Source organism: Amycolatopsis oliviviridis, assembly GCF_014654365.1.
Lineage (GTDB): Bacteria > Actinomycetota > Actinomycetes > Mycobacteriales > Pseudonocardiaceae > Amycolatopsis > Amycolatopsis oliviviridis.
Genome location: NZ_BNAY01000008.1, coordinates 113,195 through 228,537 on the forward strand (window position 1 = coordinate 113,195; position 115,343 = coordinate 228,537).

General features: G+C 69.6%; 95 protein-coding genes, 1 pseudogene and 1 riboswitch (2 of these 97 running past the window's edge). Of the genes and pseudogenes, 52 read left to right on the forward strand and 44 right to left on the reverse strand.

Going from position 1 to position 115,343, the window contains the following annotated elements; genetic code table 11:
• Nucleotides 1–42, reverse strand: the start of a protein-coding gene (locus IE302_RS30610) for a cytochrome P450 (protein WP_191257913.1). It extends 1,149 nt beyond the left edge of the window; 42 of the gene's 1,191 nt are visible here — the first part of the coding sequence; the start codon lies at nucleotides 40–42; its stop codon lies off the left edge, out of view.
• Nucleotides 43–168: 126 nt separating this feature from the next.
• Between IE302_RS30610 and IE302_RS30615 the strand changes: the two genes are divergently transcribed.
• Both IE302_RS30615 and IE302_RS30620 read left to right on the forward strand, forming a co-directional pair.
• Nucleotides 169–735: a TetR/AcrR family transcriptional regulator gene (locus IE302_RS30615; protein WP_191257914.1), complete on the forward strand. Its 567-nt coding sequence runs from the start codon at nucleotides 169–171 to the stop codon at nucleotides 733–735.
• A gap of 40 nt (nucleotides 736–775) precedes the next feature.
• On the forward strand, nucleotides 776–1,690 hold the full coding sequence (locus IE302_RS30620) for a phosphotransferase family protein (protein WP_191257915.1): 915 nt from the start codon (nucleotides 776–778) through the stop codon (nucleotides 1,688–1,690).
• Between the two features lie 24 nt (nucleotides 1,691–1,714).
• Here the strand turns inward: IE302_RS30620 and IE302_RS30625 are convergent, their stop codons facing one another.
• Nucleotides 1,715–4,495, reverse strand: a complete 2,781-nt coding sequence (locus IE302_RS30625) for an FAD-binding and (Fe-S)-binding domain-containing protein (protein WP_229908031.1) — start codon at nucleotides 4,493–4,495, stop codon at nucleotides 1,715–1,717.
• 87 nt (nucleotides 4,496–4,582) lie between these two features.
• Between IE302_RS30625 and IE302_RS30630 the strand changes: the two genes are divergently transcribed.
• From IE302_RS30630 to IE302_RS30675, 10 genes and pseudogenes are all read left to right on the forward strand, one after another.
• Nucleotides 4,583–5,761 carry a GAF domain-containing sensor histidine kinase gene (locus IE302_RS30630; RefSeq protein ID WP_191257916.1) on the forward strand — a complete coding sequence of 393 codons (1,179 nt, stop codon included), beginning with the start codon at nucleotides 4,583–4,585 and terminating at the stop codon, nucleotides 5,759–5,761.
• A complete protein-coding gene (locus tag IE302_RS30635) occupies nucleotides 5,731–6,372 on the forward strand; it encodes a response regulator (protein ID WP_191257917.1) in 642 nt (213 codons plus the stop codon). The genes IE302_RS30630 and IE302_RS30635 overlap by 31 nt, the downstream gene beginning before the upstream one ends.
• A gap of 353 nt (nucleotides 6,373–6,725) precedes the next feature.
• Nucleotides 6,726–7,535, forward strand: coding sequence for an ABC transporter ATP-binding protein (locus IE302_RS30640; RefSeq protein ID WP_191257918.1), 810 nt, complete (start codon nucleotides 6,726–6,728; stop codon nucleotides 7,533–7,535).
• The gene (locus tag IE302_RS30645) at nucleotides 7,532–8,308 is read left to right on the forward strand and encodes an ABC transporter ATP-binding protein (protein ID WP_191257919.1); all 777 of its coding nucleotides are present in this window, start codon (nucleotides 7,532–7,534) and stop codon (nucleotides 8,306–8,308) included. Before IE302_RS30640 ends, IE302_RS30645 begins: the two co-directional genes overlap by 4 nt.
• Nucleotides 8,305–9,183 (forward strand): branched-chain amino acid ABC transporter permease, encoded by an 879-nt coding sequence (locus IE302_RS30650; protein WP_191257920.1) that lies wholly within the window; start codon nucleotides 8,305–8,307, stop codon nucleotides 9,181–9,183. The genes IE302_RS30645 and IE302_RS30650 overlap by 4 nt, the downstream gene beginning before the upstream one ends.
• Entirely contained in the window at nucleotides 9,176–10,333 is a 1,158-nt protein-coding gene (locus IE302_RS30655; RefSeq protein ID WP_191257921.1) for a branched-chain amino acid ABC transporter permease, read from the forward strand. The genes IE302_RS30650 and IE302_RS30655 overlap by 8 nt, the downstream gene beginning before the upstream one ends.
• Nucleotides 10,330–11,580, forward strand: coding sequence for an ABC transporter substrate-binding protein (locus IE302_RS30660; RefSeq protein WP_191257922.1), 1,251 nt, complete (start codon nucleotides 10,330–10,332; stop codon nucleotides 11,578–11,580). Before IE302_RS30655 ends, IE302_RS30660 begins: the two co-directional genes overlap by 4 nt.
• A gap of 120 nt (nucleotides 11,581–11,700) precedes the next feature.
• Nucleotides 11,701–11,877 (forward strand): annotated as a pseudogene (locus IE302_RS30665) (Lrp/AsnC ligand binding domain-containing protein); the annotation flags it as partial.
• 131 nt (nucleotides 11,878–12,008) lie between these two features.
• Nucleotides 12,009–12,278, forward strand: a complete 270-nt coding sequence (locus IE302_RS30670) for a hypothetical protein (protein WP_191257923.1) — start codon at nucleotides 12,009–12,011, stop codon at nucleotides 12,276–12,278.
• A gap of 40 nt (nucleotides 12,279–12,318) precedes the next feature.
• Nucleotides 12,319–12,888, forward strand: coding sequence for a GNAT family N-acetyltransferase (locus IE302_RS30675; RefSeq protein WP_191257924.1), 570 nt, complete (start codon nucleotides 12,319–12,321; stop codon nucleotides 12,886–12,888).
• Between the two features lie 48 nt (nucleotides 12,889–12,936).
• On the opposite strand, the gene IE302_RS30680 is transcribed toward IE302_RS30675, so the two are convergent.
• Nucleotides 12,937–13,572, reverse strand: a complete 636-nt coding sequence (locus IE302_RS30680; protein WP_191257925.1) for a YigZ family protein — start codon at nucleotides 13,570–13,572, stop codon at nucleotides 12,937–12,939.
• 550 nt (nucleotides 13,573–14,122) lie between these two features.
• On the opposite strand from IE302_RS30680, the gene gltB reads away from it, so the two are divergent.
• The 4 genes from gltB to IE302_RS30700 all read left to right on the forward strand — a co-directional run bounded on the left by gltB (nucleotide 14,123) and on the right by IE302_RS30700 (nucleotide 22,921).
• Nucleotides 14,123–18,661: a glutamate synthase large subunit gene (gene gltB, locus IE302_RS30685; RefSeq protein WP_191257926.1), complete on the forward strand. Its 4,539-nt coding sequence runs from the start codon at nucleotides 14,123–14,125 to the stop codon at nucleotides 18,659–18,661.
• Nucleotides 18,662–18,726: 65 nt separating this feature from the next.
• A complete protein-coding gene (locus tag IE302_RS30690) occupies nucleotides 18,727–20,178 on the forward strand; it encodes a glutamate synthase subunit beta (RefSeq protein WP_191257927.1) in 1,452 nt (483 codons plus the stop codon).
• 261 nt (nucleotides 20,179–20,439) lie between these two features.
• The gene (locus tag IE302_RS30695) at nucleotides 20,440–21,852 is read left to right on the forward strand and encodes a Dyp-type peroxidase (protein ID WP_191258204.1); all 1,413 of its coding nucleotides are present in this window, start codon (nucleotides 20,440–20,442) and stop codon (nucleotides 21,850–21,852) included.
• 283 nt (nucleotides 21,853–22,135) lie between these two features.
• Nucleotides 22,136–22,921 (forward strand): DeoR/GlpR family DNA-binding transcription regulator, encoded by a 786-nt coding sequence (locus tag IE302_RS30700; RefSeq protein ID WP_191257928.1) that lies wholly within the window; start codon nucleotides 22,136–22,138, stop codon nucleotides 22,919–22,921.
• A 165-nt stretch (nucleotides 22,922–23,086) separates the two neighbouring features.
• On the opposite strand, the gene IE302_RS30705 is transcribed toward IE302_RS30700, so the two are convergent.
• Genes IE302_RS30705 through IE302_RS30725 form a run of 5 tightly spaced genes read right to left on the reverse strand, consistent with a single transcriptional unit; the run spans nucleotide 23,087 to nucleotide 27,591 of the window.
• Complete coding sequence (locus IE302_RS30705) at nucleotides 23,087–23,980, reverse strand: ROK family protein (RefSeq protein WP_191258205.1); 894 nt, start codon at nucleotides 23,978–23,980, stop codon at nucleotides 23,087–23,089.
• A gap of 56 nt (nucleotides 23,981–24,036) precedes the next feature.
• Complete coding sequence (locus tag IE302_RS30710) at nucleotides 24,037–24,666, reverse strand: response regulator (RefSeq protein WP_191257929.1); 630 nt, start codon at nucleotides 24,664–24,666, stop codon at nucleotides 24,037–24,039.
• Nucleotides 24,663–25,928, reverse strand: a complete 1,266-nt coding sequence (locus IE302_RS30715) for a sensor histidine kinase (protein WP_191257930.1) — start codon at nucleotides 25,926–25,928, stop codon at nucleotides 24,663–24,665. Before IE302_RS30715 ends, IE302_RS30710 begins: the two co-directional genes overlap by 4 nt.
• 3 nt (nucleotides 25,929–25,931) lie before the next feature.
• Nucleotides 25,932–26,672: an ABC transporter permease gene (locus IE302_RS30720; RefSeq protein WP_191257931.1), complete on the reverse strand. Its 741-nt coding sequence runs from the start codon at nucleotides 26,670–26,672 to the stop codon at nucleotides 25,932–25,934.
• A gap of 10 nt (nucleotides 26,673–26,682) precedes the next feature.
• Entirely contained in the window at nucleotides 26,683–27,591 is a 909-nt protein-coding gene (locus tag IE302_RS30725) for an ABC transporter ATP-binding protein (protein WP_191257932.1), read from the reverse strand.
• 332 nt (nucleotides 27,592–27,923) lie between these two features.
• On the opposite strand from IE302_RS30725, the gene IE302_RS30730 reads away from it, so the two are divergent.
• Both IE302_RS30730 and IE302_RS30735 read left to right on the forward strand, forming a co-directional pair.
• Nucleotides 27,924–28,130, forward strand: a complete 207-nt coding sequence (locus IE302_RS30730) for a CbtB domain-containing protein (protein ID WP_005162643.1) — start codon at nucleotides 27,924–27,926, stop codon at nucleotides 28,128–28,130.
• Between the two features lie 14 nt (nucleotides 28,131–28,144).
• Complete coding sequence (locus IE302_RS30735) at nucleotides 28,145–28,909, forward strand: CbtA family protein (RefSeq protein ID WP_191257933.1); 765 nt, start codon at nucleotides 28,145–28,147, stop codon at nucleotides 28,907–28,909.
• A 61-nt stretch (nucleotides 28,910–28,970) separates the two neighbouring features.
• Here IE302_RS30735 and IE302_RS30740 read toward each other — a convergent pair whose 3' ends face one another.
• Both IE302_RS30740 and IE302_RS30745 read right to left on the reverse strand, forming a co-directional pair.
• On the reverse strand, nucleotides 28,971–30,431 hold the full coding sequence (locus tag IE302_RS30740) for a cobyric acid synthase (RefSeq protein WP_191257934.1): 1,461 nt from the start codon (nucleotides 30,429–30,431) through the stop codon (nucleotides 28,971–28,973).
• The gene (locus tag IE302_RS30745; RefSeq protein WP_191257935.1) at nucleotides 30,428–31,360 is read right to left on the reverse strand and encodes a cobalamin biosynthesis protein; all 933 of its coding nucleotides are present in this window, start codon (nucleotides 31,358–31,360) and stop codon (nucleotides 30,428–30,430) included. Before IE302_RS30745 ends, IE302_RS30740 begins: the two co-directional genes overlap by 4 nt.
• A 36-nt stretch (nucleotides 31,361–31,396) precedes the next feature.
• On the opposite strand from IE302_RS30745, the gene IE302_RS30750 reads away from it, so the two are divergent.
• From IE302_RS30750 to IE302_RS30760, 3 genes are read left to right on the forward strand one after another with little or no spacing between them, the layout of a single operon-like run.
• Nucleotides 31,397–32,002, forward strand: coding sequence for a bifunctional adenosylcobinamide kinase/adenosylcobinamide-phosphate guanylyltransferase (locus IE302_RS30750; protein WP_191257936.1), 606 nt, complete (start codon nucleotides 31,397–31,399; stop codon nucleotides 32,000–32,002).
• Between the two features lie 9 nt (nucleotides 32,003–32,011).
• A complete protein-coding gene (cobT, locus tag IE302_RS30755; RefSeq protein WP_191257937.1) occupies nucleotides 32,012–33,025 on the forward strand; it encodes a nicotinate-nucleotide--dimethylbenzimidazole phosphoribosyltransferase in 1,014 nt (337 codons plus the stop codon).
• Complete coding sequence (locus IE302_RS30760) at nucleotides 33,022–33,768, forward strand: adenosylcobinamide-GDP ribazoletransferase (RefSeq protein ID WP_191257938.1); 747 nt, start codon at nucleotides 33,022–33,024, stop codon at nucleotides 33,766–33,768. The genes cobT and IE302_RS30760 overlap by 4 nt, the downstream gene beginning before the upstream one ends.
• A 272-nt stretch (nucleotides 33,769–34,040) precedes the next feature.
• Here IE302_RS30760 and IE302_RS30765 read toward each other — a convergent pair whose 3' ends face one another.
• Nucleotides 34,041–34,667 (reverse strand): hypothetical protein, encoded by a 627-nt coding sequence (locus IE302_RS30765; protein WP_191257939.1) that lies wholly within the window; start codon nucleotides 34,665–34,667, stop codon nucleotides 34,041–34,043.
• A 46-nt stretch (nucleotides 34,668–34,713) separates the two neighbouring features.
• Complete coding sequence (locus tag IE302_RS30770) at nucleotides 34,714–35,100, reverse strand: MerR family transcriptional regulator (RefSeq protein WP_191257940.1); 387 nt, start codon at nucleotides 35,098–35,100, stop codon at nucleotides 34,714–34,716.
• Nucleotides 35,101–35,163: 63 nt separating this feature from the next.
• Here IE302_RS30770 and IE302_RS30775 point away from each other — a divergent pair, with 63 nt between their 5' ends.
• Nucleotides 35,164–36,048, forward strand: a complete 885-nt coding sequence (locus IE302_RS30775) for an NAD(P)-dependent oxidoreductase (RefSeq protein ID WP_191257941.1) — start codon at nucleotides 35,164–35,166, stop codon at nucleotides 36,046–36,048.
• Here IE302_RS30775 and cobC read toward each other — a convergent pair.
• The 4 genes from cobC to IE302_RS30795 are packed head-to-tail and all read right to left on the reverse strand — an operon-like array spanning nucleotide 36,029 to nucleotide 40,956.
• On the reverse strand, nucleotides 36,029–37,048 hold the full coding sequence (cobC, locus tag IE302_RS30780; RefSeq protein ID WP_191257942.1) for an Rv2231c family histidinol phosphate aminotransferase CobC: 1,020 nt from the start codon (nucleotides 37,046–37,048) through the stop codon (nucleotides 36,029–36,031). The genes IE302_RS30775 and cobC overlap by 20 nt on opposite strands.
• Nucleotides 37,041–38,375: a cobyrinic acid a,c-diamide synthase CobB gene (locus tag IE302_RS30785; protein WP_191257943.1), complete on the reverse strand. Its 1,335-nt coding sequence runs from the start codon at nucleotides 38,373–38,375 to the stop codon at nucleotides 37,041–37,043. The genes cobC and IE302_RS30785 overlap by 8 nt, the downstream gene beginning before the upstream one ends.
• The gene (gene cobO, locus IE302_RS30790; RefSeq protein ID WP_191257944.1) at nucleotides 38,369–38,983 is read right to left on the reverse strand and encodes a cob(I)yrinic acid a,c-diamide adenosyltransferase; all 615 of its coding nucleotides are present in this window, start codon (nucleotides 38,981–38,983) and stop codon (nucleotides 38,369–38,371) included. The genes IE302_RS30785 and cobO overlap by 7 nt, the downstream gene beginning before the upstream one ends.
• Complete coding sequence (locus IE302_RS30795; protein ID WP_191257945.1) at nucleotides 38,983–40,956, reverse strand: putative cobaltochelatase; 1,974 nt, start codon at nucleotides 40,954–40,956, stop codon at nucleotides 38,983–38,985. The genes cobO and IE302_RS30795 overlap by 1 nt, the downstream gene beginning before the upstream one ends.
• 60 nt (nucleotides 40,957–41,016) lie before the next feature.
• On the opposite strand from IE302_RS30795, the gene cbiE reads away from it, so the two are divergent.
• Genes cbiE through IE302_RS30820 form a run of 5 tightly spaced genes read left to right on the forward strand, consistent with a single transcriptional unit; the run spans nucleotide 41,017 to nucleotide 47,781 of the window.
• A complete protein-coding gene (gene cbiE, locus IE302_RS30800) occupies nucleotides 41,017–42,153 on the forward strand; it encodes a precorrin-6y C5,15-methyltransferase (decarboxylating) subunit CbiE (RefSeq protein ID WP_191257946.1) in 1,137 nt (378 codons plus the stop codon).
• On the forward strand, nucleotides 42,150–42,911 hold the full coding sequence (cobM, locus tag IE302_RS30805) for a precorrin-4 C(11)-methyltransferase (RefSeq protein ID WP_191257947.1): 762 nt from the start codon (nucleotides 42,150–42,152) through the stop codon (nucleotides 42,909–42,911). Before cbiE ends, cobM begins: the two co-directional genes overlap by 4 nt.
• Nucleotides 42,908–43,903: a Gfo/Idh/MocA family protein gene (locus tag IE302_RS30810; protein WP_191257948.1), complete on the forward strand. Its 996-nt coding sequence runs from the start codon at nucleotides 42,908–42,910 to the stop codon at nucleotides 43,901–43,903. Before cobM ends, IE302_RS30810 begins: the two co-directional genes overlap by 4 nt.
• Entirely contained in the window at nucleotides 43,879–44,643 is a 765-nt protein-coding gene (locus IE302_RS30815) for a cobalt-precorrin-6A reductase (RefSeq protein ID WP_229908032.1), read from the forward strand. Before IE302_RS30810 ends, IE302_RS30815 begins: the two co-directional genes overlap by 25 nt.
• 33 nt (nucleotides 44,644–44,676) lie before the next feature.
• Nucleotides 44,677–47,781, forward strand: coding sequence for an arabinosyltransferase domain-containing protein (locus IE302_RS30820; RefSeq protein WP_191257949.1), 3,105 nt, complete (start codon nucleotides 44,677–44,679; stop codon nucleotides 47,779–47,781).
• A 106-nt stretch (nucleotides 47,782–47,887) separates the two neighbouring features.
• On the opposite strand, the gene helR is transcribed toward IE302_RS30820, so the two are convergent.
• Together helR and IE302_RS30830 are read right to left on the reverse strand one after the other, a co-directional pair.
• A complete protein-coding gene (gene helR, locus IE302_RS30825) occupies nucleotides 47,888–50,062 on the reverse strand; it encodes an RNA polymerase recycling motor ATPase HelR (protein ID WP_191257950.1) in 2,175 nt (724 codons plus the stop codon).
• A 121-nt stretch (nucleotides 50,063–50,183) separates the two neighbouring features.
• Nucleotides 50,184–53,846, reverse strand: coding sequence for an nSTAND1 domain-containing NTPase (locus IE302_RS30830; protein ID WP_191257951.1), 3,663 nt, complete (start codon nucleotides 53,844–53,846; stop codon nucleotides 50,184–50,186).
• A gap of 93 nt (nucleotides 53,847–53,939) precedes the next feature.
• Here IE302_RS30830 and IE302_RS30835 point away from each other — a divergent pair, with 93 nt between their 5' ends.
• Nucleotides 53,940–54,569, forward strand: a complete 630-nt coding sequence (locus IE302_RS30835) for a LuxR C-terminal-related transcriptional regulator (protein ID WP_229908033.1) — start codon at nucleotides 53,940–53,942, stop codon at nucleotides 54,567–54,569.
• On the opposite strand, the gene IE302_RS30840 is transcribed toward IE302_RS30835, so the two are convergent.
• The 3 genes from IE302_RS30840 to IE302_RS30850 are packed head-to-tail and all read right to left on the reverse strand — an operon-like array spanning nucleotide 54,560 to nucleotide 57,779.
• Nucleotides 54,560–56,065 (reverse strand): precorrin-2 C(20)-methyltransferase, encoded by a 1,506-nt coding sequence (locus IE302_RS30840; protein WP_191257952.1) that lies wholly within the window; start codon nucleotides 56,063–56,065, stop codon nucleotides 54,560–54,562. The two genes, IE302_RS30835 and IE302_RS30840, sit on opposite strands and share 10 nt — an antisense overlap.
• Nucleotides 56,062–56,685 (reverse strand): precorrin-8X methylmutase, encoded by a 624-nt coding sequence (locus tag IE302_RS30845; RefSeq protein WP_191257953.1) that lies wholly within the window; start codon nucleotides 56,683–56,685, stop codon nucleotides 56,062–56,064. Before IE302_RS30845 ends, IE302_RS30840 begins: the two co-directional genes overlap by 4 nt.
• A complete protein-coding gene (locus tag IE302_RS30850) occupies nucleotides 56,682–57,779 on the reverse strand; it encodes a ferredoxin-like domain-containing protein (RefSeq protein ID WP_191257954.1) in 1,098 nt (365 codons plus the stop codon). Before IE302_RS30850 ends, IE302_RS30845 begins: the two co-directional genes overlap by 4 nt.
• 114 nt (nucleotides 57,780–57,893) lie before the next feature.
• Here IE302_RS30850 and IE302_RS30855 point away from each other — a divergent pair, with 114 nt between their 5' ends.
• The 6 genes from IE302_RS30855 (at nucleotide 57,894) to cobN (ending at nucleotide 66,314) form a co-directional block, all read left to right on the forward strand.
• Nucleotides 57,894–58,802, forward strand: coding sequence for an ABC transporter ATP-binding protein (locus tag IE302_RS30855; protein ID WP_191257955.1), 909 nt, complete (start codon nucleotides 57,894–57,896; stop codon nucleotides 58,800–58,802).
• A 23-nt stretch (nucleotides 58,803–58,825) separates the two neighbouring features.
• Entirely contained in the window at nucleotides 58,826–59,650 is an 825-nt protein-coding gene (locus IE302_RS30860) for an ABC transporter permease (protein WP_373308043.1), read from the forward strand.
• Between the two features lie 3 nt (nucleotides 59,651–59,653).
• On the forward strand, nucleotides 59,654–59,899 hold the full coding sequence (locus tag IE302_RS30865; protein ID WP_005162705.1) for a helix-turn-helix transcriptional regulator: 246 nt from the start codon (nucleotides 59,654–59,656) through the stop codon (nucleotides 59,897–59,899).
• Nucleotides 59,896–60,573 carry a UvrB/UvrC motif-containing protein gene (locus IE302_RS30870; RefSeq protein ID WP_191257957.1) on the forward strand — a complete coding sequence of 226 codons (678 nt, stop codon included), beginning with the start codon at nucleotides 59,896–59,898 and terminating at the stop codon, nucleotides 60,571–60,573. The genes IE302_RS30865 and IE302_RS30870 overlap by 4 nt, the downstream gene beginning before the upstream one ends.
• Nucleotides 60,574–60,745: 172 nt before the next feature.
• On the forward strand, nucleotides 60,746–62,005 hold the full coding sequence (locus IE302_RS30875; protein ID WP_229908034.1) for an HNH endonuclease signature motif containing protein: 1,260 nt from the start codon (nucleotides 60,746–60,748) through the stop codon (nucleotides 62,003–62,005).
• A 587-nt stretch (nucleotides 62,006–62,592) separates the two neighbouring features.
• A riboswitch (cobalamin riboswitch) is annotated at nucleotides 62,593–62,679 on the forward strand.
• Nucleotides 62,680–62,732: 53 nt separating this feature from the next.
• The gene (cobN, locus tag IE302_RS30880; protein WP_191257959.1) at nucleotides 62,733–66,314 is read left to right on the forward strand and encodes a cobaltochelatase subunit CobN; all 3,582 of its coding nucleotides are present in this window, start codon (nucleotides 62,733–62,735) and stop codon (nucleotides 66,312–66,314) included.
• Nucleotides 66,315–66,515: 201 nt separating this feature from the next.
• On the opposite strand, the gene IE302_RS30885 is transcribed toward cobN, so the two are convergent.
• A complete protein-coding gene (locus IE302_RS30885) occupies nucleotides 66,516–67,604 on the reverse strand; it encodes a dihydrofolate reductase family protein (protein WP_191257960.1) in 1,089 nt (362 codons plus the stop codon).
• Nucleotides 67,605–67,723: 119 nt separating this feature from the next.
• On the opposite strand from IE302_RS30885, the gene IE302_RS30890 reads away from it, so the two are divergent.
• Entirely contained in the window at nucleotides 67,724–69,295 is a 1,572-nt protein-coding gene (locus IE302_RS30890; RefSeq protein ID WP_191257961.1) for an ABC-F family ATP-binding cassette domain-containing protein, read from the forward strand.
• Between the two features lie 60 nt (nucleotides 69,296–69,355).
• On the opposite strand, the gene paaE is transcribed toward IE302_RS30890, so the two are convergent.
• The 6 genes from paaE to paaZ are packed head-to-tail and all read right to left on the reverse strand — an operon-like array spanning nucleotide 69,356 to nucleotide 75,036.
• Nucleotides 69,356–70,441 (reverse strand): 1,2-phenylacetyl-CoA epoxidase subunit PaaE, encoded by a 1,086-nt coding sequence (paaE, locus tag IE302_RS30895; protein ID WP_191257962.1) that lies wholly within the window; start codon nucleotides 70,439–70,441, stop codon nucleotides 69,356–69,358.
• Nucleotide 70,442: 1 nt separating this feature from the next.
• Nucleotides 70,443–70,931, reverse strand: a complete 489-nt coding sequence (paaD, locus tag IE302_RS30900; protein WP_191257963.1) for a 1,2-phenylacetyl-CoA epoxidase subunit PaaD — start codon at nucleotides 70,929–70,931, stop codon at nucleotides 70,443–70,445.
• Nucleotides 70,925–71,782 carry a 1,2-phenylacetyl-CoA epoxidase subunit PaaC gene (gene paaC / locus IE302_RS30905; protein ID WP_191257964.1) on the reverse strand — a complete coding sequence of 286 codons (858 nt, stop codon included), beginning with the start codon at nucleotides 71,780–71,782 and terminating at the stop codon, nucleotides 70,925–70,927. The genes paaD and paaC overlap by 7 nt, the downstream gene beginning before the upstream one ends.
• Nucleotide 71,783: 1 nt before the next feature.
• Complete coding sequence (paaB, locus tag IE302_RS30910; protein ID WP_005168080.1) at nucleotides 71,784–72,068, reverse strand: 1,2-phenylacetyl-CoA epoxidase subunit PaaB; 285 nt, start codon at nucleotides 72,066–72,068, stop codon at nucleotides 71,784–71,786.
• Nucleotides 72,065–73,009, reverse strand: a complete 945-nt coding sequence (gene paaA / locus IE302_RS30915) for a 1,2-phenylacetyl-CoA epoxidase subunit PaaA (protein ID WP_191257965.1) — start codon at nucleotides 73,007–73,009, stop codon at nucleotides 72,065–72,067. The genes paaB and paaA overlap by 4 nt, the downstream gene beginning before the upstream one ends.
• Nucleotides 73,006–75,036 carry a phenylacetic acid degradation bifunctional protein PaaZ gene (paaZ, locus tag IE302_RS30920; protein ID WP_191257966.1) on the reverse strand — a complete coding sequence of 677 codons (2,031 nt, stop codon included), beginning with the start codon at nucleotides 75,034–75,036 and terminating at the stop codon, nucleotides 73,006–73,008. Before paaZ ends, paaA begins: the two co-directional genes overlap by 4 nt.
• A 204-nt stretch (nucleotides 75,037–75,240) precedes the next feature.
• On the opposite strand from paaZ, the gene IE302_RS30925 reads away from it, so the two are divergent.
• Genes IE302_RS30925 through IE302_RS30935 form a run of 3 tightly spaced genes read left to right on the forward strand, consistent with a single transcriptional unit; the run spans nucleotide 75,241 to nucleotide 77,542 of the window.
• On the forward strand, nucleotides 75,241–75,663 hold the full coding sequence (locus tag IE302_RS30925) for a hotdog fold thioesterase (RefSeq protein ID WP_191258208.1): 423 nt from the start codon (nucleotides 75,241–75,243) through the stop codon (nucleotides 75,661–75,663).
• Nucleotides 75,660–76,952: a phenylacetate--CoA ligase PaaK gene (paaK, locus tag IE302_RS30930; protein WP_191257967.1), complete on the forward strand. Its 1,293-nt coding sequence runs from the start codon at nucleotides 75,660–75,662 to the stop codon at nucleotides 76,950–76,952. Before IE302_RS30925 ends, paaK begins: the two co-directional genes overlap by 4 nt.
• Complete coding sequence (locus IE302_RS30935; RefSeq protein WP_191257968.1) at nucleotides 76,949–77,542, forward strand: TetR/AcrR family transcriptional regulator; 594 nt, start codon at nucleotides 76,949–76,951, stop codon at nucleotides 77,540–77,542. The genes paaK and IE302_RS30935 overlap by 4 nt, the downstream gene beginning before the upstream one ends.
• On the opposite strand, the gene IE302_RS30940 is transcribed toward IE302_RS30935, so the two are convergent.
• Nucleotides 77,543–77,821 carry a hypothetical protein gene (locus tag IE302_RS30940; RefSeq protein WP_191257969.1) on the reverse strand — a complete coding sequence of 93 codons (279 nt, stop codon included), beginning with the start codon at nucleotides 77,819–77,821 and terminating at the stop codon, nucleotides 77,543–77,545.
• A gap of 125 nt (nucleotides 77,822–77,946) precedes the next feature.
• Between IE302_RS30940 and IE302_RS30945 the strand changes: the two genes are divergently transcribed.
• The gene (locus IE302_RS30945) at nucleotides 77,947–78,624 is read left to right on the forward strand and encodes a TetR/AcrR family transcriptional regulator (protein ID WP_191257970.1); all 678 of its coding nucleotides are present in this window, start codon (nucleotides 77,947–77,949) and stop codon (nucleotides 78,622–78,624) included.
• Here the strand turns inward: IE302_RS30945 and IE302_RS30950 are convergent.
• The gene (locus IE302_RS30950) at nucleotides 78,551–79,579 is read right to left on the reverse strand and encodes an AraC family transcriptional regulator (protein WP_191257971.1); all 1,029 of its coding nucleotides are present in this window, start codon (nucleotides 79,577–79,579) and stop codon (nucleotides 78,551–78,553) included. The two genes, IE302_RS30945 and IE302_RS30950, sit on opposite strands and share 74 nt — an antisense overlap.
• Before the next feature lie 80 nt (nucleotides 79,580–79,659).
• Here IE302_RS30950 and IE302_RS30955 point away from each other — a divergent pair, with 80 nt between their 5' ends.
• From IE302_RS30955 to IE302_RS30965, 3 genes are all read left to right on the forward strand, one after another.
• On the forward strand, nucleotides 79,660–80,763 hold the full coding sequence (locus IE302_RS30955) for a winged helix DNA-binding domain-containing protein (protein ID WP_191257972.1): 1,104 nt from the start codon (nucleotides 79,660–79,662) through the stop codon (nucleotides 80,761–80,763).
• A 148-nt stretch (nucleotides 80,764–80,911) separates the two neighbouring features.
• Nucleotides 80,912–82,369: a flavin-containing monooxygenase gene (locus IE302_RS30960; protein WP_191257973.1), complete on the forward strand. Its 1,458-nt coding sequence runs from the start codon at nucleotides 80,912–80,914 to the stop codon at nucleotides 82,367–82,369.
• The gene (locus IE302_RS30965) at nucleotides 82,366–84,033 is read left to right on the forward strand and encodes a GMC family oxidoreductase N-terminal domain-containing protein (protein WP_191257974.1); all 1,668 of its coding nucleotides are present in this window, start codon (nucleotides 82,366–82,368) and stop codon (nucleotides 84,031–84,033) included. Before IE302_RS30960 ends, IE302_RS30965 begins: the two co-directional genes overlap by 4 nt.
• 144 nt (nucleotides 84,034–84,177) lie before the next feature.
• Here the strand turns inward: IE302_RS30965 and IE302_RS30970 are convergent, their stop codons facing one another.
• Entirely contained in the window at nucleotides 84,178–85,674 is a 1,497-nt protein-coding gene (locus tag IE302_RS30970) for a chitinase (RefSeq protein WP_191257975.1), read from the reverse strand.
• Between the two features lie 161 nt (nucleotides 85,675–85,835).
• On the opposite strand from IE302_RS30970, the gene IE302_RS30975 reads away from it, so the two are divergent.
• Nucleotides 85,836–88,220: a Tex family protein gene (locus tag IE302_RS30975; protein WP_191257976.1), complete on the forward strand. Its 2,385-nt coding sequence runs from the start codon at nucleotides 85,836–85,838 to the stop codon at nucleotides 88,218–88,220.
• Between the two features lie 80 nt (nucleotides 88,221–88,300).
• Here IE302_RS30975 and IE302_RS30980 read toward each other — a convergent pair whose 3' ends face one another.
• Both IE302_RS30980 and IE302_RS30985 read right to left on the reverse strand, forming a co-directional pair.
• Nucleotides 88,301–90,031 carry an acyl-CoA dehydrogenase family protein gene (locus IE302_RS30980; RefSeq protein ID WP_191257977.1) on the reverse strand — a complete coding sequence of 577 codons (1,731 nt, stop codon included), beginning with the start codon at nucleotides 90,029–90,031 and terminating at the stop codon, nucleotides 88,301–88,303.
• Between the two features lie 25 nt (nucleotides 90,032–90,056).
• A complete protein-coding gene (locus IE302_RS30985; protein WP_191257978.1) occupies nucleotides 90,057–91,394 on the reverse strand; it encodes a serine hydrolase domain-containing protein in 1,338 nt (445 codons plus the stop codon).
• Nucleotides 91,395–91,692: 298 nt separating this feature from the next.
• On the opposite strand from IE302_RS30985, the gene IE302_RS30990 reads away from it, so the two are divergent.
• Nucleotides 91,693–93,351 (forward strand): DEAD/DEAH box helicase, encoded by a 1,659-nt coding sequence (locus IE302_RS30990; RefSeq protein ID WP_191257979.1) that lies wholly within the window; start codon nucleotides 91,693–91,695, stop codon nucleotides 93,349–93,351.
• A gap of 114 nt (nucleotides 93,352–93,465) precedes the next feature.
• Here the strand turns inward: IE302_RS30990 and IE302_RS30995 are convergent, their stop codons facing one another.
• From IE302_RS30995 to IE302_RS31015, 5 genes are all read right to left on the reverse strand, one after another.
• Nucleotides 93,466–94,401: an acyl-ACP desaturase gene (locus tag IE302_RS30995; RefSeq protein ID WP_191257980.1), complete on the reverse strand. Its 936-nt coding sequence runs from the start codon at nucleotides 94,399–94,401 to the stop codon at nucleotides 93,466–93,468.
• A 100-nt stretch (nucleotides 94,402–94,501) separates the two neighbouring features.
• Entirely contained in the window at nucleotides 94,502–95,518 is a 1,017-nt protein-coding gene (locus tag IE302_RS31000) for an iron-siderophore ABC transporter substrate-binding protein (protein ID WP_191257981.1), read from the reverse strand.
• Nucleotides 95,519–95,545: 27 nt separating this feature from the next.
• Complete coding sequence (locus tag IE302_RS31005) at nucleotides 95,546–96,439, reverse strand: ABC transporter permease (protein ID WP_191257982.1); 894 nt, start codon at nucleotides 96,437–96,439, stop codon at nucleotides 95,546–95,548.
• Nucleotides 96,426–97,208 carry an ABC transporter ATP-binding protein gene (locus IE302_RS31010; protein ID WP_191257983.1) on the reverse strand — a complete coding sequence of 261 codons (783 nt, stop codon included), beginning with the start codon at nucleotides 97,206–97,208 and terminating at the stop codon, nucleotides 96,426–96,428. Before IE302_RS31010 ends, IE302_RS31005 begins: the two co-directional genes overlap by 14 nt.
• 16 nt (nucleotides 97,209–97,224) lie before the next feature.
• Nucleotides 97,225–98,286 (reverse strand): ABC transporter substrate-binding protein, encoded by a 1,062-nt coding sequence (locus IE302_RS31015; RefSeq protein WP_191257984.1) that lies wholly within the window; start codon nucleotides 98,284–98,286, stop codon nucleotides 97,225–97,227.
• Between the two features lie 257 nt (nucleotides 98,287–98,543).
• On the opposite strand from IE302_RS31015, the gene IE302_RS31020 reads away from it, so the two are divergent.
• Nucleotides 98,544–100,064 (forward strand): sensor histidine kinase, encoded by a 1,521-nt coding sequence (locus IE302_RS31020; protein WP_191258209.1) that lies wholly within the window; start codon nucleotides 98,544–98,546, stop codon nucleotides 100,062–100,064.
• Here the strand turns inward: IE302_RS31020 and IE302_RS31025 are convergent.
• Entirely contained in the window at nucleotides 100,061–100,780 is a 720-nt protein-coding gene (locus IE302_RS31025; RefSeq protein ID WP_229908035.1) for a TetR/AcrR family transcriptional regulator, read from the reverse strand. The two genes, IE302_RS31020 and IE302_RS31025, sit on opposite strands and share 4 nt — an antisense overlap.
• Before the next feature lie 140 nt (nucleotides 100,781–100,920).
• On the opposite strand from IE302_RS31025, the gene IE302_RS31030 reads away from it, so the two are divergent.
• Nucleotides 100,921–101,484 carry a dihydrofolate reductase family protein gene (locus IE302_RS31030; protein ID WP_191257986.1) on the forward strand — a complete coding sequence of 188 codons (564 nt, stop codon included), beginning with the start codon at nucleotides 100,921–100,923 and terminating at the stop codon, nucleotides 101,482–101,484.
• 13 nt (nucleotides 101,485–101,497) lie between these two features.
• On the opposite strand, the gene folP is transcribed toward IE302_RS31030, so the two are convergent.
• Nucleotides 101,498–102,364: a dihydropteroate synthase gene (gene folP, locus IE302_RS31035; RefSeq protein ID WP_191257987.1), complete on the reverse strand. Its 867-nt coding sequence runs from the start codon at nucleotides 102,362–102,364 to the stop codon at nucleotides 101,498–101,500.
• Between the two features lie 147 nt (nucleotides 102,365–102,511).
• Here folP and IE302_RS31040 point away from each other — a divergent pair, with 147 nt between their 5' ends.
• Together IE302_RS31040 and IE302_RS31045 are read left to right on the forward strand one after the other, a co-directional pair.
• On the forward strand, nucleotides 102,512–103,672 hold the full coding sequence (locus IE302_RS31040; RefSeq protein WP_191257988.1) for a glycoside hydrolase family 88/105 protein: 1,161 nt from the start codon (nucleotides 102,512–102,514) through the stop codon (nucleotides 103,670–103,672).
• A gap of 144 nt (nucleotides 103,673–103,816) precedes the next feature.
• Nucleotides 103,817–104,821 (forward strand): winged helix-turn-helix domain-containing protein, encoded by a 1,005-nt coding sequence (locus IE302_RS31045; RefSeq protein ID WP_191257989.1) that lies wholly within the window; start codon nucleotides 103,817–103,819, stop codon nucleotides 104,819–104,821.
• A gap of 110 nt (nucleotides 104,822–104,931) precedes the next feature.
• Here the strand turns inward: IE302_RS31045 and IE302_RS31050 are convergent, their stop codons facing one another.
• Complete coding sequence (locus tag IE302_RS31050; protein WP_191257990.1) at nucleotides 104,932–106,503, reverse strand: alkaline phosphatase D family protein; 1,572 nt, start codon at nucleotides 106,501–106,503, stop codon at nucleotides 104,932–104,934.
• Nucleotides 106,504–106,546: 43 nt separating this feature from the next.
• On the reverse strand, nucleotides 106,547–107,203 hold the full coding sequence (locus IE302_RS31055; protein ID WP_191257991.1) for a hypothetical protein: 657 nt from the start codon (nucleotides 107,201–107,203) through the stop codon (nucleotides 106,547–106,549).
• A gap of 142 nt (nucleotides 107,204–107,345) precedes the next feature.
• On the opposite strand from IE302_RS31055, the gene IE302_RS31060 reads away from it, so the two are divergent.
• From IE302_RS31060 to IE302_RS31070, 3 genes are all read left to right on the forward strand, one after another.
• Nucleotides 107,346–110,297, forward strand: a complete 2,952-nt coding sequence (locus tag IE302_RS31060; RefSeq protein WP_308436923.1) for an AfsR/SARP family transcriptional regulator — start codon at nucleotides 107,346–107,348, stop codon at nucleotides 110,295–110,297.
• A gap of 133 nt (nucleotides 110,298–110,430) precedes the next feature.
• Nucleotides 110,431–111,654, forward strand: a complete 1,224-nt coding sequence (locus tag IE302_RS31065; protein WP_191257993.1) for a DUF8814 domain-containing protein — start codon at nucleotides 110,431–110,433, stop codon at nucleotides 111,652–111,654.
• Nucleotides 111,655–111,823: 169 nt separating this feature from the next.
• Complete coding sequence (locus IE302_RS31070; protein WP_191258210.1) at nucleotides 111,824–113,044, forward strand: glycoside hydrolase family 88 protein; 1,221 nt, start codon at nucleotides 111,824–111,826, stop codon at nucleotides 113,042–113,044.
• Between the two features lie 83 nt (nucleotides 113,045–113,127).
• On the opposite strand, the gene IE302_RS31075 is transcribed toward IE302_RS31070, so the two are convergent.
• Nucleotides 113,128–113,574: a DUF4396 domain-containing protein gene (locus IE302_RS31075; RefSeq protein WP_373308049.1), complete on the reverse strand. Its 447-nt coding sequence runs from the start codon at nucleotides 113,572–113,574 to the stop codon at nucleotides 113,128–113,130.
• A 271-nt stretch (nucleotides 113,575–113,845) separates the two neighbouring features.
• Here IE302_RS31075 and IE302_RS31080 point away from each other — a divergent pair, with 271 nt between their 5' ends.
• On the forward strand, nucleotides 113,846–114,862 hold the full coding sequence (locus tag IE302_RS31080) for an autoinducer 2 ABC transporter substrate-binding protein (RefSeq protein WP_191257995.1): 1,017 nt from the start codon (nucleotides 113,846–113,848) through the stop codon (nucleotides 114,860–114,862).
• A gap of 1 nt (nucleotide 114,863) precedes the next feature.
• On the opposite strand, the gene IE302_RS31085 is transcribed toward IE302_RS31080, so the two are convergent.
• Nucleotides 114,864–115,343 carry the 3' portion of a DUF6923 family protein gene (locus IE302_RS31085; RefSeq protein WP_191257996.1) on the reverse strand. 759 nt of this gene lie beyond the right edge of the window, so only the last 480 of its 1,239 coding nucleotides appear in the window; the start codon falls outside the window, past its right edge; it ends in the stop codon at nucleotides 114,864–114,866.

Sequence of the window (115,343 nt, forward strand, 5' to 3'; positions counted from 1 at the left end):
GTTGAACGGATAGGAGACGAATTCGGTGTCAGTGGTGGTCATTTGTCCGGAAACCCCCCGGCTCGGCGGTTTGTAAGCAACTGCTTACAACGCTAACCATGATCACGGTGAGCGTCAATGCGCCTACCGTGCGACGCCCCGTTAGCCTGTGCGGACCCGGGAGGCTCGATGACGGAAGAACCGCAGGTCCGCAAGCGTGACGCGGCCGCAACCAAGGCGGCCTTGCTCGACGCGGCGGCGGCCCTGTTCGCCGAGCGCGGCTTCGATCGGACGACGGTGCGGGACATCGCGAAGCTCGCCGGGGCCAACCAGGCGCTGCTGTTCCGCTACTTCGGTTCGAAAGACGCGCTGTTCGAGGAGGTCCTGGCGCGCGGCGGACGCGAGCAGATCGCCACCACACCACCGGGTGAACTGCTCGGGACGGCGTTGCGCAGCATGCTGGAGTCCGACAAGGGCCGCGATCGCACGCTCGACGCCTACCTGCGGTCGACGGGGCACGACAGCGCGGCGGGCGCGGTCCGGCGGCAGCTCGGCGAGGAGTACGCGAAGGTGCTCGCCACGCTGACCGACGCCGACGACGCGGATCTGCGGGCCGACCTCATCCTGGCCTGGCTGCTCGGGATCGGCCTGGTCCGCGAGATCACCGGCAAGGAACCGCTGGCCAGCGCGGATCCCGACGACGTCTGCCGCCTCGTGCTCGGCGCGGCGCGGACGCTGCTGGAACACAGCGGGTAATTGCGTCGCCGTCCCCGGCGCGGTGTTCTACGGTCGGTTCGTGATCTCGTTCCCGCCCGCCGGCACCGAAGCCGAGTTCGACGCGCTGACCAGGCAAGACCTGCTCCCGGCGGTGACGTCGCTGACCGGGTCGCTCGGCCTCGGCGAGGTCGTCCCGTTCACCGAGGGCTCGCTGCCGGTGTACGCCGTCGGCGACGATCTGGTGCTCAAGCTGTTCCCGCCGGTGCACCTCGACGAACTCCCCACCGAGCGGACGATGCTCGAGGCGCTGCACGGGAAGCTGCCGATCCCGACGCCCGCCGTGCACGATGTCGGCGAGCGGGACGGCTGGGGCTACGTGCTCATGGAGCGTCTGCGCGGCGAAACGCTGAAGGACGCCTGGCCGAAACTGTCCGCGGAGGACCGGAACCGGCTCGCTCCCGAGCTCGGCGAGGCGCTGGCGGCGCTGCATTCGCTGCGGGACCCGCGGCTCGACGTCCTCGATCCGCCGGATTGGGCCACGTTCATCGCCGAGCAGCGCGCGAACGTCGTCGAGCATCACCGGCGGACCGGGCTCGACGAAAGCTGGATCGCGCGGATCCCGGCCTTCCTCGACTCCGTCGACCTGGGCAGCCCGCCCGTCGTCCCGTTGCACACCGAGTTCATGCGCGACCACGTCATGGTCGACCACGACGGCGAACGCCCGCGGCTGACCGGCCTCTTCGATTTCGAACCGGCGATGCGGGGCGCGGCGGAGTACGACTTCGTCGCCGTCGGCCTGTTCGTTTCCGGCGGGGACAAGGACTTCCTGCGGCGGCTGCTCGCCGGGTACGGCGCCGAACCGGACGAGGAGTTCTCCCGGCGCTGCCTGGCGTACGCGTTCCTGCACGTCTACAGCAATTTCACGTGGTACTTCAAGGTTCTTCCGGCGCCGGCCGAACCGACGCCGGAAGCCCTCGCGCGCGCCTGGTGGTGACTCACGACCATCCGCACCGACCACTCACGAGGGCGGCAGCGCGCGCCGCAGCAGTTCGGCCAGGTGCAGTGCCCGCCGCCCGTCCAGCTGCTCGATCTGCGTCCGGCAGCTGAACCCGTCCGCGATCACTTCGGTGCCCTCGGCGGCGGCCCGGATCGCGGGCAGCATGCGGTCCTCGGCGCAGGCGACGGAAACGTCGTAATGCCCACGTTCGAAGCCGAAGTTGCCCGCCAATCCACAGCATCCGGAATCCATTGTGGAATTGTGGATACCCGCGGCGCGCATCGCGGCCTCGTCGGCGCCGAAGCCGAGCACGGCGTGCTGGTGACAGTGCACCTGGCTCAGCGCTTCGACGTCCAGTGACCGGAATTCCAGCGGCGAGTCCTCGACGAGTTCGGCGAAGGTGCGCGTGCGCTCGGCGAGCAGTTCCACCACTGGGTCACCGGGCAGCAGCGCCGCCAGGTCGCCGCGGAAGAGCGCCGTGCAACTCGGCTCCAGTCCGGCCACCTGATAGCCCGCCCGCAGATACGGTTCGAGCACGGAAAGCGTGCGGCGCAACACGTTCTTCGCCACATCGAGCTGCCCGGTGGACACCCAGGTGAGCCCGCAGCAGACCTCGCGATCGGGCAGGACGACGTCGTAGCCCGCCGCGGTGAGCACCTCGGCGGCGGCGTCGAGGACGTCCGGGGTGAGGTAGTTGTTGAAGGAGTCCGGCCACAGCACCACCCGCCGGGACCCGGTCGCCCAGCGCTTGAGGTCGGCGCGGCGCCGGGTGAACGGTGCCGGGGCGAACGTCGGCAGATCCCGTTCCGGCGCGATCCCGCCGAACTTCTTCAGCAGACCGGAGAACCGGCGCGACATCGTGTTCGCCAGCCGCGGTGCCAGCGAGGCCGCGCGCAGCCACACCGGGAGCCAGCCCATCGAGTAGTGCGACGCCGGGCGCAGCCGCCCCTTGTGGTGCTGGTGCAGGAATTCCGCCTTGTAGGTCGCCATGTCGACGTCGACCGGGCAATCGGACAGGCAGCCCTTGCACGACAGGCAGAGATCCAGTGCCTCGGCGACCTCTTCCGAGCGCCAGCCGTCGGTGATCAGTTCGCCGTTCACCATCTCGGCGAGCAGATGCGCGCGGCCCCGCGTCGAGTGTTTCTCCTCGCGCGTGGCGCGGTAGCTCGGGCACATCACGCCCGCGCCGGTGGTGTTCCGGCACTTCCCGACCCCGACGCAGCGCCGCATCGCCTGCCCGAAGCTCCCCTGATCCTCCGGGTACGCGAGCGCGGTGACGTCTTCGAGCTCCAACGGCGCGCGGCGCACCCGGAGGTCGGCGTCGACCGGCCGCGGATTCACCAGGATGCCGGGGTTCATCCTGCCCACCGGGTCGAAGATCCCTTTGAACCGCGCGAAAAGCGCGAGCATCTCGGGGCTGTACATCCGGGACAGCAGCTCCGAACGCGCCTGGCCGTCGCCGTGCTCGCCGGACAGCGAACCGCCGTGCGCGGCGACGAGGTCGGCCGCCTCTTCCAGGAACGAGCGGAACCCGGCGATCCCTTGCGGGGAAAGCAGATCGAAGTCCAGCCGCAGATGCAGGCAGCCTTCGCCGTAATGGCCGTAGACCACGCTTTTGCGGCCGTGCGCGCGCATGAGTTGCTTGAATTCCCGCAAGTAGGCACCCAAGCGCGCGGGCGGGACGGCCGCGTCCTCCCAGCCGGGCCAGGCCTCCTCGCCCCCGGCCAGCCGGGTCGCGAGGCCGGCGCCTTCCTCCCGGATCCGCCACAGCCGCTTCTGCGCGGCGGCGTCGTCGAGCAGCACGGATCCGGTCACCGCGCCGCGCAGGCCGTCGATCAGCCCGTGCGCCCGGTCCGGATCGGCCATCTCGACGAACAACCAGGCGCCACCCGGCGGCAGGCCGTCGGCGCGGCCCGGCTCCAGGAGCGCGACGAGGTCCGCGTCCACCCCCTCCACGGTCAGTGGTGACCACGGCAGGATCGCCGGGACGGCGTCGGCCGCGGCGATGTCGGACTCGAAGCCGAGCACCGCGAGCACCTTGCGTTCCGGCACCTCGGCGAGGGAGACCGTCGCCCCCAGCACGGTGACGCAGGTGCCCTCACTGCCGACCAAGGCCTTGGCGACGTCGAAACCGTTCTCCGGCAACAGGTGTTCCAGCCCGTACCCGGACACCCGCCTGCTGAAGGAGGACAGTTCGGTGCGCAGCGACGCCAGGTTGTCGCGGACGAGCGCGCGAAGTTCCGAGAAGACCCGGCCTTCGGTACCGGGCCTGGCCGCCCGTGCGTCCACTTCGGACGGTGAGGTCGGACCGACGGTCATCCGGGTGCCGTCGTAGAGCAGCACGTCCAGCTCGCGGACGACGTCGACCGTGCGGCCGTAGGCGACCGAATGCGATCCGCAGGCGTTGTTGCCGATCATCCCGCCGATCGTGCAGCGCGAATGCGTCGACGGGTCGGGGCCGAAGCGAAGCCCGTGCGGCGCGGCGAGCGCCTGGAGATGGTCGAGGACGGTCCCGGGTTCGACCTTGGCCGTCCGCGCCCCGGGATCGAGGTCGAGGACGCGGCCGAGGTGGCGTGACGTGTCGATCACGACGCCGGGCCCGCACGAGTTGCCCGCGACGCTGGTGCCGCCGCCGCGGGCGATCACCGGCAGCCCGGCCTCACGGCAGGCGGCGACGGCCGCGATCACCTCGTCGACGCTCCGCGGCAGCACCACCCCCTGGGGCACGTGCCGGTAGTTGGAGGCGTCGGTCGTGTACAGCGCCAGTGTCGCGGCGTCGGCCAGGATCTCCACGGAGTCCATTCAAGACAACCGCGGGCCGGGACGCACACTCGCACCCTCTCCAGTCGGGTATGTCCGAAAGCCGCTCCGGTGTGCGATCGTGAGCGCGTGACGGCGAGACGGCACGTCGTTGAAGACCTCGCCGCCGAGCACAGCGCGGTGCTCGGCGGGCTTCTTCGCGAGCGGGAAGAGCTGCTCGCGACCCTCGACCGGGTGGCGGCGCTCAACGGCACCGCGCGGCTGATCCGCGAGTCGATCGGCACGCATTCCGGTTTCGTCGCCGAGCTGACCGGGCCCGAAGAGGCGGTCATCCGCTGGATGTCGGGCACCCGCACGGACGCGCTGCAGGACCTCGCCGTGCCCATCGGCCAGGGCATCGGCGGCCGCGTGCTCGCGCTGGGCAGGCCGGTCCGGGTCAACGATTACGTCAGCTCGCGGAGCATCACCCACCAGTTCGACGCGCAGGTCCGCGGCGAGGGCCTGGCCGCGATGATCGCCGTCCCGATCGTCAGCGGGACCGAGACCGTCGCCGTCGCGTACGCCGCCATGCGCGAGCCCCGCGACTTCGGCGACGACGCGGTCCAGTCCCTCGAAGACATCGCGGGCGAGGCCGGCCGGGCGCTGAAACTGGCGTCGGTCGCCGAGTCCGACCGCGAGACGGCCCTGTCCGCCGAACGGCTGCGGATGCAGAGCGCGCTGCACGATTCGGTCGGCGCGCTGCTGTTCTCCATCGGCGTCCAGGTCCGGAACCTGCACGAGGACATCAGCGACAACCCGGCGCTCGAATCGCGGCTGCGGCGGCTGGAAGGCGACGTTTCGGCCGCGTCGCGGGCGCTGCGCGAGTCGCTGCTGGCGCTGTCGGAATCGAGTCCGGAACGGGCGCTGCCGGTGGAGCTCGCCGAGCACTGCCGTTCGTTCCAGGCCCGCTGCGGCGTCCCGGCCCGGTTCGTCCAGCTCGCCCCGGTGCCGCGGCTGGACGCCGAACGCACCGGACTGCTGGTGGCGGCCGTCCGGGAGGGCCTGCTCAACGTGGAGAAACACGCCGGCGCGTTGTCCGTCGTGGTCAGCCTGCTGCCCAGCGACGACGGCGTGCAGGTGGTCGTCGCCGACGACGGGACCGGTCATCGCGCCGAAGACGCCGGGGAGCCCGGACCCGGCACCGGGATGGGGCTGCGCGCGCTGGCCGAACGCGCCGCGCGGCTCGGCGGCCGGGTCAGCCTGGTCCGCGACGAGGAAGACGGCTGCACGCTGCGCGCTTGGGTGCCGGAACCGTGCCGTCGCCGGTGACCGTGCTCGTCGTGGACGACCATCCGGTGGTCCGCGACGGGGTGAGCCTGCTGCTGCGCTACGACCCGGCGATGACCGTGGTCGGCTCGGCCGAGACCGGCCGGTCCGCGATCCGGCGGGCGGGCGAGCTGAAGCCCGCGTTGATCCTGCTGGACCTGCGGCTGCCGGACATGCTCGCGCCCGAGGTCATCGCCGGGCTCCGGCGCACGCATCCGTCCGGGCGGATCGTGGTGTTCACCGCGCACGGCGACCATCAGGGCGTGCGGGCCGCGCTGGATTCCGGGGCGCACGGCTGCCTGCTCAAGGACGTCGCCGGGACCGATCTGGTGGCGGCGTTGCGGCAGGTGCTCAAGGGTGAGCGCGTCGTCGATCCGCGCATCTTCCCCGACGACGGCCGCCGGTCCGACGCGCTGGCCCGCAGCGGCCTGACGCGGCGCGAGTACGAGGTTTTACGACTCGCGGCGCAGGGGCAGACGAATCCGGAGATCGCGGAGTCGACCGGGCTGGCGCGGAACACGGTGAAGACCTATCTCCAGTCCGCTTTGCACAAGCTCGGCGCGCGGAACCGGGTCGAAGCCATCGGCAAGGCCTCCGAAGCCGGCCTCCTCTAGCCCCCGCCGCAATTCGTCACCTACTTGCGCTGATCACACGCCGAACCACCGCAAGTAGGTGACGAATTGCGGTGGTCGAACGCGACCCACGACGGTCTCCCCAAGGGCGCCCCGCGCCCGACGGAGACTTCACCGTCACGCGCCCTCTTTTGGGCCGGAGGCCCACGGAAACGTTTTGTAGGGCGCCTCCAGTCAGAACGTGAGTTTCCAACGAGTTCTGCGCCCTGCGAAACGTTTCCGTCAGCGCGTGACAATTCAACACAGTCTCCAGGTGGGGGTAACGCGACGGAGGGTGCCCACGCAGGATGACCGCCACCGATCGTGACTCGTGTCACACGGACGGAGGAGGCGGCTTGCTGAGTGTCCGTGATCTTCAGGTGCGGTACGGCCGTTCGGTGGCCGCGCTGCACGGGGTCGACCTCGACGTTTCACCTGACGGGGTGCTGGCCGTCCTCGGCAGCAACGGTGCCGGGAAATCGACCCTGCTGCGGACGATCTCCGGCACGCTGCGTATGCACCGGGGCTCGGTTTCCGCGGGCGAGGTGCGTTACGACGGCAAACCACTGACCAAAGTGGACCCTGCCCGCATCGTCGGTCTCGGCGTGGTCGGTGTCCCCGAAGGCCGCCAGGTCTTCGCGCGGATGACGGTCGAGGAGAACCTCCGCGCGGGCGGGATCGGTGCCCGCTCCCCTTCGCAGCGCGCCGCCGCGCGCAAACGCGTCGACGAGCTCTTCCCCGTCCTGTCCGAGCGGGCCAAGCAACGCGCCGGGCTGCTGTCCGGCGGTGAGCAGCAGATGCTCGCGATCGGCCGCGCGCTGATGTCCGGCCCGCGGCTGCTGCTGCTCGACGAGCCTTCCCTCGGTCTCGCGCCGAAGATCGTCGAGCGGATCGGCGCCATCATCCGCGAGATCCACGAGCAGGGCACGGCCGTGGTGCTGGTCGAGCAGAACGCCGTGATGGCGTTGCGCGTCGCCGATCACGCGATCGTCCTCGAAGTGGGCCGCGTCGCCCTGGCCGGGACGACGGCCGAACTCGCGGCGAGCGAGGAAGTCCAGCGGCTCTACCTCGGCGGTCATGCCGAATCACAGGCCACCGCCGAAGCCGAGGCCGTCGACGCCCGCGTGCACCGCGCGGGCCGGAGCCTGTCGAGGTGGGCCGGATGACACCTCCCGAACTGCACATCGAGAACGTGACCCTGCGCTTCGGCGGGATCCGGGCGCTGGACGACGTCTCCTTCAGCGTCGGCTCCGGTTCGCTGCACGCGCTCATCGGCCCGAACGGCGCCGGGAAGTCCAGCTGCTTCAACGTGATCAGCGGCCTCTACCGGGCGAACTCCGGCAGCGTCCGGCTCGGCGACACCGTCCTTTCCGGACTCCCGCCGCATCGGCTCGCCGGGCTCGGCGTCGGCCGGTCGTTCCAGAACGCCGCCCTCTCCGCCGGTTCGACCGTGCTCGACAACGTCATGCTCGGACGGCACGCGCTGACCAAGGGCGGTTTCCTCGCCTGCGGTCTCCGGATGCCGTGGACGACGCGGGCCGAACGGCGGCATTCCGCGCGGGTCAAGGAGATCTGCGACTTCCTCGGCATCGGCGCGCTGGTCGATCTCCCGGTCGGGGCGCTGCCCTACGGCGCGGTGAAACGCGTCGACCTCGCCCGCGCGCTCGCCGTCGAACCGGTCCTGCTCCTGCTCGACGAACCCGCGGCCGGGATGAACGCGACCGAGACGGCCGAACTGGCGGGCACGATCCGCGACGTCCGCGACGAACTCGGCATCTCGATCCTGCTCGTGGAACACGACATGGGGCTGGTGATGGGCATCGCGGACCGGGTCACCGTCCTGGACTTCGGCAGGCGCATCGCGGACGGCACCCCGGCCGAGGTCCAGTCGGATCCGGACGTGATCAGGGCATACCTCGGCACGGAGGCCACGGCGTGAACACTTTCCTGCAACTCGTGGTGAACGGACTCGGCAAGGGCGCGGTGTTCGCGTTGCTGGCGCTGGGTTTCGTGATCATCTTCAAGGCCACCGAAGTGGTCAACTTCGCGCACGGCTCGCTCGTGCTCTTCGGCGGCTACCTGGTGGTCGTGACCCGCGAATCGCTCGGCTGGGCCGGCGCCTCCCTGGTCGGCGTCGTCTCGGCCGGCCTGCTCGCCCTGCTCCTGGAACGCTTCCTGCTGTCCCGTTCGCGGCACGCGGACGCGAACAGCCTGGCGTTGCTGACCATCGGCGTCGACGTGATCATCACCGAGGAGATCGTGCGGCGCCTGGGTGTCACGTTGCCGTTCCTCGGCGACGCCTGGGACGCGCAGCCGTTCCAGCTCGGCGGGATCACGCTGTTCCGCACGCATCTGGTGGCGCTGCTCGTCGCCGCCGTGCTGATCACCGCGTTCACCCTCGCGTTCAAGTACTCGAACTGGGGTGTCGCGATGCGGGCACAGGCCGAGAACCGCGAGGCCGCCGCGCTGATGGGGATCCGCAGTTCCCGGGTGACGGCGACCGCGTGGGTGGTCGCCGGGGTGCTCGCCGGGGTCGCGGTGCTGTTCATCGCCACCCAGGACTTCTCCGGCGCGGGACTTTCCCGCGGCACGCACTCCATCGCGCTCGCGGCGTTCCCCGCGGCCATCCTCGGCGGGCTGGACTCGACCGCGGGCGCGGTGGTGGGCGGCCTGGTCGTCGGCCTCGTCGAGGCGCTTTCGGCGCAATACGTGTCGTTCGACTTCTCCAAGAGCGCGGTCTTCCTGGTGATGCTCGTGGTCCTGGTGGTGCGGCCGTCGGGGTTGTTCGGGACGAGGGAGAGCACCCGTGTCTGACACCGCCGTGAAAACCCCGGCCGCCGCTCCCCCGGCGCCGCCCGCGAAACACGATCGGACGCGACTGCTGCGAGTCCTGGCCTGGGTCGCGCTGCTCGTCGTGCTGCTCGCGATCCCGCTGTATCTCGACGCCGCCTGGCTGAAGGCCGGGCAGTACATGATGATCGGCGGCGTCGGCGCGATCGGCCTCACGCTGCTGGTCGGGCAGGCCGGGCAGTTGTCGCTGGCGCACGCGTTCTTCCTGCTCGCGGGCGCGACCGGCTACACCGTCCTTTCCGGACCGGCCGACGACGAGCGCGTGATCGGGCTCGGTCTCGATCCCGGCCTGTCGCTTCTCGGCGCGGTGGTCATCGCCGCGCTGCTCGGCCTGGCGTTCGCCCCGGTTTCCGGGCGGCTGCGCGGGATCTACCTCGGTGTCGCGTCGCTGTCGCTGGTGTTCCTGGGACTCTACTTCGGACAGTCCGCCGAGACGCTGACCGGCGGGACGTCGACCGGACGCACACCCGAACCGTTCTCGCTGTTCGGTTTCCCGTTCACCAACGACGGTCCCGAAATCGAGCTGATGGGCGTGCCGATCCGGCAGGCGGAACGGCTCTGGTACCTGTTCCTGCTGCTGACCGTGCTCGCGTTCGTGATCGCCAAGGCGGCGGTGCGCAGCCGGGTCGGCCGGTCGTGGCGGGCGGTGCGGGACAACGAAGCCGCCGCGTCCGTGATGGGCGTCAGCGTCACGAGGGCCAAGGCGGGCGCGTTCGCGGTCTCCTCGGCGTACGCGGGGCTCGCGGGCGCGATGACCGTGCTGTGGTTCGACATCCTCAAACCCGACGAGAGCGAATTCGGCACGTACGGCATCAACATCTCCATCGCCTTCCTGGCCATGGTGATCATCGGGGGACTCGGCTCGGTGCCCGGCGCGCTGGTGGGCGCGCTGATCGTCAACGGGCTGCCGCAGGTGCTTTCGCTGTATTCCGCCGATCTCGGCTGGTTCTCCGGAACCGGGGACGGCGCCCTGACCCCGATCCTGGTCAGCTCGTTCGTCTACGGCGCCGCGATCATCCTCGTGGTGCTCTTCGAACCGGGCGGGCTCGCCGCGCTAGGCCGCCGGATCACCTTCACCGGTAAAAACCGTCACCCAGAGGAGCAAGGCAGATGAAGCGCACATATCCGGCCGTCGCACTGGCGGCGGTCCTCGCCCTCTCGGCGTGCAGCACGAAAGCGGGCGACTCGGGGTCCTCGGGGGCGGACGGTTCGGGAGTCAAGGCAGGTAAAGGGGTGACGTCGTCCGAGATCACGCTCGGCGTGATGACCGACAAGACCGGGGTGTTCAAGAACCTCGGTCTCGGCATCACGCAGGGAAACGAGTTGTGGGCCAAGGACTTCAACGCCGCAGGCGGGGCGTGCGGGCGTCAGGTGAAACTGGAGACCGTCGACCACGGCTACAAGGCGGACACGGCGAAGACGCTCTACCCGCAGATCGAGCCGAAGGTCCTCGGGTTCGTGCAGTTGCTCGGCTCGCCGGTGGTGGCCGCGCTGAAACAGAACATCGCGTCGGACAAGACCGTCGCCGCGCCCGCGTCGTGGTCTTCGGAACTGCTCGACAACCAGTACGTGATGATCGTCGGGACGACGTACGACCTGGAGATCATCGACGGCCTTTCCTACTTCCAGGAGAAAGGCCTGGTGAAGGACGGCGACACGATCGGGCACGTCTACATCGACGGTGAATACGGCAAGAACGGCCTGCGCGGCTCACAGTTCTACGCGAAGAAGCACAACCTGACCGTCAAGGAGGTCAAGGTCACCTCCACGGACAACGACCTCACGAACATCGTCACCGGGCTCAAGGGGGACGGCGTCAAGGCCATCGTCCTGACCACGACCCCGGCGCAGACCGGCTCCGCGCTCGCGGCGAACAAAGCGCTCGGGCTCAACGTTCCCGTGCTCGGCAACAACCCGACGTTCGACCCGGTGCTGCTCAAGAGCCCGGCCGCGAACGCGCTGGACAAGCTGACGATCGTCGCCAGCAGTGTCCCGTTCTCCGCCGACATCCCCAAGGCCAAGGAGGTCGCCACGAAGTACAAGGCGGCCTACAAGGAGACCCCGAACGGCGGGGTCCCCTACGGCTACGCGGTCGGCGAAGTGTGGGGCGCGGTGCTCAAGAAGGCCTGCGAGAACAAGGATCTGACCCGTGAGGGCGTCGCCGCCGCGCTGAAGCAGACCACGTCGGCGAGTACGGAGGACCTGGTGGCGGCGCTGGACTTCTCGAAGGCGGGCACCCCGGCGACGCGCCAGGTGTACGCGGCGACACCGGACGCGTCGGCCGAGGGCGGGGTCCGCTACGTCAAGCCGCTGTTCGAGGCTCCCGAGGCGAAGGAGTACGTGGCTCCGCACCAGAAGTGAGCCTGGCTTCGGCGAGTGCGTCCGCTTCGGCCATCTTCTTCGCATTTAGTCGACTGAATGCGAAGAAGTTAGGGGTCGGCGTCGCGCCGTCGACCTGCGGAGCCTGTCACCGCCGGCAGCGACGATCTCCTGATCCACGTCGCCGCGCAGGACGTCGAACAGCTCCACGCATTCCTGGTGGATCGTTTGACGAAACGCAAGGAGATCGTCGGGTTCCGCAGTTCGATCATTTTCCGGCATCTGCGCAAGACCGAGCTGGAGCCCCTTCCGCACCGAATACCGGTAGAAAACCCCTAGGTGGGTACCCGGGATTACACGACTCGCCACCCTGAGTCCGCCCGAAATCCCGGACTTCGCACCGGAGAAGACGGAAACTGTCGGGGGTGTGGGTTTGACTGTTCACCAGCGGAACAGAAAGGAGGCACGCCATGGACGTTCGGACAGAGCTGAACCATCGTGAGCGGGCCACCCTGAGAGCCGTGGCCGAGGGCCACGCCGAGATCAGCTGCAGCTGCGAGCCGGACCTGTTCGTCGACGGGCTCGCCTGCTGCGACCAGCACACCGCGCATCGCCTCGCCCACCTCGGCCTGGTGGCGCCCGCCAGGGGCGGCCGGTGGGGCGAGCGGGTTCCCGCGCTGCTCACCGAGGCGGGGGTGGTCGCGCTGGGCGGCCTCGCCAGTCCCGGAGTGGCCGCGTAAACGAGTTGCCTCCGCGCCCTCGCGGCGCCACGCTTCGCGGATGCGTGTCTTCCTGGAGACCGAGCGGCTCCTGCTGCGGCAGTTCACCGGCGCCGACGTCGACGACCTGTTCGCGCTCTACGACGACCCCGAAGTCATGCGTTATCTCAACGGGGGCGAACCTGCCGATCGGGCGGAGATCGAAAACCGTGACCTTCCCGCCTTTCTCGATTACTACGAGCGTTTCCCCGGTTACGGGTTCTGGGCGGCGATCGAGAAATCCGGCGGGGCTTTCCTGGGGTGGTTCCATTTCCGTCCGTTGCGCGGTCATCACACGGACGATCCCGAACTGGGGTACCGGCTGAACCGGTCTTCGTGGGGCAAGGGGTACGCGACCGAGGGATCGCTCGCACTCCTGGAGAAGGGTTTCACCGAATTCGGGGCGACGCGGATCTGGGCGGCGACCATGGCGGTGAACCTGGGCTCGCGGCGGGTGATGGAGAAGATCGGGATGCGGCACGTCCGGACCTTCCACGAGCACTTCGACGACCCGATCCCCGGGACCGAGGAGGGCGAGGTCGAGTACGCCATCACCCTCGCCGAGTGGCGCGCCCGCCCTTCCCGCATCTAGAGGACGAAATGCGGGAGACCGGGGGCCGACGAGACCGCATTTAGAGGACTAAGTGCGGGGGGTGGGGAGCCACATCTCGCCGGTTTCGGAGGTCAGGGCCTCCCCGCCGGTCAGGTCCGCCAGCCAGGCGTGGAAGGCGTCGCCCTGATCCGGTGCGAGCCCGACGTCGAAGTGCGCGACATCCTCGAACCGAGTCGCGTGCAGCAGGTACGGCGACGAGCGGATGTCGTTCTCCAGCCGTCCGGCCCGGTCGTAGTCGACGACGACCTCGACCAGCCGCAGCCGCCGGTACTCCCGGACCCCGATGGCGTCGACGGCCTCCGAGACGGCCTGCCCGTACGCGCGGATGAGGCCGCCGGCGCCGAGCAGCACCCCGCCGAAGTAGCGGGTCACCACCGCGACGGTGTCGGTCAGCTCGCGGCGGCGGAGCACCTCGAGCATCGGGGTGCCCGCCGTGCCCGCGGGCTCGCCGTCGTCGCTGGAGCGCTGGGTCCTGCCGTCCGCCCCCAGCACGAACGCGTGACAGTGGTGACGGGCCGCCGGATCGGCCTTCTTCCGGGCGGCGATCACCTCCCTGGCGGCCTCTTCCGAGGTGACCGGGGCGAGCGCGCACAGGAAGCGCGAACGCCGTATTTCGATCTCGTTGACGCCGGTGCCCGCCACGGTGAGATAACGATCCGCCATCGGCCAAGCCTCTCAAACCGGGCAGGACGCTCTGCCGTTCGGGCGATCCGGTGGTCACCTCGGGTCACCGCAACACCGGCGAAACCCACTCCGTTGCGCGATCCAGGTCACACTATCGAGCGACGTGAGCGATCGTTTACGCAGGTCAGAGGGCCAGCGCCCCACTCAGTGGACATGTCATTCCAGTCAGTGGGCAGATGATGTTTGAAGTCAACGCCAGCGTGGCATTTCCCACCCCGACCAAGCGACGTATGTCGATAACAGCGATTTCACACTATCGTCATAAGACCGGCGAACCCGGGAGTAACACGTGTACCCGTCAGCCGCCCACCACAGTGGCCAGACGACACCCACGTGCACAGCAGTACCGATAAGCGCATCGGCCGCCCAGTGCAGTGCGGCTCTACGAAGCCTGCCCCCGTTTCGCGGGCAGGATCGTTCCCTCTCGACTGACCATCGCGGTCCCGGACCACTTCGTTAACTGGTTCCCTGGTGAACCACCCGAACGGAGTGGTACCGGTCGCGCCGACGCCTTGGGAGGCGGCCAGCCGTGACCCACCATGCCAGCAACAAGGGCAGCAAGGCCCCCGAAGGCCTGTATGACCCGGAGTTCGAGCACGACGCCTGCGGTGTCGCGTTCGTCGCCGATCTCTCCGGAAAGCGCGATCACGGCATCGTCGCCAAAGCGCTGATAGCGCTGCGGAACCTGGAACATCGCGGAGCCCGCGGCGCCGACCCGGAAACCGGCGACGGCGCCGGGATCCTCATCCAGGTCCCCGACGAGTTCTATCGCGAAGTCGTGGACTTCGGCCTCCCCGAGCCCGGCGCCTACGCCGTCGGCACGGCTTTCCTTCCCCAGGAGGAGATCCCGCGCGGCCGGGCGATGACGACCATCGAGCGCGTCGCCGCCGAAGAGGGCATGCGCGTGCTCGGCTGGCGCGACCTCCCGGTCCACACCGAACACGTCGGGACCGGCGCGGCCGAGACCATGCCGCATTTCAGCCAGCTGTTCCTGGCCGGACAGGACGCGCTGGACGGTCTGGCGCTGGAACGCGCCGCCTTCGTGGTGCGCAAACGCGCCGAGCACGAACTCGTCGAAGACGACGTCTACTTCCCGAGCCTGTCCTCGCGGACGATCGTCTACAAAGGAATGCTCACCGAGCCGCAGGTCGAGAAGTTCTTCGCCGACCTCACCGACGAGCGCGTCACCAGCGCCATCGGCCTGGTGCACTCCCGCTTCTCCACCAACACCTTCCCGTCGTGGCCGCTGGCGCACCCGTACCGGTACGTCGCCCACAACGGTGAGATCAACACCCTGCGCGGCAACCGGAACTGGATGGACGCGCGTGAGGCGCTCCTCGAATCCGACCTGATCCCCGGCGACCTCAAGCGGATCTACCCGATCATCACCCGCGGCGCGAGCGACTCGGCGTCCTTCGACGAGGTGCTCGAACTGCTCCACCTCGGCGGCCGTTCGCTGCCGCACGCGGTGCTGATGATGATCCCGGAGGCCTGGGAGAACCATCAGGAAATGGACCCCGCGCGCCGCGCCTTCTACGAATTCCACTCGACACTGATGGAACCGTGGGACGGCCCCGCGCTGGTCTCCTTCACCGACGGCACCCAGATCGGCGCGGTGCTCGACCGCAACGGCCTGCGCCCGGCCCGGTACTGGGTCACCGAAGACGGCCTTGTCGTCCTCGCCAGCGAGGTCGGCGTGCTGGAGCTGGAGCAGTCCACGATCGTCCGGAAAGGACGGTTGGAACCGGGCCGCATGTTCCTCGTCGACACGGCCGCCGGCCGGATCGTCGAGGACGAGGAGATCAAGAACGAACTCGCCACCGCGCACCCGTACGACGAATGGGTCGAGGACGGCCTGCTCCCGCTCGAAGGGCTCCCCGCGCGGGAGCGCGAGATCCCGCCGCACACCGCGCTCGTGCGCCGCCAGCAGGCCTTCGGCTACACCGAAGAGGAACTCGACGTCCTGCTCGAACCGATGGCCCGCACCGGCGCGGAGCCGATCGGCTCGATGGGCAACGACTCCCCCATCGCGTCGCTGTCCAGCAGGCCGCGGCTGCTGTTCGACTACTTCATCCAGCTCTTCGCCCAGGTGACCAACCCGCCGCTGGACGCGATCCGCGAGGAACTGGTCACTTCGCTGGGCACCCAGCTGGGCGCGGAGCCGAACCTCCTGGAGGCCGACGCGAAGTCGTGCCGCCGGATCGCACTGCCGTTCCCGGTGCTGGACAACGACGAGTTCGCGAAGCTGGTGCACGTCAACGACGACGGCGACCTGCCCGAGTTCCAGTCGGTCACCGTGCACGGCACCTACGACGTCAACGGCGGCGGCGAGGCGCTCGTGCGGCGGCTCGCCGAGATCCGCGCCGAGGTGTCCGCGGCCATCGCCGAGGGCGCCAGGCTGATCGTGCTGACCGACCGCGGGATCGACGAAGACCACGCGGGCATCCCGTCGCTGCTGCTCACCGGCGCGGTCCACCACCACCTGGTCCGGGAGAAGACCCGCACGCAGGTCGGCCTCATCGTCGAGGCGGGAGACGCGCGCGAGGTGCACCACATCGCGCTGCTGATCGGCTACGGCGTCGCGGCGGTGAACCCGTACCTGGCGATGGCGACCGTCGAGGAGATGGCCGACCAGGGCCTGATTCCCGGTTCCACCGCCAAGCAGGCGACCGCGAACCTGATCAAGGCGCTGGGCAAGGGCGTCCGCAAGACGATGTCGAAGATGGGAGTGTCCACAGTGGCCTCCTACACCGGCGCGCAGATCTTCGAGGCGGTCGGGCTCGGCGACGAGATCATCCAGGACTGCTTCACCGGCACCACTTCCCGGCTCGGCGGCGTCGGCTTCGACACCATCGCGCTGGAGGTCGCCGAGCGGCACCGCCGGGCGTTCCCGCGCGACGGCTTCCGCGCGAACCACCGCGAGCTGGAGACCGGCGCGGACTACCAGTGGCGCCGCGAGGGCGAACCGCATCTGTTCAACCCGCAGACGGTGTTCAAGCTGCAGCACTCCACCCGGGCCGGGAAGTACGAGGTCTTCAAGGAGTACACGAAGTCCGTCGACGACCAGGCGCAGAAGCTGTACACGCTGCGCGGGCTGTTCGACTTCAAGATCGGCCGGCGGCCCGCTGTGCCGATCGAAGAGGTCGAACCGGTCTCCGAGATCGTCAAGCGGTTCGCCACCGGTGCGATCTCCTACGGGTCGATCTCGTCGGAGATGCACGAAACCCTGGCCATCGCGATGAACCGCCTCGGCGGCAAGTCGAACACCGGCGAGGGCGGCGAGGATCCGGAACGGCTCTACGACCCCGAGCGCCGCAGCGCGGTCAAGCAGGTCGCGAGCGGCCGCTTCGGCGTCACGAGCGAGTACCTGGTCAACGCCGACGACATCCAGATCAAGATGGCGCAGGGCGCGAAGCCCGGCGAGGGCGGCCAGCTGCCCGGTGCGAAGGTGTACCCGTGGATCGCGAAGACGCGGCACTCCACGCCGGGGGTGGGGCTCATCTCCCCGCCGCCGCACCACGACATCTACTCGATCGAGGATCTCGCGCAGCTGATCCACGACCTCAAGAACGCCAACCCGGCCGCGCGCATCCACGTGAAGCTCGTGTCCGAGGTCGGCGTCGGCACGGTCGCCGCCGGTGTCTCCAAGGCGCACGCGGACGTCGTGCTCATCTCCGGGCACGACGGCGGCACGGGCGCTTCCCCGCTGTCGTCGATCAAGCACGCGGGCGGACCGTGGGAACTCGGGCTCGCCGAGACGCAGCAGACGCTGCTGGCCAACCGCCTGCGCGACCGGATCGTCGTGCAGACCGACGGCCAGCTCAAGACCGGCCGTGACGTCGTCATCGCCGCGCTCCTCGGTGCCGAGGAGTTCGGGTTCGCGACCGCTCCGCTGGTGGTGTCCGGCTGCATCATGATGCGCGTGTGCCACCTCGACACCTGCCCGGTCGGCGTCGCGACGCAGAACCCCAAGCTGCGCGAGAAGTTCAGCGGCAAGGCCGAGTACGTGGTGAACTTCTTCGAGTTCATCGCCCAGGAAGTCCGGGAGTACTTGGCGGAGCTGGGTTTCCGCTCCATCGCCGAGGCCGTCGGCCACGCGGAGATGCTCGACAAGCGCAAGGCGATCGACCACTGGAAGGCCGCCGGACTCGACCTGACGCCGATCTTCCACGTGCCCGACACGGCCCCCGCCGGGCTGCGGCACCAGCAGACGGCGCAGGACCACGGGCTGGAGAAGGCGCTCGACAACACGCTGATCCAGCTGGCCGAGGGCGCGCTGGCGTCCGGGGACAAGGTGCGGCTGGAACTGCCGGTCCGCAACGTGAACCGGACCGTCGGCACCATGCTCGGCCACGAGCTCACCAAGCGATGGGGCGGCGAAGGCCTGCCGGACAACACGATCGACGTCACCTTCACCGGGACCGCCGGTCAGTCGTTCGGCGCGTTCGTGCCCAAGGGCATCACCCTGCGGCTCTACGGTGACGGCAACGACTACGTCGGCAAGGGCCTCTCCGGCGGACGGCTGATCGTGCGGCCGCCCGAGGTCGCGCGGTACGACGCCGAAGACCACATCATCGCGGGCAACGTGATCGGCTACGGCGCGACCAGCGGTGAGATCTTCATCCGCGGCAAGGTCGGCGAGCGGTTCTGCGTGCGGAACTCCGGCGCGCTGGCCGTCGTCGAGGGCGTCGGCGACCACGGGTGCGAGTACATGACCGGTGGCCGTGTCGTCGTGCTCGGGGGCATCGGCCGGAACTTCGCGGCCGGGATGTCGGGCGGCGTCGCCTACGTCCTGGACCTGCCGGCGCACCGGACGAACCCGGAGATGGTCGACATCGACCCGCTGGATTCGTCCGATGTGGACTTCCTGCGCGAGGCGCTCGAAAAGCATTACGACGAAACGGAATCCGCGGTCGCGCGCACCCTGCTCGCCGACTGGGACGCCGCCGTCGACCGGTTCGGCAAGGTCATGCCGAAGGACTACAAGCGGGTGCTCGCGGCTCAGGCTGAGGCCGAGCGTGACGGGCGTGACGTGAACGAGGCGATCATGGAGGCAGCTCATGGCTGATAATCGCGAAGCCGGCTATGAGTGCCGACTGGGTGCGGGTATCCCGCAAGACACGGAGGCCGCACATGGCTGACCCCAAGGGCTTTCTGACCACCACTCGCGAGACGCCGAAGAGCCGTCCCGTCGATCTGCGCCTGATGGACTGGCGCGAGGTTTACGAGGACTTCGCGACGTCGAAGCTGCAGAAGCAGGCCGGGCGCTGCATGGACTGCGGTATCCCGTTCTGCCACCAGGGCTGCCCGCTCGGGAACCTCATCCCCGAGTGGAACACGCTGACCTGGCGCGACGATTGGCGCGACGCGGCGGAGCGGCTGCACGCGACCAACAATTTCCCGGAGTTCACCGGGACCCTTTGCCCGGCGCCGTGCGAGACGGCGTGTGTGCTCGGGATCAACGACGATCCCGTCACCATCAAGCGGGTCGAGATCTCGATCATCGACCGGGCCTTCGAAGAAGGCTGGGTCACGCCGCAGGAGCCGGTCGCGAAGACCGGCAAGAAGGTGGCGGTGGTCGGGTCCGGTCCGTCGGGACTCGCCGCGGCGCAGCAGCTCACGCGCGCGGGCCACAGTGTCGTGGTCTTCGAGCGGGCCGACAAGATCGGCGGGCTGCTGCGCTACGGCATCCCCGAATTCAAGATGGAGAAGCACCGGCTCGACCGCCGTCTCGACCAGATGCGGGCCGAGGGCACGGAGTTCCGGACCTCGGTGAACGTCGGCGTCGACCTCACCGTCGAGGAACTGAAGTCGTCCTACGACGCCGTCGTCCTCGCCGGCGGTGCGACCGCGTGGCGCGATCTGCCGATCCCCGGCCGGGAGCACGACGGCATCCACCAGGCAATGGAGTTCCTGCCGCACGCCAACCGCGTCGCGTCCGGCGACCTGGACGTCACGCCGATCAGCGCTGAGGGCCTCGACGTCGTCGTCATCGGCGGCGGCGACACCGGCGCGGACTGCGTCGGGACCTCGCACCGCCAGGGCGCGAAGTCGGTCACGCAGCTGGAGATCATGCCGAAGCCGCCGCTTTCGCGGTCCGACGCGCACCCGTGGCCGACGTACCCGATGATCTACCGCGTCTCGTCCGCGCACGAAGAGGGCGGCGAGCGGCTGTACTCGGTCAACACCCAGGAGTTCGCCGCCGACGCCGACGGCAGGGTGCGGGCGCTGAAGCTGGTCGAGGTGCGCAACGAGGGCGGCAAGTTCGTCCCGGTTCCCGGAACGGAACGCGAACTCCCGGCACAGCTGGTGCTGCTCGCGATGGGCTTCGTCGGCCCGGAGCGGGAAGGCCTGCTGGAGGCGCTCGACGTCGAGCTGGACCAGCGCGGCAACGTCGCCCGCGACAAGGCGTTCAAGACCAGCGTCGACAACGTGTTCGTGGCCGGTGACATGGGCCGCGGCCAGTCGCTCATCGTGTGGGCGATCGCCGAGGGCCGCTCCGCCGCGGCCGGGGTGGACGCGTTCCTCACCGGACGGGACGTCCTGCCCGCTCCGATCGCTCCGACCGACCGGCCGCTCACCTAGGCACCTCCGCTCCCCAACGCAATTAGTCCTCTGCTTGCGGTGGTTCGACGACGAACTATCGCAAGCAGAGGACTAATTGCGTGAAGGGATCACCGCACTGGTCCTTTCGGGTGATAAAGCTCTCGAAAGAGCATACTTGAGGGTGATCACAGCGGGCTTTCGGTATCGGTTGTATCAAGGAGTAAGTCCCGCACGGCGGTGGGGACCGGCAAGACCTGCCGGGGCCGCCGGACGGGATTCCCATGGAGGGGGTTCCTTGTTATGCCCATTGATCTGAGCGTGCCCTTGGAATGGAGAACGGCGACCGGTGACGCCGCGAAGATGCTCGACGAACTCCAGCCGAACATCCTCAAAGCGCACTCGCGCGACCATTTCTCCGCGCTTTTCCTCCGGTTTTCCGAGGAGAAGAGCGCGAAAAAGTTCCTGGCGTCACTCGTCCCGCTGATGAAGTCGGCGAAGACCCACCTGACCGAGGTCGATCGCTTCAAGGCCGAGGGCGTGAAGGGGTCGCCCTACGTCGGCGTCGGACTGACCGCGACGGGCTACCGATTCCTGAAAATCGAGTTGCCGCAAGACGAATCCTTCCGTCGCGGCATGCGTGCACAAGAGACCCGGGAGAAGCTGAGCGACCCGCCTCGGTCCACGTTCGACAGTGGATACCAAGACGAGATCCACGCCGTCGTCATCGTCGCCGACGCGGCCGACGCACCGATGACCGCGCGCCGGAACGCGGTTCTCGCGCTGATCCCGTCGACGATTTCCGTCGTCGCCGAGGAAACCGGACTCGGCCGGGTGAATTCCCGCGGCGAGGGGATCGAACATTTCGGCTACGTCGACGGCCGGAGCCAGCCGCTCTTCCTGGTCGAGGACATCCACGCGGAAAAAACCGGAACGGACGGGGTCAGTGTCTGGGATCCGAGCGCGCCGTTGAACCAGGTGCTCGTCCCCGATCAGGCCGCCCCTGAACCCGGTGTGCATTTCGGCAGCTACTTCGTTTTCCGCAAATTGGAACAGAACGTCCGGCGATTCAAGCAGGCGGAAGAGGCGCTGGCCGACCAATTGGGTCTCACCGGTGAAGACCGGGAGCGGGCGGGCGCGATGATCGTCGGCCGCTTCGAGGACGGCACACCGCTGACCGCGCAACGGCAGGAGGGTGCGGAAAGCCCGGTACCGAACAACTTCGACTACGGAAGTGACATCGCGGGCGCCAAATGCCCGTTCCAGGCCCACATCCGGAAGACGAACCCGCGGGGCAGCGGCGGCGCCGAGTTGCCTCCGCAGGAGCGTCTGCATCTGATGGTGCGGCGGGGTGTGCCCTACGGCGAGCGAGCCGACGACCCGAACGCCGATCTGCCGCCGTCGGCCCGGCCGAGCGGCGGGGTCGGCCTGTTGTTCATGGCGTTCAATTCGTCGCTGGACAACCAGTTCGAGTTCACCCAGGAGATCTGGGCGAACAACCCGGGGTTCCCGATCCCCGCGGCCGGGGTCAAGCCGCCGGGTCTCGATCCGGTCATCGGGCAGGGCCCGCGCCCGGAATCCGTCTACGCCAAGGACTGGGCGGGCACCGGGACGGTGACCGCGGATCCGTTCCCGCAGGCGGTGACGCTGAAGGGCGGTGACTACTTCTTCATGCCGTCGCTCGCCTTCCTGCGCGGACTCGACAGAAAAGGCTGATTCTTCACGCACTGCATCCGGTTCCGGTGACCGAATGGCGGGCTATCCGCTAAACGTCACCGGAATGGACGCAAAACGGATATTCAGCCCGTAGCGGAGTCGCTAATCTCCGAATCGGGTCGGCCCTGGGCGTGCCGGCCACGGGCGGGCGCCGGTCACACTGGGGGTGGCCGGCGCCCGCTTCCCGGCGTCCCAAACCCGCCGCTTCTCTCCGACCGCATCGCGACGCGTAGTACTTTGTCCGGTGCGGTAAGCGACATCGCGCTTCGGGGAGGGAGCTCGGATGAACCGGCATGAACGGCTGACGGCTTTATTGGACATGGTGGGAGAGCGGGAAAAAGTCGACGTCGAGGTTTCGGCGGGCGAACTCGGCGTCTCCCCCGCGACGATCCGGCGGGACCTCGATCACCTGGCGGGCCGCAACCTCGTGGTCCGCACCCGCGGCGGCGCCGTCGCGAGCAACGTCGCCTACGACCTTCCGTTACGGCACAAGGCGGCGCGCAACGCGCCGGAACAGCAGCGGATCTCCGCCGCCGCGGCGAAAATGGTCGACCCGGGCATGGTGGTCGGCCTCAACGGCGGCGCCACGAGCACCGAGGTGGGCCGCGCGCTCGCGACCAGGCCGGACATGGGCGAGTCGAGCGGCGGGCCGCTGCTCACCGTGGTGACGAACGCGCTCAACATCGCCCACGAACTCGCCGTGCGGCCCAATATCAAGATCGTGGTGACCGGCGGGGTCGCGCGGCAGCAGTCGTTCGACCTGTCCGGGCCGCTGTCGCAGCTGTTCCTCGACCAGATCTCCCTGGACCTGGTGTTCCTCGGGGTGGACGCGTTCGACCCGGTGCACGGCGCGCAGGCGCATCACGAGGGCGACGCGAGCACGAACCGGCTGATGGCGGCCCGTGCCCGGCAGGTCGTGGTCCTCGCCGACAGCGGGAAGCTCGGCGGCCACGCCTTCGCGAAGATCTGCGCGACCGCCGACGTCGACGTCCTCGTCACCGACGGCCGCGCGGATCCTCAGCGAGTGCACGCCTTCGAAGAGGAAGGCGTGCGGGTCGTCAAGGCCTGAGCCGGTTGGCGGAGCTGAGGTGTGTCCGGAGAAGTGACCGGACGCGCACGAACCCGCCCCGGCCGAAGGCCCCGCTATCGCGGTGGCAGGACGCCCTGTCCGCATCCGCGACGAGGACGACCAGACGGCGTCCTGCCGACGTCGATCGCGGTCGCGGGTTCGTCATCAAACACTGAGCCGGTCCAGGGCCAGCAGGGCCGCGCCGAGCCTGCCCGCCTCGTCGCCGAGCTGGGCGATCCGCAGTTCCGGCATCCGCTGGAACTGCAGGTTCGCGCTCAGCCAGGCCCGCACCGGTTCGAGGACGTAGTCGCCCGCGGTGAACAGGCCGCCGCCGAGGACGACGACCTCGGGCGCGAGCAGGGTGACCAGGGTCTTGATGCCGTGGCCGAGCCCTTCGAGCGCGTCGTTGACCACGGAGATCGCGGCCTCGTCGCCGTGCCGCGCGGCGTCGACGACCTGCTCGGCGCCTTCGGCCGGACGTCCGGTGTGCTCGCTGTAGCGGCGGGCGATGGCCGACGCCGAGGAGATCGCCTCCAGGCAGCCCGTCGCGCCGCAGCCGCACGTCAGCCGGTGGCCGACGTCGATGTGCCCGATCTCGCCGCCCTGCCCGCCCGCGGCGTACAGCTTGCCGTCGAGCTGGAGCGCGGCCGCGATCCCGGTGCCGACCGGGATGAAGGCGGCGTCGGTGCAGCCCTTGCCCGCGCCGACGCGGAACTCCGCGAGCCCGCCCGCACGGACGTCGTGCCCGAACGCGAACGGCAACCCCAGCCTGCTGTCGAGCATCTCGCCGAAGGGGACGTTCCGGAAGTCGAGGTTCGCCGAGAACCGGGCCACCCGCTCGACCTCGTCGACGATGCCGGGGATGACCACGCCGACGGCGTCCGGCGTACCGGTGCCCGCCTGCTTGCCCAGCGTTTCCACGATCCGCGCGACCTGGTCCGCGAGCGCCTCGCCGTCCGCTCCGCGCGCCGTCGGCTCGCGCAAGCTGGCCAGGTCTTTCAGGTCGGCGTCGTACAGGGCCGCCTTGATGGACGTTCCGCCGACATCGAGTGCCGCCACCGCAGGTGTCATAGCTGGATTTTGACATGCGCCCCGCCGCGGACGGCAGGGTTCCGTCAGCCGCGCGGTGTCAGGTAGCCCTGGGAGAACGCGGTGGCCACGGCCGCCGCCCGGTCGTTGACGCCGAGTTTCGCGTACACGTGCAGCAAGTGTGTCTTCACCGTCGCCTCGCTGATGAACAGGCGCTTCGCCGCCTCGCGGTTCGTCGAGCCCTGGGCGATCAGTTCCAGGACCTCCAGTTCGCGCTGCGAAAGCGGTCCTGAAGCAGGCTGCCGCAGCTGCCCCATCAGCCGGGCCGCGACGGCGGGAGAGAGCATCGCCTGCCCCTGCGCGGCCGCTTCCACCGCGCGGAACAGTTCCTCCCTCGGCGCGTCTTTCAGCAGGTAGCCGGTGGCACCGGCCTGGATGGCGGGCAACACGTCGCTGTCGGTGTCGTACGTGGTGAGCACGAGGATCCGCGAGGTCACTCCCCGTTTCGCCAGCTCCGTGATGGCGGTGACGCCGTCGGTCCGGGGCATCCGCAGATCCATGAGGATCACGTCGGGCCGGAGCCGCACCCCGGCGGTGATGGCTTCCTCGCCGTCACCGGCCTCACCGAGGACCTCGAAACGCGGGTCGGCGCCGAACATGCCCCGCAGCCCGTCCCGGACGACCGGGTGATCGTCGACGATCAGCAGGGAGATCATCGCCGCGCCCCGGCCGGGATCGCCGGTACGGAAGCCGAGATCGCGGTGCCCCCGCCGGGTTCCGACTCGATTTCGAGCCTGCCCGCGAGGCGCTGTACTCGCTGGCGCATCCCGGTCAGCCCGAACCCGTGGTCGGGGAAACCGCCGGGGTGCCCGGTGCCGGGCTCGAAGCCCACCCCGTCGTCGCGAACGTCGAGTGTCACCAGGTCCTCCATATACGACAGGGTCAAGCCGACTCGGCTCGCTTTCGCGTGCTTGGCCACGTTGGCGAGTGCTTCCTGCGCGGCCCGGAGCAAGGTCACTTCGACGTCGGCGTGCATCGGCCGCGGGTCGCCGGTGGTGGTCAGCACCGCGTCGATGTGGTTCACCTCGGCCCACTTCCTGGTCACGTCGCCGATCGCGTCTTGGAGCCTGCCCTCGGCTAGTGCCTCCGGCTGCACCGCGTGCACCGTCCGCCGGGCCTCGGTCAGGCTTTCCCTGGCCAGGTTCATCGCGTTCGTCACGTGCCGTCGCAGGACCGGGGGTTCGGCCATGGTCTGTTCGGCGGCCTGGAGCTGGGTGAGGATGCCCGCCAGGCCCTGGGCCAGGGTGTCGTGGATGTCCCGCGCGATCCGCTGCCGCTCGTCGAGCACCCCGGCCTCACGCGCCTGGACCAGGAGCTGGGCGTGCAGTCCGGCGTTCTCCTCCAGCGCGGCTTCGAGCCGGGTGTTCGCCTCGTGCAACTCGGCGAGCGCCTGCCTCTGCATGACGATGCGCTGGTCGGCCCGCTCGGCGATCCGTGAGAACGCGGCGGCCAGCACCGTGCTGATCACGCTGATCGCCGCCCACGCCGGCCACAGGTCCCGGGCATTCGCGAGGCCGCCCAGGTACGCCATCGCCGAGATCATGGACGTGACGGTGACGCCCGCGTAGCGCCAGTGGCCCTTCAGGTAGTGGAACGCCTGCGGGTAGCCGACGAAGGTGAACAGGCCGTACCAGGGCGCGACCGCGACCAGGCAGGCGATCAGCGCCATGAGGCCCGCGTAATACCCGCCCTTTCCGTTCCCTTCCGGGTGGAGCGTGTGGAACCAGGCCATCCAGGCCGCGACCGCGACCGACAGCCCGATCACCGTCGGCAGGGACACCGGCACCCGCCAAAGCGGAAGCAGCAGCGCGATGAACAGGCAGATCGCCAGCAGCACGTACGGGAGGACGGCGAAGACCGTCGTCTCCGTCCGCTCCCAGCGGTCGAACTCCGCGCGCAGTTCCGCTTCGACGCTCACGCTTCACTCCCAGCGGAAGTACCGGGCGGCCAGGCCACCGGCGACGATCGTCCACCCCAGCATGACGGCCACCTGCAGTGGTTGCGGCCAGTGACCGGCGGTGGCGTCCTGCAATGATTGCACGCCCGCGCCCAGCGGGGTGAAGTCGCTGATCGCGCGCAGGACGTCGTTCATCTCGGCGCGCGGCACCCAGAGACCGGCGAAGAACACCAGCGGGAAGAACGACAGGGTGCCGATCGCGCCGGCGCTCTTGCCGGTCGGCGCGAACGAGCCGATCAGCAGGCCGATCGCGAAAACGGACAGCGCGGCCAGCAGGTAGCCGATCAGGTACGCGGGCAGGTTCCGGGGCAGGCTCACGTCGAACGCCAGCCTGGCGATGGCCAGCACGACCAGCATCGTCGCCACGGACAAGACGGTGGACATCAGCAGCTGCGCACCGAGCAGCACACCCGGCTTGACCGGGGTGGTCCGCATCCGGCGCAGGATTCCTTTCTCCCGATACGTGGCGAACAGCTGGGAAAGGCTGCTGAGCGCGTACAAGGCGAGGCTCATCGCGATGATGATCGGCACGTAGACGCTGATCGCGCTCGCGCCGCCGAGGTCCTCGCTCGGTTCCCGCATGGCGGGGATCGCGCCGAGGATGACGAGCAGGATGGGCGAGAAGGCGAGCACGAAGAACACGAGGATCGGTTCGCGGAAGAAGAGTTTGGTCTCGACGGCGGTGAGCCGGGTCAGGGCGGACATCGTGGTCTCCTCAGGAGTCGGTGGCACGGCCGGTGAGCGCGACGAACGCGTCGTCGAGGGACGCCTGCTCGACCCGGAGTTCGGCGGCGGTGACCTGGTTGCGGGCGAGCACGGTGGTCACGGCGAGCAGCAGGTTCCCGGTGCCGGTCACCACGAGCCGTTCGCCGGCCCGCTCGACCGAGACGACCTCGGGCAACGCGGTCAGCACGGCGGGGTCCAGCGGGACGGACGGCCGGAACCGGACGCGTTGCCGGTCGTCGACGCGGGCGACGAGCCCCGCCGGGGTGTCGAGCGCGACCACCTTGCCGGAATCGATCACCGCGATCCGGTCGCAGAGTCGTTCCGCCTCTTCCATGAAGTGCGTGACCAGCAGGATCGTGACTCCCCGGTCGCGGACGGCCTCGATCAGGTCCCACGCGTCGCGGCGGGCCTGCGGGTCGAGACCGGTGGTGAGCTCGTCGAGCACCGCCACCCTCGGATTCCCGATCAGCGCGAGCGCGATCGACAACCGCTGTTTCTGCCCGCCGGACAGCCTGCGGAACTGCGTGTCCACCTTGTCCGTCAGGTCGAGGGTGCCGAGCAGTTCCCGCCAGTCCGCCGGTTCGCGGTAGAAGGAGCTGTACAGCTTCAGCGCCTCGCCGACTTCGAGCCTGTCCGGCAGCTCGCTTTCCTGCAGCTGCGCGCCGAGCAACTGCCGGAGCTCACCGGTTTCGCGTCGCGGGTCGAGCCCGCAGACCCGGATGGTCCCGCCGTCCGGGACGCGCAGTCCCTCGACGCATTCGACGGTCGTGGTCTTGCCCGCGCCGTTGGGCCCCAGGATGCCGAAGATCTCGCCTTGTTCGACGCTGAAGCCGGCCCCGTCCACCGCGGTGTGGTCGCCGTAGCGTTTGACGAGGCCGTCTACCTCGATGATTGCCATGAGAAAACGATGCCGTCCGGCGAGGGTGTGCCGAATCGACCGGGCGGCCAAGATCCGGTGGATGCCCCCTCCACCGATCGGTGGATGCCCGCCGGCGGCGAGGGCCGCGATTCCGGTGGTAACGAGCCTGCGCCGAACGGGTTCCGTCACATTGACCGGACGCTTCGCGGCGACCTACGCTCGACCGGCCAGACGACGGGCACCCGGAACGCGGTGAGAATCCGCGCGGTCGCGCCACTGTGACCTCGAACCAGCCGGTTCGGGGAAGCCAGACCCGGAGCCGTCGTGTCACCCCTGAAGAGGCCGCGCTAGCCCGAGGAGGTCCCACCGCCATGTCCGAAGCGGTAGCCGCAGTACCCGTCCCCGTCCGGATCCCCGTCCGCGAGATCCTGCCCTGGGCGGTGCTCGTCATCCTCCTCTCGCTGATCACGCTGTACTTCATCAGCGCCGAGCAGGGTGCGGTGTCGGTGTTCGCGAACTCGTACGTCCACGAGTTCGTCCACGACGGCCGGCACCTGCTGGCCTTCCCCTGCCACTAGGCGGCACGCGCCCCATGATGAGGTCCTTGCTGGTCCGCGGCATGCTCGCGGGCCTGATCGCCGGTGTCTTGGCGACCCTTTTCGCGTACTTCCTCGGTGAGCCTTCGGTCGAGACGGCCATCGGTCTCGAAGGCGGTGCCGCGCATTCGCACAGTGCTCCGGGCGCGCACGAACACGAGCCCGCCCCGGCCGAGCCGGCGGAGGAAGAGCTCGTCACGCGCGGCGTGCAGAGCACCGTCGGTCTGCTGACCGGCGTCGGCCTGTACGGCGTCGCCGTCGGCGGGCTGTTCTCGCTCGCGTTCGCTTTCGTCTACGGACGGCTCGGCACGCTGCGGCCGCGGGTGACCGCGGCGCTCCTCGCCGGTGGCGCCTTCGTGGTCGTGTTCCTGGTGCCCTTCCTGAAGTACCCCGGGAATCCCCCGGCCGTCGGGCAGGCGGGCACGATCGGGAGCCGGACGTCGCTGTACTTCGGCTTCGTCGCGCTCTCGCTGCTGATCGGTCTGCTCGCGGCGGCGTTCGGCCGGAAGCTGGCCGACAAGCTCGGCGCGTGGCGGGGCGGCCTGATCGCCTCGGGCGGGTACGTCGTGCTGATCGGCGTGGCGGCGGCGCTGCTGCCGTCGATCGACGAGGTCCCCGACGGGTTCCCCGGTTCCACGCTGTGGACCTTCCGGCTGGCCTCGGTCGGCACCCAGGTGGTGCTCTGGACCGCGCTCGGCCTGACCTTCGGGGCCCTGGCCGAGAAGGCTTTGAAGACCAAGGACGCCGTTCCGGCGAGCTAGCGTTTCGTCCTCTGAATGCGGTCCCTGACAAGCAAGGACCGCATTCAGAGGACGAAATGCGTCAAAGGACGCCGGGCGGTACGAACGGCAGGCCGCCGTCGGGGCCGTGCTCGATGAGTCGCAGGAGTCCGGCGGTGTCGACGTGCTCCTCGACGGCGTCGGCGAGTTTGTCGAGCATGGCTTCCCGCAGCGCGCCGAAGCCTCGCGCCCCGGCAGCCGGTGACCAGTCCGCGACCTCGCCCAGCCAGGCGCGGCGGAAGCCGTCGTTCTCGAAGGCGCCGTGCCACATCGTGCCCCACACCGCACCCCGCCGGTGTCCGTCCAAAAAGGACTCGGCGGGACCGGTGGCGGTCACGGTGCCGTGGTGGATCTCGTACGCCTCGACGGGCAGGCCGCGCCACTCGCCCGTGGGCCGGGCCAGCACCTTGTCCGCGCCGAACGAGACGCGCGTCGGCAGCAGCCCGAGACCGGGTACCGTACCGGCGCCGGATTCGACGTCGTCCTCGATCTCGGCGGCCAGCATCTGATAGCCCCCGCAGATCCCGAGTACCGGGCGGCCCGCCTCGGCCCGCGCCAGGACGGCGTCCGCCAGACCGCGTGCGCGCAGCCACGCCAGGTCGTCCACGGTCGCGCGGGAACCCGGCAGGATCACGATGTCGGCGGACAGGACCGTGTCCGGATCGGCCGTCAACGCGACCGAGACGCCGGGCTCGGCGGCGAGCGCGTCGACGTCGGTCGCGTTGGAGGCACGGGGAAAACGCACGACGGCGATCCGCAGGGAGCCGCCCGAGGCGCCCCAGCCCGCGGCGGCCAGCGCGTCCTCCGAGTCGATCCACACCTGGTCGAGCCAGGGCAGCACGCCGAAGACCTCGCGGCCGGTGAGCTTTTCCAGCGTCTCCAGTCCCGGCCGCAGCAGACCGACGTCACCGCGGAACTTGTTGACCAGCCAGCCCGAAACCAGCGCCTGATCCTCGGCGCACAGCAGGGCGAGGGTGCCGAACATCGCCGCCATGACGCCGCCGCGGTCGATGTCGCCGACGACGACCACGGGCAGGCCGAAGCGCCGCGCCAGCCCCATGTTGACGTAGTCGCCCTCGCGCAGGTTGATCTCGGCCGGGCTGCCCGCGCCTTCGCACAGCACGACGTCGAAACGCGTCCTCAGTGCGGCGAAGGTGTCGAAGGCGATCTCGGCGAGCCCCGCCCGACCGGTCGCGTACTCCCCCGCTTCCAGCGTGCCGAACGGTTTCCCGAGCGCGACGACGTGGCTGCGTCGGTCGCTCCCGGGTTTCAGCAGCACCGGGTTCATCGCGGCCTCGGGTTCGACCCGGGCGGCCCGCGCCTGGAGCCATTGCGCGCGGCCGATCTCGGCGCCGTCCGCGCACACCATCGAGTTGTTCGACATGTTCTGCGACTTGAACGGCGCCACCCGCACGCCCCGGCGCGCGAGCCAGCGGCACAACGCGGCGGTGACGAGGCTCTTGCCCGCGTCCGACGTCGTCCCCGCGACGAGCAGGCCGCTCACCGCGTGACCGCGACCGCGACGGCGAGCGCGGCGAGACCGACCGCTCGCGAAAGCCGGACCGCGCGGCGCACGTCCACCGGCTCCGGTTCGCGGCCGTCACCGAGGACGCCGCGGCGTTCGGTGCGGCCGCCGTAGCTGTTCGTCCCGCCCAGCCGGACCCCGAGCGCGCCCGCGAACGCGGCTTCGACCTGGCCGGCGTTCGGGCTCGGATGATGTTTCCCGTCGCGGCGCCAGACGCGGAACGCGGATTTGGCGAACCCGCCCGCCAGCGGGGCGGACGCCACGGTCAGCGCCGCGCCGACCCGCGCGGGCACCAGATTCGCCAGGTCGTCGGCCCTCGCCGACGCCCAGCCGAAATTGGCGTACCTCGGCGAGCGGTAGCCGACCATCGCGTCGAGCGTGTTGAGCGCGCGGTAGCCCAGCAGACCGGGGATCCCGGCGACCGCTCCCCACAGCAACGGCGCGACGACGGCGTCCGAAGTGTTCTCCGCGATGGACTCGGTGGTCGCGCGAGCGAGCTGTCCGGTGTCGAGATCGGTGGCGTCGCGGGCGCACAGATGCGACAGCCGCTGCCGCGCGGCGGGCAGATCGCCGTCGTCGAGCAGGCGGGCCATGTGCGCGCCCTCGGCCGCGAGCCCCCGGCCGCCCAGAACCACCCAGGTGGACGCCGCGGTGAGCGCGAACCGCGCGAAAGGACGCTTTCGGGTCACGAGCTGGGCCGCGACACCCAATCCGGTGACGGTGCCCGCGCAGACGGCGGTGTACGCCGCGCCCCGCACCTTCGAATCGGCCCAAACCCGCTGCTCAAGGGCTTGCGCGGCGCGGCCGAAGCCGGCGACGGGATGCCTCCGCCGTGGATCTCCGAACATGGCGTCGGCGACGTAACCGGTAACGAGTCCGGCTGCGGTGGCGGCTTGTCGGAGTGGCACGTGGCGAACGGTAGCGCGTGCACGAGAATGCGGGGTATGACCAAGCTGACGCATCGCCTCGCGGGGGTTCTCGAGTCCCTCGCGAGGGCACTTCGCCGCTACTCGCGCGACGACGGCAAGGTGCTGATACTGGGCGGCGTCCGCTCTGGGAAGTCTCACCACGCCGAGGGCCTCGCGTCCCGCCACCCGCACCTGACCTACGTCGCGCCCGGACTGCCGCCGAGTGCCGAGGATCCCGAATGGGCCGCCCGGGTGGCCGCGCACCGCGCGCGGCGGCCCGCCAACTGGAAGACGGTCGAGACCACCGACCTGGCCACGGTGCTGCGCACGGCGACGCATCCGCTGCTCATCGACTGCCTCGGCACCTGGATCAGCCGGGTGCTCGACGAGGTCGGCGCCTGGGAGCAGCGCAAGGGCTGGGAACGGCGGCTCGACGACCGGCTGGAGGACTTCCTCGCGGCGTGGGCGCAGGCCGACGTGCCGGTGATCGCGGTCAGCAACGAGGTCGGCAGCGGTGTGGTGCCCGCGACGGTGTCCGGACGCGTGTTCCGTGATGTGCTGGGCGCGTTGAACAACCGGGTGTCCGCCGTGTCCGACCGGACCGTGCTGGTCGTCGCCGGACGGATGCTGGACCTGCCTTAGGGAGTCGTCATGCGTATCGCCACCCCGGACGCCACCGCCGAAGCCGCCGCGCGCGCCAGGCTGGACGGCCTGGTCAAGCCGCTGGGTTCGCTCGGCAGGCTCGAAGACCTGGCCGCCTGGCTCAGCGCGGCGCACGGCACCGTCCCGCCGCGGCCGCTCGACGACGTCCGCGTGGTCGTTTTCGCCGGGGACCACGGGGTTTCCGGGATGTCGGCGTATCCGCGCGAGGTCACCGCGGCGATGGTCCGGGTGTTCCTGGCCGGGAAGAGCGGGGTCGGCGTGCTGGCCGCGCAGGCCGGGGCGAAGGTGCGGGCACTGGACATCGCCGTGGACTGGGACGGCGCGGACGTGCCGGCCGAGGTCCTCGCGCACAAGGTCCGGCGGGGTTCCGGTTCGATCGACGTCGAGGACGCGCTCGCCGAGGGCGAGGCGCGGACGGCGTTCGAGCACGGGCTGGCGATCGCGGACGAGGAGATCGACGGCGGCGCGGATCTGCTCATCCCCGGCGACATGGGGATCGGCAACACGACGATCTGCGCGGCCGTGGTCGCTTCGGTGCTCGGTCTTTTCCCGGAAGACGTCGTCGGCACGGGCACCGGGATCGACGAGGACGGGCGCGCGCGGAAGCTCGCGGTCGTCGAAGCCGCGTTGATCAGGGCCGGTGCGGTGAAAGACCCCTTCGCACTGCTGACCGCTCTCGGCAGCGCCTGTCTCGCCGCGACGGCGGGCTTCCTCGTGCAGGCCGCGGTGCGCGGGGTGCCGGTGCTGCTCGACGGCGTGTTCTCCGGGGCCGCGGCGCTCGTCGCCCGCGAGATCGCGCCGGGCGCCGAGCAGTGGTGGCTGGCCGGGCACCGCTCGACCGAACCTTCGCAGGCGTACGCGTTGAAGGCGCTCGGACTGGAGCCGATCCTGGACCTCGGGCTGCGGCTCGGCGAGGGCAGCGGCGCCGTGCAGGCGGTGCCGACGTTGCGGGCGGCGCGGGCGATCCTCGCGGACATGGGCCTGCTGGCGGATCTGGCTTGATCGCCGACGCGCTGAAAATGGCGGTCGGGACCCTGACCACGGTCCGGGTCCCGGCGCCGAAGCTGATCGACCGGCGGGTGGCGGGCGGCGCGATGGTGCTCGCCCCGCTGGCAGTCGTGCCGCTCGCCGCCGTCGCTTCGGTGATCGTCTTCCTGGGCGACCTGATCGGCTTGCCCGCTTTCGCGTCGGCCGCGCTCGCGATCGGCGCGGTGGCGCTGAGCAGCCGCGGGCTCCATCTCGACGGGCTCGCCGACACGGCCGACGGGCTCGGCGCCTCCTACGACCGCGAACGGGCGCTGGAGGTCATGCGGCGCGGGGATTCCGGGCCGACCGGGGTCGCGACCCTGGTGCTGGTGCTGCTCGTGCAGGTCGGCGCGCTGGCCGGGGCGATCTCGGCCGGGCACGGGGTCGCGGCGGCCGCGGTCGCGGTCTTCGCCGGACGCGGTGTGCTCTCGCTGTGCTGCGCTCACGGTGTCCCTTCGGCCCGGCCGGACGGGCTGGGCGCGACCGTCGCCGGTTCGGTGCCGGTGTGGACGGCCGCGGTGGTGTTCGCCGTGCTCGCGGGCGCGGCGGCGCTGGTCTTTCCGTGGCGGCAAGGGCTGATCGCGGTGGCGCTGGGGTACCTGGCCGCGTCGGCGCTGCTGGCGCGGTGCGTCCAGCGGCTGGGCGGAATCACCGGGGACGTGCTCGGGGGCTGCGTCGAGGTGGCCGTCGTGGGTGTTCTGCTCGGCTTGTCGTTCTGAGGGTCATGAGCGGCAAGGCCGGATATTGGGGGGTAAGGCAAACATGCCATGCTCGCTCGCGTGCATGTCGGCCCCGGATGTTGTGAAAGCCACGTTCGCAACGTTGAAGGTTGTGAACGTGGCTTTCGCAGCGCCTCCGCCGCCCATGAGGCCCGCAATACCTGAGGTGAAGGTCGAGTTCCCTCGGCTGAGCCGCGTGAAGGGGGCCTTCACGCGCGACCGCTGTGACTGCTGGTGCGTCCGGGGCGGACGTGGCGATCACCGCGGTCCGCTCACGAGGAGGCAGGGTCACCGGCCGCGAGTTTCTCGTCGATTTCCGGGATCCAGAAGCACAGTTCGAGGGTCTTCATCGCGGCCCACAAGCTGAGTTTCCGGGCCTGCGCGACCAAGGTGAGCGACGCGGACAGAAGCAGCACCGCGATCCCTGCGGCGATGAACGGATGCTTGCCCGCGAAGATCTCGACGATCGCGGCGACCGCGCCCAACAGCAACGGCGGCGCGCAGTTGCGCACCATCAGCCCGGACGCGCGCAGTCTCGTGACGTCGACCGCGACCTCCTTGTCGTGCAGTTGCAGCGCGCACAGCAGGAGATGCGTGTTCTCCTTCAGGAACGGGCGGTCCTTGGCGGCGGGCGAGCGCTGGAGGAACACCTCGACCGGGTTCCGGTCTCGCCTGCGCGGCACGATCCGCTCCAGCGCCTCACCGAGCGGATACGCCAGATAGCCCAGCAGGAAACTCAGCACCACGATGACGACGACCAGCACCACCGTCGGCACGCCACCGATGCTCGCCGCCGTCAGGATGTGGAGCTTCGCCCCGAGGTAGCCGAAGAACGCGACGTACAGCGCGCCGGGGATGGTGTAGGCGAAGAGATCGAAGACGCCGATCACGAAGTTCACCGGCTCATCCAACCATCTCGCGCGCGATATGCCGTCGGAATCGGAGCTATCGCACGCGGGCCTCGGCGACTTCGTCGGCATGCGGGACGGTCGCGGCGATGATGCCGTCCAGTACGTCCCGGGTCGCCGTCATCTCGTCGATCGCGGTACTGATCCTTTCCCGCTCCCGGTACAGCTCGGGCAGCAGATCGGCGCAGGCGGGCGCCAGGCCGTTCCCCAGATCGACCATGCACGGCAACACTCCGGCGATGGTGGCGGTGCTCAGCCCGGCGGACAGCAGTGTGCGGATGTTGCGCACCCGCCCGACATCCTGTTCCGAATACTCGCGGTAGCCACTTGCCCTGCGCACCGGATGCAGAAGGTCCTGTTCCTCGTAGTAGCGAAGCAGCCGCTCCCGCACACCGGTCCGCCGTACCAGCTCCCCGATCCTCATGAAACAACCTTTACACGATCGGGAGTTGACTCTCACATCGATGTGAGACTTTAGCCTTTCGCCATGACCGAACAAAAATCTCCCGTGACCGTCGTCGGGCTCGGCCCGATGGGTACGGCTCTCGCAGGCACGCTGCTCGACCGAGGCCATGAAGTGACCGTCTGGAACCGTTCCCCCGGCAAGGCCGCTCCCCTGGTGGCGAAAGGCGCCCGGCAGGCGAGCGACATCGCGGACGCGGTGTCCGCGAGCGGGCTGCTCGTGGTCTGCCTCGCCGACTACGACGCCCTGTACTCCGCGCTGGCACCGGCCGGAGAAGCGTTACGCGCCCGTGTGGTGGTGAACCTGAATTCCGGCACGCCGAAGGAGGCGAACGAGGCCCTCCGCTGGGCCGAGCACCACGGAGCGGGCTATCTCGACGGCGCCATCATGGTTCCTCCGGCGATGGTCGGCCACCCCGGCTCGGTCTTCCTCTACAGCGGTTCGGCCGAGGTTTTCGCAGCGCACAAGGACACGCTGGCCGAGATGGGCGACCCGACCTATTTGGGCACGGAACCGGGCCTGGCGGTGCTGTACAACACCGCACTGCTGAGCATGATGTATTCGTCGCTGAACGGTTTCCTGCACGCCGCCGCGCTGGTCGGCAGCGCCGGGGTCGCGGCGACCGAGTTCACGAAGCTCGCCGTGGACTGGTTTCTGCCTTCGGTGATCGGCGGAATCATCAAGGCCCAGGCGCCCACCATCGACGAAGGCGCGTACCCCGAGGACGCCGGTCCCCTGGAAATGAACATCACGACGCTGAAGCACATCATCGGAACCAGCGAGGAGCAGGGCGTGGACACCGAGATCCCGTTCCGGAACAAGGAACTGCTGGAGAAGGCGGCCGCGGCCGGATTCGGCAAGAGCAGCTACACCTCGGTGATCGAAGTCCTCAAGCGGGCGGCTGCCTGACCTCGGCAAGGGCGGCCAGGAAGCGGTCCACCGTCTCCCGGTCCCGGACGGCGATCCGCAGGTACCGCGAGTCCAGCCCCGGGAATGTGTCCCCGCGCCGGACCGCGAAGCCCTTCTCCCGCAACCGTTCCCGGACGCCGTCCGCGCCGGGGAGGCGCACGAGCACGAACGGTCCCCGCGGCTCCCCCAGCACCTCGACGTCCAGCTCGGTCAGGCCCGACACCAGGTACTCCCGGTCCGATTCCGCCGCGGCCGCCAGCTTTTCGGCTTCCTCCAGTGCCGCCGGACGGCAGCACGCCACCACGGCGACGGCGGCGAGCGAGGACACCGACCAGGGTGGCTGGACCGCGCGCAGACTGTCCACAACGGACTCTTCCGCCAGGACGTAGCCGGCGCGCAGCCCGGCGATGCCCCAGGTTTTCGTCAGGCTCCGCAGGACGGCGAAACCGGGTTGCCCCGCAACGCTTTCGGACTCGCCGGGAACGGCGTCGAGGAAGGCTTCGTCGACGACGACCAAGCGGCCCGGACGTCGCAGGGCGAGCAGATCGGCGGCCGGATGCAGCACCGAAGTAGGGTTCGTCGGGTTCCCGACGTAGACCAGGTCCGCGTCTTCCGGGACGCCGCCCAGCCGGAAACCGTCGTCAGCGGACAGCAGGACCCGGTGCACCGAATGACCGGCCGCGCGCAGAGCGGCTTCGGGTTCGGTGAACTGCGGATGCACGACCACCGCGCGCGAAGGCCGCAACGCCGTGGCCAGCAGTGTGAAGGCCTCAGCCGCGCCCGAAGTCACCAGCACCTGGGACTCCGGCAGACCGTGCCGAGCGGCCACCGCCGACACAGCGGCGGTGACGTCGGGATACGCGGCCAGGTCGTCCAGGGCCGCCGCCAGTTCGGCGCGCAGCCAGGCGGGCGGCGCCGGGAGCCGGACGTTGACCGCCAGGTCGACGAGCCCTTCGCCGACCTCACGGTCCCCGTGGTGCCAGAGGTCGTAGTCAGCCATGAGCGTGGACCGCGGCGGCGAACCGCTCGGCGAGTTCGGGGTAGCCCGCCCAGTGGACGTGCAGGTACGACGCGTGCAGCGACGCCGACGCGAAGCCGTCGGGCGTCCGGTCCCATCCCCAGGCCGGGGTCGGGCCGCTCCCGGGTTCGACGATCGTGCGGTGGAACTCGTGCCCGGTGACGCGCTGCCCGGCCACGGTCAGCACGGTGTCCGCGGGTGAGAAAGCCTTGCGGTAGCCGAGTTTCCCGCGTTTGGTCATGGTGGCCGAGGCGTCGAGGACGCCGGTCATCGGCATCCCGTCGATGTCCTGGCACAGGTACAACAGTCCGGCGCATTCGGCGACGACGGGCATTCCGTCGCCGACCGCGCGGGCCACCGCCGTCCGCAACGGGACGTTCGACGACAGCTCTTCGGCGTGCACCTCGGGAAAGCCGCCGCCGAAGTACAGACCGGCGCAACCCTCGGGAAGTTCCTTGTCCTGCAACGGATCCACTTCGACGACGTCGACGCCGGCGGCGGCCAGCAGTTCGTCGGCCTCGGTGTAGCGGAACGTGAACGCCGGACCGGCCGCGACGGCGACGACTGAACGCCGTCCCTCGTGCGCGAGCGTAGGCCGCCAAGGCTCGCCCGAAAGCCGAGGCGCCGAGCGCGCGACCTGGACGACGGCGCCGAGATCGACGCCCTCGCTGATCCATCCGGCCAGTTCCGGCAGCAGCCGCTCCGACTCGCTCGCCCGCTCCGCCGCCGGGACCAGGCCCAGGTGACGGCTGGGCGCGTGGATCTCTTCGTTGCGGTACAACGTTCCCAGCAGCGGGACGCCGGTCGCTTCCAGCGCGGTGACGATCTCGTCCGCGTGCCGCTGCGAGCCCAGTTTGTTGAGGATGACGCCGGCGAGCCGGACGCGGGTGTCGTACTGCGCGAAGCCGAGCACGGTCGCGGCGACACTGCGCGACGCCGCCGAGGCGTCCACGACCAGCACGACCGGGGCGTCCAGCAGCCGCGCGACATGCGCCGTCGAGGCGTACCCCTCGGTGCCCAGCGCCCCGTCGAACAGGCCCATCACGCCTTCGATGATCGCGATGTCGGCCCCGGCGGAACCGTGCCGCAGCAACGGGATCAGCCGGTCTTCACCTTGCAGGAACGGATCGAGGTTGCGGGCGGGCCGCCCGGTGGCCAGCGCGTGGTAGCTCGGGTCGATGAAGTCGGGGCCGACCTTGTGCCCGGACACCTTCAGCCCCCGCGCGCGCAACGCCGCCATGAGGCCCGCGGCGATCGTGGTCTTGCCGTGCCCGGACCCGGGCGCGGCGATGACCACGCGATTCACCATTCGATGCCTCGCTGGCCTTTTTGCCCGGCGTCCATCGGGTGCTTCACCTTGGTCATCTCGGTGACCAGATCCGCCGCCTCGATCAGCTCCGGCGGCGCGTACCGGCCGGTGATCACCACGTGCTGGTGTCCCGGGCGCCCGATCAGCGTCGAGACGACGTCGTCCACTTCGAGCCAGCCCCATTTCAGCAGGTAGCTGAACTCGTCGAGGACGTAGAAGTCGTGGGTTTCGGCGGCGAGACGGCGTTTGATCTCGGCCCAGCCCTCGCGGGCGTTGGCGGCGTGGTCCTCCTCGGACCCGGACTTGCGCGCCCAGCTCCAGCCTTCGCCCATCTTGTGCCACTCGACAGCGCCGCCCTGGCCGGTGTCCTCATGCAGCTTGCCGAGAGCGCGGAACGCGGCTTCCTCGCCGACGCGCCATTTCGCCGACTTCACGAACTGGAACACACCGATCGACCAGCCCTGGTTCCACGCGCGCAACGCCATCCCGAACGCGGCCGTGGACTTCCCCTTCATCTCGCCGGTGTTGACGGCGAGCAAGGGCCGGTTGCGACGCTGGCGGGTGGTGAGCCCGTCGTTCGGCACGATCTCCGGTTTGCCCTGCGGCATTACGCGGCCCTCCCGGAAATACGTGTGCGTACGGCGCCCGCGAGCGTGTCGGCGGCGACCTCGGTGACCGGAACGTGTTCCGCGCCCAGGTGTTCCGCCAGTTCCGCGGCGAGCCCGAGGCGCATCTTGCCGCTCTCGCAGTCCATCACGACCGAAGTCACGTTCCCGGCCAGCAACCCGGCCGCCTGCTGTGCCCGTTTGACGGCGTCCGCGCCGCTGGTCGCCCGGCCGTCGGTGACGACGACGAGCAGCGGGCGCCGCAGCGGATCACGGACCGCCTCGATCCGCAGAACCCGTGCCGCTTCAAGGAGTCCCTCGGCGAGCGGGGTCCGGCCGCCGGTCGCGAGACCGTCCAAACGGGACGCCGCGGCGTCGACGCTGATGGTCGGCGGGAGCGCGAGTTCGGCGCCGGAGGCACGGAAGGTCACCAGGCCGACCTTGTCGCGGCGCTGGTAGGCGTCGAGCAGCAACGACAGCACGGCGGTCTTGACCTCACGCATCCGCTGGCGTGCGCCCATCGAGCCGGACGCGTCGACGCAGAACAGCACGAGGTTGCCTTCGCGCCCTTCACGCCGGGCGAACCGCAGGTCCTGAGGCCGCACCACGAGTCCGGCGCCGCTACGGCCGCGAGATCGCTGATGCGGCGCGGCCGCGCGTACGGTCGCGAGCAGATGCGGATGCCCGTCCTTGGTCCCGGCGGGCTGGACGCCGATGGTCCGCCCGTTGTCGGTGATCGCCCTCGACCGCCGTCCGGCCGCGCCCTCTCCGGTGCCCTTCACCTCGAAACGCCTGGCACGAAAGGCTTCCCCGGCTCCGACCGGCTTCTGATCACCACCGCTCTGGCCGCCGCCCGAGGGCTCTTCGCCGCCTTCAGACGGCGGCGGTCCCGAAGTCTCACCGCCCTCCGGCGGGGCACCGGAACCGGGACCGTCATCGTCGGGGCCTTCAGGACCGGGGTCCTCGGGTTGCGCGTCCTGCAGCGCCTGCTCCAGCTGTTCTTCGGAGATTCCGGGCGCGTCGAAGGGATTCCGGCGACGACGATGCGGCAGCGCGAGCCGGGCCGCGACACGGACGTCCTCGGTGGTGACCTCGGTCCGTCCGGCCCAGGCGGCGTGCGCGACGGCGGTCCGCGCGGTCACGATGTCCGCGCGCATGCCGTCGACCTCGAACGAGGCGCAGACCTCGGCGATCTGCCGCAGCGCGTCGTCCGGCAGCTTGACCGACGGCAGAAGTCGTTGCGCCGCCTCGATGTCCGTGGCGAGTTCGGCGTCGGCCGCGGCGTACTGGCCGGCGAAACCGTCGGGGTCGGCCTCGTAGGCGAGGCGCCGCCGGACGACCTCGACGCGCAGTTCGGGATCGCGGCTCGACGCGACCTCGACGGTGAGCCCGAAGCGGTCCAGCAGCTGCGGCCGCAGCTCGCCTTCCTCGGGGTTCATCGTGCCGATCAGGACGAACCGGGCGGCGTGCGACACCGAGACGCCCTCGCGTTCGACGGTCGCGCGGCCCATGGCGGCGGCGTCGAGCAGCGTGTCGACCAGGTGATCGTGCAGGAGGTTGACCTCGTCCACGTACAGCAGCCCGCGATGCGCGGCCGCGAGCAGACCGGGCTGGAAATCGGTGACGCCGTCGGCGAGCGCGCGTTCCAGGTTCAGCGAACCGATCACGCGGTCTTCGGCCGCGCCGACCGGCAGTTCCACCAGCCGCGCGGGACGACGGTGCGCGGCCGCCCCCTCGGCGTGCGGGCCGTCCGGGCAGGCGGGGTCGGGCTCGACGGGGTCGCAGGAGAACCGGCACGCGTCCACGACGTCGACACCGGGCAGCAGCCCGGCCAGCGCGCGCACCATCGTGGACTTCGCCGTGCCCTTCTCCCCGCGCACGAGCACCCCGCCGACGGCGGGTGAGATGGAGGAAAGCACCAGCGCCAGGCGCAGATCCGGCATCCCCACAACGGCGGTGAACGGGTACGGCTTCACAGCTCTCCTCGTCGTCGACGACCTCCGGCCGATCATCGCACAGGATTTCCGTCGTCTAGCGTGACGAACGTGCGCGAAAAATCACCCCTGACCGTGGTCGGGATCGGGGCCGACGGCTGGTCCGGCCTGTCCGGGCAGGCCAGGGAAGCGGTGCTGCGCGCGGACGTCGTCGTCGGTGCTCCGCGTCAGCTCGCGTACCTGCCGGCCGGGGTGAAATCCGAGCCGTGGCCCAGCCCGCTCCTCCCCGCCCTGGACGACTTCCTCGCGGGCCGGAGCCGCGTCTGCGTCCTGGCCAGCGGCGACCCCCTGCTGTCCGGGATCGGCACGACGCTGATCCAGCGCGGCTACGACGTCGAGATCCTGCCCGCGCTCTCGTCGGTCACGCTCGCCCGCGCGAGGCTCGGCTGGTCGGCGGAGGAGACCGAGGTGGTCACGGTCGTCGGCCGCGCGATCGGCCGGGTGAGCCGGGCCCTGACGCCCGGCCGGAAGATCCTCGTCCTCGGCGCGAACGCCGAAGACCTGCTCGACCTGCTCAAAGCCCGTGGGTACGAGAAAAGCCGCGTCACCGCGCTGTCCGATCTCGGCGGCCCCGAGGAGCGGATCGGCCCCGGCACGCTGACCGTGTTCGCCATCGAGGCCGACGGTCCCGCGCTGCCGCTGACCGGGCTGCCGGACGACGCCTTCGAGCACGACGGCCAGCTCACCAAACGCGACCTGCGCGCGTCCGCGCTGGTCAGGCTCGCGCCGACCCCCGGCGAACTGCTGTGGGACGTCGGCGCGGGCGCGGGCAGCGTCGGGATCGAGTGGTCCCGCGCGCATCCGCTGAACCGGGCGATCGCGATCGAACGCTCGCCGGAGCGAGCCGCCCGGATCACCCGGAACGCGCACGCGCTCGGCGTCCCGGAACTCGACGTGGTGATCGGTGCCGTGCCGGCCGCACTCGACGGACTGACCAGGCCGGACGCGATCTTCCTCGGCGGCGGGCTGACCGTGCCCGGTGTCCTCGACGCCTGCCTGGCGACCGGCGCGCGGATCGTCGCGCACGGCGTGACCCTCGAATCCGAACAGGCCCTGGCCCGCGCGTACACCGAACACGGCGGCGAGCTGATCCGCGTCGGCGTCGAGCAGGCGGCACCGCTGGGCGGATTCACCGGCTGGACCCCGGCGCGGGTCGTCACACAGTGGAGCAGAACGTGACAGTGCACTTCATCGGCGCCGGTCCCGGTGCCGCCGACCTCATCACCGTCCGAGGCCGTGACCTGCTCGGCCGCTGCGGAACCTGCCTGTACCCCGGCAGCATGACGCCGACAGCGCTCTTGGCGTACTGCCCGGACGACGCGGTGCTCATCGACACCGCGAACCTCGACCTGCCCGCGATCGTCGAGCGCATGGCCGAAGCCCACAGAGACGGCCACGAGATCGCACGGCTGTGCTCGGGCGACCCGTCGATCTACAGCGCGGTCGCCGAGCAGATGCGCCGCCTCGACGCGGCGGGCGTTCCGTACGACGTCACCCCCGGCGTCCCCGCGTTCGCCGCCGCGGCCGCGTTGCTCAACCGCGAGCTGACCGTGCCCGAGGTCGGCCAGAGCCTGGTCATCACGCGCGCGCAGGCCCGGTCCACGGCGATGCCCCCGGGTGAGACGCTGGCGAACTTCGCGCGCACCGGCACCACGCTCGCGCTGCATCTGGCGATCAACCGGATCGAGCAAGTAGTCGACGAATTGCGACCGTTTTATCAAAAGACCTGTCCGGCGGCGGTCGTCGCGCTGGCGAGCCAGCCGGGTGAGCAGGTGCTGCGCGGCACGCTCGGCACCATCGCCGCGCAAGCGCGCGAGGCCGGGATCAGCCGGGCCGCGATGATCTTCGTCGGAGAAGTCCTTGCGGCCGAAGGATTTCCCGATAGTTTTCTCTACTCGGCCACCCGTGATCGCGCGAACCAACCGGAGTCGTTGTGAAGAGTCTTCGCTGGGGCCTGCTGGCCGCCGGGACCATCGCCGCCGAATTCGCGGCGGGGGTAGAAGAGAGCAAGCACGGTGTCCTGGAAGCCGTCGCCGCGCGATCCGGTGACCGGGCGGCCGAGTTCGCGAGCCGCTTCGAGATCCCGAAATGCTATGGCTCCTACGAGGATCTGCTCGCCGATCCCGACGTCGACGCGGTCTACATCTCGACGCCGCATCCGCTGCACGGCGAGTGGGCGATCCGCGCGGCCGAGTCGGGCAAGCACATCCTGTGCGAGAAACCGCTGACCGTGTCGGTCGGTGAGGCCGAGAAGGTCATCGAAGCGGCGCGGGTCAACGACGTCTTCCTGATGGAGGCGTTCATGTACCGGCTGCACCCGCAGATCCGGCGGCTGGCCGAGCTGATCTCGTGCGGCGCCATCGGCGAGGTCCGCGCGGTGGACGTCGCCTTCAGCTACGACTTCGTGGTGCCCCGGCTCACCGATCCCGCGCTGGGCGGCGGCGGGATCTTCGACGTCGGCTGCTACTGCACGTCACTCGCGCGGCTGGTCTCGCAGGCGGCGACCGGGCAGGACGTCGTCGAGCCCGAAGAGGTGCTCGGAATGGCGAGGCTCGACGAGAACGGCGTCGACGAGGTCGCGTTCGGGCTGCTGCGGCTGCCGGGCGGGATCCTCGCGCAACTGGCTTGCGGCTTCCGGCTGACGCAGGATGACCACATCCGCGTCTACGGCTCGCAAGGTCAGCTGTACATACCGAAACCGGCGTGGACCCACGAAATGCGCAAGCCGAGGACCTCGCAGATCGTTCTCACGCCGGAAGGCGGCGAAGCCGAGGTGATCGAGGTCGAAGCGACTCAAGGCCTCTTCGCTCGCGAGGCCGACCACGTCGCCACGCATCTCGCCGACCGGCAGGCACCCGAACTCACCTGGGCCGAAACGCTCGCCAACCTGCGCACGCTGGAACGATGGCGCGCGGCCGTGGCGCGATGACGCTGCTGATCCTGGGCGGCACGGGCGAAGCACGGGAGCTCGCGAAGGAACTGGTGGCGCGCGGCGAACACGTCGTGTCTTCACTGGCGGGCCGCGTCGCGCGACCGAAACTGCCCGACGGCGAAGTCCGTCTCGGCGGCTTCGGCGGTCCCGAAGGTCTCGCACGCTGGCTGACCGAGAACGACGTCGACGCGATGATCGACGCCACCCATCCCTTCGCGGAACGCATCGGTGCCAACGCGGCCGAAGCCGCGCGCGCGACGGGCACACCGTTGCTGAGGCTGGCCCGGCCCGGCTGGACAGAACAGCCCGGCGACACCTGGCATTGGGCCGACGACCTCGGCCACGCCGCGCGGCTCCTGCCGGCTTTGGGTGACCGCGTGTTCCTCACCAGCGGACGTCAGGGGCTCGCCGCGTTCGCCGGACTCGGCCTCTGGTTCCTGATCCGCTGCGTCGATCCGCCCGGGGTACCGCTCCCCCGGCGGCACGAAGTCCTGCTGGACCGGGGGCCGTACACGGTGGAGAAGGAACGCGCGCTCATGGAACGGCACGACGTCGGAGTGCTCGTCACGAAGGACAGCGGCGGCGCGATGACCGCCGCGAAACTCACCGCCGCCCGAGAGCTCGGCCTGCCCGTGGTCGTCGTCCGGCGTCCGCCGCGCCCCGAAACGGCCAGCGTATCGACAGTTCAGGGCGCCATAACCTGGATCGGCACCGCGACGAAGGGCAGCCCTGCGTAAGCCGTTCGGACCAGACCCGTTAGCGTTGCGCCGATGCGTTTGATCGCTGTCACGCTGGGGTTGCTCTCCGCCTTGTGCGCATTGGCTTTCCCCTTCCTGCCGGTGGTGCAGGACACAGCGGAGGTCGTCTGGCCAACGGGCGGCGACACCCGCTCCGTCAACGCGCCCTTGACCGGGTACTGGGCCCAGGATCTGCGCGTCGACCTGCCGTGCACCACCGTCCGGTCGCTCGACGCGCGTTCGCAGGGCCAGGCACTGCTGTTCTCCACCGTGCCCGACGGCCGCACCGACCCGCGCGCGGGCAAGGGCGTCGGCCTGCAGCTGCGCATCGACAACGGCGTGCTGCTCGCGTCCAGCCAGGGACAGCAGATCGTGCAGCAGCCGCTGCCCGCCGACAACTGCGACATCAAGCTGTCGGCGGACGCGAACCAGATGACGCTGACCGTCGCCGAGACCGTGGTCTTCCACGCCGAGGGCGACGTCCGGCCGCGGCTGGTCGGGATCTACTCGTCGATCAACGCGGGCAAGGACCCGATCGCCGGTCTGCACGTCTCGGTCGTCCCGGACACCCGCTACCAGACGTCGCCGACGGTGTGGAAGTGGATCATCGGGGTGATCGCGGCGCTGTCGTTCATCGGCTGCCTGATCGCGGTGTGGCGGATGGACTCCGGGTTCGCCCGCCGTGCGCCGCGCTGGGCGCCGGTCGGCTGGTGGCGGCTGACCGCCCGTGACGCGACGGTGATCATCGCGCTCGGCGCGTGGGTCTTCATCGGCCCGGTCACCTCCGACGACGGCTACATCCTCACGATGTCGAGAGTGGCCGAGGAAACCGGCTACCTCACGAACTACCACCGCTGGTTCGGTGTCGCCGAGGCGCCGTTCGGCTGGTTCTACCACGTGTATCAGCTGATGGCGCACGTCAGCACGGTGCCGCCGTGGATCCGGCTCCCGTCGTTCGTGCTCGGCGTGCTGAGCTGGCTGCTGATCAGCCGCGAGGTCATGCCGCGGCTCGGCACCCAGGTCCGGATGAGCCGCGCCGCGGGCTGGGCCGCCGCCGCGGTGTTCCTGGTCTGGTGGATGCCGTTCAACAACGGTGTCCGGCCGGAGCCGGTCGCCGCGCTGGGTTCGCTGCTGGCGATCTGCGCGGTGGAACGCACGCTGGTGACCCGCCGCCTGCTGCCGTTGTGCCTGGGGCTGACCGCCGCCGCCTTCACCCTGGCCGCGACGCCGACCGGGCTGATCGCGGTCGCGCCGTTCCTGGTGGCCGCCCGCCCGCTGTTCAAACTGGTCCGCCAGCGCGCCGAGAACGGCTGGCTGCCGGTGCTCGCGCCGGTGCTGGCCGCCGGGCTGCTGGTGCTGGTCGTGGTGTTCGCCGACCAGACCTTCGCCACCGTGCAGGAGGCGACCCGGATCCGCACCCTGGTCGGCCCGAACCTGTCGTGGTTCCAGGAGCTCGCGCGCTACCAGTTGCTCTTCGAAAGCCTTCCGGACGGATCGGTGCCACGCCGGTTCCCGGTCCTGCTGGTGCTGCTGTGCACCGGGACCTGCCTGGTGGTGCTGCTGCGCCGCGGCCGGATCCCCGGCGCCGCGCTCGGCCCCAGCCGCCGCCTGATCGGCACGGTCGCGCTGTTCTTCCTGCTGCTGGCCCTGACCCCGACCAAGTGGACGCACCATTTCGGCGCGTTCGCCGCGGTCGGCGCGGCCATGGCGGCGTTGACCGCGTTGGCGACGAGTTCGACGGTGCTGCGGTCGAGACGGAACCGGGCGGCGTTCCTCGCCGGGCTGCTCGTGGTCGGCGCGCTGGCCGCGACCGGGCCCAACTCGTTCTGGTTCGTCTCGAAACTCGGGGTGCAGTGGACCGCGGTGGCGCCGTCGATCGGCGGGATCCCGCTGTCGACGATCCTGCTGGTCGCGGCCGCGATCTCGGGGATCTACGCGTTCGTGGAGAACGTCCGCGCGCACCGGCCAGGACAGCAGGCGGGACCGCAGGAAGGACGGAGCCGCTCGCTGCGGCTCGGTTCGCTCTCACTGGTGGTCGTCTGTGGCCTGATGGCCGGGGGCGAGTTCGTCAGCATGGCGTGGGCGATCCACAACCAGCAGGGTTCCTACAGCCTCGGCGCCGCGAACTTCGGGCATCTGTTCGGCAAGAGCTGCAATCTCTCCGACCATGTGATGGTGGAACGCGACGCCGCGACCAGCGTCCTGCGGGCCCAGCCCGAACAGCGGACGGTGCCGGTCAAGAAGGAGGAGCCGCCCGCCGGGCAGACCCCGCCGCCGCTGCCCGATCCCGAACAGGACAACGGCCGCGTGCAGACCGGGTTCCACACCCGCGCGATCGACGACAAGGACCCGCTCGCCGAACCTCCGCACGGCTTCAAACCCGACGAGGTGCCGATGTGGAGCAGCTTCCTCGACCCCGAAACGCGGGCCGGACGGCTGCGCAGCGACTGGTACGCCCTCGCCGAGAAGCCCGCCGACGGCCAGATCGTGGTCGCCACCGCGGGCGCGGCCCGGCGGCCGACGTCGGTCAGCCTCGACTACGGCATGAACACCCCCGAAGGCGTGAAGGTCGTCCGCAGCCAGTTCGTCCTCCCGCCCGGCGCCGGGACCAACGGCTGGAACGACACCCGGATCAACCTGCGTGACCTGCCCGCCGAGACGACGTCCGTGCGGATCAACATCGTCGACAACGACCTCACCGAGGACGGCTGGATCGCCGCGTCGGCGCCGCGCGTGCCGACGTTCACCACGCTGACCGAGAAGATCGCGGGCAAACCGGTCTACGTCGACTGGCCCGCGTCGTTCGTCTACCCGTGCGTGCAGCCGGTGACCTCGCATGACGGCATCTCGAAGATGCCGGAGTACCGGATCACCGCGGGTGCCGTCGCGGACGAGGCGAACTGGGCGTCCAGCACCAACGGCGGTCCGATCGGCTGGCTCGAAGAGGTCGCCGCCGAACCCGAGGTGCCCAGCTACCTGATCGGCCAGCCCAGCCAGTCGTGGGGCCAGCTGCTGCAGGTCGAACCGTTCACCGAGGGCATCGCGCCGACGATCATCCACGGCGAGAAGGTCGTGCCCGGCTGGTGGTCACCGGGTCCCGGGCCGCGGCAGCCGAACGGCAAGGACCCGACGCGCTGAGCGACAACTCGTCACTCACGTGTCTGAACCCGTGACTCGCGTGCTTGGAGGCGGAACTCGTGAGTTCCACCTCCAAGCACGCGAATGCGGTGTCTGATCACGCGAGTTACGGGTTCAGGCACGCCAGCGCGGACGGCAACGCGCCCTCGTGCAGCACCCCCAGCCGCTGCGTAGCGCGGGTGAGCGCCACGTACAGCTCAGCCGCGCCACGCGGGCCGTCGGCGAGGATCCGCGCCGGGTCCACGACGAGGACGGCGTCGAACTCGAGCCCCTTCGTCTCCGAAGCGGGCACGGTCCCCGGCACCCCCGGCGGCCCGATCACGACGCTGGTGCCCTCACGACCCGCCTCGTCCTTGACGAACTCCTCGATGGCGCCGGCCAGCGATTCCTCGGAGACCTGCCGCGCCCACGGCCGGACACCGTTGGCACGTACCGATTCCGGCGCCCGGACGTCCGGCGCGAACTCGGCGAGCACCGACGCGGCGACGGCCATGATCTCCGACGGCGTGCGGTAGTTCACCGTCAGCGACCGGTAGACCCAGCGGCCCGGCACGTACGGCGCCAGCATCGCGTCCCACGACCGCGCCCCGGCTTCGGACCGGCGCTGCGCCAGATCCCCGACGACGGTGAAGGACCGGTTGGGACAGCGCCGCATCAGCACCCGCCAGTCCATTTCGGACAGTTCCTGTGCCTCGTCGACGACGACGTGCCGGTACGTCCAGTCCCGGTCCGCCGAGGCGCGCTCGACGAGGCTGCGCGTGTCGTGCTCGACGAAGCGGTCGGCGAGTTCGTCGGCGAAGAGGAGGTTCTCCGCGGACAGCATGACGTCCTCGTCCATCTCCTCGCGGTCGAGTTTCATCGTGTCCAGCACGCCTTCGGCGTACTCGGCCTCGGCCTTCTTCTCCCGCGCGAGCGCCTTTTCCGCCGCCTGGTCCGCCGCCTTGTCGCGGCCGAGCAGGTCGACGAGCTCGTCGAGCAGCGGCATGTCCGACACCGTCCAGGCCTCCCCGTCAGCGCGCAGCAACGCCTGGTCGGCGCCCGCGGCCGCCAGCCTCTCCGAGGACGAGAACAGTGCTCCCAGCAGGCTTTCCGGCGTCAGGATCGGCCAGAGGTCGTCGAGCGCGGTGGTGAACGTCTCGCTCTCGGCCAGTTCCTTGAGCAGGTCCTTCCGCAGCCGCTCCCATTCGTCGCGGTCGTCCCGGCTGAGCCAGCCGCGGCCGATCCGCGCGATCGCCCGCTCGGTCAGCACGTAGGTGACGATGTCGGTGAACGTCACCCGCGCTTCGTTGTGCGGCAAGCCACTCTTGCGTGCCTCGTCCCTCGCCCATTCCGCGGTCTCGGCGTCGATCCGGACGGTGACGTCGGCCAGCTCGATCAGCACCGGCTCCTCCGGCAGCCGCTGACGATCGGCGACGGCGGCCTTGAGGACGTCCAGCATCTTCAGCGACCCCTTGAGCCGCGTCGCCTCCGGGCCGTCCTCGGCGGTGACATGCTTGCCGGGCACGAAATCGCCGGTGGTCATGAACACCACGTCGGTCTCGCCCAGCGACGGCAGCACCCGGCCGATGTGGTGCAGGAACGCCGGATTCGGCCCGACCACGAGCACGCCGTGGCGTTCCATCCGCTCGCGCTGCGTGTACAGCAGGTAGGCGACACGGTGCAACGCCACGACGGTCTTCCCGGTGCCCGGCCCGCCTTCGATCACGAGCACTCCGGGATGCTCGTGCCGGATGATCTCGTCCTGCTCGGCCTGGATCGTCGCGACGATGTCGCGCATCCCCTCACCCCGCGGCGCGTTGACGGCCGCGAGCAGCGCCGCGTCACCCTCCGCGTCGCCCCCGGGACGGCCGAACACCTCGTCGGTGAACCCGAGCAGCTCACGCCCGTGCGTGTGGAACTGACGGCGGCGGCGCATCTTCTCCGGCGTCGCCGCGGTCGCGGTGTAGAACGGGCGCGCCGCCGGAGCCCGCCAGTCGAGCAGCACCGGTTCGTAGTCGTTCTCCTCGTCGAAGAGACCGATGCGGCCGATGTGGGAGGTCTCCCCCGCGAGGCTGTCCAGCCTGCCGAAGCACAGGCCGTTGTCCACGACGTCCAGCCGCCGCGACTCCCTGGCCAGCGCGCGCACCTCGACGTCGCGTTCCATGGCCGTCCCGCCGGTCCCGCCCAGCGCGGCCTGGAACTCCCCCTTCACCCGGGCGCGTTCGGCGTCCAGGCGCGTGTAGAGCCCGGCGACGTAGTCGCGTTCGGACCGGAGCTCTTCTTCATGACCCTGAGTTGACACAGACTCCCATTTCGCCAGGTTTCGGCTACGGCGAGTGAGTGTGCGGCATGACCGGGGTCTTGTGGCAAGTCCCCCCATGCGCTATATGTTTATTACGGAGAGAGTTTCTCTACCGCTTTTCTCATGCACCGCACGGTGGCGCGTATTCGAGCCCCGGAAAGTACTTCTCCCACTCTTCCCGCGTGATCCTCGGCGTCGCCAACCGGCAGATCTCCTCAGCCACCCGCGCGGCGTCCGTCTGCCACAGCTGCACGCCGCTGCTCCCGATGGCGAGCGTATGCCCGTCGTCGCGGAACGCCAGCGAGTTGACCGTCGCGGCGAAGCCGGTGAGCTGCGCCGATTCGACCGGATTCCGCGGATCGGCCAGGTCCCAGACCCGCACGGTCCGGAACGCCGAAGCCGCCAGTTCCCGTCCGGTCGGGCCGAACGCGAGATGCCCGACACCTTCGGGATTGCCGCCCAGTTTCGCCAGCCGCACGGCGTGCGCGCGATCGGCGATGTCCCAGAGGTAGACGTTGCGATCGCTGCTGCCCGCGGCGAGCGTGTGACCGTCGGGGCTGAGCGCCATCTTGAACAACGCGCCGCCGTCGGGCCGCAGGCTCGACACCAGAGCGGGCCGTTTCGGGTCGGCGACGTCCCACAGCGTCACCACGGACGAGTCGAGACCTTGAGCCGCCGCCAGCGTCCGCCCGTCGGGGGTGAACGCGAGCGACCAGATCGTGCCGTCGCCGACCGGCAGGACCCGTGGTTCGGCGAACCGCGTGGCATCGCCGACGTCCCAGAGCTGGACCGGCCCGTCGTCGTGGCCGGAGGCGAAGGTCTTCCCATCCGGGCTGAACGCGAGCGAGTACGTGGGTTTCACCTCGGTCGACGCCGTCAGTTTCGGTGCCGTCGGATCGCTGATGTCCCAGCGCTGGAGCACGAACGTCCCGGCGACACCGGCACCGTCGTGCGCGGCCAGCGCGAGGCTGCGCCGGTCCGGGCTGAGCGCGACGGCGGTGACGGTGGCCGGGCCGGGGAGCTTCGCGAGCTGTCTCGGCGCGCGGAGGTCGTCCATCGCCCAGAGCCGCACGTCGTCCCCGGCGGTGACCAGGATCCGCCCCTGCTCGGTGAACAGGCCCGCGTTCCAGCCCGCGCTCGACGCCAGCGCCAGTTCGCCGACGTCCTGCAACCGGACGGTCCGGTCGGCGCTGGTGGACACGATGGTCTTGCCGTCCGGGGAGAACGCCGCCCACCAGATGGCGTTCGTGTGCCCGGACAGCGGCGGCAGTTCCTTCGCCTGTCCCGTGACGTCCCAGAGCCGGACGGACTGGTCGTCGCCCGCGGTCACCACGAGCCTGCCGCTCGGGCTGAACCCGGCTGCCCAGACCACGGCCGGGGTGGTCAACGTCGTCAGCGGACGCGGTGCCGCCGGATCGGCGACGTCCCACAGTTTCGCCGTGCGGTCCCAGCTGGTGGTGAGCAGCCGTTTTCCGTCCGGGCTCCACGACGGGGTGAGCTGCAGGTCCTGGTGTCCGGAAAGGACGGAGCGCTTCAGCGGCGCGGACGGCGTGGTGACGTCCCAGAGTTCCGCCGTCCAGTTCGTGTTCGTGACGGCGAGCAGCCTGCCGTCCGGGCTGAAGACGGCGCGTTCGAGCTGCTCGGCCGGGATCGCACCGAGCGGTTTCGGCGCGCCGAGGTCGCCGACGTCGGTGAGCCGGACGCTGTGGTCCACCGAGCCGGTGACGAGAACACGGCCGTCGGGGCTGAAATCGGTGGAGAGCACGGTGTCCTGGTGGCCGGTGACGTCGGCTTTCCGCACCGGACGCCGGGGATCGGTCAGATCCCACAGCCGGACCCGGTGGTCCCGGGTGGTGGTCGCCAAAGCCCGTCCGTCGCGGCTGAACGCGAGCGGCCCGCGGACCTCCTCCGAGCCGGGCAGCGTCGCCAGGAGCGCCGGACGCCGCGAATCGGCGATGGACCACACCTGCGTCGCCCGGTAGGAGTCGGCGGTGATCATGAGCTGCCCGCTCAGGGCCACCGTGACGTCACCGGGATCGAAGGTCATCCGGGTGGCGAAGGGCGCCGCCATGGACGCGAGCAGGCCGTCGTGGGTCTCCTGGATCGGCGCGAGCCGGTACGCGGCGAGGCTGAGCTGCGCCGACAGCGCCGGGTTCGACTCCCGCAACGTCTTCGCGTCGACCACGGCCTTGCGCGCGAGCGCGACGTTCCGCTGATCGGTCGCGGTGTTCTCGGCATCGACGGCGTACACGATCGCCACCACCGCCAGGATCAGCAGCACATGAAGGAGAACGACGAGCCTTCGCAGCCTCCGCGTCCGTTTGCGCCCGACGGCGGTCTCCTCCGCTTCGGCGTCGAGCCCGGCCTCCAGGAACCGCCGCTCGCGCATGCTCAACGCGTCCGGCTCCCTGGCCGCCCATTCGGCGGCGAGACCCAGCCGCGTGCCGCGGTAGAGGCTGCCCTTGTCGCGGTCCAGCGACTCCCACAGCTCGGTCGCCTCGGCCAGCTGCCGATGCAGGCGGTGTCCTTCGCGGTCCTCCGCGAGCCAGTCGCGCAGCCGGGGCCAGCTGCGGATCAAGGCCTCGTGCGCGATCTCCACGCCGTCGCGGTCGAGGACGAGCAGACGCGCGTCGGCGAGGCGTTCGAGGACTTCCGTGGTAGCAGGATCGTCGTCGAGTTCGCGCCGGTTGAGGCGGCGCTTCGTGTCTTCGGTGCCTTCGCCGAGCGCGGTCAGCCGCAGGAAGATCTGCCGGACGACGCTCTGCCTGTCCGGTTCGAGATCCGTGTGGACCGCCTCCGCGGTCTGCGCGATCGCGTTCAGGATCCCGCCCGCGGCCTCGTACGCCGCGCTGGTCAGCGTGATCCCCTGGCGCCGCCGCCAGGTCTCCAGCAGCGCGTGCGAGACGAGCGGGAGCATCGCGGGCTGGCCGGTGGCGTCGGCGACGAGCGTCGTGACCAGTGCCGCCTCGACCCGGCAGCCCGCGCGGACGGCGGGTTCGACGATCGCGGTCCGGAGTTCGTCCGCGGTCATCGGGCCGACCATCACCTGCGCGTCGGTCAGCGCCTCGACCAGACCGGCGTGACGGCAGAGGTGACCGTAGAAGTCCGCGCGGACGCCGAGGACGACCCGGGTCCCGTGCTCGTCGCCGGCGAGCGCGAGCAGCGCGTCGACGAACTTCTCGCGTTCGGTCTGGTCCCGGCAGAGCGTGTAGACCTCCTCGAACTGGTCGACGATCAGCAGCCGCCCCTCGGCGTCGATATCCGCTTCGAGCGGGTGCTCGCCCGGCGTGCGGAGGACGACAGGGCGTTCGCTCGCGGCCGCCAGCCCGGCCCGCAGGACGGACGACTTCCCCGAGCCCGACGCGCCGAAGACGCCGACGAGCCGTCGTTCGGCGAGCTTGCCCGTCAGCTCGGCGACCAGGCGCTCGCGGCCGAAGAACCGGCCGGCGTCGGCGGTCTGGAACGCGGCCAGCCCCAGGTACGGGAGCTCGGTGTCGTCCCGTTCGCCGGAGGCCGCGGCGAGCCCGGCGGCGACCGCGCGCCAGCGTTCCTCCCAGGCCGCGACGTCGCCACCGCACGCGGTGACGTACGCGGTCGTGACCGCGAGCCCCGGCAGCTTCCGGCCGCCCGCGGCTTCGGACAGCGCGGCCGCCGAGTAGCCGGCGCGGGTCGAAAGCTCGCGGTACGTCGGCCCTCCGGCCTTCTCGCGGAGCAGCCGGAGATCCGCCGCGAACCGCATGACGACGTCGTCGCCCGGCCCCAGCGGGCGCTCGCGTCTCGGCACCAGGCCCCCCGATCGTCGAAGCGTTATCGAATGGACATTGTTCACCGAAAACGGCCGGACACTGTACAAAAGTTCTGCGCTACAACCGATGGCGTGCCGATTCGAACCCCAGTGGTGAGTGTGGTCTTCGCCGGTGTCCCCGAACCGCCCGTGTCTTCGGAGCTGGAGGTGGTCGCCCATACCCCCGACGAACGCGAAGCGGTCTGGCACGCCATCGCGCTGCACCCGGACGTCCTCGTCCTGTCCGTTCACCCGCCCGCGCTCGACGGGCTCGCCGTGACACGCGAAGTGTCTTCCCGCGTACCGGGAACCGCGGTGCTCGCGCTGACCCCGCCCGGCGACAGCGACCTCGTGGTCGCCGCGATGCTCGCGGGCGCCCGCGGCGTCCTGTCCCGGAGCGCGGCCCACGACGATCTGGTCCGGTTCATCCGCGAGGTCGCGGCGGGCGCGGTCGTGTTCGGCGAACGCGCGGCGGACCGGCTCTACGGCCTGCTGGCCGCGTCCGAGCCGATCCGGGTGTTCCCGCGGCTGACCTCACGGGAGCACGAGGTGCTCGACCTCCTGGCGGGCGGGCTGGTGATCGCGCAGGTGGCACGGCAGCTGGGGCTCGCGACCAAAACCGTGCGCAACGTCGTGTCGTCGATCCACGCCAAGGTGGGCACGGACGACCGTGAGGTGCTGCTCGGCCAAGCCCGGAACGCCGGGCTTGGCCGTCATTCGTAACTGCGCGGCGTCCAGACCACGCCGTTCTCGGCGCGGGTCTTCGACGAACCCACGATCAACAGGCAGCGCATGTCCACTTCCGCCGGCTCCAGGGTGCCGAGGGTGACGACGCGGATGTCCTCCTCCGGTCCGCCGACGTCGCGGGCGACGACCACCGGGGTCTCCGGCGCGCGATGCCGCAGCAGGACGTCGCGGGCCTGCGCGAGCTGCGTGATCCGCGTGCGGGACGCCGGGTTGTACAGCGCGAGCACGAGATCCGCCGCGCCCGCCGCGTCGAGCCGTCGTTCGATGATCTCCCATGGTTTGAGCCGGTCGGACAGCGAAAGCACGCAGTAGTCGTGACCCAGCGGCGCGCCGACGCGGGACGCGGCCGCCTGCGCGGCGGTCACCCCCGGCACGATCCGCACCCTCGTGCCCGCGCCGTGCCCGGCGGCGACCTGCTCCAGCACGGCCGACGCCATCGCGAACACCCCGGGATCACCCGAGGAGACCACCGCGACCTTGGAGCCGTTCGCGGCCAGTTCCAGCGCCTCGACGGCGCGTTCGGCCTCGACCCGGTTGCCCGACGCGTGCCGCTGCTGGCCCGCGCGTTGCGGGACCCGTGCGACGTACGGGCCGTAGCCGACGATGTGCTCCGCCGCGGCCAGTTCCTCGGTCGCTTCGGGCGTCAGCCAGCCAGGGCCCGCCGGGCCGAGGCCGACGACCACGACTTCTCCGCCGGTGTGCGTTTCCCGCGTCCGGGGGGCTTCCGGTTCGTCGGCGAGCCGGGACGCGTACGCCGGGCTGGGCAGCAACGCGAGCGAGAAGTACGGCACCGACTCCGGGTCGACGTCGGCGAACGGCTCGACGCGCTGCGCCTGCCAGGTCGCGCGTTCGACGTAGAAGGCGTCGTCCAGCTTCCCGGCCTCGGCCAGCGCCTCACGGACGTTGCCGAACGTGCGGCCGAGTTTCAGCACCGCCGCGGCCTGCGTGTCGGCCAGGCGCCGCGCGAGCTCCGGCGCGGGCAGCGTGCCCGGGAGGATCGTGAGGACCTCGTCGCGCTGCACCAGCGGACGGCCGAGCACTGACGACGCCGCGCTGACCGACGTCACGCCGGGCACCACGGTCGCCTCGTAGCGGTCCGCGAGCCGTTCGTGCATGTACATGTAGGAGCCGTAGAAGAACGGGTCGCCTTCGCAGAGCACCACCACGTCGCGTCCGGCGTCGAGGTGTTCGGCGAGCCGCTTCGCGCTCAGCTCATAGAAGTCGGCGATGGCGCCTTCGTAGCCGCCGGGATGGTCGGTGGTCTCGGTCGTGACCGGGTAGACCAGCTTCTCTTCGAGCTGGCCGTCCCGAAGGTACGGCTCGGCGACCGACCGCGCGATGCTCCGGCCGTGCCGCGCGCTGTGATAGGCGATGACGTCGGCCTCGCCGATCAGCCGCGCGGCCTTGACCGTCATCAGTTCCGGGTCACCGGGCCCGAGCCCGACACCCCAGAGTTTCCCGAGCCCGCTCATTCGACCTCACTCGCCATCGCGTTGATCGCGGCGACGGCCATCGCGCTGCCGCCACGTCGTCCGTGCACCACCAGGTACGGCGCGGGTGCCCGCTCGGCGAGTTCCATTTTGGATTCGGCGGCGCCGACGAAACCCACCGGGACACCGATGATCGCCGCCGGGGCGCCGACCCCCTCGTCGAGCAGTTCCAGCAGGCGGAACAACGCGGTGGGCGCGTTGCCGATCGCCACCACGGAACCGGGCAGCTTGTCGCGCCAGAGTTCCAGCGCGGCCGCGGACCGGGTGGTGCCCATCCGCTCGGCCAGCCCCGGCACCTTCGGATCGGACAGCGTGCACAGCACCTCGTTGGCGGCAGGCAAACGTTTGCGGGTCACGCCGGAGGCGATCATGTTGGCATCGCAGAGGATCGGCGCACCCGCTTCGAGGGCGGCGCGGCCGGATTCCACGACGTCCAGGCTGTAGCGGAGGTCGTCGACCAGGTCGACCATCCCGCAGGCGTGGATCATCCGCACGGCCAGCACCGCGACGTCGTCGGGGAGGATCGCGAGATCCGCCTCCTCGCGGATGGTGGCGAACGAATGCCGGTAGATCTCGGCCCCGTCCCGGATGTAGTCGATCACTGCTGCCCCTTCACTTCGGCACTGCCCTTCTCCGCCAACGCCTTCGCCAGCTCGCCGACCGGGACGAACGCCCCGTCGACCAGATAGCCGTCCTCCGTCGCGAGGACGTCGACGTGCTCGTGCGCGGGTTTTCCACAACGCCGTGCACAACCGGCGAAATGAGCTCTCGGGGCCCGGCCGATCCGCGCCGCGTCGGCCCGGACGTCGGCCAGCGACTTCGCGCAGCCCGGCCGTCCGACGCAGGCGCTGATCCCGAGCGACGGCGCGTCCGGATCGGCGATCAGGCCCGTGTCCGGCTCCAGGGGACCGAGGACCAGGATGGATCGCCACGGGGTGACCACGGCGTCCCCGGCCCTCGCGATCGCGCGCGCCTGGGCCGAGGTCAGGCGGCCGAAGACCGGGGCGACCGCGATCGCGTCACCGATCGGCCCGATGGGCAGGCCGGGCCTGGTTTCGAAGCTTTGCGGCTCCTTTGTTTCGCCTGGTATACCCCTGATCAGGGGTTTCGTGTCGGCGAGTTCGCTGATCCGCCAGGCCGTCCCCCGTGTCCGGAGGAACGCGCGCGCGACCGAGAGCAGCGCGTCGACGGCGTGCTCGGCGGGAACGCGCAGGCCGGTGTCGTCGCCGGCGAGCAACACCGCGCCGTCGCGCCAGCAGACGTCGGTGCCTTCTCCCGCGACGTCTCCTTCGCCGCCGTCGAGCGCGAAGAGGAAGCGTCCAGGGAGTTCAGCGAGTTCGGGGTCGGCGCAGAGGGCTCTGTCGAGCGCGGCGGCAAGTTCCTGGGCGACGTCGCTCAGGGGCGAAGCAAGGATGTTGCGGACGCGTTCGTGCGACGGCGAGGGCAGCAGCCCGGCCTTGACGAGCCTGTCCGCGAGACCGGGACGGGTGACGCCGCGCAGCTGGACGTTGCCGCGCGAAGTGAGGTGGAGGGCGCCGTCGCCGAGGTCTTCGGCGGCGTCCGCGAGGGCCAGGAGCCTGTCCGCGGTGATGGCGCCGCCGGGCAACCGGACCCGGGCGAGCGGACCGTCCGCGGCGTCGTGCGTGGCGAAAACACCGGGGCACGCGTCGGCTCGGACACGTGCGCTCGTGGACATGCGCTCACTGTAGATGGCCCATCTTTTAAATGCGCACGGTCGGGAGGAGTAATCATCGGACCGAATGTAGTAGGTGTGCTACATTCGATCGCAGCACTGAGATGGGGGTGACCTATGAGAGATCCACACGACGTGATGATCTCCGTCCGAGATCTCCGGATGCGGTACGGGACGAACGACGTCCTCCACGGCGTGGACTTCACCGCGCACCGCGGCGAGGTGATCTGCCTGCTGGGGCCGAACGGCGCGGGCAAGACCACGACGATCGAGATCCTCGAAGGCTTCCGGATGCGGTCGGAGGGCGAGGTCAGCGTGCTGGGCATCGACCCGGCGCACGCGGACGAGGACTGGAGGGCGCGGCTGGGGGTCGTCCTGCAGTCCTGGCGTGACCACGCGAAATGGCGGGTGCGGGAGCTGCTGGAGCACCTGGGCGGTTACTACGCGCCGTACTCCACGGACCGCATCAAGCGGCCGTGGGATCCGGACGAGCTGATCGCCGCGGTCGGGCTGACGGCGCACGCGGACAAGCGGGTCCGGATGCTCTCGGGCGGGCAGCGGCGCCGCCTCGACGTCGCGATCGGCATCGTCGGCCGCCCGGAACTGCTGTTCCTCGACGAGCCGACCGCCGGGCTGGACCCGGAGGCGCGGCGCGAGTTCCACGAACTCGTGCACCGGCTGACCGATGACGACGACACGACGATCCTGCTCACCACGCACGACCTCGACGAGGCCGAGAAGCTGGCCGACCGGATCCTGATCCTGAACCACGGGCGGATCGTGGCCGACGGTTCGGCCGACGCGCTGAGCAGGCAGATCGCCGGCGAGGCCGAGGTGCGCTGGACGCTGGACGGCCAGCGGTTCGTGCACTCGACGACGGAATCGACGAAGTACGTGCACGAACTGTTCAAACAGCACGGGGAAGCCATCGGTGACCTGGAGGTCCGGCGGGCGTCGCTCGAAGACACGTACATGACCCTGGTCCGCAAGGCCGAGACGCCGCTCGTGGAGGTGGGTGCGCTGTGAACCCGGTTCAGCACAGTGTCCGGATGGGCGTCAAACGAGGCTGGCTCGAGACGCTGCAGACGATGACCAACCGCGAAGATCTGTTCAACACCTTCATCTTCCCGGCGATCTTCATCGTCGTCATGTTCTTCATGCGCGACGCGAAACTGCCGGGCATGGAGTTCTCGCTCGGCGCCGCGACCGTGCCGAGCGTGCTGGGCGCGGGCATCGTGTTCAGCGGCATGCTCGGCATGGCGGGCGTCCTCGCCGTCGAACGCGAGGACGGCACGCTCCTGCGTGCCAAGGCGACCCCGAACGGGATGCTCGGCTACCTCGTCGGCAAGGTCGTCACGATCTCCATCGGCACCGTCATCGGGATGCTGCTGGTGCTGATCCCCAGCCTGATCCTGTTCGACGGCATCGCCCCGGGCGGGCTGACGTCCTGGCTGGGCCTGCTGTGGGTACTGGTGCTCGGGCTGCTCGCGACCATGCCGCTCGGCGCGATCTTCGGCTCGCTGACCACCAACGCGCGCAGCATCGGCCTGATCATGCTGCCGACACTGGGCATCGGCGCGATCTCCGGGATCTTCTACCCGATCACCGCGCTGCCGGAGTGGCTCCAGGGCATCGGCCAGGTGTTCCCGATGTACTGGCTCGGCCTCGGCATGCGGTCGGCGCTGCTGCCGGACTCGACGGTGATGATCGAGATCGGGCACTCTTGGCGGCCTTGGGAGACCCTCGGCGTACTGTCCGCGTGGTCCGTGATCGGATTGGTACTGGCCCCGGTGGTCCTGCGGCGGATGGCGCGCCGCGAATCCGGGTCCTCGGTGGCGGCACGACGGGAAAAGGCGATGCAGCGAATTGGCTAGCTCATGAGCGAGGTCGTTTACAACCGGATCGCGATGCTGCGGGCGGAACGGGGCATCTCCCGCCGCGAGCTCGCCGATGCGCTGGGCGTGCACTACCAGACCATCGGCTATCTCGAACGCGGCGAGTACAGCCCGAGCCTCTACCTCGCGCTGCGGATCGCGGAGTTCTTCGAGGTGGCGGTGGAGATCATCTTCTCCACCGCCCCCTTCCCGCGGATCGGTGATTCCTCGTCGGAGCGGTCGGCGTGAGCCTGCTGGAGCGGGCACATGCTCACGCGGTCCGGCTGGGGCGGGATCGGGTCGGCGGCGAGGAACTCCTGCTCGCCATCCTCGACGAGAGTGTCGGGTACGCGCTTTTCAGCTCCCTGGGCGTCTCTCGCGATGTCCTCATCTGGCAACTGGAGAAAGCGGCCGCCTCGGACACGACACCGGCCGTCGAGACCGTCGAAGGCTTTCCGGTCACCGCCGAGGTCCGCGAAGTGCTGCGGCGCGACGGCTTCATCGAGTCGGTCGCCGGTTTGTCGGCGGCAGGCGGCGGACCGGCTCGCGTACTGGGCGAACACGGGGTGACGGAGGAGCTGATCCGGGAGGCCCATGCCCGGATCTGGGCTCCCCTGCTCGACGAGAACGCCGTCTGGGGCGGTCCTGGCCCCGGCACCCCGGTCCGCGGACCCGCCGACCCGCCGCCCGAGATCGATCTCCTGACTTCGGAGATCGCCGAATATCGGCGACGCAAGGAAGCGGCCGTCGACGCTCAGGAGTACAACCAGGCGGGCGTCATCCGTGACCAGGAGAAAAAGGTCGTTCGGCGGCGGTCCGAGCTGATCCGGGAATGGGCCGCGACCGTCGATCCGGTGATTCTCGCGGAGGCCGTCGTTTCTCTTCGGGAGGAGATCGCCATACTCCGACGGCCACGCAATTAGTCGACTAATTGCAGACGGTGGTGACTGGGCCCGAGCGCCACGCCACGCTCGCGTGACGCATTTAGAGGACTAATTGCGAGATTTCCGGATCACCCATCAGTGGGAAATGCACGGGTTTGTGGTGACTTAAAATTACGAACACTTGTTCGATTTTTTCGGGTATTCTGGAGGGGTGTCCGAGACTGTTCTTCCCGAGTTGCCGCAGGAGTTGTGGCGCGCTGGCAAGCTGGAGCTTGCGCATGGCGTGCAGCAGTTCTTGCAGGTGATGCGGGTCGCTTCCGCCGGTTTGGGGCGGTATCTGGCGGAGGTCGAGTCTCGGGGCGCGAAAGACTTGTTCGGGTATGGATCCACGGTTGCGTGGTTCGCGGATGTGGCGGGGCTTTCATGGGGTGAGGCCCGGCCGGTGGTGAATCAGGCGATCGCGTTGAATCCGACGCGGGCTCTCGATGGGAGTGCGCTTCCGGCTGTCGCACCCACTACCGCTGCGGTGGCGGCGGAGGGGTTGATCGGGGGCGAGCGGATCCAGCAGATCCTGGCGATCTTGGCGAGGATCCCGTCCACCACGTCGGTGGAGGATCGGGAGAGTGCGGAGAAGACCCTCGCCGACCTCGCCAGAAGCGCTGGGCCTCGTGAGCTGGTGAAGGCCGAGGCGAAGATTCTCGGCTGGCTCGACCCCGACGGCAACGAGCCGAAAGAGCCGGAGCCGAAGCAGCCGCGTCGGGAAGTCACGCTGGAGCGTCGCAAGGACGGGTTCTGGAAGCTGAACGGCCTGCTCGATGACGAGACCGGTGCCCGCACCGCCGCAGCGCTGGAGGCGTATGCGAAGCCGCGTCCGGTGGACGAATTCGGTCAGGCGGATCTGCGGATGAAGTGCGAACGGCTGGGCGACGCCTGGGCCGAACTTCTTGACCTCGCGATCGCGTGTCCTGATCAGCCCGGAACGAGCGGTTACCGGACGTTGGTGCACGTCACCATCGGGCTCGAAGAGCTCAAGTCTGGGATCGGGAAAGCGTGCCTGGACTTCGTCGGCACCATGACCGCTCGCGAGGCCAGGATGGCCGCCTGCGATTGCCTGATGCTGCCGGTGGTGATGAACGCGGCCGGGGAACCCCTCGACGTGGGACGACTACGCCGGTTCGTCACCCCAGGCCAGCGACGGGCACTGAACATCCGCGACCGAGGCTGCGCGTTCCCCGGATGTCATCGAAGACCCAAGAACTGTCACGCTCACCATATTGAGCATTGGGCAGACGGCGGACCCACCGACCTCCGGAACCTCGTACTCCTCTGCAGCTTCCACCACCGCCTGATCCACCACGGCGACTGGCAAGTCCGCATGGCAGCCGACGGACTCCCCGAGTTCATCCCACCCCAGTACCTGGACCCGCTCCGAAGATCCCGGCGCAACACCCTCCACCGCGCCCCGGCCTAACCTGCACGACCCGAGGAGCCCGCCACCCACACCGGCGACGGGCCCCTCGGCATGCCCGCGGACCGCATCCGACCGGCACATCCGCTCCCAACTCACCCGTCGCCTGGGTCGGGGTGGTCGTGAGTGGCGATTCGGGTTAGAGCGGACCTGCATTTACCTACCCACGCCTGAGCTGCGCGAGGGTGGCGGTTCAGCGGCCGCCGGGCTCGACGGTGCAGGAATTGGGACATTGAGTGTCCCGATTCCTGCACCGTCGCGTGGATCGCCCGGCCTCGGACCTTGATCAACGGAGGATCGGGGACACTCAACGTCCCCGATCCTCCGTTGATCAAGGTCGTACCGGTCACGACCGGCCGCAGACGAGATGACAGGGGAGGATTCCGGACGTTCAACGTCCCAATTCCTCCGCGCTCGGCCGCCAGTCACACCAGTGGGTAGGTAAATACGATTCGGGTTCTAACCCGAATCGCCACTCACGACCACCTTGACCAGCACGAACACCGCGCCACCCCGTCTGAAGGACACATCACCTTGACTCCCGCCGGACCGCACCGGAGAGTGAGCGGGAACCCGCGCGACGGCAGAGGGAGGAACCCGGTGAGAGTCCGGGGCGGTCCCGCCACTGTCACCCCGACGGAGCCCGCACAGGCACCGGAGAGGGAAGCCAGGAACTCCGGCCGTCGCGACCGCACGACCCGGGGCGCGGACACCCCGAGTGAGGACTGCCGTGATCCTGCTTCTGTCCACTTCGGACACCGACCTGCTCAGCGCACGCGCCAGCGAGGCCGACTATCGGCTGGCCAACCCCGCCCGGCTCGATCTGAGCGAGCTGCCCACGTTGCTCGACGGCGCCAAGATCGTCGTCGTCCGGATCCTCGGGTCCGAGCGGAGCTGGCAGGAAGGGCTCGACACGGTCCGCGCGAGCGGCGCGCACGTGGTGGTCCTCGGCGGCGAGCAGACGCCGGACGCGCAGCTCATGAAGCTGTCCACGGTCCCGGCGGGCACGGCGGCGGAGGCGCACGCGTATCTCGCGCAGGGCGGCCCCGCCAACCTCACCCAGCTCCACCGATTCCTGAGCGACACGCTTCTGCTCACGGGTGACGGCTTCGAGCCGCCCGCCGTGCAGCCGCTGTGGGGCGTCCTCGAACGCGAGCCGAAACACACCGAAGGCCCGGTCATCGCGATCCTCTACTACCGCGCGCATCACCTGTCCGGGAACACCGAGTTCGTCCACGCCCTCTCCGACGCCATCGAGGCCGCCGGGGGCCGCGCGCTCCCGATCCACTGCGCGTCCCTGCGCACCCGCGAGCCGGAGATGATGGCCGAGCTGGCCAAGGCCGACGCGCTCCTGGTCACCGTGCTGGCCGCCGGCGGCACGAAGCCGTCCGAGGTCGGCGCCGGCGGGGACGACGAAGCGTGGGACGTCGCCGAGATGGCCGCGCTCAACATCCCGATCCTCCAGGCGCTCTGCCTCACCAGCGACCGCGAGACCTGGTCCGCCAACGACGACGGGCTCTCCCCGCTCGACGCGGGCAACCAGATGGCCGTCCCCGAGTTCGACGGCCGGCTCATCACCGTCCCGTTCTCGTTCAAGGAGATCGACGACGACGGCCTCCCCAAGTACGTGCCGGACGCCGAGCGCGCTTCGCGGGTCGCCAAGATCGCGCTCGCCCACGCCCGCCTGCGGCACACGCCGCCGCGGGAGCGCCGGATCGCGTTGATGCTGTCCGCGTACCCGACGAAGCACTCCCGCGTCGGCAACGCCGTCGGCCTCGACACCCCCGCGTCCGCGATCGAGCTGCTGCGCCGCATGCGCGACCAGGGCTACGACCTCGGCGAGGACCCGTTCCCCGGCGTCGAGCCCACCGGCACCGACCAGCCGGACGGCGACGCCCTGATCCACGCGCTCATCGCCGCGGGCGGCCAGGATCCGGAGTGGCTCACCGAGGAACAGCTCTCCGGCAACCCGATCCGTGTCCCCGCGGACAAGTACCGCGCGTGGTTCGCCGAACTGCCCGCCGAACTTCGCGAGGGCATGGAGGAGCACTGGGGTCCCGCCCCAGGCGAGCTCTACGTCGACAACGGCGACATCGTGCTCGCGTCTCTGCAGTCCGGCAACGTCATCCTGATGATCCAGCCGCCGCGCGGATTCGGCGAGAACCCGGTGGCGATCTACCACAACCCGGACCTCCCGCCGAGCCACCACTATCTGGCCGCGTACCGCTGGCTGGAGGAGGAGTTCGGCGCGCACGCCGTCGTCCACCTCGGCAAACACGGTTCGCTGGAATGGCTTCCCGGCAAGACCGCGGGTCTTTCGGACTCCTGCGCGCCGGACGCCGTCCTCGGCAACCTGCCGCTGATCTACCCGTTCCTGATCAACGACCCGGGCGAGGGCGCGCAGGCGAAACGGCGCGCGCACGCCACGATCGTCGACCACCTGATCCCGCCGATGGCCCGTGCCGAGAGCTACGGCGACATGGCCCGCCTCGAGCAGCTCCTCGACGAGCACGCCAACATCGCCGCGATGGACCCGGCGAAGCTACCCGCGGTCCGCGCGCAGATCTGGACGCTGATCCAGGCCGCGAAGCTGGACCACGACCTCGGTGTCGAGGAACGCCCGCACGACGCGGAGTTCGACGACTTCCTGCTGCACATCGACGGCTGGCTGTGCGAGGTCAAGGACGCCCAGATCCGCGACGGCCTGCACATCCTCGGTGCCGCGCCGGAAGGCGAGGCGCGGATCAACCTCGTGCTCGCGATGCTGCGCGCCCAGCAGATGTGGGGCGGTAAACAGGGCGCTGTCCCCGGCCTGCGCTCCGCCTTGGGGCTCAAGGAGAACAGCGACGCGCCACTGTCCGAAGTGGACGCCATCGAGCAGACCGCCCGGTCGCTCGTCGAGGCGATGGAGGCCAGGGACTGGTCCCCCGCCGCCGTCGCCGAGGTCGTCGCCGAAGTGCCGGAACACCAGGAGGTCGCGCGCGTGCTGACCTTCGCCGCGACCGAGATCGTGCCACGGCTGGCGGGCACCGGCGCCGAGATCGACGCCGTGCTCCACGCGCTCGACGGCGGCTACATCCCGGCGGGCCCCAGCGGTTCTCCCCTGCGCGGCCTGATCAACGTGCTGCCGACCGGCCGCAACTTCTACACCGTCGACCCGAAGGCCATCCCGAGCCGCCTCGCCTGGGAGACCGGCCAGGCCCTTGCCGACTCGCTTCTCCGCCGGTACAAGGAAGACACCGGCGACTGGCCGCGTTCGGTCGGCCTCTCGGTGTGGGGCACGTCGGCCATGCGCACCTCGGGTGACGACGCCGCGGAAGTCCTGGCCCTGCTGGGAGTCCAGCCGGTCTGGGACGAGGCGTCGCGGCGGGTCACCGGGATCGAGGCGATCCCGCTCGCCGAACTCGGGCGCCCGCGCGTCGACGTCACCGTGCGGATCAGCGGGTTCTTCCGCGACGCCTTCCCGCACGTGATCACGCTGCTCGACGACGCCGTGCGCCTGGTCGCGAACCTGGACGAACCGGACGAGCAGAACTTCGTGCGCGCCCACACCCGCGCGGATCTGGCCGCGCACGGCGACGAACGCCGGGCCACCACGAGGATCTTCGGCTCCAAACCCGGCGCGTACGGAGCGGGCCTGCTGCCGCTGATGGATTCCGGGAACTGGCGCGACGACAAGGATCTCGCCGAGGTCTACGCGGTCTGGGGCGGGTTCGCCTACGGCCGCGACCTCGACGGCAGGCCGGCGCGCGAGGACATGGAGAACTCGTACAAGCGGATCGTGGTCGCGGCCAAGAACACCGACACCCGTGAGCACGACATCGCCGACTCCGACGACTATTTCCAGTACCACGGCGGGATGATCGCGACGGTCCGCGCGCTGACCGGCACCGCGCCCGCGTCCTACGTCGGTGACAGCACCACGCCGGACGCGGTCCGCACCCGCACCCTCGGCGAGGAGACCGCCCGCGTCTTCCGGGCCCGGGTGGTCAATCCGCGCTGGCTCGCGGCGATGCGCAAGCACGGTTACAAGGGTGCCTTCGAGCTGGCGGCGACGGTCGACTACCTCTTCGGTTTCGACGCCACGGCCGGGGTGGTCGGCGACTGGATGTACGAGAAGCTCACCGAGTCCTACGTGCTCGACGAGGTCAATCAGGAATTCCTGCGCCAGGCCAACCCGTGGGCGTTGCGCGGCATCATCGAGCGGCTGAACGAGGCGGCCGATCGGGGGCTGTGGGCGGAGCCCGACGCCGATCTTTTGGCTCAACTGCGCGAGGTCTACTTATCGCTGGAGGGGGACCTCGAAGCCTGACATCACCCGCTGGAACCGGGGCATAGCACTCCCGGCGGTACCAGTGTCGTATGCGCAGAACTTAGCGTGACAAGGGCGGTGGGATGACAACGATCGGGAGGACAGCGATGATCAAGCGTCTGTTGAAGGTCGTGCTTCGCCACGGTTGCTGCTCGGCGTGCACCGGTCAGGGCTGCGGCTGCTGCGACGCCTGCAAGTAGTTCACAGGTGGACACCCGCGATGTGGGTGTTCGCGCGGCGGACGTCGGCGGCGAGGGCAGGCACCTCGATCACCCGGCGTCCGGCCGCCTCCAGTGTCTCGGCGCCGACGCAGTCGACGAACACCGACGGCTCGCGCCAGGCGAACACGACGCGCGGGATGCCGGCGTCGAGGATGAGCTGGGTGCAGCTTCGCGGATGTGACGTCCGCGAGCTGCACGGCTCCAGCGACGTGTACATCGTCGCCTCCGCCAGTCTCGGGTCCCCGGGTTCGAGTTTGGCGAGCGCGGCTTCTTCGGCGTGGTTGGCGGGATCCCCGTCGCCCGAGTAGCCGGTGGAGATCACTTCGCCGCCGGCGTCGGTGATGACCGCGCCGACGCGGAAAGTCCGCGGCGGACAGTTCTCGGCGAGGGCGATGGCCTCACGTAGCCGCAGGATGTCCACTTCGGACGGTTCCGGCGTGGCGTGGTACTCCAGCACGGCGATGTCGCCCAGCCGCGTGCTGCCGACGAGCGTGAGGCCGCGCGGGAACGCGCCGGGCCCGGTGAACCGGGGGGCTCGCGGGTCACCGACGAAGAACGGCGCGACGGCCAGGTGGAGTTCGTCGACGAGCCCCTCGGTGAGAAACTGCGTGTGGATCGCGCCGCCGCCTTCGACCATCAGCCGCCGCACGCCCCGCGCGTGGAGGTCGGCCAGCATTCCGCGCAGGTCCACCAGGTCGACGACCGTCGCCTTCACCCCGGTGACGACGCCGGGCGGCGCGTAGACCAGCTTCTCCGCGTCCCCGACGGTGAAGAACTGCGCCGCCGGATCGAGCGACCCGCCGCGGGTGAGCGTGACCTTGACCGGTTGTTCCGGGCGGCCGGCCGCGACCCGTCCGGCGACCAGCTCCGGCGAGCGGACCAGCAGGCGCGGGTCGTCCGCGCGGACCGTGTTCGCGCCGACGAGGATCGCGTCGGACGCGGCGCGCAGCCCGTCCACCCTGGCCCAGTCGTCCTCGTTGGACAGCACCAGGCGGGTGTCGGTCGCGTCGTCGAGGTATCCGTCCAGCGAAACCGCGGCGGACAGCAGGACGTGGGGTCGTTCGGTCACGCCCGCCAGTATGCCCCCGCGAAAACCGGTCGCCGGGCGGCCACCCGCGGGCTACCCTGACCCGGTGATCTTCTGAGACGAACCTGCGCCCTCATCCCACCTCCTTCGCAGGGAGTCTCATGTCTTCTTCCTTGACGCTTTCCGACGTCACCTTCACCTGGCCCGACGGCGTCCCGGTGTTCGAGCGTCTTTCGCTCACCATCGGGGCAGGCCGCACCGGCCTGGTCGGCACCAACGGGTCAGGCAAGTCCACGCTGCTCAGGCTGCTCGCAGGACGGCTGGAAGCCACCACGGGCTCGGTGACCGCGCCCGGCGAACTCGGCTATCTGCCCCAGAACCTCGTCCTCGACACCGAACGCCGGGTCGACGACGTCCTGGGCGTCACCGCGGTCCGCGCGGCCATCAGGGCCGTCGAGAGCGGCACCGCCACCGAGGAGCACTTCAGCACCATCGGCGACAACTGGGACGTCGAGGAACGCACCCGCGCGATCCTCGACAGGCTCGGCCTGGGCGCCGTCCGGCTCGGCCGGCGGGCGGGCGAACTCTCCGGTGGTGAACTCACGCTGCTCGGGCTGGCCGCCCTGCTCCTGCGGCGTCCCGCCGCGCTGCTGCTCGACGAACCGACGAACAACCTCGACCTGCGGGCGCGCGAACTCGTGCACCGCGAGGTGGCGGCCTGGAGCGGGATCCTCGTGGTCGTGTCGCACGATCGCGAGCTGCTCCAGCTGGTCGACCGGATCGCCGAGGTCCGTGACCACGAGGTCACCTTGTACGGCGGCGATCTCGCGGACTACGAGCACGCCGTCGAGGTCGCCCAGGAGGCCGCGCGGCGGCATCTGCGTGCAGCGGAATCCGACGTCAAGCGCCAGAAACGGGAACTGATCGAAGCCGGGATCAAACTCGCCCGGCGGGCCCGGTACGGCCAGAAGATGTGGGACCAGAAACGCGAACCCAAGGTGCGGATGCGCAAACGTCAGGAGGACGCGCAGATCGCCGCGGGCAAGCACCGGAACCTGCACGCCGACAGGCTGGAGGACGCCGTCGAAGCGCTGAAGGCGGCCGAGGACCTGGTGCGCGAGGACGCCGAGATCCGCGTCGAACTCCCGGAAACCACGGTCCCGCGCGGAACGGACGTGCTCCGGATCGACGCCGTGCCCCGGTTCGGCCCGCCGGTGAACCTGCACGTCATGGGCCCCGAACGGATCGCGCTCGTCGGCCCGAACGGGTCGGGGAAGACCACCCTGCTGCGGACGATCACCGGCGAACTCCCGCCGGAGTCGGGCGAAGCGGAGCTGTTCGTCCCCGCCAGGCTGCTCCCCCAGCGGCTCGACATCCTCGACGACGCGATGTCCATTGTGGACAACGTGCGCTCGGTCGCGCCGTCGCTCACCGACAACGAGATCCGCGCGCGGCTGGCGCGGTTCCTGTTCCGGGGGACGACGGCCGACCGCGAGGTGGCGTCGTTGTCTGGCGGGGAACGGTTCCGGGCGGCGCTGGCGACGCTGCTGCTGACCGAGCCCACACCACGGCTGCTGCTGCTCGACGAGCCGACGAACAATCTCGACCTCGCGAGCGTCCGCCGGCTCACCGAGGCGTTGTCGGCCTATCGGGGCGCGCTGATCGTGGCGAGCCACGACCGGCCGTTCCTCGCCGACATCGGCATCACCAGGTGGCTACCCCTCGGCATTTAGTCCTCTGGATGCGGTACTTGCGCACGCAACTACCGCATCCAGAGGACGAATTGCGGGTGGTCAGGCGTCGAAATCCACCGTCACGGCGTCGGACACCGGCACCGACTGGCAGGTGAGCACGAACCCGGCGTCGACCTCGGCCTTCTCCAGGGCGAAGTTGCGCCGCATGTCCACCTGGCCGTCGCAGATCTTCGCCCGGCAGGTCCCGCACACCCCGCCCTTGCAGGCGAAGGGCAGGTCCGGGCGGTACTTCTGCGCGCCGTCGAGCAGCGAAGAGCCGCGCGGCAGCGTCATCGTCGTCGACCGGCCGTCGAGGACCAGCGTGACCTCGCTGGACGAACCCACGACGGCCGGGTCGACGTGCCGCACCGGTTCCGGCGGAGTGTCCACATAGAACAGTTCCTGATGCACGCGTTCGTCGGCGACGTCCAGCGAGCGCAGCAGATCCTGCGCGCCGGTCACCATCTCGAACGGCCCGCACAGCCACCAGTGCGCGACGTCCTCGACCGGGATGAGCACGGTGCACAGGCGCCGCAGTTTCTCGACGTCGAGCCGTCCGGTGAACAGTTCGGCCTCGCGTGGCTCTCGGGAGAGCACGTGGACGAGTTCGAGCCGCGCGGGGTAGCGGTCCTTGAGGTCCGCGAGGTCGTCGGCGAACATGACGGTGTCCGTGCGCCGATTGCCATAGAGCACGGTCACCGTCGCGTCCGAGTCGCTGAGCAGCGAGGACGCGATCGACAGCACCGGCGTGATTCCGGAGCCGGCCGCGATCAGCACGTGGTGCCCGGCGGCTTCGAGATCGGGGCTGAAGCTGCCGGTGGGCGGCGCGACCTCGATCTCGTCGCCGGGTTTCACCTCGCGCACGAGCCAGGACGAGAACAGCCCGCCCGGCACCTCGCGGACGCCGACCCGCGGCGCCGCACCGGCGGGCGCGCAGATCGAGTACGACCGGCGCTCGTCGCGGCCGTCGACCTCGCGGCGCAGGGTCAGCGACTGGCCTGCCTTGAAGCGGAAGGTCTCCGCGAGGTCTTCGGGCACGTCGAACGTGACCGCGACGGCGTCGTCGCACAGCCGCTGGACGTCCGCCACTTTCAGGGAGTGGAATCCCGTGCGGCGCGGCGCGGTTGCAAGAGATGTTGCGGTCACGCTAGATCTCCTTGACGTGTTCGAACGGTTCGAGGCAGAACCGGCAGCGGCGCAAGGCTTTGCACGCCGTCGCACTGAACCGGGACTGCTCCTCGGTGTCCGCGGAGCCGCAACGCGGGCAGCGGACCGAAGACACCGCCGGGCTCAGCGTGAGCGGGATCGGGCCGGTCCGCCGCGGCGCGGCCCCCGGCGGCGCGATCCCGGCCTCGGCCAGTTTCCGTTTGCCGTCCTCGGTGATCCAGTCGGTGGACCACGCGGGCTGAAGCACCGTGCGGACCTCGACGTCGCCGTAACCCGCGCCGGTGAGCGCGTGCACGAGGTCGTCGCGCATGGTGTCCATCGCCGGGCAGCCGGTGTAGGTCGGCGTGATCGCCACGACCACTCGACCGTCCTCTTCGGACACCTCACGCAGCACGCCGAGGTCGGCGAGGGTGAGCATCGGCAGTTCCGGGTCGGTGACCGTGGCCGCCACGGCGTACGCGGTCACCATGTCGCGTCCGGGTGTTCCCTGGCGACACTTTGCAGGGTCGCCAGCAGGAAGCCCATCCGCTCGGTGTGCACGCCGTCGCGCCCCATTCGGCCGGAGACCCCAGCAAGCGCGCCGACCTCAGGCCGTGTCAAGTGAGCGACGGCCAGAACCTGGTCGAGGATCGCGTCGAACTCCGGGCGCAGCGACGGCGAATCGACGAACTCGGCCTCGTGCGCGACGAAGAGCTCGCCCACGTAAGGCCAGACAGCGTCGAGCCCCTCCTGCATGCGCTCGTGGGACAACTCGGTGCCGTCGCCGAGCCGGACGGCCCACTGCGCGGCGTAGTCGCGGTGGTAGGCGACTTCCTTGACGCCCTTGTCCGCGATCGCCGCCAGTACCGGGTCCACAGAGGACTGAAGCCGCTGCAAGAGCGCCAGCCGCCAGATCGAGAACACCAGCAGCCGCGCGATCAGGTGCCCGAAGTGCCCGCCTTCGAGCTCGGCGAGCCGGACGTTGCGGTACTCCTGCTCGCTCCGGAAGAAGGCGTAGGAATCCTCGGTGCGCTCACTGCCGTCCGCTTTGCCCGCACGGGCCAGCAACAGCCGCGCCTGCCCGAGCAGGTCGAGCGCGATGTTGGCGATCGCGACCTCGTCCTCGAGTTCGGGCGCGTTCGTGCACCACTCCTGCAGCCGGTGCGAGAAGATCAGCGCGTCGTCGCCGAGCATCAGGCAGTAGGCCGCCAGCCGAGCACCGTCCACACCGGACGGAACTCCTGTGTCCACACCGGACAGCGGATCCTCGAACCCGGTGCCGAAGGCCCAGCGGGAGTCGTTCTCCTCGGTGATCGCCTCGTAGGCGTTGTCGAAGCTCATGTCAGATGTGGGGAACGTTGTCGGGGATGTCGTAGAACGTCGGGTGCCGGTACACCTTGTCGCCGCTGGGCGCGAAGAACGGGTCCTTCTCGTCCGGCGAGGACGCCGTGATGTCCGAAGCCCGCACGACCCAGATCGACACGCCTTCGTTGCGGCGGGTGTACAGATCCCGCGCGTGGTGCAGCGCCATGTCGTCGTCCGCCGCGTGCAGCGAACCCACGTGCACGTGGTTCAGCCCGCGCTTGCCCCGGACGAACACCTCGTACAACGGCCAGTCGTGTTTCATGCCGAGGCACCCTTCTTCGCGGCGTGGGCGGCCGCGGCTTCCCGCACCCACGCGCCGTCTTCCTGTGCCCGCCGCCGGTGCGCGACGCGCTGGGCGTTGCAGGGGCCGTTGCCCTTCAACACGTTCTTGAACTCGTCCCAGTCGACGGCGCCGAAGTCGTAGTGCCCGCGTTCGGCGTTCCACTTCAGGTCCGGGTCCGGGAAGGTGACGCCCAGCGCCTCCGCCTGCGGGATGGACATGTCGACAAAGCGTTGCCGCAGCTCGTCGTTCGTGTGACGTTTGACCTTCCACGCCATCGACTGCGCGGTGTTCGGCGAATCCGCGTCCGGCGGGCCGAACATCATCAGCGACGGCCACCACCAGCGGTTCACCGCCTCCTGCACCATTTCGCGCTGCTGCGGGGTGCCGCGCATCATGGTCATCAGCAGTTCGAAACCCTGCCGCTGATGGAAGGACTCTTCCTTGCAGATGCGGATCATCGCGCGGGCATACGGCCCGTACGAGCTGCGGCACAACGGGACCTGGTTGCAGATCGCGGCGCCGTCGACCAGCCAGCCGACCACGCCGACGTCGGCGAAGGTCAGCGTCGGGTAGTTGAAGATCGACGAGTACTTCTGCTTGCCGTTGATCAGCTTGTCGGTCAGATCCGCGCGGTCGGCACCGAGGGTGGCCGCCGCCGAGTACAGGTACAGCCCGTGCCCGGCCTCGTCCTGCACCTTGGCGAGCAGGATCGCCTTGCGCCGCAAGGAAGGCGCGCGGGTGATCCAGTTGCCCTCGGGCTGCATGCCGATGATCTCCGAATGCGCGTGCTGCGCGATCTGGCGGATCATCGTCTTGCGGTAGCCCTCGGGCACCCAGTCGCGGGGCTCGATGCGCTGGTCGCGCTCGATGGTCGCCTCGAAGTGCTTTTCGAGGTCTTCCTCAGGAAGGGTGGCCGTCATGACTGCTCCTTGGCGACGAGGGTCAGGACGTCGTACTTGGCGACCGAGTCGCCGTCGGCGTTGGTGACGTCGGCGTCCCAGCGGACTTCGCCGTACTCCTGGTCGATGCGCGGGGTGATCTGCTTGGCGGTCAAGGTCACCGTGAGGGTGTCGCCGACCTTGACCGGGGTGAGGAACCGGAGGTTCTCCAGGCCGTAGTTGGCCAGCACCGGACCGGGTTCCGGGGAGACGAACAGCCCGGCGGCGAAGGAGACCACGAGGTAGCCGTGCGCCACGATCCCGCCGAACAGCGGGTTCGCCGCCGCGGCTTCGGGGTCGGTGTGGGCGTAGAAGGTGTCGCCGGTGAACTCGGCGAAATGGTCGACGTCGGACTGCAGGACCTCACGCGGCCCGGCGACGACGGAGTCGCCGATCTTCAGCTCCGCCAACGACTTCCGGAACGGGTGGACGTCGCCCTCGGTCCTCGGCGCGCCGGTGACCCAACGGCCGGTGACCGTGCTGAGCACTTTCGGGCTGCCCTGGACGGCCGTGCGCTGCATGTGGTGCAGCACACCGCGGACGCCGCCCATCTCCTCGCCGCCGCCGGCGCGACCCGGGCCACCGTGCACCAGCTGCGGCATCGGCGAACCGTGGCCCGTCGACTCCTTCGCGTCGTCGGCGTCCAGCACCAGCAGGCGGCCGTGGTACGGCGCGACACCGAGCACGACCTCACGCACGAACTCCTGGTCCGCGGAAACGATCGAGCCGACCAGGCTGCCGCCGCCGCGGGCGGCGAGTTCGACGACCTGCTCGGTCGAGGTGTAGGGCAGCAGCGTCGAGACCGGGCCGAACGCCTCGATCTCGTGCGGCTCGGAGCGCTCGGGATCCGCCTTCAGCAGCACCGGCGAGAGGAACGCGCCGCGTTCGGCGTCCGCGCCGACGACGTCGACCTGTTCCGGGTCGCCGAAGACGACCGTGCCGACGTCCAGCAGCGCCTTGAGCGACCGCCGGACCTCCTCACGCTGCTCCAGGCTGGCCAGCGCGCCCATCCGGACGCCCTCGGCGGCAGGATTGCCGACGGTGGTCTTCGCCAGCCGCGCGCTCGCGGCCTCGGCGACGGCGTCCAGCAGATCCGCGGGCACGAAGGCGCGGCGGATGGCGGTGCACTTCTGGCCGGCCTTGACCGTCATCTCGGTGGTGAGCTGCTTGACGTAGAGGTCGAACTCGGTGGTGCCGGGCTTCGCGTCCGGGCCGAGGATCGACAGGTTCAGCGAGTCGGCCTCGGCGTTGAACCGGACCGAGTTGCGCACGATGGCGGGGTGCGCGCGCAGCTTCTGCGCGGTGGACGCGGAACCGGTGAACGAGACGAGGTCCTGCGCGGTGACGTGGTCGAGCAGGTCACCGACGCTGCCCGCGACGAACTGCAGCGTGCCCTCGGGCAGGATGCCGGATTCGATGATGATCTCGACCAGCCGCGCGGTGAGGTACGCGGTCTGACTGGCCGGCTTGATCAGGCTCGGCACCCCGGCGAGGAACGCGGGCGCGAACTTCTCCAGCGGGCCCCAGACCGGGAAGTTGAAGGCGTTGATCTGGACGGCGACGCCGCGCAGCGGGACGGCGATGTGCTGGGCGACGAAGGTGCCGCCCTTGCTCAGCGGCTCGACGTGGCCGTCGACGTAGACGGTGTCGTTCGGCAGTTCGCGCTTGCCCTTGCTGGAGTAGGCGAACAGCACGCCGATGCCGCCGTCGATGTCGACCATCGAGTCGCCCTTGGTGGCGCCTGTCCTGGCCGAGAGCGCGTACAGCTCCTCGCGGTGTTCGCGCAGGTGAGAGGCGAGAGCCTTCAGCAGCGCGGCCCGCTGGTGGAAGGTCAGCTCACGCAGCGCGGGACCGCCGGTGCGGCGGCCGTACTCCAGCGCGGCGGCGAAGTCGACGCCGTCGGAGGAGACCCGGGCGACCTCCTCGCCCGTGGAAGCGTCGTGCAGCGGTACGCCGTCGGTCTCCGCCGTGTGCCACCCGCCGGAGACGTAGCTGCGCAGCAATGCCATGAGTCGACCCTTCACCATGGTGGGATTTACAGACCGTCCGTTCAGTAATTGACTGTAGCTCCTGACCCGGGTCTTGCAAACCCCCCGACGGCGGTGGACCCTTGACATCTGCCCGAAAACACGCCTTTACTGGCGACACCCTTTAACAACCGTCCGTTCGGTCAGTAACTAGGTGGTTTCGGTTTGACTAACGCCGCGCACACGATGTTCGCCGACGACCTGGCCTCCAACGCGCTGGGCATCGAGCTAGTCGAGGCCGCCGAAGGGCACGCCGTCGCCACCATGCGGATCACCGAGACGATGGTCAACGGGCACGACATCGCGCACGGCGGCTACGTCTTCCTGCTGGCCGATACGACTTTTGCCTGCGCCTGCAACTCTGTCCATGCGCCCTCGGCGGGAGAAAGTACCTCGGAACGGCACGGCCCGGTGACCGTCGCGTCCGGCGCGGAGATCTCCTTCGTCGCCGCGGGAAAACTCGGCGACCACCTCGTCGCCACCGCCACCGAGCGGACGCGCTACGGCCGCAACGGCATCTACGACGTCACCGTGCACCGGGAGACCCCCGACGGGCCGGAGGTCGTCGCCGAATTCCGCGGCCGCAGCCGCACCATCCAGAAAGCATGATCATGAGCGCCTTCAGCGACGAAGCCGAGAACCTGACCATCGACGAACTCCAGGCGCTGCAACTGAAACGCCTCCGGTGGACGCTGCGGCACGCCTACGACAACGTTCCGTTCTACACGCGGAAGTTCGACGAGGCCGGGGTCCACCCGGACGACTGCAAGGCGCTGGAAGACCTGGCGAAGTTCCCCTTCACCACCAAACAGGACCTGCGCGACAACTACCCGTTCGGCATGTTCGCCGTGCCGGAGTCCCAGGTCAGCCGGATCCACGCGTCCAGCGGCACCACCGGGAAGCCGACCGTCGTCGGGTACACCGCCGAGGACATCGACACCTGGGCGACGGTGATGGCGCGGTCGATCCGCGCGGCGGGCGGGCGGCCGGGCGACAAGGTCCACGTCGCCTACGGGTACGGGCTGTTCACCGGCGGTCTCGGCGCGCACTACGGTGCGGAGAAGCTGGGCTGCACGGTGATCCCGGCGTCGGGCGGCATGACCGCACGCCAGGTGCAGATCATCACCGACTTCAAACCCGAGATCATCATGGTCACCCCGTCGTACATGCTGACACTGCTCGACGAGTTCGAGCGGCAGGGCATCGACCCGCAGTCCAGTTCGCTCAAGGTCGGCATCTTCGGCGCGGAACCGTGGACCGAGCAGATGCGCACGGAGATCGAGGAGCGCGTCGGCATCGACGCCGTCGACATCTACGGCCTGTCCGAGGTGATGGGCCCCGGCGTCGCGCAGGAATGCGTCGAGACCAAGGACGGGCTGCACATCTGGGAGGACCACTTCTTCCCCGAGGTCATCGACCCGTTCACCGAGAAACCCACCGACGCCGAGGGTGAACTGCTGTTCACCTCGCTCACCAAACAGGCGCTGCCGATCATCCGGTACCGCACCCGCGACCTCACCCGGCTGCTGCCGGGCACCGCGCGACCGGCTTACCGGCGGATGGAGAAGGTGACCGGGCGCAGCGATGACATGATCATCCTGCGTGGCGTCAACGTCTTCCCCACGCAGATCGAGGAAGTCGTGCTGGTGACCCCCGCGCTCGCGCCGCATTTCCAGCTGATCCGGTCCACGAAGGGCCGGATGGACCACCTGACCGTCCGCGTCGAGGCACGTCCGGACGCGACTGCCGACCAGCGCGCCGAGGCCGCCGCCCGGCTGATCGCCGGGGTCAAGGACGGGGTCGGGGTGAGCGTCGGCGTCGAGGTCGTCGACCCGGACACCCTGGAGCGGTCGCTGGGCAAGATGCGCCGCGTACTGGACGAGCGGGACCGCGGTTGAGCACCCCCGCCCGCCGGGGCCGCCCCGGGTACGACCTCGAGTCGCTGCTTCAGGTCGCCGTCCGGCTGTTCAATGAACGCGGCTATGACGGCACCAGCATGGAGGACCTCTCCCGCAAGCTCGGCATCACGAAATCCGCGATCTACCACCACGTGCCGAGCAAGGAGGAGCTGCTGCGGCTCGCCGTCGACCGCGCGCTGAACGGCCTGTTCGCCGTCGCCGCCGAGACGGAATCCTTCGAGGGCAGGGCGATCGAGAAGCTGGAACATCTGGTGCGAGGCAGTGTCCTCGTGCTGGTCGACCAGCTGCCGTTCGTGACGCTGCTGCTGCGGGTGCGGGGCAACACGAAGGTCGAGCGGGCGGCGCTGGCGCGGCGGCGCGAGTTCGACCGGCTGGTGACGGACCTGGTGAAACGGGCCGAAACCGAGGGCGACGTGCGGCCCGACATCGATCCCGCGGTCACCGCGCGGCTGCTGTACGGCATGGTGAACTCGCTGATCGAGTGGTACCGGCCGCGCCGGGGCTCGGCGGGGACCGAACTGGCGGACGCGGTGTGCAAGATCGCCTTCGACGGCCTGCGGACGCAGTAGTCACTCCCCCGCGGCCTTCGGCGGGCACCGTGCCTGCCAGATCAGCGCGTCGCGCAGCTGCTGGATGAGCTGCTCGTCGTCGGCCTCCGACGGATCGCCCCCGAGCGGGATCCAGCGTTCACCGACCTCGACCCCGTTCTCGAAACTGGTGATCACGATCCCCGCGTAGGAGACGCATTCGTCCCCGGTGTCACCCTGGATCCGGACGTCACGATGCTGCAATCGGACACTGACCCACCGCCCGACGCGGCGAACCGGATCTCGTTCAGCACTGGTCATTCGTCCCTACCCATGACACCCGGTACCCCCGCCACGAACGTCGGTTCGAAGGCTCTCGGAGTTACCGGCGGGTCGTTCCGAATGAATAACGGCAGGCGGCCACGTGAAACAGTTACGCTCGGCCCATGAGCACCGATCCGGAGACGCCCGTTCTCTCAGGTCGGCGCCGCCTCGAACCGGCCGCCCGCCGCGCCGAGATCCTGGCGGCGGCCCGGCGGCTGTTCGGCGAGGGCACGTACGCCTCGGTTTCGACCTCGGACATCGCGAAGGCGGCCGGGGTGGCGAGGCCGCTGATCAACCATTACTTCGGCGGCAAGCGCGAGCTGTACCTGGAAGTCGTCCGGCAGATGATGATCGTCCCGGCGCCCGTGATCGAGAACCTTCCCGACACCACCGCCGAAGAGCGGCTCGCCATCAGCGTCCGGCACTGGATCGAGGTCGTCGAACGCAACGAGCAGGCGTGGCTGACGGCGATCGGCCCGGAGGCCGTCGGCCGGGATCCGGACATCGAGCGGATCATGCTGGAGGGCGACGAGATCGCCGCGGACCGGGTCCTCGCGGCCGCGCTCATGAGCGACGTCACGGAGGGCCGCGAGGAGCTCCGCGCGATGATCCGTTCGTACGGCGGGATGCTGCGGGCCGCGTCACGCGAGTGGCTGGTCCGCGGCACACTCGGCCGGGACGAACTGCGCGTCTTCCTCACCGATTCGATCCTGCACCTGCTGCGGGTCACCTACCCGGCCGTCCTCGCAACGCGTTCCGACGGGCGTAGGCCGCCGGCGTCATCCCCTTCCAGCGCTTGAAGGCGTAGATGAAACTCGACGCCTCGGCGTAGCCCAGCCGCAGCGCGACGTCCTCCACGCTGAGCGCGCCGGTGTCCAGCATCTCCTCGGCGAGGGCCTGGCGGACCTCGTCCAGCAGCGCGCGATAGCCGGTCCCGGCCTCGAACAGCCGCCGTCGCAGCGTGCGAGGGCTGAGCGCGAGCCGCCGCGCGACCTCCTCCATCCCGGCGTCGACCCCGCCGAGCCGCACCAGCCGTTCCCGGACCTGCTGGGCGATCCCGGAGCGTTCGCGTTTCCGCGACACCAGCAGATCGCATTGCGCGGCGCAGACCGCGACCGTCTGATCGTTGGCCTGCGGCAGCGGCTTGTCGAGGAAGAGCGGGTCCAGGGTGGCGAGATGCGAGGACGCGGAGAACGACGGCGCGATCCCGAAGGTCCGCACGTATTCGTCCACAGTGGAGGGTTTCTCGTGCCGGAAGGCCAGCGAGCGCAAGGAGATGTCCGGCAGGATGTCGCGCATGACGGTATGGATGGCACCGAGGTCGCGCAACACCAGAAAGCGGGTGACATCGCCCGGCACGCGGCTGTCGTCCATGGTCAGCGCGAGCCGCCCGGCCTCGACGGTCACGTGCGGGATGCAGAACGTGAAACTCAGGTCCAGGTACCGCAGCGCGAAGCGCATCGCGTCCCCCAGCGTCGGACTGCTGATGCACGCGAAGCCGAAGATGCCGAAGGCGCTGACGCGGTACCGCCTGCTCAACCGTAGTGCGACGTCGTCCGCGCCGCCGAGCCCGCGAACCAGGCTTCGGACCACCGCGAGCTCCTGACGCGCGTCGACCTGGCCGTCGATCGGAGCGTGCTCGTAGGACTCCAGTCCCGCGATGCCGTTCTCGGCGGCGAAGCGGGCCATGAGCACGATGCTCGCCGTTCCGCGCGGGTAGTCCCAGTCGCGGATCACCGGCGGCGGTAGTTCCATGGCCGGGATTATGGATCCCCCGGCAACGATCGGCGCATTGAGGACCGTAACTGTCCTTGATCCCGTTTAGGGTGAACGGCATGTCCGACACGTTGAGCAGGCGCGCGCTGAACCGCGCCATGCTGGACCGGCAACTGCTGCTCCGGCGTTCGAAGATGACCGCACTGGAAGCGGTCGAACATCTCGCCGGATTGCAGGCCCAGGCGCCGAACCCGCCGTACTTCGCGCTGTGGACGCGGTTGCACGGTTTTCACCAGGAAGACCTGGCGAATCTGCTGCTGGACAAGAGTGTCGTGCGGATCGCGCTCATGCGTGGCACGGTGCACCTGGTGACGCCCTCGGACGCGCTGGCGTGGCGGCCGATCGTGCAGCCCCTCTACGACCGCTCGGTGACCGGCAACACCCAGTTCGGCCCCGACATCAAGGACCTCGACCACCAGGAGATCGCCCGCACCGCCCGCAAACTGCTCGGCGAACGGCCGCTTTCGGCCGCCGGGCTCGGCGCGGAACTGGCGAAGCACTGGGAGGGCGTGGCGCCGTCGTCGCTGGTGCACGTCGCGCGGGCGCTGCTGCCGCTGGTGCAGGTCCCGCCGCGCGGCGTCTGGGGCAAGTCCGGGCAGCCGACGTATCAGACCACCGAAGACTGGCTCGGCGCCGAACCGGACGCGGCGCCGTCGCGAGAAGCGATGTTCCGGCGCTATCTGGCCGCGTTCGGGCCGGCCAGTGTGCAGGACACGCAGGCGTGGGCCGGGATCACGAAGCTCGGCGACGTCGCCGAGCGGCTGCGGCCGGAACTGCGGACGTTCCGCGACGAGAACGGCCGCGAGCTCTTCGACCTGCCCGAAGCCTCGCGCCCGGATCCGGACACGCCCGCACCTGCCCGGCTGCTGGGCCCGTTCGACCAGACCGTCCTCTCCTACGCCGACCGCACGCGGGTGATCAGCGACGAGCACCGCAAGGTCGTCATCACGCAGAACGGCCTGGTCAAGGGCACCATCCTGGTCGACGGGTCGGTGAAGGGCTTCTGGGAGATCAAGACGGCGAAGAAGGCCGCGTCGGTGGTGATCACGCCGTTCGAACGCGTCCCGAAGCGGGATCTGGACACCTTGGAAAGCTCGGCTCACCGCCTCCTGACCTGGGCACATCCGAAGGCGGAGTCCCACTCGGTGCAATTCGTCCTCTGAATGCGTTTCGTCCTCTGAATGCGGTAGTTGGCAACGCGAACGACCGCATTCAGAGGACGAAACGCGGGAGGACCGTGGCCGAAAATCTCGATTAAGTGTCCGTTTGTGCACTTCCGGGCGGGGTGGGCGGTGCGTACCTTCGGTCGGCATGGGCGAGACGAGTGTGCTGATCGTAGGGACGGGCTTCGGCGGCGTCGGGACGGCGATCGAGCTCAAGCGCGCCGGGTTCGACGACTTCACCATCCTGGAGAGCGCCGAAGAGCCGGGCGGCGTCTGGCGCGAGAACACCTATCCCGGCGCGGGCTGTGACATCCCGTCGCCGCTGTACTCGTTCTCCTACGAGCCCAATCCCGACTGGCCGAAGCGGTTCTCGCTGCAAGCCGACATCCACGCCTATCTCAACCGCGTGGTGCGCCGCTACGGGCTGGAACCGCACATCCGCTTCGGCTCCCGGGTCACCGGCGCGGCCTTCGACGAAGAGCGCGGGCTGTGGCGGGTGGAGACCGCGGGCGGCGAGACCTACGAGGCCAAGGTCTTCGTTCCCGCGGTCGGCCAGCTCTCGAGGCCCGTCCAGCCGGACATCCCCGGCCAGGAGACCTTCAAGGGCGTCAGTTTCCACTCCGCGCGCTGGGACCACGACGTCGATCTGCGCGGCAAGAAGATCGCGGTGATCGGCACGGGCGCGAGCGCGATCCAGTTCGTGCCCGAACTCCAGCGCCAGGCCGGCGAACTGACGGTGTTCCAGCGCACCGCTCCGTACATCATGGCCAAACGGGACACCGGCTACCGACGCTGGCAGCAGCGGCTGTTCCGGCGTTTCCCGGCCACACAGCTCCTCGGCAGGCTCCGGGTCTTCGCCCTCACCGAATACGCGACCTACGCGATGACCAAGAGCCCCGCGCTGCTCAGGCTCCTCGAACTGAGGGCGGCCCAGCTTCGCCGCAAGCACCTCAAAGATCCGGCGCTGCGCCGGAAACTCACCCCCGACTACTCTCTCGGCTGCAAGCGTGTCCTCTTCACCAACGAGTACTTGCCCGCGCTGGCGCAGCACAACGTCGCCGTGGAGACGCGGCGCATCAGCGCGATCACGCCGTCCGGCGTGCTCACGGAGGACGGCGTCGAGCACGAGGCGGACGTCATCGTCTACGGAACCGGTTTCGCGGCGACCGACTTCCTCGGCGAGGTCGAGGTGAAAGGTCTCGCCGGCAAGGCTCTGTCCGACGTGTGGAAGGACGGCGCGCGGGCGTATCTCGGTATGACCGTGCCGGGTTTCCCGAACCTGTTCTGCGTCTATGGGCCCAACACGAACATCGGCGCGGGGTCGGTCATCTACATGATCGAACGGCAGGCCCGCTACATTCGGCAGGCCGTCGAGCACCTGTCCCGGCCGGGAGTGTCCTATATGGACGTCGTCCCGGAGGTCGAGCGGACTTACGACGAGGAGATCCAGCGGCGGCTGGGCAAGACCGTGTGGACGACCTGTGCGAGCTGGTACCGCCAAGAGAACGGCCGGGTGAGCACGAACTGGCCGGGGCTGCTGTCCGAATACCACCGCCGGACGAAGACGCTCGACCTCGGCGACTACCGGACGGCGGCACCGCGATGAACTACGACGTGCTGGTGATCGGCTCCGGCTTCGGCGGCAGCGTGACCGCGTTGCGGCTCACCGAGAAGGGGTACCGCGTCGGCGTCCTGGAGACCGGCCGCCGGTTCGCCGACGACGAGTTCGCGAAGACGTCGTGGCGGCTGAGGAAGTACCTGTGGGCCCCGAAACTGGGCTGTTACGGCATCCAGCGGCTGACCCTGCTGAAGAACACCTTCGTGCTGAGCGGCGCGGGCGTCGGCGGCGGTTCGCTCGTCTACGCGAACACGCTCTACAAACCCCCGGACACCTTCTACGAAGACCCGCAGTGGGCGCACATCACCGACTGGAAGGCCGAACTCGCCCCGCATTACGACCAGGCGAAGCGGATGCTGGGCGTCACGGAGAACCCGCTGGTCACCCCGGCCGACCGCGTGTTGCGCGAGGTCGCCGAAGACATGGGGATCGCGGACACCTATCGGCCGACGCCGGTCGGCGTCTACTTCGGCAAGCGAGACGTCGACCCGTTCTTCGGCGGTGAAGGCCCGCGGAGGAAGCCGTGCACGCACTGCGGCGAATGCATGACGGGCTGCCGCGTCGGCGCGAAGAACACGACCGTCAAGAACTACCTGTACCTGGCGGAGAAGGCGGGCGCGGAGGTCCATCCGCTGACCACCGCGGTGTCGGTCCGGCCGATCGACGGCGGGTACGCGGTCGACACCGTCCGAACCGGACGGTGGGCAAGCAAGGGCAAGCGGACCTTCACCGCCGAGCAGGTCGTGTTCGCCGCCGCTTCCCTGGGCACGCAACGACTTCTGCACTCGTTGAAGGACTCCGGCACGCTGCCGGGGCTGTCGCCGCGCCTGGGCCTGCTCGCCAGGACGAACTCCGAGGCCGTGCTCGCCGCGCGATCGCTGAGGAAGGACACGGACTTCACGCGCGGCGTCGCGATCACGTCGTCGATCCATCCCGACGCGGTCACGCACGTCGAACCGGTGCGCTACGGCAAGGGCAGCAACTTCATGGGCCTGCTGACGACGGTGCTCGTCGACGCCGAGCCGGGCAAACGCCGATGGGTGCTGGGCGCGCGCGAACTGTGGCGGAACCGGCGGCGGCTGGTACGGCTGCACAACCCGCGACGCTGGTCGGAGCGGATGGTCGGGCTGCTGGTGATGCAGACGCTGAACAACTCCGTGACCACGTACACGAAACGCGGGCTCTTCGGCCGCCGGATGACCACGAAACAGGGCATTGGCGACCCGAACCCCGAGTGGATCCCGGCCGGGCACGAGGTTACCCGGCGGGTGGCGGGCAAGATAGGCGGGCTCGCGCAGGGCGCGTGGACGGATCTGGCGAACATCCCGATCACCGGCCATTTCATCGGCGGCTGCGCGATCGGCGACAGCCCCGAGACCGGCGTCGTCGACCCGTACCAGCGGGTGCACGGCTACGCCGGCCTGCACATCGCGGACGGGTCGGCGATCTCGGCGAATCTCGGGGTGAACCCGTCGCTGACCATCACCGCGCAGGCGGAACGCGCGATGTCGTTGTGGCCCAACAAGGGTGAGACGGACCCGCGGCCGCCGCTCGGCACTCCCTACCGGCGGCTGTCCCCCGTCGCCCCGCTCAAGCCCGTCGTGCCCCCGGAGGCCCCGGCCGCCCTGCGCCTCCCCCTCACCCCGCTCTGACCCCACGCAATTCGTCCTCTGGATGCGGTAGTTCACCCTGCCAACTACCGCATTCAGAGGACGAATTGCGTGGGGAAGGAAGTGGAAAGGGCGAGGCACCATCGCCCGCGCGACGACGATGCCTCGCCCCGGTCTAGTGGTTCATCACGGGAGGCCGGCCAGACCCGCGCTCACCGTGTTCGACCACGCGTAGCCCTGCGAGGCGTCCCAGTTGATCGACCAGGTCATCGCGCCCCGGATCGTCGGGTACGTCGTCGAGGGCTTGAACGAACCGCAGTTCGTGCCCTTCGCGAGGCAGTTCAGCGCGTTGACCGTGTTGCCGGGCGCCTGGTAGCCACCGCCCGCAGCCGAACCCGAGGCGGGCAGGCCGAGACCGACCTGGTCGGGCCGCAGACCGCCCTGAAGCTGGATGCAGGCCAGCCCGGTGAGGAAGTCGACAGTACCCTGCGAGTAGACCTTCTGGTCGCAGCCGAGCATCGAACCGCTGTTGTAGTACTGCATGTTGACGATCGTCAGGATGTCCTTGACGCTCAGCGCCAGCTTGAAGTACTCCGCGCCGGTGCTCTGCATGTCGATCGTCTGCGGCGCCATCGTGATGACCGTGCCGCCGCCCGCGTGGATCGCCCGCAGCGCCTGCGCCATGTAGGTCGCGTTGACGCCGTTCTCCAGGTCGATGTCGACACCGTCGAAGCCGTAGGTCGCGATGAGCGACTTCATGCTGTTGGCGAAGTTCGTCGCCGCGGCCGAGGAGTCGACGCGGATCGTGCCCTTCTCACCGCCGACGGACAGGATGACCTTCTGCCCGCGCGCCTGCGCCGTCTTGACGTCGGCCTTGAACTGCGCGTCGGTGTAACCGCCGAGCTGGCTCGACAGACCCGAGTCGAGGGTGAAGGTGACCGCGCCCGGCGTGGTCGTCGCGTCGGCGAAGGACACCGCGATGATGTTGTACTTCGTCGGGACGTCGGCGAGCTTGAGCGCCTTCGCGCCGTTGTAGAAGTTCTGCCAGTAGCCGGTGATCACGTGCTTCGGCAGGTTCCCGGTCGGCGGGGTGCTCGTCGTGGTGGTCGGCGGGTTCGACGTGGTCGGCGAGGTGCTGGTGGTGGGCGACGACGTGGTCGTGGTCGGTGTCGTGGTGGGCGAGCCGCCGGGGCCGTCGAGGTTGACGTCGTCCGCGAAGTACGCGGGCTGGCCGTACCACCCGTGCAGGTAGATCTCGACGCTGGTGGTGGACGCGCCGGTGGTGAAGCTCAGCGACAGCTGGGACCAGCTGCCGGTGCCCGGGGTCCAGGTGTTCTTGTCACCCGTTCCGGTGCCGGTGACACCGAGGTAGGTGTAACTGCCCTGCACCCAGGCCGACAGCGTGTACGCGGTGTTGGCCTTGACGGGCACGCTCTGCGAGCAGCGGGCGTTGTCCTGGCCGGCGGGGGTGGCGCTGAGCGCGCGGGTGCCCGAGTGGACCGGCGTGCTGACCACCGCGGACGTACCGGAGCAGGTCCAGCCGCTCGTGGTCCCGAGTTCGAAGCCCGGGTTGGTCAGGATGTTGGCGGCCGAGGCGCTGCCCGAGACCGCGAAAGTCACCCCCAGGCACACGGCCAGTGACGACAGCAGGGCGAGGAACGCGTGTTTCGGCTTGACTTTCACTACTGGCCTCCACGAACGGGTGATGTCGGCCACATCAAAATGGTACAGACCAATCCAACTGTCAAGGGTTCGGTTAGGGGAGGCCATACGAAAGTCGCCTCGGCACGAGCGGCAGAATGCAGGGTCCGAGAGCACCCGAGGGCGGATTCAGGAGCGTGGGAGTGAGCGTGCAGGACCTGCAGACAGTCGAGCAGAAGATCGCCGAAGAACTCGGTGTGCGCGAGGGGCAGGTCAAGGCGGCCGTCGACCTGCTGGACGGCGGATCGACCGTGCCGTTCATCGCCCGGTACCGCAAGGAGGTCACCGGGATGCTGGACGACGCCCAGCTGCGCACGCTCGAAGAACGCCTCCGCTACCTGCGGGAACTCGGCGAGCGCAAGGTCGCGGTGCTGGAGTCGATCCGCAGCCAGGGCAAGCTGGACGAGGCACTCGAAGCGTCGATCATGGCGGCGGACACCAAGTCCCGCCTCGAAGACATCTACCTGCCGTACAAGCCCAAGCGGCGGACGAAGGCGATGATCGCCCGCGAGGCCGGTCTGGAGCCGCTCGCCGACGGGCTGCTGAGCGACCCGAACACCGATCCGCAGGCCGCCGCCGCGGTGTTCGTCAACGCCGACAAGGGTGTCGCGGACGCGCAGGCCGCGCTGGACGGCGCCCGCGCGATCCTCGTGGAGCGCTTCGCCGAGGACGCCGACCTGATCGGCGAGCTGCGCGAGAAGATGTGGACCGAAGGCAGGCTGGCCTCCAAGGTCCGCGACGGGAAGGCCGAAGAAGGCGCGAAGTTCTCCGACTACTTCGAGTTCTCCGAGCCCTACACCAAGCTCCCCTCGCACCGGATCCTCGCGATGCTGCGCGGCGAGAAGGAAGAGATCCTCGACCTGTCGATGGAGTCCGAGGAACCCTCCGAGGAGCCCAAGACCGGGCCGACCGAGTACGAGAACCGCATCGCGCACAAGTTCGGCATCGCGAACGAGGGCCGTCCCGGCGACAAGTGGCTCGGCGACACCGTCCGCTGGGCGTGGCGCACGAAGATCCTGCTGCACCTGGGCATCGACCTGCGGATGCGGCTGCGTCAGTCGGCCGAGGACGACGCCGTCCGCGTGTTCGCCGCGAACCTGCGCGACCTGCTGCTCGCCGCCCCGGCGGGCACCCGCGCCACGATGGGTCTCGACCCGGGCTTCCGCACCGGCGTCAAGGTCGCCGTCGTCGACGCGACCGGCAAGGTCGTCGCCACCCACGTGATCTACCCGCACCAGCCCGCCAACAAGTGGGACCAGTCCATCGCCGAACTCGCCGCGCTGTGCGCCCGGCACAAGGTGGACCTGATCTCGATCGGCAACGGCACCGCGTCGCGCGAGACCGACAAGCTCGCGGGCGAGCTGATCAAGAAGCACCCGGAACTGAAGCTGACCAAGGCCGTCGTCTCCGAGGCGGGCGCGTCGGTGTACTCGGCGTCGGCGTTCGCGTCGCAGGAGCTGCCCGGCATGGACGTCTCGCTGCGCGGCGCGGTCTCCATCGCGCGACGGCTGCAGGACCCGCTGGCGGAGCTGGTGAAGATCGACCCGAAGTCGATCGGTGTCGGGCAGTACCAGCACGACCTGTCGGAGATCTCGCTGTCGCGTTCGCTCGACGCGGTGGTCGAAGACTGTGTGAACGCGGTCGGCGTGGACGTCAACACCGCGTCGGCGCCGCTGCTGACCCGCGTCTCGGGCATCACGACGACGCTGGCGGAGAACATCGTGGCGCACCGCGACGAGAACGGCCCGTTCAAGACGCGGACCGGGCTCAAGGAGGTCGCACGGCTCGGCCCCAAGGCCTTCGAGCAGTGCGCGGGCTTCCTCCGGATCCCGGACGGCGACGACCCGCTCGACTCGTCCTCGGTGCACCCGGAGGCCTACCCGGTGGTGCGGCGGATCCTGTCCTCGACCGGCACGGACATCCGTGCGCTGATCGGCAACACGCGGACGCTGCAGGCGCTGAAGCCGTCCGAGTTCGTCGACGACACCTTCGGCCTGCCGACGGTGACCGACATCCTCGCCGAGCTCGACAAGCCGGGCCGCGACCCGCGTCCGGCGTTCAAGACCGCGACCTTCGCCGAGGGTGTCGACAAGATCGGCGACCTCAAGCCGGGGATGCGCCTGGAAGGGGTCGTGACGAACGTGGCCGCGTTCGGCGCGTTCATCGACGTCGGCGTGCACCAGGACGGGCTCGCGCACGTCTCGGCGCTGTCGAAGAACTTCGTCAAGGACCCGCGTGAGGTCGTGAAGCCGGGCGACATCGTCAAGGTGAAGGTGCTGGAAGTCGACGTGCCGCGCAAGCGGATCTCGCTGACGCTGCGCCTGGACGACGAGCCGGGCAAGCCCGCCCGTGAGCAGGGCGGCCGTGACCGCGGCCAGGGCGGCGGACAGCGTCAAGGTGGCCAGCGCCAGGGCGGTGGCGGTCAGCGCCAGGGCGGCGGTAATCGGGGCGGCCGGGACCGGGGCGGCAACTCCGGTGGCGGCGGCGCCATGGCGGACGCGCTTCGGAAGGCCGGCTTCGGCAAGTAGGTCTCTTTGCGCGTGAAGGCCCCCTTCCCTCGGCTCAGCCGAGGGAAGGGGGCCTTCACGCGATTCAGGGTTCTGGAGTCTTACGGGTTCATCGCGTAGGCGCCGGAGAGATCGCGGACGAGGGACCACACGTGGTCGAAGCGGGCCGCGTCCACGACCGGCTTCCGGATCGACGCCAGCGCGAGCGCCTGCTGCGCCTCGGTCGAGGAAGACTTCCCGTGCAGGTCGATCGCGGCGACGCTGAAGTCCTGCACGAGGACACCGAAGATCTGGTCGACGACCTCGGTCTCGATACCGGTGATCTCCGCCTGTTCCAGCACCAGCTGCCCGTAGACGACCAGCGTGAACAGCTCGGTCAGCGCGAGGCCGAAGTCGAGGTCCTGCTGCTGCGCCTCGTCCGGGGCCGCGTCGGTGAACAGCTTCACCAGCGCCTCGGCCTGTTCGGTGAACCGCGCGACGTTCGGGATCGCGGACGCCTTGGCGTAGGCCTGGCGCCAGTCGTGGAAGCGCACCTTGGACAGCCCGCGCGCGGGGCCCTGGCGGAACAGGAACTCGTCGTCGGCGGCGTCGGTCCGCGTCGGCACGGGCTCGTAGTCCTGCGGCGCGAAGAGGTACGCGGGCACGAACTTCGCGATCAGCGCGAGGTTCACCGCCACCGTGCCTTCCAGCTTCGGCAGGCCGTCGATGTCGTTCTTCGACATCGCGAGATAGGTGTCGGCCTCGAAACCCTTGGCCGCCACCACATCCGCGACCAGGCCGATGACCTTCTGCGCCTCGGTGGTCACCTTCATCTTGGTGATCGGGTTGAAGAGCAGGTAGCGGCGGTCGTCCGCGTTCGCGCTGCGGAAGTAGTCCACGGCCCGGTCGGAGAACAGCTTCATCGCGACGAGCCGCGCGTACGCCTCGACGAATTCCCGGCGCACATGCGGGAAATCGGTGACCTTCTTGCCGTAGAGCACCCGGTTGTGCGCGTGCGTGATCGCTTCGTACAGCGAGTGCGTCGACATCCCGATGCCGCCGAAGCACAGGTTGAACTTGCCGATGTTGACCGTGTTCAGCGCCGCGGAGAACGCCTCCGCGCCGACGTGCAGGATGTCCTCTTCGGACACCGGGTAGTCGTCGAGCGCGAACTCGGCGACGTACATCTGCGACGGGACGACGTTCTTCACCACGCGGTAGTTCGGGTGCTCCGCGTCCGCGTAGAAGAACACGTACTGATCCGGGCCCTCGACACCGTCGATACGGCCGAACACCGACACGGTCCGCGCGCAGTTCCCGTTGCCGATGTAGTACTTCGACCCGTTCGCGCGGTAGCCGCCTTCACCGTCCGGGGTGAGCACGAGGTCCGACGAGTAGATGTCGGCGCCATGCTCCTTTTCGGACAGTCCGAACGCGGCGACGCCGCCGTCCGCGAGCGAGTCCGCCGCGCGTTTGCGGGCGGCCTCGTTCGCGCTCTGCCACACCGGGCCCAGGCCGAGGATGGTGACCTGCCACGGGTACCAGTAGTTGAGTCCATAGAAGCCGAGGATTTCCGACAGGGCCGCGACGCGCGCGGTGTCCCAGCGCTTGTCGGGGTTCCCCTCGGCGTTCGCACCGGGAGTGAGGAACGTGGCGAACAGGCCTTCCTTGCCCGCGAACTCGATGAAGTCCGCGTAGAAGGTCCGGTCGTGGTAGTCCTCGACCAGCTTGCGCTTGCCACGCTGTTCGAACCACTCGATGGTGGCACGCAGCAGGCGACGCGTCTCCGGGTCGAACTGCCGTGGGTCGTAGCCACCCGGGTTCAGCAACAACGCGGTCGCCTTTTCGCTCATGGTCACTCCTGATCAGCCGAAGTTACTACCCGGTAACCGTAGCGCGCCGCTTCGCCGTCCGGCCACCGAACTCGACCAGCGTCACCTCCCCGTGGTCGTCCCGCAGGAAGCGGGCGGCGGGCCGGCGGGTGTCGGCGGCCGGGGCGATCGCGTCGTCGGACACGAAAACGGCCTCGAACGGCGGCGGCGACGGGAAGCCCTCGACGTCGACGACCATCTGGGCCCAGAGCGCGCCGTCGCGGTCGGTGAACTCGTACGCGAGCTCTCCGGTCTCGTAGCGGCCGGTGTACTCGGCCAAGGCAGGCGACGGCAGCGGCGGCACGCTTTCGACCTGCGGCAACCCGACGAGGTTCTCCAGGCACCAGTCGACGACCTGCCTGCCCAGCGCCGCGCCGCCCGCGCTGTTGGTCAGCACCGTGACGGCGAAGTCGTGCTCCGGCAGCGTGACGAACTCCGACAGCTGCAGGTTGCTCACGTTGCCGCCATGCCGGACCAGCCGGGCGGCGCCGTGCGTCGTGTGCAGCCAGCTCAGCCCGACCTCCTCGAAGCGCAGCGCCGCCTTGCGCTGCGGCGTCCGCATGAGGTCCCTGGTCGCGGCGGACAGCGGCGCCTCGCCCTCGGACTCGCCGGTCAGGAAGAACCGTGCCCATTTGAGCTGATCCCCCGCCGTGGACCACAGGCCGCCGCTCGCGCTGCTCGAACGGGTCAGGCCCACGGTGTGCGCGACCGCCGCCTCGCCGTCGGTGACGATGTGCCCGACCGCGTGCCGCCGGGTGAGCACTTCCCACGGCAGGTAATACGACTCGGTCATGCCGAGCGGCTCCAGCAGCCGCGTGCGGACCAGGTCCTCGAACGTCTTCCCCGACACCACCTCCGCGACGCGGCCGGCCAGCTGGAAACCGGAGTTGCAGTAGGAGAACACCTCCCCGACCGGGAAGATCTGCGGCAGTTCGGCGAACCGGCCGACCGAGAGGGAGAGCGCGTCGTCACCCCAGCCGCTGTCGAGATCGACGTCGCCGAGGAAGCCCGCCGAGTGCGTGAGGAGGTGCCGCGTGGTGACCGTCTTCCGCGCGACCGGATCGGACAGCCGGAGTTCCGGCAGATACTCGGCCACGGGCTTGTCCAGTTCCAGCGAGCCGTCCTCGACCAGGGCGAGCAGCGCCGCCCCGGCGAAGGTCTTGCTGGTGGAGCCGATCATGAACAGCGTCCCGGGATCGACCGGCAACCCGGTGTCCACACTGGACACTCCGGTGGCGAACACCGACTCCCGCCCGTCGTGCCGGACACCCACGACCGCACCGGGGACTTCCGCCTCCCGCGCCCCCTGGTCCAGCAGGCCTTGCAGTTCCTCGACGTTCGACACTCGCGACCCCTTTCGTCCTGGTCCGGCCAGGGTTTCACCGTGGCACGGCAGGTGGGTCGTGGAAACCGACGAACATCGGCCGTCCACTTCGTCGGCGGGCGCGATCCGCGTGCGGGGGAAATCACGTAGCCCGCGAGATCACGGGCCGGGTACACTGGTGACGCGGTCCGCTCAGTTCTGCCTCGGGCCGCGTTTCGTTGTCGAAGACCACGCGCCGCGGCCCCCGAGGTCTGCGCCGGGCAGGACAACCCTTTCTACTCTTACGGAGAGACCAGGGCGCACCCGCGCCCATACGCTTATGAGCACACCTACTTTCACCGAACTCGGCCTGCCCGGAACCCTCGTCGACGCGCTCGCCGAGCAGGGCGTCACCAGCCCGTTCCCCATCCAGGCCGCCACGCTGCCGCATTCGCTGGCCGGTCGGGACGTCCTCGGCCGCGGCCGCACCGGCTCCGGCAAGACCTACGGCTTCGTGCTGCCGGTCCTCGCCCGGCTCGCCGACGGCCCGACCCGGCGCCGTCCGGGCCGCCCGCGCGCGCTGGTCCTGGCGCCGACCCGCGAACTGGCCACCCAGATCGAGGCGTCGTTCCTGCCGCTGGCCAAGCCGCTCGGCCTCAAGGTCACCACCATCTTCGGTGGCGTCAGCCCCAACCCGCAGATCACCCGGCTGCGTGACGGCGTCGACATCGTCGTCGCCTGCCCCGGCAGGCTCGCCGACCACATGCGCTCCGGCGAGGCGAAGCTCGACCACGTCGAGATCACCGTGCTGGACGAGGCCGACCACATGGCCGACCTCGGCTTCCTGCCCGACGTCCGGCGCATCATGGCCGAGACGCCGGAGCGCGGGCAGCGGCTGCTGTTCTCCGCGACCCTCGACGCGGGCGTCGACGTGCTGGTCAAGCGCTTCATGCACGACCCGGTGACGCACAGCGTCGACTCGGCGCAGTCACCGGTCTCGACCATGACGCACCACGTGCTGCACCTGGAGGAGACCCACCGGCTGCCGGTGCTGATCGACCTCACCGCCGCGCCGGGCCGCACGCTGGTGTTCACCCGGACGAAGCACCGCGCCAAGCAGCTGACCCGCAAGCTCATGGCCTCCGGCGTGCCGGCGGTCGAACTGCACGGCAACCTCGGCCAGACCGCGCGCACCCGCAACCTGGAGGCGTTCGCCTCCGGCGCGGCGAAGACGCTGGTCGCGACCGACATCGCCGCCCGCGGTATCCACGTCGACGACGTCACGCTGGTCATCCACGCCGACCCGCCGGTCGAGCACAAGGCGTACCTGCACCGCTCCGGCCGGACCGCGCGGGCCGGGGCGTCCGGCACCGTCGTCACGCTGATGACCGACGCGCAGGTCGGCGACGTCCGCGACCTCACCCGCAAGGCGGGCATCAAGCCGACCACGACGCAGCTCGGCCCCGGCCACCCGCTGCTGTCGGAGCTGGCGCCCGGCGAGCGTTCGTTCACCGCGTCGCCGCGGCGGCCGATCGTGGACACGCGTCCGAAGCGGGTCACCGCCTCCGGTGAGGCCATCCCGGCCAAGGGCGAGGACGAAGACCGTCCCGCCGGTCAGGGCCGCGGCGGTCGTGGCGGCCGTGGTGGTCGCGGACGCGGTCCCTCGGCCGGTGGCCGGGGCGCTTCCGGTGGCGGCTCCCGTCGCGGTGGCTCCTCGGACGGCCGTTCGCGTCAGCCCCGCTCCGAGGGAGACCGCCGCGCTTCCGGCGGGCAGGGCCGTCGTGCCGGCGAGTCCGCCGGGCGTCGGGAAGGCGCGGCCAAGGGCGGCGGCCAGGGTCGTCAGGGCCGCCACAGCGCCGCCGAGTCTCAGCCGCGCCGGGGTTCCGGTGCCGCCAAGTCGCAGTCCTCGCGGAACCAGTCCGGTGGGGCTCCGGCCCGCCGGGGCGGTGCCGCCGCGTTCTCCTCGGGAACGCGCGCCGGCTCGCGCCGCTCGCGCTAGTTCTCTCCGGACACGCGTGATCCCCGGCGGATCACGCGTGTCTGGAGCCGGAACTCGCGTGCTTGGAGGCGGATCACGAAGTTCCGGCTTCAAGCACGCGAGTTCCGTGTCTGATCACGCGCGTCGGGCGGCGGAGCGGGCTTCGGCGGCCGCGCGCCGCTCCTCGAAACGCGACGCCTGGGTGTCGAGCGCCTTCAGGAACCGGTCGAGTTCGTCGCGCGCCTTCTCCCCCACCTCGCCGAGCCCTTCCAGTTCGAAGACCTTCCACTGCCGCAGCAACGGCCAGATCACCTCGTCGTGGTGGATCCGCAGGTCGTAGATGCCCGCCTTCGCGATCAGCGCGGCCTTCCGCACGAAACTCGGGATCACCGCGCCCGGCATCTGGAACTGGACGACCTCGTCGGTGATGGCCCGCATCATCGCGTCGGGGGAAAGCTCCAGCGACGCCTGCACCAGGTTCCGGTAGAAGAGCATGTGCAGGTTCTCGTCCATCGCGACCCGCGCGAGCAGCTTCTCGCACAACGGATCCTGCGTGTACTTCCCGGTGTTGCGGTGCGAGATCCGCGTCGCCAGCTCCTGGAACGACACGTACGCGAAGACGTTCAGCAGCGCCTTGTCGCCGCTGTCGTACCCGGCCTCCATGGTCTGCATCCGCGCCCGTTCCAGCTCGACCGGGTCCACCGCGCGCGTCACCAGCAGGTAGTCGCGGATGCAGATGCCGTGACGGCCTTCCTCGGCGGTCCAGCGGTGCACCCAGGTGCCCCACGCGCCGTCGCGGCCGAAGGCGCGCTCGATCTCGCGGTGGTAGCTCGGCAGGTTGTCCTCGGTGAGGAGGTTGACCTCCAGCGAGGTACGCGCGATCGGCGAAACCCGCGACTGCTCGGGATCCCACGCCTCCCCGCCGAGGTCGGCGAAGTTCCGGCCCTCGTCCCAGGGGACGTACTCGTGCGGCATCCATTCCTTCGCGACCCCGAGATGCCGGTTGAGGTTCTCCTCGACCGTCCCCTCGAGCTCGAGCATCAGCCGGGTGCTTTCGGGGACCGTCGTCATGCGTTTCGTTCCTTCCAGGGTACGGAAAACGCTACCTACGACACCGTAACTTACGGTGTCGTAGGTAGGCCACCTCCGGAAGATGAACTCACCGGGGCCACTACTCGCCGGGCACGGCCGCCAGCTTCGGCACCAGCTGCTCGATCGCATACGGGACGCTCAGCACCGTGTTGAACGAGATCGCGGCGCCGACCGGCGGGTTCTCGTAGGTGATGAACAGATCCCGTTTGCCCGCCGAGACTTTCAGCCGCCCGTACACCGGATCCGCCCGCACCCTGGCCTCGGCGCCGGCATCGGAGTTCAACCACACCAGGCGGTCCGCGTCGAACAGGTCGAACCGCTCCGAGGTGACGTCGACGACGTTCTTCGCCGGTTCGCTCTCCTTCACAACCGGCGGATGTGGCTGAAAACCCAGCTCCGTCATGAAGATCATCTTCGGGTCGGTCGTGGTGAACGCCGAGAACTTGCCCGCTTCGAAGGTGTCGGCGACGACCATCGACAGCTTCGCGAACTCGGGATGTTCGGCACGGGCCTTGGCGAACCGCGCGTCGATCCCGGCGATCAGATCGTCCGCCTTCTGCGCGAGCCCGAGCGAGCGGCCCACCATGCGGGTCATTTCCCGCCATGGTGCCGCGTAGTCCTCGAACTTCGGCGGCTGCGCGACGACCGGCGCGAGCTGCGACAGCTTGTCGTACTGCTCCTTTTTCATTCCGCTGTACTGGGCGAGGATCAGATCCGGCTTCAGCGCGGCGATCTTCTCGAAGTTGTAGTCGTCGCGTTCGCCGACGATCTCCGGCGGCCTGTCGCCCCAGAGCGCCTGCGTCCACGGCCATTTCCCGTACGGCCGTTCCTTGAACCAGTCGACGGCCCCGACCGGCCGGATCCCCAGCGCCAGCACGGCGTCGTGGTCGGACAGGCCGAGCGTGACGATCCGCGACGGCTGTTTTTCCACCGTCGTCGACCCGTACTTGTGCTCGACGGTCACCGGGAAGGTGCCGCGGGCCTCCGGCGGCACCAGGGTTTCGTCGGCCGGTTGCGAAGAACCGCAACCGGCCACCAGCAACGACATCATCAGCGCGGTCAGGGTCGCCTTGACCCGCACACCGGAAACGGACATGCGGATAAGGTTAGCCTGTCCAAAGTCCTAAAGGGACGCTGTGAGACCTCGCGCACGCAGGACCGAACGCTCCAGCGGCCGGAACACCAGCAGCTCGATTCCCACACCCACCAGCAGGATCAGGAAGATCGCCGAGATCACGCCCTCCATGCTGTTGAACGACGAGCCCTCGTTCAGATAAGCGCCGAGCCCCTTGCCCAGCGCGGGCGACAGCGCGATCAGCTCGGCGGCCATCAGCGAACGCCACGAGAACGCCCAGCCCTGCTTGAGCCCGGCAAGGAAGCCGGGCAGCGCGGCGGGCAGCAGGATGTGCCGCGCCGACGAGAGCCGGTTCGCGCCCATCACCTGGCCGACCCTCGGCAGGATCGGCGGGATCTGGTCGATACCCGAGACGAGGCCGTTCGCGATCGAGGGCACGGAACCCAGCAGGACCACGAAGTAGATCGACGCGTCGTTCAGCCCGAACCACAGGATCGCCGCCGGCACCCAAGCCACCGACGGCAGGCTTTGCAGCCCGGTCAGGAACGGCCCGACCGCGGCGCGGACGAGCCGGACCTTCGCCACCAGCAGCCCGAGCGGCGTCCCGATGACGACGCCGATCAGGAAGCCGAGCGCGGCCCGGTGCACCGAGGTCCACACGAACTCGAAGATGTCGCCGTCGACGGTGATGCCGACGAGTTCGTTCCACACCGTGAGCGGCGCGGGCAGCATCGACTCCGGCCAGAACGCGGCCGCCCACAGGGCCTGCCACACCGCGATCAGCAGGGCCAGGAAGACGACCGGCGGCACGAAGCCGCGCAAGAACCGCTTCCCCCGGCTTTCCCGGCGTTCCCCGGTCGGGGTGTCGAGCGAGTCGAGACCCGCACCGACGGCCTCGTCCGCCTCTTCCGGGGAGGTGTCGGGGCGGTCAAGCCGCGGCATGGGTACTGATCACCTCCCGGAGGTGACCGGTGATCTCCAGGGTCAGCTCTTCGGCGTCGGAGGCCTGGACGTCGCGCCATTCCCGCACGACGCGGCCCGGCCGCGACGAGAGCAGCACGACCCGCTGGCCGAGCCGGACGGCCTCGCGGACGTCGTGGGTCACGAACAGCACCGAGGTGCCGGTGCTGCGGTAGACGCGCAGCAGCTCGCCCTGCAGGACGTCGCGGGTGATGGCGTCGAGCGCGGCGAACGGCTCGTCCATCAGCAGCAGCGACTGCTCCGGGTCACCGCCGACGCGCAGGGTCGCGGCCAGCGCCCTGGCGAGCGCGACGCGCTGCCGCATCCCGCCGGACAGCTCGTGCGGCCGCTTGTCGCCCGCGCCGCCGAGGCGGACGAGTTCGAGCAGTTCGGCCGCCTTCTCGCGGCGTTCGGTCCGGGTGAACCCGGCGAGCCGCAGCGGCAGTTCCACGTTCCGGGCTGCGGTCAGCCACGGCATCAGCGCGGCCTCCTGGAACATCACCGCGGGCCGGGAGGTCTCGAGCGTGATCGAGCCGGACGTCGGCCGGTCGAGGCCGGCGACCAGGTTCAGCAGCGTGCTCTTGCCGCAGCCGGAGGCGCCGAGGAGACAGACGAACTCGCCGGGCGCGACCGTCAGGTCCATCCCGTCGAGGGCCACGACGGCGCGGCCGGTCGGCCCGAAGGCCTTCCGGACCCCGTCGAGCCGCACGGCGACACCAGTGGACAAGCCGGGCTCCAAGGTGGTCGTCATCGCTGATCTCCTCCGGTCACTTCGTCAGCCCGGGCGCGTCCACGCCGGGCTTGCCCTGCTCTTTGAGCACGGCGTTGAGCGGGCCGAAATCGGCGAACCCCTTGAGGTCCACCGCGGACTTCACCACGCCCGCGGTCACCGAGTCCTGCGCGAGCTGGCTGAAAGTCGACGCCACCGGATCGATGCCGAGGTCGATGCCGGAGAACGCGCGGTCGAGAACGGCCTCGCTCAGTGTGCTGCCCGCGAGCGCCTTGAGTTCTCCGTTGACCACCTTCTTCGCCTCGGCGGGGTTGGTCTTCGCCCAGTCGATGGCGGCGAGTTCACCCTTGAGGACGGCGGTGACGGTCTCCGGGTGCTGCTGAAGGAATTCGCTGCGGACGATCACGACGGTGGTCGGGAACTTCCCTTCTGGCCACAGGGTCTTCTCGTCCAGCAGGACCTTCGCGCCCGCGTCCAGCACGAGCCGCGAGGACCAGGGCTCCGGCAGCCAGCCGCCGTCGAGCTCGCCCTTCTTGAACGCGTCGAACGTCTTCGGGTTGTCGAGGTTGGTGATCTTGACGTCCGGCAGCTTCTTCTCGGCGATGAACTTCTTGAGCGCGACGTCCTGGGTGTTCGCCAGCGACGGCGTCGCGATGTTCTTGCCGGTGAGCTGCTCGGGCGTGGTGATCTCGGGCTTCACCACCAGCTGCGCGCCACCGGAGACCGCGCCGGAGACGAGCTGGATGGCGCCCTTGGACTTGGTGAAGGCGTTGATCGCCGGACCGGAGCCGATGAAGGCGATGTCGAGCGAGTTGCCGAGCAGCGCGTTGACCTCTTCGGGTCCGGCGTTGAACGTCTGGGTGGTGAGCTTCGTCGAGCCGAGTTCCTTGGCGAAGTAGCCGTTCTTGACGCCGATCAGCGCGGGGGCGTGCGTCACGTTCGGGAAGTACCCGACGCGCACCTCGGCCGCGGCGCCCTGGCTCTTCTGCTCGGTCGTCGACGCGGCGTTGTCCGCGCGTGAACACCCCGCGATCCCGCCGGCCAAGGTCAAGGCGGCGAAGGCCGCGGCCAGCAGGCGGGTTCTGTGGTGGGTGCTCACGGGAGTGTCGCCTTTCGGGGATACAGCTCGGCCTCAGGTGGTTGGCCGCAGAGTCGCACGTTCACCCACCTGCCTGCATCGCCATCCGGATGACGGGAAACATCCTGAGAAACCTTGACACCAGGCGGAACCGCTGTTCCACATTTCAGGACGGGCGTCCCGGACCCGGCTCCCCCGATCGAGCACCCTCCCGGTGTAACGGTCCGGGCCGAACGGGCGAATCACGCTAAGTGGTGACGCATCCTCGGACCGTCGCGATGGCGGGCGTGCTGACCGCCGGGATCGGGATGGGCGTCGTCGCGATGACGCTCAAGATCGCCGACGGCACGCACACCGCGCTCGACACCGTTCTGTCCACGACGACCGGGTTCCTCTTCCTCCTCGCCGGCGCCGTCGCGCACGTGCGCCGCGCCTCGAATCCCATCGGCCTGCTCATCGCGCTGGCCGGGCTCGCGCTGTTCGCCGAGGACCTCCAGTTCGCCAAGAACCCGGTCGCGCACACCGCCGGGCTGGCCCTGACGGCCGCGTCCAGCCCGGTGATCGCGCACCTCGTCCTCGCCTTCCCGCACGGGAAGCTTCAGTCCCGCTGGGAACGCGTGCTCGCCTTCCCCGCGTACGCCGTGGTCTTCGGGGCGGCCGTCCTCGGCCTGCTGGTCAACGACGATCCGGGGAACCTCGCCGCGGTCGCCGCCTCCCCGGAGGCCGAGGCGCTGGTCAAACGTCTGCTGGAGCTCCTCGGCGCGCTCATCGGCGGCGGGGTCGTGGTGATCCTGCTCTACCGCTGGCTCTCCGGACGCCTTCCGCAGCGGCGGCTGCTCTCCCCTGTCGTCGCGATCGCCGTCCTCGGCGCGGTGAGCACCACGGTCGGCAGCGCGCTCGGCTCCGCGAACCCGGCGTCCGATCCGCTGCTGGACGTCTACCGGATCTCGTTCTGCCTGTGGCCGCTGGCGTTCCTGATCGGGGTGCTGCGGGCACGGGTCGGCAACGCGGAGATGATCCGGCTCCTGCTGGAACGCGACGGCTCCGGGCTGGCCGCGCTCGTGCAGGACGACGAGGTGTGGAAGGACAGCCGGTCGATCGACGCGCTCAACGCCGCCGCCGGGCTGGTGCTGGACAACCAGCGGCTCGCCGCCGAACTGGAGGAACGCCTCGTCGAGGTCCAGGCCTCCCGCGCCCGCATCGTGGCCGCGGCCGACGACGAGCGGCGGCGGGTCGAACGGGATCTGCACGACGGCGCCCAGCAGCGGCTGGTCAGTGTCGTGCTGTTGCTGCGCATGGCCGAACGGAGGCTCGGGAGCGACCTCACGCCACCCGTCGCGACCCTGCTGACCAGCACCATCGACGAACTTCAGGCCACCGTCACCGAACTGCGCGAACTCGCGCGCGGGCTGCGGCCCGCGATCCTCACCGAAGCCGGGCTGATCCCGGCGGTCCGGTCGCTGCTGGACCGGGTCCCGCTCGCCGTGGCCCTCGCGGGGGCGGACGTGCCCCGGCTCAGCGGCGCCGTCGAGGCGACGGCCTACTTCGTCGTCTCGGAGGCGGTCACGAACTCCCTGAAACACGCGCGGGCGCAGGAGGTCAGCGTGCGCATCGGCGTCGAGGAGGACGGCCTGCGGGTGGACGTCCACGACGACGGCACCGGCACGGCCGACATCGACGGCGGTTCCGGGCTGCACGGCCTGCGCGACCGGGTCCGCGCGCTCGGCGGGGAACTGACCGTCGCGAGCGAACCCGGCTCGGGCACCACGGTTTCGGCCGTCATTCCCCTGGACGGTTAGCCCCGGCTGTCGATGAGCGCGGCCAGGCCGTCGAGGATCCGCTGCAGGCCGAATTCGAAACCGCTGTCGACGGGCGCGCCGTCGACCGACTTCGCCGCTTCGAGCAGCGCCGGGAACAGGTCCGGATTCGCCGTCACGTGCCCGCGCAGGCCGCGGTCGCCTTCCCAGGGCTGGGTCCCGGCGTTGTTCGTCGACTGGGTGTTGCGCAGATGCCCGCTGATCAGGAAGACCGCGTCCATCCGCTCGGCGCCGGTCAGCCCGGTGCCCGCGAGCGCGGCGACCGCGGACTCGGTCCAGCCGATCTCCCTCGGTCCGGTCGGGCGGACGCCGACCGTGGCGTCCGGCAGCCACGGATGCCGGTGCCAGGTCTCGCGCATCCCGAGCGCCCACGCTTCGAGCCGTGAGCGCCAGTCGCCGGGGACGGCCATCAGGTCCGGCGCGGGACCGATGGCCAGTTCGGTCATCACCGCGAGCAGCTCCGCCTTGTTCTTCACGTGCCGGTACAACGCCATCTTCGTGACGTCGAGCCTGCTCGCGACCAGGTGCATGGAGACGCCCGCGATGCCGTCGGCGTCGGCGATCGCGGTCGCGGCGTCGGCGATCCGTTCGATCGTGAGCACCGGGCGGGTGCGTTTCGGCTCGCGCCGGGACAGCTCCCAGAGCAGGTCGGTGCTGCCGACGCCGGGTTCCGGGCCGGCTCCCGTCGAGGTCGCCATCGTGCACTCCGCTTCGGACATTCAGGGCTTGTCATCCGGTCTCGGATGTGTCTAACGTACACCATGTGTCCGGCGGACACTTCGCTCTCCTGGGGACACAAGAGCGTCCAAGAGAAACTTCACGGGGAAGGAACAGCGCCATGCGCAAGTTCAAGCTGCAGGTCCAGACCACCGTCGACGGCTACATGGGCGGCCCGGAAGGCGAGATGGACTGGATGACCATGCCGTGGACCGACGACGTCAACGCCTACGTCGGCCCGCTCTGGGAGCCGGTCGACCTCATCGTGCTCGGCCGGAACCTGGCCGAGGGCTTCATCCCCGTCTGGCGGTCGAATCCGGAAGGGGAGACGCAGGAGACGATCGACATGATGAACAACACGCCCAAGGTGGTGATCTCGAACAGCCTCACCGAGTCGCCGTGGGAGAACGCCACCGTCGCCGGCGGCGACCTGGCGGAGATCGTGCACAAGCTCAAGGACCAGCCCGGCGGCGACATCATCACCTCGGGCGGCGCCCGGCTGGCGGCGGATCTGATCGCCAAGGGCCTGCTGGACGAGATCCACCTGTTCGTCAACCCGGTCGCGATCGGCGCCGGACTGCCGGTGTTCCCCGCGCTGGACGCTCACCAGCACTTGCGGCTGGTGTCGTCCAAGACGTTCGAATGCGGCATCACCGCGCTGCACCTGGAGCCGAAGAACTCCTGAACCACGGAGGGTGTCAGGCCAGCCCGCGGATCGCGCGCGCGGGCGGCCGCACCCCCTGGATCGACGCGATCATCTCCAGCACCTGCCGGGTGCGTTTCACCTCGTGCACCCGGAACACCTTCGCCCCCTCGGCCACCGCCCAGGCCGTCGCGGCGAGGGTCCCGTCGACCCGCTCCGCGAGTTCCACGCCGAGCGTCTCGCCGACGAAGTCCTTGTTGGACAGCGCCATCAGCACCGGCCAGCCGGTGTCGGCCAGCTCGCGCGCGTGCCGCAGCAGCGCCAGGCTGTGCCACGTGTTCTTGCCGAAGTCGTGGGTCGGATCGATCAGCACCCCCTCGCGCGGCACACCGAGCGCGACGACCGCCTCGGCGTGTGCCGCCGTCTCCGCGACGACGTCCGCGACGATGTCCGGGTAGCGCACCCGGAACGGGCGGGTGCGCGGGACCGCGTTCCCGGTGTGCGAGCAGACGTACCCGGTACCGAACTCCGCCGCGACCTCGGCCAGCTTCGGATCGGCGCCCGCCCAGGTGTCATTGATCAGATCCGCGCCCGCCTCGGCCGAACGCCTGCCCACCTCGTGGCGCCAGGTGTCGACACTGATCACCAGGTCGGGGTGCAGTTCGCGGATCCGTTCGACGAATGGGACCACCCGTCGGATCTCTTCCTCGACGTCGACGTCCGCGCCGGGGCCCGCCTTGACGCCGCCGATGTCGACGATGTCGGCGCCTTCCTCCACCGCCCTCGCGACGGCCGCCAGCGCGTCCGGATCCGAGAAGGTCGCGCCCTTGTCGTAGAAGGAATCGGGGGTGCGGTTGACGATCGCCATGACCAGGGCGCGGTCCCGGGCGACGCGGCGCCCGCGGAAGGTCAGCTCGTTCACGGACCGATCGTAGGCGAGCGGGCGGCTTCGGAGGAGAGTGCCGCCCAGCGGGAAGAGGTCGGATCTCTCTTGACTCGCCGTCGAACACCCGAGTAGACGTTGTCCCACAAGGAAATACCGCGGTTCCCGGCGCAGAAAGGGCCTCGAATGTCCTCGGATCCTCTTCGCGCGGCACGTCTTTCGCGGCGCACGGTGCTGGCGGGAACCGCGGGCGCCCTCGGCGCGCTCGCGCTGCCCGGAGCGGCCACGGCGGCGCCCGCGGATCTGTCGCGAGCCGTCGTCGACTCGACGATGAAGCGCTGGACCCCGGCCACCCTCGGCGGCTGGGGCTACACCCGCGGTCTCTACCTCTACGGCCAGTACCTGGTGTACCGGCGCACCGGCGAGCGGGCCTACCTCGACTACATCCTCGCCTGGTACGACCGGTTCGTCACCGACAGCGGGATCTCGAACGGGTTCACCAACCTGGACGCGATGCGCTCCGGGCAGATGTTCCCCTTGCTGTACACCGAAACCGGACAGGCGAAGTACAAGATCGCGGCGGAGCAGCTGCGCCGCCGGTTCCCGTCCTATCCCCGGACGTCCGACGGCGGGATGTTCCACGCCACGAGCAAGAACGGGCAGTTGTGGGCGGACGGCGTGTACATGGCGCAGCCGTTCCTCGCGCTGTACGGCAAGACCTTCGGCGATTCCGGCTACTGCTACGAAGAGGCCGCGAAGAACGTCATCGTGTACTTCGACCGTCTCAAGGAACCCACGAAGGGCCTGCTCTACCACGCCTACGACGAGGACGGGTCGGAACCGTGGGCTTCGGGCGCCGGACGGCATTCGAAGTACCACTGGGCCCGCGCGATCGGCTGGCTCGGGATGACGGCCATCGACCTCCTCGAAACCCTGCCCGCCGGGCATCCGCGACGAGGACGTCTCGTCGACATCGTCAAGTTCCTCGCGGCGGGCTACACCCGCTGGCAGGACCGGGCTTCGGGCCGCTGGTTCCAGATCGTCGACCGGGGCGGCGACAAGGACAACTGGCTGGAGACCTCGGCTTCGGCGATGTACACCTTCCTGCTCTCCAGAGGGGTGGAGCGCGGCCACATCGGCGCGGAATACGGGCCTGTGGCCGCGATGGGCTACCGCGGGGTCCTGTCCCAGGTTTCGACCGGTTCCGACGGAACGACCGACATCGCGAACATCTCCGAGGGCACCAATGTCGGTGACACCGCGTATTACTACGGACGTAAACGCAACACCAACGATTTCCACGGTCTCGGCGCGTTCCTCATCATGAATGAGCAACTCGCCTGCTGAGGTCGCCGCACCGGCCGGAGGACACCTTTCCCACGCTCGACCTGGGGAAAGTGTCCTTCGGTCGTTTTCGGGGGCAGTGCCGGGTATTGACGGGAGGCGCTAACATCGCGTGCTGCGACGCCCACTCCCAGGAGGGACGACCGGATGCGCGAGACGCCACCCCAGGCCTCTTATACCCGGCTCGAACTCGGTGACACCAGCACGATCCCGGTAGGTGTGACGGTTTCCCCGCACGTCTCCTTGGTTTCGATGCTCGTCGAGGTGGTCGGCGGGTACGACCGCGGCCTGCCCGCCACCTGGCGACGCCAGGTCGGCTCAGCGATCCCCGAGCAGGGATACCGCGCGGCGAGCGCGCTCGCCCGCCGGGGCACTTCGGTACAACCGGACTTCATCGTCCCGATCAGCCCCGGCGAGGACTCCTCCGCCGCGGCGCAGGCGGAAATGCTGCGCGAGCTGACGGAAACCGACGTCCTCAAGGGCCTGGAGGAGGTTTTCGGGGACCGGTTGCCCGCCCAGTGGCGGCAGGCCGCCGACCATCCGAGACGCTGGGTCGCCTCGCTCGCGGACGCCTTCACCGCGACCCGGCTGGCGACCGAGAACCTGTGGACCAAGGCCCGTCCCCTGCTCGACCGCGAGATCGAACGGATCGGGGTCGCCTCCGTCCGGGGCGGGACCGACGCGGTACTCGGCCTGCTGCGGCCCCATTTCCGGTTCAGCAACGGTTCCCTGCTGCTGCCCGACGCCGAACCGGCGCGGTACACCACCCGCGGCCGCAAGCTGATCCTCGTCCCGATGCTCGCGGGCTGCCGGTCGGCGGTGTCGAACTTCGACGAAGAGGACGCCATCTGGATCGGCTATCCCCTGCCGGGGCTGGACGGCCTGGTCGAGAACGGCAGGCCTGAAACGGCTCCCGGGGTCGACGGGCTCGACCTGGTGGTCGGCGCCCACCGGGCGAAACTGTTGCGGCACCTCGGGAAACCCGCCCGGATGGGGGAGATCGCGAATCTCCTGTCGTGTGCCGCGAGCACCGCGACGTACCACTGCGAGCAACTCGTCTCCGCGGGACTGATCCAGCGGCACCGCGAGGGTCAGGTCGTCCTCGTGGTCCGGACGCCCCGCGGTGACGCCCTGGTGGACCTGCTCTCGTGACCGGCGGTACAGCGTCGTGCTGAAGGGGACTTTCACCGCATGCGATGCGAGGAAAGCGCCCTTCACCGCGTGAGACGAGGTGAAGGACGCTTTCAGCCCGGCGGTGCTCCCTAGACCTTCTGGAGCCCCGGCTTCCCGGCTTCCACGACGTAGCTGCGGTCCGCGGCCAGAGTCACCTTCGAGAAGTCGTACTCGGTGGTGTCCGAGACCGTCATGAAATCCGCCCGCAGCTGGCTTTGCGACGCCGTCACCCGCACATAACCGCGTTTTCCCCGGCAGTACTTGATGTGCGGGTTGTTCGCGAGCCACGCCGACGACGGGTCGGTCGCGGTGTCGCTGTTGCTCGTGACCGAGGTCGTCACCAGTTCCGAACCGAACACCGGGTCGCTGTGGTTGAAGTAGTCGCGGCGCAGATCGGCCGCCCAGTGCCGGTGCACGTCACCGGTCAGCACGATCGGGTTCGGCACCTTGCGGTCCACGATGCCCTTCGCGATCCGGTCACGGGAGGCCTCGTAGCCCTGCCAGGAATCGGGACTCTCGCAGGTCGCCTTGTTGCCGTCCCCGTCACGGGTGGCGAAGAAGACCTGCTGGCCGAGGAAGTCCCACTTCGCCGGCTGCGTCTCCAGCGCCTTCAGCAGCCACGCTTCCTGCGCGGTGCCCAGGATGCTGCGCGACGTCGACCGCATGTCGGTGCACGACGGGCCCGCCGAACCGGAGGGGTCGGGCACCTGCGCGTTGCGGTACTGCCGGGTGTCGAGCATGTGGAACCGGGCGAGGTTGCCCCAGCCGAACTGCCGGTACAGGCGGATCGCCGCGCCGCTCGGCTTGGCGGTGGACCGGATCGGCATGTTCTCGTAGAACGCCTGGAATCCGGCGGCCTTGCGCGCGTCCGTCGCCGGGCTGGTGGTGCCGTTCCAGTTGTTCATCACCTCGTGGTCGTCGAAGACCACGATCCACGGCGCCATCGCGTGCGCGTTCTGCAGATCGGCGTCGGTCTTGTGCTGGGCGTGCCGGGCGCGGTACTGAGCCAGCGTCGTCACGTCGTCGGTGAAGGCCAGTTTGCGCGGATTCCGTTCGGCGGCGGCGCGGCCGGACTTCTTCTCGTACATGTAGTCACCGAGGAACAGCACCAGTTCCGGGTTGTCGGCGAGCATGCCCTTGTACGAGTGGTACCAGCCCTCCTCCCAGTGCTGGCAGGAGGAGAAGCAGTACTTCAGCTGGTTGACCGCCGCGCCGGCGGCGGGGGCGGTCCGGGTCCGGCCGACCGGTGAGATGTACCCCTCGGCCTTGAAACGGTAAAAGTATTCACGTCCTGGCGCGAGTCCGACCGGTTCGATGTGCACGCTGTGCCCGGAGGCGCGGGCCGCGGTCGCGTTGCCCTTCTGCACGATCGAGGAGAACGCCTGGTCGTTCGCGATCTCCCAGTCCACTGTGTACGAAGCGTCCGGCATCCCGCCGAAACCGTCGGGGTTCAGCGGGGCGGGCGCGAGCCGCGTCCACAGCACGACACTGTCCGGCAGCGGGTCACCCGAGGCGACACCGAGCTGGAACGGGTCGCGGATGGCGGGTGCCGCCACCAAGGTTCTCGCGTTCGCCCACGAAGGCACCGTCGACGACAACGCCGCCGCCGAAACCGCCGCGGCTCCACCGAGGAGGACCGCCCGCCGGTTCACCTGACCCATGAGAATTCAACCTTTCGAAGTGGGGAAAGAACGGGGAGGAATTTCACGCGGCGTAATCGGTGAGGCCGCCACTGCACGCTTCGAGCGTCGGATTCGCGGCGGCGTTGGCGACGCAGACCTTGTAATAGACCCACGATCCCTTCGCGACCGGGACGGCCTTGTCTACGTGGGTTCCGTTGCCGCCGGAAGCCCAGACGTAGAACGGGCCGGCGCCACCCTTCAACCAGTAGGCGACCACGGCGGACTTGCCGTCGGCGTCCTTGTCGTAGACCAGGAAATGAGCGTCCGACGACCGGAACTGACCCTCACCGGCGCAGACGCCGGTGGAGCATTCGGCGCTGCCGGAACCGACCCCGCAGTCGGGGGCGATCCGCTGATCGGAACCCGTGTAGACGTACCCGTCGGAGATGTAGCCGCCGAGCGCGGGGACGTAATCCCACAGCGTCGTCTTGCCCAAGGGGCCGGTGACCTCGGTCCCGATCGTCTGGCAGTCGATGGTCACCGAGGCGCCGTTGGCCACCGTGCGTACCGCGGTCGAGGTGGTGCTCGGGGCGCGGCGCACGTTCAGCGGGTCACCCGCCGTCTTCACGGTCCCGGTGGCCGCGGCCAGTGCGGGAGTGGCGCCGGCGAGGCCCAGGGCACCCGCCGTCACCAGCACGAGAAAGAAACCGGCGAGCCGCCGGACACTTGAACGCTTCATGACGTCAGCGTCGACCGGCGTCGTACACATCACGTACAAACGCCGACGGCTGTCTGCACATGCATGCGAATGGATCTAGCCACCATGGCGGGACGGCAATATTATCGGCGGATATGGGGCTCCTGCCGTATTGGCGGTTTAGGTGACTATTCTCGGGTTTCGCGTTCTCGGTCCGCTCGAAGTGGCGGTGGACGGACAGGTGGTGCCGCTCGGCGGCCCCAAACCCCGTCTGTTGCTCGCCGCTCTTCTGCTTCAACCCAATGTCGTCGTCTCGACGGAACTGCTGATCGAGGTCCTGTGGCCCTCGTCGGCTCCGCGTTCCGCGGCGGCGAACATCCGTACCTACGTCCATTCACTCCGCAAACGTCTCGCCGACCACGACCCCGGGCTGGGGGAACGGATCGGCAGCCGGGCATCCGGCTACATCCTCAAAGCCGGCCCTGAGGAGATCGACCACATCCGATTCGGCGAATTGGCCGCCCGCGCCCAGGACGCGCTCGGCCACGGGGACGCCGAATCCGCTCTCGACCTGCTGGACCAAGCCGAAGCGCTGTGGCGTGGGGAAGTCCTCGAAGGGCTCCCCCACGACCACGGCTGGGGCGCGACGGTGGCCCGGCTGACGGAATCACGGCTCGCGGTCCAGGAACAGCGGCTGCGGGCGAGGATCGAACTCGGCCGCACCGCCGAAGCCGTCGCCGAACTGCGCGGCCTGGTCACCGAGCATCCTCTGCGCGAGGAACTCTGGCAGCAGCTGATCGTCGCGTTACGGGCCGACGGCCGCACGGCCGACGCGATCGAGGCCTACGAAACGGCCGAGAAGGTGCTGGCGGAGGAACTCGGCACCGAACCGGGGCCGCGGCTGCGGGAACTGCGGGCTTCGCTGGTCATGGCGCCCTCGACGACGGCGGACGCCGTGGCCGTGACCCTCACCCGGCCGTCGGCGCCGGTCTGCCAGCTGCCGCTGGACCTGCCGGACTTCACCGGCCGCGACGAGGTGGTCGGCGAACTCGTCGACCTCTTCCGCCACCGTCGCGATCAGGGGAAACCCGCGATCGCGGTGCTTTCGGGGGCCCCGGGGATCGGCAAGTCGTCGGTCGCGGTCCGGGTGGCGCACGCGGTCCGGGAGGACTTCCCGGACGGTCAGCTGCACGTCGATCTCGCCGGGACGTCGTCCTCGCCCCGGCCCCCGATGACCGTGCTCGCCGAGTTGCTCCGCGCGTTGGGCGTCCCCGACGCGGGGCTGCCGCGTGATCTTGCCGAACGCGCGGCGCTGCTGCGGTCGCGGCTGGCGACCCAGCGGATGTGCGTCGTCCTCGACGACGCCGGCAGCGCGGCACAGGTCCGGCCCTTGCTGCCCGGCGCGGGTGCCTGCGCGGTGCTGATCACCAGCCGGGTGCGGATGCCGGATCTCGCCGGGGCCACCCCGGTCGACGTCGACCTCCTGACCGAGACCGAAGCCGCGACGCTGCTCGAAGGCATCGTCGGCCTCGACAGGGTCACCGCGGAACCGGAGTCCGCGACGGCGATCCTGCGTCACTGCGGGTATCTCCCGCTGGCGATCAGGGTCGCCGGGGCGAAACTGACCCACCGGCCGGGCTGGACGCTGCGGGTGCTGGCCGACAGACTGCGGGACGAGAGACGAAGACTCGACGAACTCCGCGTCGGCGATCTGGCCGTCCGGGCCAGTGTCACGCTCAGCTACGACCTTCTGCCGATGTCGGCGGCGAGCGCGTTCCGCGGCCTCGGCGGGCTCGGTTCGGTCCAGTTCCCCGCCTGGGTGGTCGCGGCCCTGCTCGGCCGCGAGCACGCGGACGACGTCCTCGACGTGCTGGTGGACGCCCATCTGGTCGAGCTCATCGGCTCGGACGGCACCGGTGAGCCCCGTTATCGCCTGCACGACCTGTTGCGGTGCTACGCCGCCGAATTGCGCGCGCACGACATCCCGGCGAAGGCGCACGCCGCCACGAAACGGGTGCTGGAGGGCTATCTCGCGCTCGCGCTCGAAGCCGCGGACCGGATGCCGATCCATTTCTTCGGGCTCTACCGCGACGACAGTGCCGGCCTGCCCGTCCTCCCGCCGGGGGCCGGGCAGCTGGTCGAGGATCCGGCCGCGTGGTTCGCCGCCGAGCGGCACACCTGCGTCGCCGCCGTCTCGCTGGCCGCCGACCTCGGGTTCGACGGGCTGGCGTGGCGTCTCGCCGCCGCGCTGGCGCCGTATTTCGACCAGCGCGGTCACCAGGACGACTGGCTGCACACGCACGCCGTCGCGCTGGCCGCCGCCCGCCGCTCCGGCGAGCTCCGCGGGGAGGCGATCATCCAGCGCAACCTCGGCCAGGTCCAGCTGTACCAAGACAGTTACGCCGAGGCCCTGGTCGCGTTCGAGCAGTCGCAACTGCTGTTCGACAAGGTCGGCGAGGCGCGGGGTGCGGCGATCGCGCTCGCCGGGCTCGGCACCGTGCTGCGGATCAAGGGCGAAGACACCGTCGCGCTGGAGCATTGTCACGCGGCGCTCGACCAGTTCTCGGCGGCCGGGGATCCGCACGGCGAGGCCGTCTCGCGCATCGCGATCGGCGCGGTGTGGCTGGCACGGCGCCGGTTTTCCGAGGCGGAACGCTGGTTCACCGAAGCGCTCGAACAGTCCGCGCGCATCGGAGACCGGCATCGGGAGGCGCACGCGTTGAAGCGGCTCGCGATGCTGCGGCAGCACCAGGGCAACCTCGCGGGCGCGCGGGAACGGGTCGACCGCGCCATCGCGATCTTCAACGAGCTCGGCGACGATCACTGCGTCGGCTACGCGAACCAGAACCTCGGCGAGTTGTATCTGCACAGCGGCGATCTCGCCCACGCCCAGCTGCTGCTGGTCAATTCGCTGAGCGTGCACCGGCGCAACGGGGACCGTCGCTCCGAGGCGGAGGTCTCGCAGCTGCTCGGGGAACTGCACGAGGCGCTGAGCCAGCCCGAGCGGTCGCGGACTTACTCGGAACGCGCGCTGGCGTTGTGGCGGGAGCTTTCCGCGCGGCCACAGGAATCCGCGCTCGCCTCGCGTCTGCAGGAGGCCGCCGAGGCGTCATACGACGACTCCGCGAGCGCCTGACCCCTTCACCAGTCGGCACCTGGTAGCGGTTCACCTACCGCGACCAGGTGCCGACTTGCTTTTGTATCGATCGTGTACAGGTCCCGGCGAAGCTCCCTTCGTAGCAACCGAGAGTGCTCGAAGGGAGACCGGAATGGTCCGGACCGTGAAGGCCCGCCGGGTGATGGCGGCCGTGCTGGCCATGGGGGCGGTCACCGCGCTGGCCGCCAGCCCCGCGAACGCGGCGCCCGAAGGAAGCTGGCGCGCCGATCTGTCCACTGTGGATGGCGACGACGTCAACGTCCGCAGTGACGGCGGCGTGCTCAGCCTGGAAAACGCCGCCTGGCACAGAAAACCCGACTCCATCGGCAGCCAGGGGTACCTGCTGCTGGCCGAGCAGAAGCTCGGGAAGCCGGTCAACCGCGTCACCGCCCAGGTGACCGCCGACGCGCCGAAGGGCACCGAGGTCGAGGTCGACGTCCGCGGCAAGCTCAACTCCAACGACTGGACGGAGTGGACACCCACTGACGGTGGCGCGGCCCAGCTGTCCACTTCGGTCTCCACCGTCCAGGTCCGCATCGGACTGCGCACCCTGGCCGACGGCGTGACCGCGAAGGTCAGCGACGTCACCCTCCAGGGTGAGCTCGGCCCGCAGGCCAACGCGATCGGCGCGGCCGCCGCCCCGCTGACGTACAAGGTCTTCGGCACCCGTGAGGGTCTCGTCGGCGGCACCACCGCCAACGGGCACGTGATCAAGTCCCGCGACCACTTCGTCGCCCTGCCCTCGGGCCGCGGTCTCGCGCCGAAGAACACCGGCAACTACACCGTGCGGATCTGCCGCACCGACAACAGCCGCTGCGAATACGCGCCGGTGTGGGACGTCGGCCCGTGGAACACCAAGGACGACTACTGGAACCCGTCGGCCACCCGCCAGATGTGGAAGAACCTGCCGCAGGGCAAGCCCGAGGCGCAGGCCGCGTACCAGGACGGCTACAACGGCGGCAAGGACGAGTTCGGCCGCAAGGTGGCCAACCCGGCGGGGATCGACCTCGCGGACGGCACCTTCTGGGACGGTCTGAAGATGACCGACAACGGCTGGGTCAACGTCTCGTACCTGTGGACCGGCTCCGGCCCGACCGGCGTGGTCAGCACCGCGGGCGACCCGATGAACGTCCGGGCGTCGGCGAGCACCAGCGCGGCGATCAAGGGCCTCGCGGCGAACTACGCGAAGGTCAACATCGAATGCTACGTCGAGGGTGACACCGTCACCGGCAAGTTCGGCACCAGCAACATCTGGGACCGGATCGGCCCGGGACATTACATCTCCGACACCTACCTGCAGACCGGCTCGGATCTGCCGGTGGCACCCAAGTGCTGACGCACTCCTGATCGCGAAGGCCCGGCGTACCCCATAACGCCGGGCCTTCGCCCTTTTCTGATGTCCCACTGAACGGCGCTTTATTCACAACCATGAATGGTCTTCACAAGCGCGTAATCGTCGTGCGAAACTCCCGTGACGCATTTCCCACTGACGAATGGCGGGCATTGTGAGCGTTTCCCGGCGAACCCTGCTGACCACCGCCGCCAGTGCCGCCGTCGCGGCGACGGCGATCACCCCGGCCGCCAGTGCGGCGACGAAAGAAGCCGACGGGCTAAGGACTTTCCGCCGGACGGCCGACTACGCGGTGACCAAACTGCGCGCCGTCGCACCCGGTGTGACGTCCTTTCCGGAGATCACCAGGTTCGAGAAATGGACCTATTCCGCGAAGGGCGGCTGGATCGGCGGTTTCTGGCCCGGCACGCTCTGGCTCGCCTCGATCTACAGCGGCGATCCGCAATTCCGGACCCTCGCGGCGGCGTCCGCGGAAAAGCTCGCGCCCCGTCAGCACGAGACGAGCGATCACGACCTCGGATTCCTGTTCTACCCATCCTGGGTGACCGGCTGGCGGCTCACCGGCGACGAGAAATGGCGCACCGGCGCGCTCAACGCCGCCGCGTCGCTCATCCAGCGGTACAACGAAAAAGGGAAGTTCATTCGGGCGTGGGGCGCGCTCGACACCCCGGGCAACGCGGGCCGGGTCATCGTCGACACGATGATGAACCTGGACCTGCTGACCTTCGCGAGCAAGCAGACCGGCGACCGGAAGTACCTCGACATCGCCGTCACGCACGCCAAGACCACCGAACGGGTCTTCGTGCGGCCGGACGGTTCGACCCCGCACGTGTTCGACTTCAACCCGGACACCGGCGCCGAGATCGGCCCGAACTCCGTGCAGGGCTACAGCCCGACGTCATGCTGGTCGCGCGGTCAGGCCTGGGCGATCTACGGTTTCACGACGATGTACCGGCGCTCCGGCGACCCGCTGTTCCTGCGGACCGCGCAGCGCCTGGCCGACTTCGCGCTCCGCGCGCTGACGCCGGACAACGTCCCGGTGTGGGACTACCTCGCACCGCAGGCCCCGCACGACATCAAGGACTCCTCCGCCGGCGCCGTGATGGCGTGCGGCCTGCTCGACCTGGCGAAGGTCGCGAACCGGCCGCGGTACCGCGAGGCGGCGATCCGGATCCTCACCGCGTTGTGCGAAACCTGCCTGACCACGAAGTCCACCCGCGCCGAGGCGATCGTGGCGCGGGGCACGCGCAACCGTCCCGCCGAGGACGGTGTCGAGGTTTCGTTGCCCTACGGCGATTACTACCTGCTCGAAGGCATCCTGCGAGTACTGATGCCGAAGGAGATCGACAAGGCGATCGACCTCTCGGCCGTCTGACTCCAGTGGGTCGTGAGTGGTAAGTGTCGTTCTAACGGCACTTACCACTCACGACCACCCCGACCCAAGTCCCTCCGTGCCCCTCAATGCGCGTGGTGCCCTTCGTGCCCACCGTGGTGCGCATGGACCTTCGCGTGGCCCAGTCCGCGCCCGATCATCCACTTGTTCACCGGCACCGTCAGCACGAACGCGACGGCCAGCGAGAACACCAGCGCACCCCAGAAGAGGAAGCTCCCCAGCCCGGCGTCCATGGCGCCCGGCACCACCACCATGACCCCGTTGTCGACGATCTCCATGACCGCGATCGACACGGTGTCGGCGGCCAGCGCCACCTTGAGCGCGGCGCCGAACGCGAGGCCCGACTTCAGCACGCCGCGCATGGTCAGCGCGTAGCCGAAGACGAAGGCGAGCGCGACCGAAAGCGCGATCGTGCCCGCGTTGTGCAGGCCGAGCGCCGTACCGATCACCATGCCGAGGACCTCACCGATCGCACAGCCGGTGAGGCAGTGCAGGGTCGCCGACGCCGCCATCGACCAGCTTGCTCCATGCCGTGTCTCGTTCATGCGGGGAAATATACCCCCCACCCGTATCTACGGCGCGGTGATCCGCGTCTCTTGATCGCTCACCGTCACCCCCGTAGGCCGACTTGGTAATCAGCCCAGGTCGATGAACTCACTTCCGTAACCCTTTGCGCTCATCCGGTTGACCGGCGTAACCGAAGACCTTAGTTTCGCCGGAGGTCTCCACCGCGCGCAGACCGATCGGCTGGTTTTCAGGTAGTTCCGTGACTTTGGGGTGGAGATGCGAGGGCCGACGAAGAAGCTCGTCGTGGCCACTGTGCTCGCTTTGGGCATGGTGTTCGGGCTGACCGGCTGCGGCGGTGAGGAACCCGCCGGGACGGCGGTGAAGCCGATCCGGATCGCGTTCGTGCCGAAGGTCGCGGGCATCCCGTACTTCGAGGCGATGAACGTCGGCGGGCAGGCCGCGGCCAAGCAGCTCGGTGTCGAATGGACCTCGACCGGCCCGGCCACCGTGGACCCCGCGGCGCAGGTTTCGATCGTGCGCGGCCTCGTCGACCAGCGGGTCGACGTCATCGCGATCGCCCCGAACGATCCCCGGGCGATCGCGCCGGCGATCACCGACGCGCGGGCCAAGGGCGTCCACGTGATCACCTCCGACACCGACGCGCCCGGCACCGATCGCGAGCTTTTCGTCAACCAGGCGACGCCGGAAGGCATCGGCAAGGCGCTCACCGACGCCTTGATGAAGAAGATGGGCGGCGCCGGCAAGTACGCGATCGTCTCGTGCGGCGAGACCGCCGAGAACCTCAACGCGTGGATCGCCGTCCAGCGGGCGTATACCACTACAGGGTATCCCCGGGCGCAGCTCGTCGAGACGGTCTACGCCGGTGAAGACAAGGACAAGGCCGCCTCACTGGCCAAGGACCTGATGACGAAGTACCCGGATCTCACCGGCCTGGTCGGCGAGTGCACGACATCCGCGCCCGGGGTCGCCGAGGCGGTCCGCTCCCAGCAGAAGATCGGCCGCGTCTTCACCGTCGGCATCGGGACGCCACAGGTGATGAAGCCTTATCTGCTGGACGGTTCCGCGTCGCTTTCCGTGCTGTGGAACGTCGAATCGCTCGGCTACCTCACCGCCTGGGCGGGCAAGCAGGTCGCCGAGAACAAACCGCTCGGCCCGACGAACAAGGTCAACCTCGAACTCCCGGCGATCAAGTACGAAGCAGACAAGAAGACCGTGCTGCTGGGCGACCCGCTGCTGATCACCCGCGAGAACGTCGACCAGTTCAAGTACTGACTCACCGGGCCCGCCGGACGGCACCCGCCGCCGCTCCCCCGCCGAGGATCAGCACCAGCGCGGTCAACCCCCACCGCCGCTTCTCCTTCGTACGGGCGTGCGAATCGGTCTGCGCCGCCGGCTTCCGTTCCTTGGGGGCGGCCGCGCGGGACGGCTTCGGCACGGGAGCGAGCGGCGGAACGACCTCGGACGTCGGCGACTGCGAACGCGGGGTCGGCGACGGACTCGGCGACGGCGAACTCGGCGTCGGGCTCGGTGAAGGCCGAGGCGACGACGTCGGCGTGAGACTCGGCGACGACGTCGGACCGGGTGACGGGCTCGGCGTGGGGGCCGGGGTGGGCGTGGGCGTCGGGTTGGGCGTCGGCGTAGGTGTCGGCTTGGGCGGCTCCGGTTTCGGCGGTTCCGGAACCTCGGGCGCGGTGAGACAGCCCGCGGCGTCCGAACCCGCCAGCGGCGGACCCGAGCGCACCTCGGTCACCTG

Coding starts and splice junctions, on each gene's coding strand:
- IE302_RS31065 (WP_191257993.1), top strand. CDS start 110,431: ATGGTCCGGACCGTGAAGGCCCGCCGGGTGATGGCGGCCGTGCTGGCC.
- IE302_RS30735 (WP_191257933.1), top strand. CDS start 28,145: ATGATGAGGTCCTTGCTGGTCCGCGGCATGCTCGCGGGCCTGATCGCC.
- IE302_RS30840 (WP_191257952.1), bottom strand. CDS start 56,065: ATGAGCGGGCTCGGGAAACTCTGGGGTGTCGGGCTCGGGCCCGGTGAC.
- IE302_RS30680 (WP_191257925.1), bottom strand. CDS start 13,572: ATGGCGGATCGTTATCTCACCGTGGCGGGCACCGGCGTCAACGAGATC.
- IE302_RS30940 (WP_191257969.1), bottom strand. CDS start 77,821: ATGACCAGTGCTGAACGAGATCCGGTTCGCCGCGTCGGGCGGTGGGTC.
- IE302_RS30750 (WP_191257936.1), top strand. CDS start 31,397: ATGACCAAGCTGACGCATCGCCTCGCGGGGGTTCTCGAGTCCCTCGCG.
- IE302_RS31025 (WP_229908035.1), bottom strand. CDS start 100,780: ATGGCGACCTCGACGGGAGCCGGCCCGGAACCCGGCGTCGGCAGCACC.
- paaK (WP_191257967.1), top strand. CDS start 75,660: ATGATCATGAGCGCCTTCAGCGACGAAGCCGAGAACCTGACCATCGAC.
- IE302_RS31075 (WP_373308049.1), bottom strand. CDS start 113,574: ATGGCGGCGTCGGCGACCCTGCACTGCCTCACCGGCTGTGCGATCGGT.
- IE302_RS30695 (WP_191258204.1), top strand. CDS start 20,440: ATGCCCATTGATCTGAGCGTGCCCTTGGAATGGAGAACGGCGACCGGT.
- IE302_RS30820 (WP_191257949.1), top strand. CDS start 44,677: ATGCGTTTGATCGCTGTCACGCTGGGGTTGCTCTCCGCCTTGTGCGCA.
- IE302_RS30865 (WP_005162705.1), top strand. CDS start 59,654: ATGAGCGAGGTCGTTTACAACCGGATCGCGATGCTGCGGGCGGAACGG.
- IE302_RS31055 (WP_191257991.1), bottom strand. CDS start 107,203: ATGAAGCGTTCAAGTGTCCGGCGGCTCGCCGGTTTCTTTCTCGTGCTG.
- IE302_RS30960 (WP_191257973.1), top strand. CDS start 80,912: ATGGGCGAGACGAGTGTGCTGATCGTAGGGACGGGCTTCGGCGGCGTC.
- IE302_RS31020 (WP_191258209.1), top strand. CDS start 98,544: ATGGCGGGCGTGCTGACCGCCGGGATCGGGATGGGCGTCGTCGCGATG.
- IE302_RS30730 (WP_005162643.1), top strand. CDS start 27,924: ATGTCCGAAGCGGTAGCCGCAGTACCCGTCCCCGTCCGGATCCCCGTC.
- IE302_RS31050 (WP_191257990.1), bottom strand. CDS start 106,503: ATGGGTCAGGTGAACCGGCGGGCGGTCCTCCTCGGTGGAGCCGCGGCG.
- IE302_RS30615 (WP_191257914.1), top strand. CDS start 169: ATGACGGAAGAACCGCAGGTCCGCAAGCGTGACGCGGCCGCAACCAAG.
- IE302_RS30670 (WP_191257923.1), top strand. CDS start 12,009: ATGGACGTTCGGACAGAGCTGAACCATCGTGAGCGGGCCACCCTGAGA.
- IE302_RS31010 (WP_191257983.1), bottom strand. CDS start 97,208: ATGACGACCACCTTGGAGCCCGGCTTGTCCACTGGTGTCGCCGTGCGG.
- IE302_RS30965 (WP_191257974.1), top strand. CDS start 82,366: ATGAACTACGACGTGCTGGTGATCGGCTCCGGCTTCGGCGGCAGCGTG.
- IE302_RS30855 (WP_191257955.1), top strand. CDS start 57,894: ATGAGAGATCCACACGACGTGATGATCTCCGTCCGAGATCTCCGGATG.
- IE302_RS30850 (WP_191257954.1), bottom strand. CDS start 57,779: ATGTCCACGAGCGCACGTGTCCGAGCCGACGCGTGCCCCGGTGTTTTC.
- IE302_RS31080 (WP_191257995.1), top strand. CDS start 113,846: ATGCGAGGGCCGACGAAGAAGCTCGTCGTGGCCACTGTGCTCGCTTTG.
- paaD (WP_191257963.1), bottom strand. CDS start 70,931: ATGGTGACCGCGTACGCCGTGGCGGCCACGGTCACCGACCCGGAACTG.
- paaA (WP_191257965.1), bottom strand. CDS start 73,009: ATGACGGCCACCCTTCCTGAGGAAGACCTCGAAAAGCACTTCGAGGCG.
- IE302_RS31045 (WP_191257989.1), top strand. CDS start 103,817: ATGCGCGAGACGCCACCCCAGGCCTCTTATACCCGGCTCGAACTCGGT.
- IE302_RS31000 (WP_191257981.1), bottom strand. CDS start 95,518: ATGTCCGTTTCCGGTGTGCGGGTCAAGGCGACCCTGACCGCGCTGATG.
- IE302_RS30660 (WP_191257922.1), top strand. CDS start 10,330: ATGAAGCGCACATATCCGGCCGTCGCACTGGCGGCGGTCCTCGCCCTC.
- IE302_RS30950 (WP_191257971.1), bottom strand. CDS start 79,579: ATGGAACTACCGCCGCCGGTGATCCGCGACTGGGACTACCCGCGCGGA.
- IE302_RS31030 (WP_191257986.1), top strand. CDS start 100,921: ATGCGCAAGTTCAAGCTGCAGGTCCAGACCACCGTCGACGGCTACATG.
- paaB (WP_005168080.1), bottom strand. CDS start 72,068: ATGAAACACGACTGGCCGTTGTACGAGGTGTTCGTCCGGGGCAAGCGC.
- cobT (WP_191257937.1), top strand. CDS start 32,012: ATGCGTATCGCCACCCCGGACGCCACCGCCGAAGCCGCCGCGCGCGCC.
- IE302_RS31040 (WP_191257988.1), top strand. CDS start 102,512: ATGTCCTCGGATCCTCTTCGCGCGGCACGTCTTTCGCGGCGCACGGTG.
- IE302_RS30700 (WP_191257928.1), top strand. CDS start 22,136: ATGAACCGGCATGAACGGCTGACGGCTTTATTGGACATGGTGGGAGAG.
- IE302_RS30625 (WP_229908031.1), bottom strand. CDS start 4,495: ATGGACTCCGTGGAGATCCTGGCCGACGCCGCGACACTGGCGCTGTAC.
- IE302_RS30675 (WP_191257924.1), top strand. CDS start 12,319: ATGCGTGTCTTCCTGGAGACCGAGCGGCTCCTGCTGCGGCAGTTCACC.
- IE302_RS30925 (WP_191258208.1), top strand. CDS start 75,241: ATGTTCGCCGACGACCTGGCCTCCAACGCGCTGGGCATCGAGCTAGTC.
- IE302_RS31005 (WP_191257982.1), bottom strand. CDS start 96,439: ATGCCGCGGCTTGACCGCCCCGACACCTCCCCGGAAGAGGCGGACGAG.
- IE302_RS30980 (WP_191257977.1), bottom strand. CDS start 90,031: ATGAGCGAAAAGGCGACCGCGTTGTTGCTGAACCCGGGTGGCTACGAC.
- cobO (WP_191257944.1), bottom strand. CDS start 38,983: ATGCCGCAGGGCAAACCGGAGATCGTGCCGAACGACGGGCTCACCACC.
- IE302_RS30890 (WP_191257961.1), top strand. CDS start 67,724: ATGTCTTCTTCCTTGACGCTTTCCGACGTCACCTTCACCTGGCCCGAC.
- cobC (WP_191257942.1), bottom strand. CDS start 37,048: ATGGCTGACTACGACCTCTGGCACCACGGGGACCGTGAGGTCGGCGAA.
- IE302_RS30945 (WP_191257970.1), top strand. CDS start 77,947: ATGAGCACCGATCCGGAGACGCCCGTTCTCTCAGGTCGGCGCCGCCTC.
- IE302_RS30785 (WP_191257943.1), bottom strand. CDS start 38,375: ATGGTGAATCGCGTGGTCATCGCCGCGCCCGGGTCCGGGCACGGCAAG.
- IE302_RS30710 (WP_191257929.1), bottom strand. CDS start 24,666: ATGATCTCCCTGCTGATCGTCGACGATCACCCGGTCGTCCGGGACGGG.
- IE302_RS30770 (WP_191257940.1), bottom strand. CDS start 35,100: ATGAGGATCGGGGAGCTGGTACGGCGGACCGGTGTGCGGGAGCGGCTG.
- IE302_RS30990 (WP_191257979.1), top strand. CDS start 91,693: ATGAGCACACCTACTTTCACCGAACTCGGCCTGCCCGGAACCCTCGTC.
- IE302_RS30720 (WP_191257931.1), bottom strand. CDS start 26,672: ATGTCCGCCCTGACCCGGCTCACCGCCGTCGAGACCAAACTCTTCTTC.
- IE302_RS30815 (WP_229908032.1), top strand. CDS start 43,879: ATGGCGCGCGGCCGTGGCGCGATGACGCTGCTGATCCTGGGCGGCACG.
- IE302_RS30775 (WP_191257941.1), top strand. CDS start 35,164: ATGACCGAACAAAAATCTCCCGTGACCGTCGTCGGGCTCGGCCCGATG.
- paaC (WP_191257964.1), bottom strand. CDS start 71,782: ATGAGCTTCGACAACGCCTACGAGGCGATCACCGAGGAGAACGACTCC.
- IE302_RS30995 (WP_191257980.1), bottom strand. CDS start 94,401: ATGACGACGGTCCCCGAAAGCACCCGGCTGATGCTCGAGCTCGAGGGG.
- IE302_RS30645 (WP_191257919.1), top strand. CDS start 7,532: ATGACACCTCCCGAACTGCACATCGAGAACGTGACCCTGCGCTTCGGC.
- IE302_RS30725 (WP_191257932.1), bottom strand. CDS start 27,591: ATGGCAATCATCGAGGTAGACGGCCTCGTCAAACGCTACGGCGACCAC.
- IE302_RS30955 (WP_191257972.1), top strand. CDS start 79,660: ATGTCCGACACGTTGAGCAGGCGCGCGCTGAACCGCGCCATGCTGGAC.
- IE302_RS30860 (WP_373308043.1), top strand. CDS start 58,826: ATGGGCGTCAAACGAGGCTGGCTCGAGACGCTGCAGACGATGACCAAC.
- IE302_RS30690 (WP_191257927.1), top strand. CDS start 18,727: ATGGCTGACCCCAAGGGCTTTCTGACCACCACTCGCGAGACGCCGAAG.
- paaZ (WP_191257966.1), bottom strand. CDS start 75,036: ATGGCATTGCTGCGCAGCTACGTCTCCGGCGGGTGGCACACGGCGGAG.